This is a genomic window from Pseudomonas sp. NIBRBAC000502773 (assembly GCF_006517195.1).
Taxonomy (GTDB): domain Bacteria; phylum Pseudomonadota; class Gammaproteobacteria; order Pseudomonadales; family Pseudomonadaceae; genus Aquipseudomonas; species Aquipseudomonas marginalis.
In genome coordinates this window covers 3,804,561-3,919,903 of the sequence record NZ_CP041189.1, presented here as the reverse complement: position 1 = coordinate 3,919,903, position 115,343 = coordinate 3,804,561, and the positions used below count along the sequence as shown (strand labels likewise).

The 115,343-nt window shown below is 61.5% G+C and carries 94 protein-coding genes, 3 pseudogenes and 1 riboswitch (2 of these 98 cut by a window edge); of the genes and pseudogenes, 46 read left to right on the top strand and 51 right to left on the bottom strand.

Features of this window, described 5'->3' with window-relative positions; all coding sequences use genetic code 11:
• Both NIBR502773_RS17985 and asd read left to right on the top strand, forming a co-directional pair.
• Positions 1-152, top strand: the 3' end of a protein-coding gene (locus NIBR502773_RS17985) for a rhodanese-like domain-containing protein (RefSeq protein ID WP_027604911.1). Its footprint begins 664 nt before the window's first position; 152 of the gene's 816 nt are visible here — the last part of the coding sequence; its start codon lies off the left edge, out of view; it ends in the stop codon at positions 150-152.
• 16 nt (positions 153-168) lie between these two features.
• A complete protein-coding gene (asd, locus tag NIBR502773_RS17980; protein WP_003171334.1) occupies positions 169-1,029 on the top strand; it encodes an archaetidylserine decarboxylase in 861 nt (286 codons plus the stop codon).
• 49 nt (positions 1,030-1,078) lie between these two features.
• Here the strand turns inward: asd and serB are convergent, their stop codons facing one another.
• A complete protein-coding gene (gene serB, locus NIBR502773_RS17975; protein ID WP_027604912.1) occupies positions 1,079-2,293 on the bottom strand; it encodes a phosphoserine phosphatase SerB in 1,215 nt (404 codons plus the stop codon).
• Positions 2,294-2,426: 133 nt separating this feature from the next.
• Here serB and NIBR502773_RS17970 point away from each other — a divergent pair, with 133 nt between their 5' ends.
• Complete coding sequence (locus NIBR502773_RS17970) at positions 2,427-3,959, top strand: AhpA/YtjB family protein (protein ID WP_115486407.1); 1,533 nt, start codon at positions 2,427-2,429, stop codon at positions 3,957-3,959.
• 169 nt (positions 3,960-4,128) lie between these two features.
• On the opposite strand, the gene NIBR502773_RS17965 is transcribed toward NIBR502773_RS17970, so the two are convergent.
• From NIBR502773_RS17965 to NIBR502773_RS17930, 8 genes are all read right to left on the bottom strand, one after another.
• Positions 4,129-4,839, bottom strand: a complete 711-nt coding sequence (locus NIBR502773_RS17965) for a membrane integrity-associated transporter subunit PqiC (protein ID WP_027604914.1) — start codon at positions 4,837-4,839, stop codon at positions 4,129-4,131.
• Between the two features lie 173 nt (positions 4,840-5,012).
• Complete coding sequence (parC, locus tag NIBR502773_RS17960; protein ID WP_141156596.1) at positions 5,013-7,277, bottom strand: DNA topoisomerase IV subunit A; 2,265 nt, start codon at positions 7,275-7,277, stop codon at positions 5,013-5,015.
• Between the two features lie 73 nt (positions 7,278-7,350).
• A complete protein-coding gene (locus NIBR502773_RS17955) occupies positions 7,351-8,346 on the bottom strand; it encodes an esterase-like activity of phytase family protein (protein WP_115486409.1) in 996 nt (331 codons plus the stop codon).
• On the bottom strand, positions 8,346-10,250 hold the full coding sequence (parE, locus tag NIBR502773_RS17950) for a DNA topoisomerase IV subunit B (RefSeq protein WP_141156595.1): 1,905 nt from the start codon (positions 10,248-10,250) through the stop codon (positions 8,346-8,348). Before parE ends, NIBR502773_RS17955 begins: the two co-directional genes overlap by 1 nt.
• A 44-nt stretch (positions 10,251-10,294) precedes the next feature.
• Positions 10,295-10,903, bottom strand: coding sequence for a YqiA/YcfP family alpha/beta fold hydrolase (locus tag NIBR502773_RS17945; protein WP_092359380.1), 609 nt, complete (start codon positions 10,901-10,903; stop codon positions 10,295-10,297).
• Positions 10,904-10,952: 49 nt separating this feature from the next.
• The gene (gene cpdA, locus NIBR502773_RS17940; protein WP_141156594.1) at positions 10,953-11,768 is read right to left on the bottom strand and encodes a 3',5'-cyclic-AMP phosphodiesterase; all 816 of its coding nucleotides are present in this window, start codon (positions 11,766-11,768) and stop codon (positions 10,953-10,955) included.
• Between the two features lie 97 nt (positions 11,769-11,865).
• Complete coding sequence (locus NIBR502773_RS17935) at positions 11,866-12,315, bottom strand: DUF1249 domain-containing protein (protein ID WP_017526444.1); 450 nt, start codon at positions 12,313-12,315, stop codon at positions 11,866-11,868.
• Positions 12,306-12,923 carry an NUDIX domain-containing protein gene (locus tag NIBR502773_RS17930; RefSeq protein ID WP_065940984.1) on the bottom strand — a complete coding sequence of 206 codons (618 nt, stop codon included), beginning with the start codon at positions 12,921-12,923 and terminating at the stop codon, positions 12,306-12,308. Before NIBR502773_RS17930 ends, NIBR502773_RS17935 begins: the two co-directional genes overlap by 10 nt.
• Before the next feature lie 193 nt (positions 12,924-13,116).
• Between NIBR502773_RS17930 and NIBR502773_RS17925 the strand changes: the two genes are divergently transcribed.
• Complete coding sequence (locus tag NIBR502773_RS17925; RefSeq protein ID WP_027604921.1) at positions 13,117-13,863, top strand: RsiV family protein; 747 nt, start codon at positions 13,117-13,119, stop codon at positions 13,861-13,863.
• Here the strand turns inward: NIBR502773_RS17925 and cytX are convergent.
• Together cytX and thiC are read right to left on the bottom strand one after the other, a co-directional pair.
• Complete coding sequence (gene cytX / locus NIBR502773_RS17920; protein ID WP_141156593.1) at positions 13,832-15,121, bottom strand: putative hydroxymethylpyrimidine transporter CytX; 1,290 nt, start codon at positions 15,119-15,121, stop codon at positions 13,832-13,834. The genes NIBR502773_RS17925 and cytX overlap by 32 nt on opposite strands.
• 159 nt (positions 15,122-15,280) lie before the next feature.
• Positions 15,281-17,185, bottom strand: a complete 1,905-nt coding sequence (gene thiC / locus NIBR502773_RS17915) for a phosphomethylpyrimidine synthase ThiC (protein ID WP_065925644.1) — start codon at positions 17,183-17,185, stop codon at positions 15,281-15,283.
• A 149-nt stretch (positions 17,186-17,334) separates the two neighbouring features.
• Positions 17,335-17,440, bottom strand: a riboswitch (TPP riboswitch).
• Positions 17,441-17,636: 196 nt separating this feature from the next.
• On the opposite strand from thiC, the gene NIBR502773_RS17910 reads away from it, so the two are divergent.
• On the top strand, positions 17,637-19,076 hold the full coding sequence (locus NIBR502773_RS17910) for a TolC family outer membrane protein (RefSeq protein ID WP_027604924.1): 1,440 nt from the start codon (positions 17,637-17,639) through the stop codon (positions 19,074-19,076).
• A gap of 62 nt (positions 19,077-19,138) precedes the next feature.
• On the opposite strand, the gene waaA is transcribed toward NIBR502773_RS17910, so the two are convergent.
• Both waaA and NIBR502773_RS17900 read right to left on the bottom strand, forming a co-directional pair.
• Complete coding sequence (gene waaA / locus NIBR502773_RS17905; RefSeq protein ID WP_141156592.1) at positions 19,139-20,416, bottom strand: lipid IV(A) 3-deoxy-D-manno-octulosonic acid transferase; 1,278 nt, start codon at positions 20,414-20,416, stop codon at positions 19,139-19,141.
• Positions 20,417-20,439: 23 nt separating this feature from the next.
• Complete coding sequence (locus tag NIBR502773_RS17900; protein WP_115486415.1) at positions 20,440-21,330, bottom strand: LysR family transcriptional regulator; 891 nt, start codon at positions 21,328-21,330, stop codon at positions 20,440-20,442.
• Positions 21,331-21,432: 102 nt separating this feature from the next.
• Between NIBR502773_RS17900 and NIBR502773_RS17895 the strand changes: the two genes are divergently transcribed.
• The 4 genes from NIBR502773_RS17895 (at position 21,433) to NIBR502773_RS17880 (ending at position 24,882) form a co-directional block, all read left to right on the top strand.
• The gene (locus NIBR502773_RS17895) at positions 21,433-21,768 is read left to right on the top strand and encodes a multidrug efflux SMR transporter (RefSeq protein WP_027604927.1); all 336 of its coding nucleotides are present in this window, start codon (positions 21,433-21,435) and stop codon (positions 21,766-21,768) included.
• Positions 21,769-21,887: 119 nt separating this feature from the next.
• Positions 21,888-23,063, top strand: a complete 1,176-nt coding sequence (locus NIBR502773_RS17890; RefSeq protein WP_141156591.1) for an FAD-binding oxidoreductase — start codon at positions 21,888-21,890, stop codon at positions 23,061-23,063.
• Positions 23,060-23,872, top strand: a complete 813-nt coding sequence (locus NIBR502773_RS17885; RefSeq protein WP_141156590.1) for an aldo/keto reductase — start codon at positions 23,060-23,062, stop codon at positions 23,870-23,872. Before NIBR502773_RS17890 ends, NIBR502773_RS17885 begins: the two co-directional genes overlap by 4 nt.
• A 41-nt stretch (positions 23,873-23,913) precedes the next feature.
• Complete coding sequence (locus NIBR502773_RS17880; protein ID WP_027604930.1) at positions 23,914-24,882, top strand: hypothetical protein; 969 nt, start codon at positions 23,914-23,916, stop codon at positions 24,880-24,882.
• An 18-nt stretch (positions 24,883-24,900) separates the two neighbouring features.
• Here the strand turns inward: NIBR502773_RS17880 and NIBR502773_RS17875 are convergent, their stop codons facing one another.
• From NIBR502773_RS17875 to NIBR502773_RS17850, 6 genes are all read right to left on the bottom strand, one after another.
• Positions 24,901-25,836 carry an NAD-dependent epimerase/dehydratase family protein gene (locus tag NIBR502773_RS17875; RefSeq protein ID WP_141156589.1) on the bottom strand — a complete coding sequence of 312 codons (936 nt, stop codon included), beginning with the start codon at positions 25,834-25,836 and terminating at the stop codon, positions 24,901-24,903.
• Positions 25,829-27,253, bottom strand: a complete 1,425-nt coding sequence (gene hldE, locus NIBR502773_RS17870) for a bifunctional D-glycero-beta-D-manno-heptose-7-phosphate kinase/D-glycero-beta-D-manno-heptose 1-phosphate adenylyltransferase HldE (protein WP_141156588.1) — start codon at positions 27,251-27,253, stop codon at positions 25,829-25,831. Before hldE ends, NIBR502773_RS17875 begins: the two co-directional genes overlap by 8 nt.
• 103 nt (positions 27,254-27,356) lie before the next feature.
• Entirely contained in the window at positions 27,357-27,965 is a 609-nt protein-coding gene (gene cysC, locus NIBR502773_RS17865) for an adenylyl-sulfate kinase (RefSeq protein WP_141156587.1), read from the bottom strand.
• A complete protein-coding gene (locus NIBR502773_RS17860; protein ID WP_141156586.1) occupies positions 27,958-28,662 on the bottom strand; it encodes a sulfotransferase family 2 domain-containing protein in 705 nt (234 codons plus the stop codon). The genes cysC and NIBR502773_RS17860 overlap by 8 nt, the downstream gene beginning before the upstream one ends.
• 153 nt (positions 28,663-28,815) lie before the next feature.
• A complete protein-coding gene (gene msbA, locus NIBR502773_RS17855; protein ID WP_141156585.1) occupies positions 28,816-30,624 on the bottom strand; it encodes a lipid A export permease/ATP-binding protein MsbA in 1,809 nt (602 codons plus the stop codon).
• A 9-nt stretch (positions 30,625-30,633) separates the two neighbouring features.
• The gene (locus tag NIBR502773_RS17850) at positions 30,634-31,812 is read right to left on the bottom strand and encodes an O-antigen ligase (protein ID WP_141156584.1); all 1,179 of its coding nucleotides are present in this window, start codon (positions 31,810-31,812) and stop codon (positions 30,634-30,636) included.
• Positions 31,813-31,960: 148 nt separating this feature from the next.
• On the opposite strand from NIBR502773_RS17850, the gene NIBR502773_RS17845 reads away from it, so the two are divergent.
• Positions 31,961-32,527 (top strand): toluene tolerance protein, encoded by a 567-nt coding sequence (locus NIBR502773_RS17845; protein WP_174557008.1) that lies wholly within the window; start codon positions 31,961-31,963, stop codon positions 32,525-32,527.
• Here the strand turns inward: NIBR502773_RS17845 and NIBR502773_RS17840 are convergent.
• From NIBR502773_RS17840 to NIBR502773_RS17805, 8 genes are all read right to left on the bottom strand, one after another.
• On the bottom strand, positions 32,516-33,613 hold the full coding sequence (locus NIBR502773_RS17840) for a glycosyltransferase (RefSeq protein WP_141156583.1): 1,098 nt from the start codon (positions 33,611-33,613) through the stop codon (positions 32,516-32,518). The two genes, NIBR502773_RS17845 and NIBR502773_RS17840, sit on opposite strands and share 12 nt — an antisense overlap.
• Before the next feature lie 42 nt (positions 33,614-33,655).
• The gene (locus tag NIBR502773_RS17835; protein ID WP_141156582.1) at positions 33,656-34,417 is read right to left on the bottom strand and encodes a glycosyltransferase family 2 protein; all 762 of its coding nucleotides are present in this window, start codon (positions 34,415-34,417) and stop codon (positions 33,656-33,658) included.
• A 50-nt stretch (positions 34,418-34,467) separates the two neighbouring features.
• Positions 34,468-35,424 carry a glycosyltransferase gene (locus tag NIBR502773_RS17830; RefSeq protein ID WP_065940844.1) on the bottom strand — a complete coding sequence of 319 codons (957 nt, stop codon included), beginning with the start codon at positions 35,422-35,424 and terminating at the stop codon, positions 34,468-34,470.
• A gap of 23 nt (positions 35,425-35,447) precedes the next feature.
• The gene (locus NIBR502773_RS17825; protein ID WP_141156581.1) at positions 35,448-36,845 is read right to left on the bottom strand and encodes a PIG-L deacetylase family protein; all 1,398 of its coding nucleotides are present in this window, start codon (positions 36,843-36,845) and stop codon (positions 35,448-35,450) included.
• Positions 36,842-37,738 (bottom strand): GNAT family N-acetyltransferase, encoded by an 897-nt coding sequence (locus tag NIBR502773_RS17820; protein WP_141156580.1) that lies wholly within the window; start codon positions 37,736-37,738, stop codon positions 36,842-36,844. The genes NIBR502773_RS17825 and NIBR502773_RS17820 overlap by 4 nt, the downstream gene beginning before the upstream one ends.
• The gene (locus NIBR502773_RS17815) at positions 37,738-38,868 is read right to left on the bottom strand and encodes a glycosyltransferase (protein ID WP_141156579.1); all 1,131 of its coding nucleotides are present in this window, start codon (positions 38,866-38,868) and stop codon (positions 37,738-37,740) included. The genes NIBR502773_RS17820 and NIBR502773_RS17815 overlap by 1 nt, the downstream gene beginning before the upstream one ends.
• Positions 38,852-40,609, bottom strand: a complete 1,758-nt coding sequence (locus tag NIBR502773_RS17810) for a carbamoyltransferase (RefSeq protein ID WP_057702547.1) — start codon at positions 40,607-40,609, stop codon at positions 38,852-38,854. Before NIBR502773_RS17810 ends, NIBR502773_RS17815 begins: the two co-directional genes overlap by 17 nt.
• A gap of 142 nt (positions 40,610-40,751) precedes the next feature.
• Positions 40,752-41,108 (bottom strand): YceK/YidQ family lipoprotein, encoded by a 357-nt coding sequence (locus tag NIBR502773_RS17805; RefSeq protein WP_065940840.1) that lies wholly within the window; start codon positions 41,106-41,108, stop codon positions 40,752-40,754.
• Positions 41,109-41,303: 195 nt separating this feature from the next.
• Between NIBR502773_RS17805 and NIBR502773_RS17800 the strand changes: the two genes are divergently transcribed.
• Positions 41,304-43,403 carry a TonB-dependent receptor gene (locus NIBR502773_RS17800; RefSeq protein WP_141156578.1) on the top strand — a complete coding sequence of 700 codons (2,100 nt, stop codon included), beginning with the start codon at positions 41,304-41,306 and terminating at the stop codon, positions 43,401-43,403.
• A gap of 284 nt (positions 43,404-43,687) precedes the next feature.
• On the opposite strand, the gene NIBR502773_RS17795 is transcribed toward NIBR502773_RS17800, so the two are convergent.
• The 13 genes and pseudogenes from NIBR502773_RS17795 to glnE form a co-directional block, all read right to left on the bottom strand.
• Positions 43,688-44,614 carry an ABC transporter permease gene (locus NIBR502773_RS17795; protein WP_065940838.1) on the bottom strand — a complete coding sequence of 309 codons (927 nt, stop codon included), beginning with the start codon at positions 44,612-44,614 and terminating at the stop codon, positions 43,688-43,690.
• Positions 44,611-45,597, bottom strand: a complete 987-nt coding sequence (locus NIBR502773_RS17790) for an ABC transporter permease (protein ID WP_141156577.1) — start codon at positions 45,595-45,597, stop codon at positions 44,611-44,613. The genes NIBR502773_RS17795 and NIBR502773_RS17790 overlap by 4 nt, the downstream gene beginning before the upstream one ends.
• Positions 45,590-47,113, bottom strand: a complete 1,524-nt coding sequence (locus tag NIBR502773_RS17785; protein WP_141156576.1) for a sugar ABC transporter ATP-binding protein — start codon at positions 47,111-47,113, stop codon at positions 45,590-45,592. The genes NIBR502773_RS17790 and NIBR502773_RS17785 overlap by 8 nt, the downstream gene beginning before the upstream one ends.
• Positions 47,113-48,099 (bottom strand): sugar ABC transporter substrate-binding protein, encoded by a 987-nt coding sequence (locus NIBR502773_RS17780; protein WP_141156575.1) that lies wholly within the window; start codon positions 48,097-48,099, stop codon positions 47,113-47,115. Before NIBR502773_RS17780 ends, NIBR502773_RS17785 begins: the two co-directional genes overlap by 1 nt.
• Positions 48,100-48,406: 307 nt before the next feature.
• Positions 48,407-48,556, bottom strand: a pseudogene (locus NIBR502773_RS30980) (DUF3800 domain-containing protein); the annotation flags it as partial.
• A 165-nt stretch (positions 48,557-48,721) separates the two neighbouring features.
• Positions 48,722-50,179, bottom strand: a complete 1,458-nt coding sequence (locus NIBR502773_RS17770) for a lipopolysaccharide kinase InaA family protein (RefSeq protein WP_141156574.1) — start codon at positions 50,177-50,179, stop codon at positions 48,722-48,724.
• Positions 50,179-50,931, bottom strand: a complete 753-nt coding sequence (locus NIBR502773_RS17765) for a lipopolysaccharide kinase InaA family protein (protein ID WP_027604951.1) — start codon at positions 50,929-50,931, stop codon at positions 50,179-50,181. Before NIBR502773_RS17765 ends, NIBR502773_RS17770 begins: the two co-directional genes overlap by 1 nt.
• Positions 50,928-51,662 (bottom strand): lipopolysaccharide kinase InaA family protein, encoded by a 735-nt coding sequence (locus NIBR502773_RS17760; RefSeq protein ID WP_027604952.1) that lies wholly within the window; start codon positions 51,660-51,662, stop codon positions 50,928-50,930. The genes NIBR502773_RS17765 and NIBR502773_RS17760 overlap by 4 nt, the downstream gene beginning before the upstream one ends.
• Positions 51,662-52,468 (bottom strand): lipopolysaccharide core heptose(I) kinase RfaP, encoded by an 807-nt coding sequence (rfaP, locus tag NIBR502773_RS17755; RefSeq protein WP_115486431.1) that lies wholly within the window; start codon positions 52,466-52,468, stop codon positions 51,662-51,664. The genes NIBR502773_RS17760 and rfaP overlap by 1 nt, the downstream gene beginning before the upstream one ends.
• Positions 52,465-53,589, bottom strand: a complete 1,125-nt coding sequence (locus NIBR502773_RS17750; protein WP_141156573.1) for a glycosyltransferase family 4 protein — start codon at positions 53,587-53,589, stop codon at positions 52,465-52,467. Before NIBR502773_RS17750 ends, rfaP begins: the two co-directional genes overlap by 4 nt.
• Complete coding sequence (gene waaC, locus NIBR502773_RS17745; RefSeq protein WP_115486433.1) at positions 53,589-54,650, bottom strand: lipopolysaccharide heptosyltransferase I; 1,062 nt, start codon at positions 54,648-54,650, stop codon at positions 53,589-53,591. The genes NIBR502773_RS17750 and waaC overlap by 1 nt, the downstream gene beginning before the upstream one ends.
• A gap of 1 nt (position 54,651) precedes the next feature.
• Positions 54,652-55,686, bottom strand: a complete 1,035-nt coding sequence (gene waaF / locus NIBR502773_RS17740; protein ID WP_141156572.1) for a lipopolysaccharide heptosyltransferase II — start codon at positions 55,684-55,686, stop codon at positions 54,652-54,654.
• Positions 55,687-55,740: 54 nt separating this feature from the next.
• On the bottom strand, positions 55,741-58,680 hold the full coding sequence (gene glnE, locus NIBR502773_RS17735) for a bifunctional [glutamate--ammonia ligase]-adenylyl-L-tyrosine phosphorylase/[glutamate--ammonia-ligase] adenylyltransferase (RefSeq protein WP_141156571.1): 2,940 nt from the start codon (positions 58,678-58,680) through the stop codon (positions 55,741-55,743).
• Positions 58,681-59,063: 383 nt separating this feature from the next.
• Here glnE and aceE point away from each other — a divergent pair, with 383 nt between their 5' ends.
• From aceE to msrA, 4 genes are all read left to right on the top strand, one after another.
• On the top strand, positions 59,064-61,709 hold the full coding sequence (gene aceE, locus NIBR502773_RS17730; RefSeq protein WP_065940828.1) for a pyruvate dehydrogenase (acetyl-transferring), homodimeric type: 2,646 nt from the start codon (positions 59,064-59,066) through the stop codon (positions 61,707-61,709).
• A gap of 11 nt (positions 61,710-61,720) precedes the next feature.
• Entirely contained in the window at positions 61,721-63,370 is a 1,650-nt protein-coding gene (gene aceF, locus NIBR502773_RS17725; RefSeq protein WP_141156570.1) for a dihydrolipoyllysine-residue acetyltransferase, read from the top strand.
• Between the two features lie 302 nt (positions 63,371-63,672).
• Entirely contained in the window at positions 63,673-66,366 is a 2,694-nt protein-coding gene (locus tag NIBR502773_RS17720; RefSeq protein ID WP_141156569.1) for a bifunctional diguanylate cyclase/phosphodiesterase, read from the top strand.
• Between the two features lie 72 nt (positions 66,367-66,438).
• Positions 66,439-67,086 (top strand): peptide-methionine (S)-S-oxide reductase MsrA, encoded by a 648-nt coding sequence (msrA, locus tag NIBR502773_RS17715; protein WP_115486437.1) that lies wholly within the window; start codon positions 66,439-66,441, stop codon positions 67,084-67,086.
• Positions 67,087-67,162: 76 nt separating this feature from the next.
• Here the strand turns inward: msrA and NIBR502773_RS17710 are convergent, their stop codons facing one another.
• The gene (locus NIBR502773_RS17710) at positions 67,163-67,999 is read right to left on the bottom strand and encodes a 23S rRNA (adenine(2030)-N(6))-methyltransferase RlmJ (RefSeq protein WP_141156568.1); all 837 of its coding nucleotides are present in this window, start codon (positions 67,997-67,999) and stop codon (positions 67,163-67,165) included.
• 175 nt (positions 68,000-68,174) lie between these two features.
• Between NIBR502773_RS17710 and NIBR502773_RS17705 the strand changes: the two genes are divergently transcribed.
• A complete protein-coding gene (locus NIBR502773_RS17705) occupies positions 68,175-69,452 on the top strand; it encodes an O-acetylhomoserine aminocarboxypropyltransferase/cysteine synthase family protein (protein ID WP_141156567.1) in 1,278 nt (425 codons plus the stop codon).
• Here NIBR502773_RS17705 and NIBR502773_RS17700 read toward each other — a convergent pair.
• Positions 69,438-70,163: a DUF4123 domain-containing protein gene (locus NIBR502773_RS17700; protein WP_141156566.1), complete on the bottom strand. Its 726-nt coding sequence runs from the start codon at positions 70,161-70,163 to the stop codon at positions 69,438-69,440. The genes NIBR502773_RS17705 and NIBR502773_RS17700 overlap by 15 nt on opposite strands.
• A complete protein-coding gene (locus NIBR502773_RS17695) occupies positions 70,138-72,192 on the bottom strand; it encodes a type VI secretion system tip protein VgrG (protein ID WP_141156565.1) in 2,055 nt (684 codons plus the stop codon). The genes NIBR502773_RS17700 and NIBR502773_RS17695 overlap by 26 nt, the downstream gene beginning before the upstream one ends.
• A gap of 368 nt (positions 72,193-72,560) precedes the next feature.
• On the opposite strand from NIBR502773_RS17695, the gene NIBR502773_RS17690 reads away from it, so the two are divergent.
• Together NIBR502773_RS17690 and NIBR502773_RS17685 are read left to right on the top strand one after the other, a co-directional pair.
• On the top strand, positions 72,561-73,508 hold the full coding sequence (locus tag NIBR502773_RS17690; RefSeq protein WP_141156564.1) for a hypothetical protein: 948 nt from the start codon (positions 72,561-72,563) through the stop codon (positions 73,506-73,508).
• Positions 73,498-73,887 (top strand): hypothetical protein, encoded by a 390-nt coding sequence (locus NIBR502773_RS17685; protein WP_141156563.1) that lies wholly within the window; start codon positions 73,498-73,500, stop codon positions 73,885-73,887. Before NIBR502773_RS17690 ends, NIBR502773_RS17685 begins: the two co-directional genes overlap by 11 nt.
• Before the next feature lie 96 nt (positions 73,888-73,983).
• On the opposite strand, the gene putP is transcribed toward NIBR502773_RS17685, so the two are convergent.
• Positions 73,984-75,468 carry a sodium/proline symporter PutP gene (gene putP, locus NIBR502773_RS17680; protein ID WP_115486442.1) on the bottom strand — a complete coding sequence of 495 codons (1,485 nt, stop codon included), beginning with the start codon at positions 75,466-75,468 and terminating at the stop codon, positions 73,984-73,986.
• Positions 75,469-75,927: 459 nt separating this feature from the next.
• On the opposite strand from putP, the gene putA reads away from it, so the two are divergent.
• Together putA and NIBR502773_RS17665 are read left to right on the top strand one after the other, a co-directional pair.
• Complete coding sequence (gene putA / locus NIBR502773_RS17670) at positions 75,928-79,881, top strand: trifunctional transcriptional regulator/proline dehydrogenase/L-glutamate gamma-semialdehyde dehydrogenase (protein ID WP_141156562.1); 3,954 nt, start codon at positions 75,928-75,930, stop codon at positions 79,879-79,881.
• Between the two features lie 153 nt (positions 79,882-80,034).
• Positions 80,035-81,837, top strand: a complete 1,803-nt coding sequence (locus NIBR502773_RS17665) for an acyl-CoA dehydrogenase (protein ID WP_141156561.1) — start codon at positions 80,035-80,037, stop codon at positions 81,835-81,837.
• On the opposite strand, the gene NIBR502773_RS17660 is transcribed toward NIBR502773_RS17665, so the two are convergent.
• Both NIBR502773_RS17660 and NIBR502773_RS17655 read right to left on the bottom strand, forming a co-directional pair.
• Positions 81,834-82,124 (bottom strand): cell division protein ZapA, encoded by a 291-nt coding sequence (locus NIBR502773_RS17660; RefSeq protein ID WP_017526490.1) that lies wholly within the window; start codon positions 82,122-82,124, stop codon positions 81,834-81,836. The genes NIBR502773_RS17665 and NIBR502773_RS17660 overlap by 4 nt on opposite strands.
• Positions 82,121-82,351 carry a hypothetical protein gene (locus tag NIBR502773_RS17655; protein ID WP_003187970.1) on the bottom strand — a complete coding sequence of 77 codons (231 nt, stop codon included), beginning with the start codon at positions 82,349-82,351 and terminating at the stop codon, positions 82,121-82,123. Before NIBR502773_RS17655 ends, NIBR502773_RS17660 begins: the two co-directional genes overlap by 4 nt.
• 276 nt (positions 82,352-82,627) lie before the next feature.
• Here NIBR502773_RS17655 and NIBR502773_RS31335 point away from each other — a divergent pair.
• The 5 genes and pseudogenes from NIBR502773_RS31335 to selO all read left to right on the top strand — a co-directional run.
• Positions 82,628-83,350, top strand: a pseudogene (locus NIBR502773_RS31335) (MCP four helix bundle domain-containing protein); the annotation flags it as partial.
• Positions 83,351-83,380: 30 nt separating this feature from the next.
• Positions 83,381-84,253, top strand: a complete 873-nt coding sequence (locus NIBR502773_RS31330; protein ID WP_371914633.1) for a methyl-accepting chemotaxis protein — start codon at positions 83,381-83,383, stop codon at positions 84,251-84,253.
• Positions 84,254-84,486: 233 nt separating this feature from the next.
• Positions 84,487-86,229 carry a potassium/proton antiporter gene (locus NIBR502773_RS17645; protein WP_027604969.1) on the top strand — a complete coding sequence of 581 codons (1,743 nt, stop codon included), beginning with the start codon at positions 84,487-84,489 and terminating at the stop codon, positions 86,227-86,229.
• Positions 86,230-86,281: 52 nt separating this feature from the next.
• Entirely contained in the window at positions 86,282-89,665 is a 3,384-nt protein-coding gene (gene mscK / locus NIBR502773_RS17640) for a mechanosensitive channel MscK (protein WP_141156559.1), read from the top strand.
• Positions 89,666-89,713: 48 nt separating this feature from the next.
• On the top strand, positions 89,714-91,177 hold the full coding sequence (gene selO, locus NIBR502773_RS17635; RefSeq protein WP_141156558.1) for a protein adenylyltransferase SelO: 1,464 nt from the start codon (positions 89,714-89,716) through the stop codon (positions 91,175-91,177).
• A gap of 144 nt (positions 91,178-91,321) precedes the next feature.
• On the opposite strand, the gene NIBR502773_RS17630 is transcribed toward selO, so the two are convergent.
• From NIBR502773_RS17630 to NIBR502773_RS17620, 3 genes and pseudogenes are all read right to left on the bottom strand, one after another.
• Positions 91,322-93,664: a DUF262 domain-containing protein gene (locus NIBR502773_RS17630; RefSeq protein WP_095186107.1), complete on the bottom strand. Its 2,343-nt coding sequence runs from the start codon at positions 93,662-93,664 to the stop codon at positions 91,322-91,324.
• Positions 93,657-94,910, bottom strand: coding sequence for a putative phage abortive infection protein (locus tag NIBR502773_RS17625; protein WP_141156557.1), 1,254 nt, complete (start codon positions 94,908-94,910; stop codon positions 93,657-93,659). The genes NIBR502773_RS17630 and NIBR502773_RS17625 overlap by 8 nt, the downstream gene beginning before the upstream one ends.
• A gap of 219 nt (positions 94,911-95,129) precedes the next feature.
• A pseudogene (locus NIBR502773_RS17620) lies at positions 95,130-95,530 on the bottom strand (type II toxin-antitoxin system HigA family antitoxin).
• A gap of 80 nt (positions 95,531-95,610) precedes the next feature.
• On the opposite strand from NIBR502773_RS17620, the gene trxC reads away from it, so the two are divergent.
• Positions 95,611-96,045 carry a thioredoxin TrxC gene (gene trxC / locus NIBR502773_RS17615; protein ID WP_141156556.1) on the top strand — a complete coding sequence of 145 codons (435 nt, stop codon included), beginning with the start codon at positions 95,611-95,613 and terminating at the stop codon, positions 96,043-96,045.
• A gap of 88 nt (positions 96,046-96,133) precedes the next feature.
• Here trxC and NIBR502773_RS17610 read toward each other — a convergent pair whose 3' ends face one another.
• Together NIBR502773_RS17610 and NIBR502773_RS17605 are read right to left on the bottom strand one after the other, a co-directional pair.
• Entirely contained in the window at positions 96,134-96,349 is a 216-nt protein-coding gene (locus NIBR502773_RS17610; RefSeq protein WP_095186109.1) for a DUF6124 family protein, read from the bottom strand.
• A 470-nt stretch (positions 96,350-96,819) separates the two neighbouring features.
• The gene (locus NIBR502773_RS17605; RefSeq protein WP_053139210.1) at positions 96,820-97,590 is read right to left on the bottom strand and encodes a ParA family protein; all 771 of its coding nucleotides are present in this window, start codon (positions 97,588-97,590) and stop codon (positions 96,820-96,822) included.
• 337 nt (positions 97,591-97,927) lie between these two features.
• On the opposite strand from NIBR502773_RS17605, the gene NIBR502773_RS17600 reads away from it, so the two are divergent.
• The 20 genes from NIBR502773_RS17600 to NIBR502773_RS17505 all read left to right on the top strand — a co-directional run.
• A complete protein-coding gene (locus NIBR502773_RS17600; RefSeq protein ID WP_065940812.1) occupies positions 97,928-98,647 on the top strand; it encodes a beta-ketoacyl synthase chain length factor in 720 nt (239 codons plus the stop codon).
• Positions 98,623-99,435 (top strand): 1-acyl-sn-glycerol-3-phosphate acyltransferase, encoded by an 813-nt coding sequence (locus NIBR502773_RS17595; protein WP_065940811.1) that lies wholly within the window; start codon positions 98,623-98,625, stop codon positions 99,433-99,435. Before NIBR502773_RS17600 ends, NIBR502773_RS17595 begins: the two co-directional genes overlap by 25 nt.
• Positions 99,413-99,682, top strand: a complete 270-nt coding sequence (locus tag NIBR502773_RS17590; RefSeq protein WP_027604978.1) for a phosphopantetheine-binding protein — start codon at positions 99,413-99,415, stop codon at positions 99,680-99,682. Before NIBR502773_RS17595 ends, NIBR502773_RS17590 begins: the two co-directional genes overlap by 23 nt.
• Positions 99,683-99,691: 9 nt before the next feature.
• Entirely contained in the window at positions 99,692-99,946 is a 255-nt protein-coding gene (locus NIBR502773_RS17585) for an acyl carrier protein (protein WP_003187949.1), read from the top strand.
• Complete coding sequence (locus tag NIBR502773_RS17580; RefSeq protein WP_141156555.1) at positions 99,943-100,488, top strand: hypothetical protein; 546 nt, start codon at positions 99,943-99,945, stop codon at positions 100,486-100,488. The genes NIBR502773_RS17585 and NIBR502773_RS17580 overlap by 4 nt, the downstream gene beginning before the upstream one ends.
• Positions 100,485-102,155: an acyl-CoA synthetase family protein gene (locus tag NIBR502773_RS17575; protein WP_141156554.1), complete on the top strand. Its 1,671-nt coding sequence runs from the start codon at positions 100,485-100,487 to the stop codon at positions 102,153-102,155. The genes NIBR502773_RS17580 and NIBR502773_RS17575 overlap by 4 nt, the downstream gene beginning before the upstream one ends.
• A 167-nt stretch (positions 102,156-102,322) precedes the next feature.
• Positions 102,323-103,057, top strand: coding sequence for a glycosyltransferase family 2 protein (locus tag NIBR502773_RS17570; protein WP_141156553.1), 735 nt, complete (start codon positions 102,323-102,325; stop codon positions 103,055-103,057).
• Complete coding sequence (locus NIBR502773_RS17565) at positions 103,054-103,989, top strand: glycosyl transferase (RefSeq protein WP_141156552.1); 936 nt, start codon at positions 103,054-103,056, stop codon at positions 103,987-103,989. Before NIBR502773_RS17570 ends, NIBR502773_RS17565 begins: the two co-directional genes overlap by 4 nt.
• Positions 103,973-105,514, top strand: a complete 1,542-nt coding sequence (gene hutH, locus NIBR502773_RS17560) for a histidine ammonia-lyase (protein WP_141156551.1) — start codon at positions 103,973-103,975, stop codon at positions 105,512-105,514. The genes NIBR502773_RS17565 and hutH overlap by 17 nt, the downstream gene beginning before the upstream one ends.
• A complete protein-coding gene (locus tag NIBR502773_RS17555) occupies positions 105,507-105,932 on the top strand; it encodes a thioesterase family protein (protein ID WP_141156550.1) in 426 nt (141 codons plus the stop codon). The genes hutH and NIBR502773_RS17555 overlap by 8 nt, the downstream gene beginning before the upstream one ends.
• Complete coding sequence (locus tag NIBR502773_RS17550; RefSeq protein ID WP_141156549.1) at positions 105,929-106,519, top strand: outer membrane lipoprotein carrier protein LolA; 591 nt, start codon at positions 105,929-105,931, stop codon at positions 106,517-106,519. Before NIBR502773_RS17555 ends, NIBR502773_RS17550 begins: the two co-directional genes overlap by 4 nt.
• Positions 106,509-108,821, top strand: a complete 2,313-nt coding sequence (locus NIBR502773_RS17545) for an MMPL family transporter (RefSeq protein ID WP_141156548.1) — start codon at positions 106,509-106,511, stop codon at positions 108,819-108,821. The genes NIBR502773_RS17550 and NIBR502773_RS17545 overlap by 11 nt, the downstream gene beginning before the upstream one ends.
• A gap of 33 nt (positions 108,822-108,854) precedes the next feature.
• Positions 108,855-110,102, top strand: coding sequence for an NAD(P)/FAD-dependent oxidoreductase (locus tag NIBR502773_RS17540; RefSeq protein ID WP_141156547.1), 1,248 nt, complete (start codon positions 108,855-108,857; stop codon positions 110,100-110,102).
• Positions 110,099-110,833 carry a class I SAM-dependent methyltransferase gene (locus NIBR502773_RS17535; protein ID WP_065940803.1) on the top strand — a complete coding sequence of 245 codons (735 nt, stop codon included), beginning with the start codon at positions 110,099-110,101 and terminating at the stop codon, positions 110,831-110,833. The genes NIBR502773_RS17540 and NIBR502773_RS17535 overlap by 4 nt, the downstream gene beginning before the upstream one ends.
• Positions 110,830-111,312 carry a hypothetical protein gene (locus NIBR502773_RS17530; RefSeq protein ID WP_141156546.1) on the top strand — a complete coding sequence of 161 codons (483 nt, stop codon included), beginning with the start codon at positions 110,830-110,832 and terminating at the stop codon, positions 111,310-111,312. The genes NIBR502773_RS17535 and NIBR502773_RS17530 overlap by 4 nt, the downstream gene beginning before the upstream one ends.
• Positions 111,309-112,475, top strand: coding sequence for a beta-ketoacyl-[acyl-carrier-protein] synthase family protein (locus NIBR502773_RS17525; RefSeq protein WP_141156545.1), 1,167 nt, complete (start codon positions 111,309-111,311; stop codon positions 112,473-112,475). The genes NIBR502773_RS17530 and NIBR502773_RS17525 overlap by 4 nt, the downstream gene beginning before the upstream one ends.
• Positions 112,472-112,933: a hotdog family protein gene (locus tag NIBR502773_RS17520; protein WP_065940800.1), complete on the top strand. Its 462-nt coding sequence runs from the start codon at positions 112,472-112,474 to the stop codon at positions 112,931-112,933. Before NIBR502773_RS17525 ends, NIBR502773_RS17520 begins: the two co-directional genes overlap by 4 nt.
• Complete coding sequence (gene fabG / locus NIBR502773_RS17515; RefSeq protein WP_065925701.1) at positions 112,930-113,658, top strand: 3-oxoacyl-ACP reductase FabG; 729 nt, start codon at positions 112,930-112,932, stop codon at positions 113,656-113,658. The genes NIBR502773_RS17520 and fabG overlap by 4 nt, the downstream gene beginning before the upstream one ends.
• Positions 113,658-114,884 (top strand): beta-ketoacyl-ACP synthase, encoded by a 1,227-nt coding sequence (locus NIBR502773_RS17510; RefSeq protein WP_027604993.1) that lies wholly within the window; start codon positions 113,658-113,660, stop codon positions 114,882-114,884. Before fabG ends, NIBR502773_RS17510 begins: the two co-directional genes overlap by 1 nt.
• Positions 114,885-114,909: 25 nt before the next feature.
• Positions 114,910-115,343, top strand: partial view of a hypothetical protein gene (locus tag NIBR502773_RS17505; RefSeq protein ID WP_115486460.1) — the 5' portion only. Its footprint extends 13 nt past the window's final position; 434 of the gene's 447 nt are visible here — the first part of the coding sequence; the start codon lies at positions 114,910-114,912; the stop codon falls past the right edge of the window.

Here is a 115,343-nt window from a genome sequence, read left to right as displayed (position 1 = left end):
AAGACAAAGAAATCATCACCCACTGCCAGACTCATCATCGCTCTGGCTTCACCTACCTGGTGGCCAAGGCGCTCGGTTATCCGCGAGTCAAAGGTTATGCCGGTTCCTGGGGCGAATGGGGCAACCACCCCGACACCCCCGTCGAGATTTAAGGTTTAAGGACAGTTAATGAAAAAGCAGTTGTTTATCCTCAGCCAGTACCTGCTGCCGCACCACCTGCTGTCGCGGTTGGCCGGCTGCATCGCCGAGTGCCGCGTGCGCTGGTTCAAGAATGCCTTCACCACGTGGTTCGCCAAGCGCTATCAAGTGGACATGTCCCAGGCCCTGGTGGAAGACGTGACCGCTTACGAGCACTTCAACGCCTTCTTCACCCGCGCCCTGAAAGACGGTGCCCGCCCACTGGACCAGACCCCTGGCGCCGTATTGAGCCCAGCCGATGGCGCAGTCAGCCAGCTTGGCCCCATCGAGCACGGTCGTGTGTTCCAGGCCAAAGGCCACAGCTTCAGCGTGCTGGAACTGTTGGGCGGCGATGCAGCGGTCGCCGCGCCGTTCATGGGCGGTGATTTCGCCACCATCTACCTGTCGCCGAAGGACTACCACCGTGTGCATATGCCTCTGGCCGGTACCCTGCGTGAAATGGTCTACGTACCTGGGCGGATTTTCTCGGTGAACCAGACTACCGCCGAAAACGTGCCGGAGTTATTTGCGCGTAACGAGCGCGTTGTCTGCCTGTTCGACACCGAACGCGGCCCGATGGCCGTGGTATTGGTCGGTGCGATGATTGTCGCGTCGATTGAAACCGTATGGGCCGGCCTGGTGACTCCGCCGAAGCGCGAGCTGAAAACCTTCCGCTATGACGAAGCTGCGCGCGCGCCGATTCACCTGGAGAAGGGTGCGGAACTGGGTCGCTTCAAGTTGGGCTCCACTGCGATCGTGCTGTTCGGGCCGGATCAGGTGAAGTGGGCTGAAGAACTGGTGGCGGGTTCGCCGGTGCAGATGGGCCAAGGCATCGCTTTACCTAAAGCCTGACGCCGAACCCAATGTGGGAGGGGGTTTGCTCCCTCCCACATTTAGTCAGTTACAACTGACCGTCGCGGTCGCGAAAACCCAGCAGATACAGCACGCCATCCAACCCCAGGGTAGAAATCGCCTGCTTGGCCGATTGCTTGACCAATGGCTTGGCACGGAACGCCACACCCAAACCGGCAATGGCCAGCATCGGCAGGTCGTTGGCGCCGTCACCGACCGCAATGGTCTGCTCCAGACGCAAACCTTCCTTGTGGGCCAGCTCCTTCAGCAGGTCCGCCTTGCGCTGCGCATCGACAATCGGCTCAACCGCGACGCCGGTCACCTTGCCATCCACCACTTCCAATTCGTTGGCGAACACATAGTCGATGCCCAGCTTGGCTTGCAATTGCTTGGCGAAGTAGGTGAAGCCACCCGACAGGATTGCCGTCTTGTAGCCCAGGCGCTTGAGTTCGGCAAACAGGGTTTCGGCGCCTTCGGTCAGGCGCAGCGACGCGCCGATGGAGTCCAGCACGCTCACGTCCAGGCCCTTGAGCAAGGCCAGGCGCTCCTTGAAGCTGGCGCGGAAATCCAATTCCCCGGCCATGGCGCGCTCGGTGATTTCGGACACCTGCTCACCCACGCCGGCCGCCTTGGCCAGTTCGTCGATGACTTCGGCTTCGATCAGCGTGGAGTCCATGTCGAACACCGCCAGACGGCGGTTGCGGCGGAACAGCGAATCTTCCTGGAAGGCGATATCGACATTCAGTTCCTGGGCCACGCTGAGGAATTCGGCGCGCAGGGCTTGCGGGTCGGCCGGCTCACCGCGCACGGAGAACTCGATGCAGCCCTTGCCCTTGTCGGCCGGGGTGTCCAATGGCATGCGCCCCGACAGACGGTCGATATGGTCGATGTTCAAACCATACTGCGCGGTAATGGAGCTGACGCGCTGCAGCTGTTCGGCGGTGACCTTGCGGGTCAGCAGCGTCACGATATGGCGCTTCTTGCCCTGGCCGGCCACCCACTGCTGGTAATCCGCTTCGGACACCGGGGTGAAACGCACCTGCTGATCGAGCTTATACGCCGTAAACAGGATGTCCTTGAGCACCGATGAGGCCTGCTCGGTGCTGGGGATTTCCACCAGGATGCCGAACGACAGCGTGTCGTGGATCACCGCCTGGCCGATGTCGAGAATGTTCACACCACCCTGGGCCAGAACGCCGGTAATGGCTGCGGTAAGACCTGGGCGGTCTTCACCAGTGATGTTAATCAGGACAATTTCGCGCAAGGCGCACCCCCAGGCTGGAAAAAAACCGCATTCTACCCACTTTCAGTGACCATCGGGCACAGCCAGCGCTTTGCCGGTCTGGGGCCTGTCGCTATACTGCGCGTCAACTTCACGGACCAAGAGCCGAGCTCAAGTGAACCGGCCCACGCCAGTAAAAACCGACAACTTCTTCCTGCTGATCTTCCGGGCACTGCGCCACCGCCGTGTACCGATCGCATTACGCATCGCCAGCCATAACGTGATCCTGGTCGCATTGGCCCTGGTGATCTACGCCTGCGTGATGGGTTTGCAATTCAAGCAGGCCATGCACGAGCAAGCCGACGCCCTGGGCGAGAGCCTGACCACGCAGACCGCCACTTCGGCGACTGAGCTGCTGGTGTCCAATGACATCCTCAGCCTCAACGTGCTGCTCAACAACCTGACCAAGAACCCGTTGGTGGCCCATGCCGCCATCTACAGCGTGGACAACCGCATCATGGCCGAAGCCGGGCAGCGCCCGAAAAACGGCCTGTTGGGCGAAGCCGAAGGCCTGTACCAGAGCAATATCACGTTTCAGGATGTTAAGGCCGGCCAACTGCGTATCAGCCTCGACATGCAGCAGTTCCAGCAGCCGATGACCATCAGCCTGCAAAGCATGGGCATCCTCAGCGCCATCCTGCTGGCATTGGCCCTGGCCCTGAGCCTGCGCCTGGGCCGGCATATCTCCACGCCGCTCATGCAACTGCGCATCTGGCTGCGGGACATCGACGAGCACACCCCGGCAACCGACCGCCAGGATGAAATCGGCGACCTTGCCCGCCAGCTGCACGCCAGCTTCGCCCCGGAACCGGTGGTGCCCGAGGTCGAGCCAGAGCCTGAATACGACGACACCGATTACGACGAAGAGCCCGAGTTCGAAGTGCGCAACCTGCGTGACCCGGGTTTCGACGAGCGTCCGCCGGTGGCGGGCCTCAAGCCTGCACCGCGCCATGCCTTCAAGGCCGAAGAAGACGAGCTGGACGATGAAGACCCCTTCGCCGACCTGCGCGATACGTCAGCCGACAGCCCCGCAATAGCCCCCAAGGCGGCGCCGGTACGCAGCAGCGAGCCGCAGTACAGCGCTGTGCTCGCCGTGCAATTGGGTGCCCAGGACCAATTGCGTCGCCTGCCCCGCGCACGCCTGACCGAACTGCTGGAGCGCTACCGCGACTGCCTCGACCAGGCCGCCTCCCTGTACCAGAGCGAACTGCACACCTTGAACGATGGCAGCACGCTGATGCTGTTCCACAGCGAAGACAGCGGCGAAGACTACCTGACCAATGCGATTTGCTGCGGTGAGTTGCTGCGCGCCCTGGGCCATGAACTGCAGATCGAAGTCGCCGACAGCGGCATCACCCTGCAACTGCAACTGGGCCTCACCGTGGGCGACGACCTGTTCGGCATGAGCCAGATCGACCTGCTGCTGACTGAAAACGCCCAGGATGCACTGGCCTTGTCCCAGCACAGCCGCAACCTGCTGCTGGTGGAGCGCAAGATCAGTGAAGACACGCTGATCCGCCAACGCGCGCGTATCCGCCCGATTGCCAGCCCCGAGGGGGCAAGCTGCGTGGAGCGGTTGATGGAACCGTATCCATCGATGCTGGAGCGGCAGTTGGCGCGGATGCATGAGACCCGCACAAAGCCCTGAAGCACACCGCCGGACTAATGTCTCCTGTAGGAGCGAGCTTGCTCGCTCCTACAGGAGACATTAGGGCTTGCCCCCTCCTACATTTGGATCTCAACAAGCCTCAAGTCAATCGCAGATAAGCAAAAAGGCCCGCTGAATCAGCGGGCCTTTTGTTTATCTTCGATTCAGATCAGAACCTGAACACTTCCATATCCGTACGGATCGGCGTAGCCATCGGCATCTTCGGCTTTTGCGGCTCTGCCGGCTTGGCCTGTACCGGGGCCGACTTACGAGGCGCTTCGGCGATGGGGGGCTGGTTGGCCAGGGGCTTGAGGGCCACCGACAACTGTTGCGCCAATTGCTGCAGCAGCACGCCCTGGGCCTGAACCTGGGACGCGGTGGTGCCGGCATGTTCTTCCTGCAGGTGCACGATGCGGTTATCACGCACCTGGCCGCGACGGTCGATCAAGCGCCATTGCGCATCGAGGATCGCCGGTTGCGATTTACCGGAGTCGAGCCGGGTAATGGTCAGCAAGACCTGCACATCCGGGCTGAAGCCGGTGGGCGCAGGTGCCAGGACCACACGCTGGCTGTCCAACTGACCGGCCACCTGACGTAACATCAACTGGTTGATGTCAGACGATAAACTGCCTGCCCAACGACCATCGGTGGAACCTTGCAGGCTTCCATCGTTCTGACGTTGCAGCAGGGTTTCGCGTTGCAGGTAGTCGGCGACGACCACCGGCCCGAGCAAAACGGCCATGCCAGCGGTCTGGGCTGGCTGAGCTGGACTTCCGCTGTCCAGCTGGTACAGCGACACAGGCTGGTGTGTGCTGCAACCCGCCAACCCCAAAAGGCCAGCGAGCATCAAAAATAGAGGAACGCGTGGAGCAGTCATCATCCCATCCAGGTGGCTGCCACAAGGCGAACCACAATGTAATACTAAAAATAACCTAAACACGCTCGGCCACGCCGGCGCTGGAAAGGCCATATCATCCGTGAATATGCGCCATGACTCCAGCGCCAAAGCGTCGATCTACGCTTTAAATCGTAGATCGAGGGCTCTAATACGCCTTAAACCGGCGTCTCCACCAGCAAAGCATCCACACGCTGGAAGCCGCGGGGCAGTTTATTACCGCGACGACCACGCTCGCCCTTGTAGTGCTCGAGGTCGTCAGGACGCAAGGACAACGTGCGTTTGCCGGCCTGGAGCACCAGGGTGGCACCTTCCGGGATCACCGCGATGTCGGTCACGTACTCTTCGCGACTGGCCACCCGCTCGCCGGGAATACCAATAATCTTGTTGCCCTTGCCTTTGCCCAACTGCGGCAGATCGCTGATCTTGAACACCAGCAAGCGCCCTTCGGTGGTCACCGACGCCAGCCAGTTGCCTTCGCGGTCTTCCACCGGACGCGGCAGGATGACCTTGGCGTTGTTCGGCAGGCTCAACAATGCCTTGCCCGCCTTGTTCTTGGCCTGCAGGTCTTCACCCTTGACCACGAACCCGTAGCCCGCGTCGGAAGCGATCACGTACAGCGACTCGTCATCCGGCAGCAGCACACATTCAAAATTCGCCCCAGGTGGCGGCGTCAGGCGACCGGTCAACGGCTCGCCCTGCCCCCGCGCCGATGGCAAGGTATGGGCCGGCACCGAATAACTGCGCCCGGTGGAGTCAATAAACACCGCAAACTGGTTGGAACGCCCGGCTGCAGCAGTTTTGAAGCCATCACCGGCCTTGTACGACAGGCCAGTGGCGTCAATATCATGCCCTTTGGCTGAACGAACCCAACCCTTTTCCGACAGAACGACGGTAATTTTCTCGTTCGGCAGCAGTTCGGTCTCTGTCAGCGCCTTGGCTTCGGCACGTTGCACGATTGGCGAACGGCGGTCGTCGCCATAGGTCTCGGCGTCCTTGATCAACTCGGTGCGCACCAGCTTCTTCAGCTTGGCTTCGCTGCCCAGCAGGGCTTGCAGCTTGGCTTGCTCCTTGAGCAGTGCGTCTTGCTCGTCGCGCAGCTTCATCTCTTCCAGGCGTGCCAACTGACGCAAGCGCGTGTCGAGGATGTAGTCGGCCTGGATCTCGCTCAGCTCGAAGCGCGCGATCAGCTCGGCTTTCGGGTGCTCGGCGGTACGGATGATGTGGATCACTTCATCCAGGTTGAGGTAGGCAATCAGCAAGCCGTCCAACAGGTGCAGGCGCCGTTCGACCTTGTCGAGGCGGAACTGCAGGCGGCGGCGTACGGTTTGTATCCGGAACTCCAGCCACTCGACCAGCAGGTTGCGCAGGTTCTTCAACTGCGGCTTGCCGTCCAGGCCGATGATGTTGACGTTGACGCGGTAGCTGGACTCCAGGTCCGTGCTGGCAAACAGATGCTGCATCAGCACTTCGTGGTCGACCCGGCTGTTGGTCGGGATGATCACGATGCGGCAGGGGTTTTCGTGATCGGACTCGTCACGCAAGTCAGCGACCTGGGGCAATTTCGATGGCTTGGCCTGCATCAGCGCGGCAATCTGTTCCAGCACCTTGGCACCGGACACCTGGTGCGGCAGAGCGGTGACGATAATGTCGCCGTCTTCGATGTGATACACGGCACGCATGCGCACTGAGCCCTTGCCGGTTTCGTACATCTTCAGCAGGTCGGCGCGCGGCGTGATGATTTCGGCTTCGGTCGGGTAATCCGGGCCCTGGATATGCTCGCACAACTGCTCGACCGTGGCCTTGGGCTCATCCAGCAAGCGTACGCAGGCGGTGGCGACTTCGCGCAGGTTATGCGGAGGTACGTCGGTGGCCATGCCGACCGCGATACCGGTGGTGCCATTGAGCAGGATATTCGGCAAACGTGCGGGCAACACCAGGGGCTCGTCGAGAGTACCGTCAAAGTTCGGCCCCCAGTTCGCGGTACCCTGGCCCAGTTCGCTGAGCAACACTTCCGAATAGCGCGACAGGCGCGCCTCGGTGTAACGCATGGCCGCAAACGACTTGGGATCATCCGGCGCACCCCAGTTACCCTGGCCGTCGACGAGGGTGTAGCGGTAGCTGAACGGCTGGGCCATCAGCACCATGGCTTCGTAGCACGCCGAATCGCCGTGGGGGTGGAACTTACCGAGCACGTCACCGACGGTACGCGCCGACTTCTTGTGCTTGGAATCGGCGTCCAGGCCCAACTCACTCATGGCGTAGATGATGCGCCGCTGTACGGGCTTGAGGCCGTCGCCGATATGCGGCAAGGCACGGTCCATGATCACGTACATGGAGTAGTTGAGGTAGGCATTTTCGGTGAAGTCAGCCAGCGACCGGCGTTCTACGCCATCTAAGCTGTCTGCGAGGATGTCACTCATGCGGGCCTCATCATTGTTTGGTAAGGCGCAGCGGAAATGCCGCCGCGCCGGATCGATTCAAAAAAGTAGCGGCTCATGGCTGGGCGCTCCAGCCGCCGGCGGGGGCGGCGAAACGATAGACCATGGGGCGTTTTTCACCATCGGCGCGGGGGCCGAAATTATTGTCGATGCCCAGCCAGGCACCGTCTGCGTCCACCACCAGGGCTTCGGCCAGGCCATAGGGCTGGGCGTAACGCCGCTCGGGCGTCAGGGTTTCGTCGGCGAACGACCAGCACAGCTCGACCTTGGCCGTAACCGTATCGCGCCGGCAGATCTGGAACGCATTGCGCTCCAGGGTAAACAGCTTGCCGTTGAACAGTGACAGATCGGCGAAATCCTTGGACACCGCCTTGGCACCGACGAACTTGGCCGGCTGCATCTCCTGGCCGGCCTCGCTCAGCAACACGCAAGGGCCGTCGCAATCCCACAGGCTTTGCGGGCGCTTGATGGAGATGAGGCCGCGCCGCTCACGCTCCGCAGCCAGCCAGAGCTGATTGCCCTCGGGGTTGATTGCCAGGCCTTCGAACAACGCATTGAAGTGCAGCAACATGCCACTGGCCCGGGCTTCACGCACCATGCCCGGGGCGATCTTCAACCATTCAGGCGCACCGCTCACCGGCACTTGCAGCACCGCCGCATGGGCTTCGCTGACAATGTAGCGATTGCCGACGGCATCGCAGGTGATGCCTTCGAAATCCAGGTCGCCGCCGCGAATGAACGACGCAGCCTTGGTGCGCGAACGCAGCCCCCAGGGCAACCCGGATTCCGGCACCGGCGGCACATCGATGCTTACCGCTTCGGCTTGCCAGGTCGGCGTACGGGTATCGAGACGGTAGATCTGGTCGTCATCGCGGTCGGAAACCGTCCACAGCTCCTTGCCACACAGCGCCAGGCCCGAGAGGTTCCCGCCGCGCATGCCGTCCACCGGGTGTTCGGACACCAGCTTGAGCTCAGCCACGGGCGCGGCAACTACCGAAGTGGCCGCCAGCCCGCTCAACATCAGGATCGCCAGGGCGAAACCTGTGCGCATCAGCCCAGGACCTCAGCGAGGTTGCCCTTGGATTCCAGCCAGGACTTGCGGTCCGGCGCGCGTTTCTTCGCCAGCAGCATGTCCATCATTTCCGAGGTGGCGGCGAAGTCTTCCAGGGTCAACTGCACCAGGCGCCGGGTGTTGGGGTCCATGGTGGTCTCACGCAGTTGCGGCGGGTTCATTTCACCCAGGCCCTTGAATCGGGTGACCTGCGGCTTGCCACGCTTCTTCTCGGCCACCAGGCGGTCGAGAATGCCATCGCGCTCGGCTTCGTCCAGGGCGTAGAAAATTTCCTTGCCCAGGTCGATCCGGTACAGCGGCGGCATGGCGACGTAGACGTGACCGGCATCCACCAACGGACGGAAGTGCTGTACGAACAACGCGCACAGCAGGGTCGCGATATGCAGGCCGTCGGAGTCGGCGTCGGCGAGGATGCAGATCTTGCCGTAGCGCAGCTGGCTCATGTCGGCTGCGCCTGGGTCGACGCCGATGGCCACGGCAATGTTGTGCACTTCCTGACTGGCAAGGACTTCGCTGCCATCGACTTCCCAGGTATTGAGGATCTTGCCGCGCAACGGCAGGATCGCCTGGAACTCCTTGTCCCGCGCTTGCTTGGCGGAACCACCGGCGGAGTCACCTTCGACCAGGAACAGCTCGGAGCGCATCGGGTCCTGCCCGGCGCAATCGGCCAGCTTGCCCGGCAATGCCGGGCCCTGGGTAATACGCTTGCGCTCGACCTTCTTGCTGGCCTTGAGGCGACGGCCGGCGTTGTTGATCGCCAGTTCCGCCAGGGCCAGGCCCAGCTCCGGGTGCTCGTTGAGCCACAGGCTGAAGGCATCCTTGACCACACCGGAGACAAACGCCGCCGCTTCGCGGGACGACAGGCGCTCCTTGGTCTGGCCGGAGAACTGCGGCTCCTGCATTTTCATCGACAGCACGAACGCAATGCGCTCCCACACGTCTTCCGGCGCCAGCTTCACGCCACGGGGCAGCAGGCTGCGGTATTCACAGAATTCGCGCATGGCATCCAGCAGGCCCTGGCGCAGGCCGTTGACGTGGGTGCCGCCCTGGGCGGTGGGGATCAGGTTGACGTAGCTTTCCTGCACGCTGTCGCCGCCTTCGGGCAACCACAGCAGCGCCCAGTCGACGGCTTCCTTGTTGCCGGCCAGGCTGCCGCAGAACGGCTCATTGGGCAGGCGCTCGAAATCGCTGACGGAATCTTCCAGGTAGGAGCGCAGGCCGTCTTCGTAATGCCACTCGACTTTCTCGCCAGTGCCTTTGTCTTCAAAGGTCACCAGCAGGCCCGGGCACAATACGGCCTTGGCCTTGAGCACGTGTTTGAGGCGGCTGACGGAGAATTTCGGCGAATCGAAATACTTAGGGTCCGGCGCGAAGTACACGCTGGTGCCGGTGTTGCGCTTGCCGACGGTACCGATGACCTGCAGGTCGGTGGCTTTATAGCCATCGGCGAAGGTCATCTCGTACTCGTTGCCGTCGCGCTTGACCTTGACCCGCACCAGCGTGGACAGGGCGTTGACCACGGAAATACCCACACCGTGCAAGCCACCGGAGAACTGGTAGTTCTTGTTGGAGAACTTGCCGCCGGCGTGCAGCTTGGTGAGGATCAGCTCGACGCCCGACACGCCCTCTTCCGGGTGAATGTCCACCGGCATGCCGCGACCATCGTCGGACACTTCCAGGGAGTGGTCGGCGTGAAGAATGACGTGCACCGACTTGGCGTGCCCGGCCAAGGCTTCGTCGACGCTGTTATCGATGACTTCCTGGGCAAGGTGGTTCGGCCGACTGGTGTCGGTGTACATGCCGGGGCGTTTGCGCACCGGGTCGAGGCCCGAGAGGACTTCGATGGCGTCGGCGTTATAAGAGCTAGCGCTGGGAGTGGCCATGGGGTCTCGTCGTGAGTCGTTCGATTAAAAAGTGACCTGCGGCTTTACAGTGCTGCAAAGTCGAAGGATTGATACTGATCTGCGCCAATGCCGGCAAAACTCAACAGCGCCGGCAATTGCCGGGCGAACCCCTGGTAACCATGGTCGCCACCGGCCTGGATGCGCAAGGCACAGGCACGGTAATACCCTTGGGCGAGGCGATAATCCAGTGTTTCATCGCCGGTCTGCAACCACACCTGGTAACGCGCGGCGTCCTGGGGTGCCGGTACTTCCAGCTCGGCCAGCGCCGTGACATGGTCGTGGGTCAGTTCCCAGGTTTCATCGGTGTAGAGGTTCTTCTGGGTGCCCAGGTAACCGTCGAACATCCGATGGGGGCTGACCGCCGGGTTGACCAGCAGTGCCTTGAGGCCATGGCGCTCGGCAAGATGGGTTGCATAGTAGCCGCCGAGCGAGCTGCCGACCAGCAGCGGCCGCCCCAGCTGGGCAATGGCCTCCTCCAATTGAGGAATTGCCTGACGTGGATGGTGATGCAGGGCCGGCACACGCAGTTGGTCGGCCAGGCCGAGGGCATCCATCACGGTCACCAGTTGGCAGGCCTTGTTGGACGCGGGCGCGCTGTTGAAACCGTGGATATACAGGATCGAAGCGGACATGCCGGGCTCTCCGTGCTTCAGCCAAAGAGGCGCAGTTTACAGGTAAATCTCAGTAGCCGTTGCTACCGTAATCCACCGTAAACGCGAAGCCGACCAGGCGCTCTACCCCGGTTTCCAGCCGTCCGTCGGCATGCAGACGCAACCAGCGATAACCCGGCGCTTGCTCGCTGACGCTGAAATCCTCACTGCCGGGCGCGAACTGGATGCAGGTGGACGGCGAAGCCAGCAGGCGCACGCCGTTGCGCTCGCGGTCGATCTCCTGGTGCACATGGCCCCAGAGCACGGCCTTGACCTGGGGGAAGCGGTCGAGCACGGCAAACAGGGCGTCGGGGTTGCGCAGGCCGATCGGTTCCATCCAGGCACAGCCGATGGGCACGGGGTGATGATGGAAGCACACCAGATGGTGCCGGCTCGGCGCCTCGCTGAGCGCTTGGGCCAACAGTTGCAGTTGCTGGTCCTGCAGGTAGCCGGGCACGGAACCGGGAACGGCGGAGTCCAGCAGGGTAACGCGCCAGTTGCCGACATCCACCACCGGCTCGAGCAAGTCACTGTGTACCGCGGCGTGGGCCATGATCTGCGGCTCGTCGTGGTTGCCGGGAATCCAGCGCATGGGAGCGCCGATAGCCGCGGTCAGAGCGCGAAACTGCTGGTATGACTCCAGCGTGCCGTCCTGGGACAGATCCCCAGTGGCCAGCATCAGGTCGATGTGCGGCTGCTGCCGGCGCACCAACTCAACCACCCGCTGCAGGCTCTCGCGGGTGTTCATGCCCAGCAGCGTGCCGTCGGCCTCGGCAAACAGGTGGCTGTCGGACAATTGCACCAGCAACGCCGGCGCATCGGGGTTCACGGTGGATACGCTCGGCAAGGCGCTCTCCCAGGGCAATCACAGGAAAATGGAGGTAGGGCGATTATGCTGGGGCAGGATACAAAGAGGAAACCCAGGAAGCAGACGCAGTTCACATCTACCGCACGACTTCGAACTCATGGCCCAGGGCCAGGCAATGGCTCAACCATTCACCGAGGAACACATTGAGCTGTGCTTTCTCATCGGGCTGGTGCATGAACACATTCGGGTAAGGATAGATGCTGCGAAAGCGCCGCGCATGTTCGGCGCTGATCACTTCGGCCATCCGCGCATCGTGGTACACCTGCACTTCCAGCTGCGGCACCGGCAGCCACGGCAGGCTGTGTTCCTGGCGCACCCGCAGGGTGGTGGTGTACGGGCAATTGACGATGACCTCCAGGGCCAGCACGCCCAGCATCTGGTCGCCATGGGTCACGCCGATGCGGCGCGCCTCCGGGGTGTGGCGCATGTCGGGCAACAGGCGCATCAGCCGCGCATAGTTGGCCTCGCAGGCGGCTTGCAGCCCGATCAGGTCGACTCGATAACGTTCCCGTGCCTTTACTGCCATAACCCCCTCACTTCCGCGCGATTAAGCGCAAGCCATTGCAGGGCGATAATGCTGGCTGCGTTGGAAATCCTACCGTCGCGCACGGCCTGCAGGGCGTCTTCAAAAGCCCAGACCGAGACGCGGATGTCTTCTGCCTCTTCTTCCAGTCCATGGACACCACCGGCCCCCGAGCTGTCGCAGCGACCCAGGTACAAGTGGACAAATTCGCTACTGCCACCGGGCGACGGGAAATACTTGGTGATCGGCCACAGTGCGGAGAACGTCAGCCCAGCTTCCTCCTCGGCCTCGCGGTGTGCAACCTCCTCGGGCTGCTCATCCCTGTCGATCAGGCCGGCGACCATCTCGATCAACCATGGGTTGTCGGTACGGCCCATGGCCCCCACGCGAAACTGCTCGTTGAGCACCACTTCATCACGCTGCGGATCGTAGGGCAGAACACACACGGCGTCGTGACGGACGAAGACTTCGCGATTGATCACTCGGCTCATGCCGCCAGCGAACTTTTCGTGGCGCAGCTGCACGCGATCGAGCTGGTAGAAGCCCTTGTAGGCATTGTCGCGCTGAACAATCTCGATCGTACTCGGCGTCGATTTCGCAATGTCCGTCATATCCTTCCTCATCATGTCCCATGCATTTCGCGCCATCCTAACGCGCTCGTGCCCCTTGGTGCAGCCCCTTTGCGGTTGCCGGGCCAGACGGAGGAGGTCAAACTCACGCTCAATCAGCTTAGTGGCGAACTGACTGCCTTGCTGGTAGTCGAAGCTGCACAATTTCGCTCTTATCGATAGACGAAGGACATCCATGTCGCTTTTAAAAATCGCCTCCGTGGCCTGCATCGCCCTGACCCTCGGCGCCTGCCAAAGCCTGTTCCAACCCAGCTACCGCACGCCGCTGGAAGCCACCCGCGACGCCAGCGAGCAGAGCAAGCCGGGCTGCGCCGCCAGTGATTGCCCGCTGGTGAATATCGACACCGTGCACTTTGCCAAGGAACCCAAGCTGGATGCCTTGATCGAACAACGCCTGCTGGAAATGACCCGTACCAACGCGGGCGACCCGCTGCCGTCGAGCCTTGAGTCTTATCGCGAGCAATTCCTCGGCACCGCCGCCCCACGCAACAGCATGTACTTGCAGGCCAAGGTACGCGAGCAGCATGACGGTTTGGTAATCATCGAGCTGTCCAGCTACCTGGACCAGGGCGCCACCCACGGCGAGCCTGGCCGCGCGTTCATCAACTATTCGCGCCAGCAGCAAAAGGCCCTGTGGCTGAGCGATATGCTGCTGCCAGGCAAGGAAGACGCGTTCTGGAAAGCCGCCCAGGTGGCGCACAACAGCTGGCTGATCAGCACCCGCCTGAGCCTGGAACCGGAGTTCGTGAAAACCTACCCGTTCCAGAAAACCCCGAACGTGGCGCTGACCTACGGGGGCGTGATCCTCAAGTACCCCACCAGCACCATCGCGCCGTACGCCCTGGGCCATGTCGAGTTGCAGATCCCCTACTCGCGCCTGGAAGGCATCCTCAAGCCTGAGCTGGTGCCCGCGCGCCGCTGAAGGCCCGTCCGAGGATGAACTGCAACAACCCTGCCAACACCAGCGCCGGCAGGGTTGCGCCGATGTCCGGGTACAGGTTGGCCAACAGGTGATACGTGCCGATGCCACCCAGCCAGGCCAACAGAGCCGGCCAACGCAGGCCGGCGAGCGTGCCATGGCCACGACGGCGCAGGATGAAATGATCCACCAGCACCACGCCGAACAACGGCGCAAACACTGAGCCGATCAGCAACAGGAAGTTCTGGTATTGCGCCAACGGGGCAAAACAGGCGATCAGGGTGCAGATCACACCAATGGCCAGGGCCAGGTGCTCGACCTTCAAGCGCAACAACATCCCACTGGACACCGCCGCCGAGTGAATATCGGCAAAGGCGTTTTCCGACTCGTCCAACAGGATCAGCAGCAGCGGAATCCCCAGGCCGGCCCCGGCCAGCGCCAGCAGCAGCGCATTCACTTCACCGCTGGGCGCAAACGCCAGGGTGTAGGCCACACCCAGGCTCATCAGCCAGAAATTGCCGATAAAGAAGCCCAGCGCCGTGCCGCCAAACACGTTTTTGGCGCGCTTACCGAAGCGGGAGTAATCGGCAATCAGCGGCAACCACGACAGCGGCATGGCGATGGCGATATCAAAGCCCACCGCAAAGGGCATCGAACCGTCACCGGCCCGAGCCCGGAGTGCGCCGAGGTCAGCCTTGGCGAACAGGTTCCAGGTCAGCCACAGGCAGGCCGCCAGCAGCAGCCAGATCCCCCATTTGCGCAGGATCTGGCGTACGAACGTCAATGGCCCGCTGACCGCCAGCAAGGTCGCCAAACCACCGAAGAACAGTGTCCACAGCAACGGGCTGGCCAACAGGCTGCCGTCGCTGAACGCGCGCACGCCCAACAGACTGGCGGCATCGCGCATCACAATGATCTCGAACGAGCCCCAGCCGATCAGTTGCAACAGGTTCAGCAACGCCGGCAGGCTCGCGCCCTTGGTACCGAGGCTGAGCTTGAGTGCGGCCATGGCGGACAGGCCGGTGTCGCTGCCGATCACGCCGACGGCAGCCAGCAACAGCACGCCGACCAGGGTGCCGAGGAAAATCGCCAGCAAGGAACCGGACAAGCCCAGGCCCGGCGCGAGCAAGGCACCGGTCTGCAGGACCATCAGGCCGATCCCGAGGGAGAACCACAGGGAGAACAGGTCGCGGGCGCCGAAGACGCGCTTGTCAGCAGGCACCGCGATGTCGGGGGAGTAGGTGCTGGGTTGAATGCTCAAGGGTGTTATCTCTGAGGGGCATTTTTTTGTTTGAAAGATTGCTATCGGGGCGGTGCGACGACTCGACAAGCCCCCTCCCACACTTGAATGTGTTCGCAATTCAAAGGTGGGAGGGGGTTTGCTCCCGATGACGGCGGTACAGGCACCGCCGTCTCTGGATCAGACCTTCTTGTACAACTGACTGCCTTCCTGCTTGAACCGCTCCGCCTGCTCCGCCAAGCCCTTGGCGACGTCCACATCCACCGCGTCAATGCGCTGGTTGGCCGCGTACTCGCGCACTTCCTGGGTGATTTTCATCGAGCAGAACTTCGGCCCGCACATGGAGCAGAAGTGCGCGACCTTGGCTGAGTCCTTCGGCAGGGTTTCGTCGTGGTACGAACGCGCGGTGTCCGGGTCCAGGCCGAGGTTGAACTGGTCTTCCCAGCGGAACTCGAAGCGCGCCTTGCTCAAGGCGTTATCGCGGATCTGCGCGCCCGGATGCCCCTTGGCCAAGTCCGCCGCATGGGCGGCGATCTTGTAGGTGATGATCCCGGTCTTCACGTCATCCTTGTTCGGCAGGCCCAGGTGCTCCTTGGGCGTGACGTAGCAGAGCATGGCGCAACCGAACCAGCCGATCATCGCCGCACCGATGCCGGAGGTGATGTGGTCATAGCCCGGCGCGATGTCGGTGGTCAGTGGGCCGAGGGTGTAGAACGGCGCTTCGTCGCAGCATTCCAGCTGCTTGTCCATGTTCTCCTTGATCAACTGCATCGGCACGTGGCCGGGGCCTTCGATCATGGTTTGCACGTCGTGCTTCCAGGCGATCTTGGTCAGCTCGCCAAGGGTTTCCAGTTCGCCGAACTGCGCGGCGTCGTTGGCGTCGGCAATCGAGCCCGGGCGCAGGCCGTCGCCGAGGGAGAAGCTGACGTCATAGGCCTTCATGATTTCGCAGATTTCGTCGAAATGCGTGTAGGTGAAGTTCTCTTTGTGGTGCGCCAGGCACCACTTGGCCATGATCGAACCGCCACGGGACACGATGCCGGTGACGCGCTTGGCGGTCAGCGGCACGTAGCGCAGCAGCACGCCGGCGTGGATGGTGAAGTAATCGACGCCCTGCTCGGCCTGTTCGATCAGGGTGTCGCGGAACAGCTCCCAGGTCAGGTCTTCGGCGGCGCCGCCGACTTTTTCCAGGGCCTGGTAGATCGGCACGGTACCGATCGGCACCGGCGAGTTGCGGATGATCCACTCACGGGTTTCGTGGATGTGCTTGCCGGTGGACAGGTCCATCACGGTGTCCGAGCCCCAGCGAATGCCCCAGGTGAGTTTCGCCACTTCTTCTTCGATGGACGAACCCAGGGCGCTGTTGCCGATGTTGCCGTTGATCTTCACCAGGAAGTTACGGCCGATGATCATCGGTTCCAGTTCGGTGTGGTTGATGTTGGCCGGGATGATCGCGCGGCCACGGGCGATTTCTTCACGCACGAATTCGGGAGTGATGATTTTCGGCACGCTGGCGCCGAAGCTGTGGCCGGCGTGTTGCTGGTCGAGCAGGCCACTGGCACGGGCCTCTTCCAGCTTCATGTTTTCGCGGATGGCGACGTATTCCATCTCGGCGGTGATGATGCCTTTGCGCGCGTAGTGCATCTGGGTGACGTTGGCCCCGGCCTTGGCGCGGCGTGGGTTCTTCACATGGGCGAAACGCAGCGCGGTCAGCTCGGCATCGCTCAGGCGCTGTTGGCCAAAGTGCGAACTCAAGCCCGACAGGCGCTCGGTGTCGCCACGCGCTTCGATCCACGGCGAGCGTACATCGCCCAGGCCTTTGCGCACGTCGATGATCACATTCGGGTCGGTGTACGGGCCGGAGGTGTCATAGACCACCACGGGCGCATTGATTTCGCCGCCGAAGTCGGTGGGGGTCACGTCCAGGCTGACTTCGCGCATGGGTACGCGAATGTCCGGGCGAGTGCCCTGCACGTAGATTTTTTGCGAGCGGGTAAACGGCTGCACGGAGCCGGAGTCGACCTTGGCCGATTCACTCAAGTGCACGGTGTTTTTCAGTTTTGTACTTTTTATTTCTGTGCTCATCACGGGCTCTCCAACTATCCAGGCGGTGGATTTTTTGTCGGAGCGAACCTGTGACGGACGGATGCACTGAAACCAGTGCTGTGCTTGGTGCACGAGGGTTGTTCGAAGGTCGAACAACATCCCGGACGAAGCACAAGAGGACTCGCCGGGGGACGAGAAATCTTGTTCCCTACGCAGGCGTTAACCTGATCAGGTTCAACGGGATCCGGTATTTACCGATCTCAGCCTTCCAACAAGGCACCCCGACAAGAACTCGGCCAGTCTAGACCATGCCGTGGGCAAATTGCCAATAACGGTGCATTCAGCGTGATGAATGGCGTGATTGCGGGATTGTTGCGCCGAGTCAGCGCCACTACACTCGATTGCCGCCACAATGCTTGACGCCAGGAATGGCCCGTCTTAGCCTTGGGCGTTAAATTATCGCCGTAATATTCACACTAGGGATCGCCTCATGCTGCGCAAACTCTCACTGGCTCTCGCCGTGTCTTGTGCGACCAACGGAATGGTCTGGGCAGCTGAAGCGCCCTTGTCCGCCAAAACCGACCTGGTCAGCGTCTATCAGGAAGCGGTGGATAACAACGCCGACCTCGCTGCCGCCCGCGCCCAATACGGCGCGCAGAAAGAAGTCGTGCCCCAGGCCCGCGCGGGGTTGCTGCCGAACCTGTCGGGCGGTGCCGACATCAATAACGTGCGCACCCAGATCGACACGCCCGCCGCCACCGCCAACCGCGATGCCCACTCCTGGCGCGCGACCCTGAGCCAGCCGCTGTTCCGCGCCGATCGCTGGTTCCAGCTGCAAGCCGCCGAAGCCACCAACGAACAGGCGGCGCTGCAACTCTCGGCCACCGAACAGAACCTGATCCTGCAAAGCGCCGAGAGCTACTTCGCGGTGTTGCGCGCCCAGGACAACCTCGCCTCGACCAAGGCCGAGGAAAATGCCTTCAAGCGCCAGCTGGATCAATCCAACGAGCGCTTCGACGTGGGCCTGTCGGACAAGACCGATGTGCTGCAATCCCAGGCCAGCTATGACACTGCACGGGCCAACCGGATCCTGGCCCAGCGCCAGGTGGACGATGCCTTTGAAGCGCTGATTACCCTGACCAACCGCCAGTACAACTCGATCCAGGGCATTGTCCACACGCTGCCGGTGTTGCCGCCGCTGCCCAACGACGCCAAGGCCTGGGTCGAGACCGCCGGCCGCCAGAACCTGAACCTACTGGCCAGCAACTACGCCGTCACGGCCGCCGAGGAAACCCTCAAGCAGCGCAAGGCCGGCCACGCGCCGACCCTGGACGCCGTCGCACAGTATGAAAAAGGTGACAACGACGCCCTCGGCTTCAGCAACCCGAATGCCTTCGGCACGCCCTACCGTGGCGATGTGGAGCAGCGCACCATCGGCCTGCGCCTGAACATCCCGATCTACAGCGGCGGCCTGACCAGCTCGCAGGTGCGGGAGTCGTATTCGCGCCTGGGCCAGACCGAGCAGCAACGCGAAGGCCTGCGTCGCCAGGTGGTGGAAAACACGCGCAACCTGCACCGCGCGGTAAACACCGACGTGGAACAGGTCCAGGCGCGCCGCCAGTCGATCATCTCCAACCAGAGCGCCGTAGAAGCCACGGAAATCGGTTACCAGGTGGGTACGCGCAATATCGTCGACGTGCTGGACTCACAGCGCCAGCTCTACGCGTCGGTGCGCAACTACAACAACAGCCGCTATGACTACATCCTCGACAACCTGCGCCTGAAACAGGCGGCGGGCACCTTGAACCCAGGGGACCTGCAGGACCTGACGCGCTACCTCAAGGCCGACTACAACCCGGATCGCGACTTCCTGCCGCCGGACCTGGCCAAGGCGGCCGCCGAGCAGCTCAAGGCTCGCCCGGGCTACTGAGCGCACCACAAAACCAATATGGGAGGTGGCTTGTTCCCTCCCATATTGATAACGGTGTTAAGTCAGTGAGCTATCAGTCTATCCAAACCATCCAGCAGACGCTTAAGCGCGCCCTGGTTAGCCTGCATCACCTTGAGCCCCGCCTGCGCCATCCGGCGTGCATCCTGCGGCAGTTCGAACAGCTGGCGTACGGCCTCAGCCAGCCCTTCTGCGTCCTCCACCTCTCGCAACGCCCCCGCTTCGCGCATCATCGCGCTGATTTCGAGGAAGTTGAACACATGAGGTCCCATGATCACCGGTTTGGCCAGCGCCGCCGGTTCCAGCGGGTTGTGCCCGCCGGTCGCGACCAGGCTGCCACCGACAAAGGCGCTGTCGGCCAGGGCATAGAGAAACAACAGCTCGCCCATGGTATCGCCGAGCAGTACCGAGGTTTGCGCGGTCACCGGCTCGCCGCTGGAGCGACGCACCGTGGCAAACCCTTGTTGCGCGCACAACTCGAACATCGGGCCGAAGCGCTCCTGATGACGCGGCACCAGGATCAGCAGCGCGTTGGGATAGCTCTCGAGCAGTTGCCGATGGGCCGCCAGCACCACTTCATCTTCGCCTTCGTGGGTGCTGGCAGCGATCCATACCGGGCGCTCAGCGGCGCCCCACTGTTCGCGCAGGGCGGCGGCGCGCAGAGGCAGCTCGGGGTCGATGGTCAGGTCGAACTTGATCGAACCGGTGACTTCGACGGTTTCCGGGCGTGCGCCCAGGCTCAGGAAACGCTGGGCTTCGGTCTCGGTCTGTACCGCGAACAGGCTCATTTCCGATAGCATCGGCGCCGTCAGCCTGGCGAAACGCGCATAGCCCTTGGCCGAACGCGCCGACAGCCGCGCATTGGCCAAAGCCACCGGAATACCGCGCCGGGCACAGGCGTGGATATGGTTGGGCCACAACTCGGTCTCCATGATCACCGCCAGCCGGGGCTGTACACGATCGAGAAAACGCCTGGCTGCACAGGGCAAATCGTAAGGCAGGTAGCAATGCTGAATGCGCGGCTCGTTGGCGAACAACGCCTGGATGCGCTCGGAACCGGTGGGCGTCATGCAGGTGACGGTGACCGGCAGCTGTGGATAACGCGCCAACAAACCGCGGATCATCGGCGCCGCGGCAATGCTTTCGCCCACCGACACCGCGTGCACCCAGATCCCGCCCGGTTGCATCACCGGCAAGCCATAGGAAAACCGCTCGCCGACGCGCCGGGCATAGGCCGGCGCCTTGCGTGCACGCAACCAGAGACGTAAGGCCACCAACGGCAGCGCCAGGTAAAACAGACAGCTGTAGAGAGTTCTATTCATGGCGGCGGAGTTTATCGGCTTTTTCAGTCGATCGCCTGCAAGCACTCGGCAAAACGTTTGGCGAGAAAGCGCGCGGCGGGGCCCAGGTGCTCGTCGCGCCGCCAGACCAGCTCCACCACCAAGGCCGGTGGTGTCCATTCGCAGTCCAACTCAACCATCTGCTGCTGATAGGTCGGGTACTGCACGATATGCCGTGGCAGCCACGCCCAGCCCAGGCCGCTCATAAGCCACTCGGCCAGTACGTAGAAGCTGTCGGCACGCCACACCAGCGGGCTGGCTGCTTCGCTGCCGGGGTAGACGCTGGTCTGGGTCGACATCAACAACTGGCGAAACTGGGCCAGGTGCTGGCAGGTCACGTACGACTCCTTGGCCAGCGGGTGGTTCACGCCGCACACCGTGACCATCTCCACACTGCCCACCACCCGCCGCTCCAGGGCTTCGGGGATCTGATCGTGATAGAACAACAGGCCCAGGTCGGCCTTGCGCTCCACCAACTTGCGCGCCACATCGCCCTGGGCGGCGCTGGACAGTTGCACTTCCAGCAACGGGTACTGCCCCGCCAGCGCCTCAAGGCTGTCGAGTACCGGCTGGAACAACATGGCTTCATCCTGGGCCAGGCGCAGGCAGGCTTCTTCACCGCGGGTCAGTGACAGTGCCCGGCCATTCAGGCGCTCACATTGGCGCAGCACTTCGCGGGCCTCCTCCAGCAACACACTACCGGCTTCGGTCAGGCTGGGCTGGCGGCCGCTGCTACGCTCGAACAGACTCACGCCAAGGTCCGTCTCCAGCATCGCAATTGCGTTGCTGACTGCCGATTGCGCCTTGCGCTGCCCGCGCGCCACCGCTGAAAACGAACGCTGCTCGGCGACGCTGACAAACAAACGCATCTGCTCCAGGTTCCATTGCATGCTCACCCCACAACCCATCTTAATTTCGGATAGGTAATGACTTTACCCCATCTGATAAAACTCTAGAATGCCGGCCTTATCAGATTGCTTTACACCGAGGACTCACCCATGAACGCCGCCTACTGCTACCTGGCTATTGCCATCTGCTCGGAAGTGATCGCTACCGTTTCCATGAAAGCCATCAAGGGCTGGAGTACTCCCATCCCGCTGTTGCTGGTGATCGTCGGCTATGGCGTGGCGTTCTGGATGCTGACCCTGGTGGTGCGTACCGTGCCCGTCGGCGTGGCCTATGCGGTATGGGCCGGGATGGGCATCGTGATGGTGAGCATTGCCGCGCTGTTTATCTATGGGCAGAAGCTCGATGTGCCGGCGATGCTGGGGATGGGCCTGATTGTGCTGGGCGTGGTGGTCATCCAGCTGTTTTCGAAAACTGCCGGGCATTGAGTGTTCACTTGAGCCTCCATTGCATCCAGGACTCGCCGCCTCGCTAAAGCGCGACAGCGCCTACGGTGTGCATGGTGCGGGATGTATACTTGCGGCCTTGTTTTGAAATGAGGTCGCCCATGCCATCCGTTATTTCCACCGACGTCCTGATTGTCGGCGCCGGAGTTGCCGGCCTCTGGCTGAATGCGCGCCTGCGCCGCCAGGGGTTTTCCACGGTGCTGGTGGAAAACGCCACATTAGGTGGCGGGCAAAGCGTGAAATCCCAGGGGATTATCCACGGCGGTGCCAAATACGCCCTGCACGGCGCCCTCACCGGCGCCTCCGAAGCGATTGCCGATATGCCGCGCCGCTGGCGCGAAGCCCTGGCCGGTGACGGCGAGCTGGACCTGTCCGGCGTGCGCGTGCTCTCGCAAGCCCATTACCTGTGGTCCCCAGGCACGATCGCCGGCAACCTCACCAGCTTTTTTGCCAGCAAGGCCGTGCGCGGCCGTGTCGATCAGGTCAAGGGCGACGACCTGCCGCCGGCCCTGCAAGACCGTGGCTTCAAGGGCAAGGTCTATCGCCTGGCCGAACTGGTGGTGGACGTACCCAGCGTGATCGAACGCCTGGCGCAACTGGCCGGTGACGGCTTGCTCGCCGGGCAGCGCATCGAACCACTGCGCGAAGGCGACACCCTGGTGGGCCTGAAGGTCGATGACCGCGAAATCCGCGCCCAGCGCATCGTCCTGAGCGCCGGCGGCGGTACCGCTGAGCTGCTGGCCGCCCTGGGCCTGAGCCAGCCGGCCATGCAGAAACGCCCTTTGCATATGATCATCGCCAAGGGCCCAGGCCTGAAGCCGCTGTACGCCCACTGCTTGGGCGGCGGTACCAAGCCGCGTATCACCGTCACCACGCACCCGGCTGCCGATGGCAATTGGGTGTGGTACATGGGCGGCGACATTGCCGAGGCCGACGGCGTGGCACGCGCGCCCGAAGAGCAGATCGCCACCGCCCAGAAAGAGCTGGCGCACCTGCTGCCCTGGATCGATATGAGCCAGACCCGCTGGGCCACGCTGCGGGTCGACCGCGCAGAGCCCCTGCAATCGGGCCTGAGCCGGCCTGACAACGCCTTCGTCGCCGAAGAGGGCCGCCTGCTGGTGGGCTGGCCGACCAAGCTGGCGCTGGCGCCGGATTTCGCCGATCGCGTGCTCAACAGCCTCGAACGCGACGGCATCCGCCCAAGCGCATCCGAGCCTTTGCCCGACCTGCCAAAACCCGCCATCGGCGTACCAGCCTGGGAGCAACTGTTGCCATGAGCCTGCCGACCCTACACGACCTGCACCGCCCCTTGGGCAGCACCGGCCTGCTGGTATCGCCGCTCGGCCTCGGCACCGTCAAGCTGGGCCGCGACCAGGGTGTGAAATACCCCAACGGCTTTACCATTCCCGATGACGACGAAGCACGGATGTTGCTGCGCCAGGCCCGCCAGCTGGGCATCAACCTGATCGATACCGCACCCGCATACGGGCGCAGTGAAGAACGCCTGGGGCCACTGCTGCGCGGCCAGCGCCAGGACTGGGTGATTGTCAGCAAGGTCGGCGAGGAGTTCGAAGCAGGCCTGTCCCGCCATGATTTCAGCGCTGCCCATACACGGATGTCGATCGAGCGCAGCTTGAAACGACTTGAAACGGATTTTATCGATCTGGTGCTGGTGCACTCCGATGGCAACGACCTGCACATCCTCAACGACTGTGAGGTGTACCAGACCCTCGCGCAGTTGAAACAAGAGGGCAAGATTCGCGGTTTCGGCTTCTCCGGCAAAACCGTCGAAGGTGGCGTGAAGGCTCTGGAACAAGGGGATTGCGCGATGGTCACCTACAATCTGAACGAACAGGCGGAAAAAGCCGTCATTGAGTATGCGGCGGCCCATGGCAAGGGCATCCTGGTCAAAAAGGCGCTGGCCAGCGGCCACGTCTGCCTGGAACCGGGAATGGATCCAATACACGCCAGTTTCATGCTGTTGTTTGCGCAAACGGGCGTCGCCAGTGCTATTGTCGGGACCATCAATCCGCTGCACCTGGCCCATAACGTGGCGACCGCTGCCAAGGTCATTCGTCAACTCTGATGCCGCCGACGCGGCCGACCCCGTCGCAAGAAGGAGCCGACATGCCGCGAACGCTCATAAGAAAAAACCCCAGCAACTTCAAGACACTGCCGCTGCACGTCGAAGCCACCCCGGAAGGCCTGAGCTACCAGAGCGTGGGTATGCCGCTCAACTTCGCCCAGACCCTGCAACGGCGCAAGCCGGTAGAGGTGCCGGATGCCGAACGCTTCGCCCTGGAACTGGCCAACCTCGGCGTATCGGTGCGCCTGACCCTGCACTGGCAAAACAAGGATTACTGGGTATTGGTGCGCCAGCGTCGCCAGGACCGTGGCGATGTGGTGCTCAAGCTGATCTCCGGCTACGTGCCCGCCCATGAACTGAACCTGCCGCTGCACACCGCCATCCAGGAGATTGCCGAGGAGTGCCTGTTGGAGACCCCGGAAGGCTGGCTCGGCGGGCGCTTCAACGACACCTGGTTGCCGGCCCCCTACTCGGCCGCGCTGCATTACCGCGAAGCCTTGCCGTTTCGCTTGAGCCCTTTGTCAGGCGCTGCACGCCCGGTGCGCTGCGCAACCACCCAACTGATCGAGCGCCCGCGGGCCTATGTGCATGTGCCGACCGCGTCGCTGCAACTGATTTATGACTTGCGCCTGGAAGTGCCGAAGGAAGCCAAATCCCTGAGCCTGTTCCATGTGGATGAGCGGCTTGAAGGCGACCAGCTGGTGGCACGCCTGGACCGCCAGCGCCCGGACCTGTACCTGATGCCATTGAAAGACGGCCAACCGCTCGCCGAGCTCTACACCGTCAAGAAAGACCAGCTCTACCCCGCCAGCACCCGCGGTCTGTACCTGGCGGAAAGCTTCGCCCAGCAGGAAGGTTGGCTGGTGCGCGACGAACGCATTCGCTGGAAGGATTGGCTGCGGCAGCAAGGCCTGGCAGAGCCTGAGAAAGAATCGAAATTGAAGCGCTTGACCGGCAAGGCGCGCCAAATGCTGCGCAAGATCGTGCCAAAGAAAAAAACCAGCCGCTGAGGGCTGGTTTCTGCTGGATCAGCCCTTGAGCAACCGCGCCAGGCCAACCGTCAACGGGGTCGGCTCAGGCAGCTTGAAGCTGGCCAGCAAACGCTGGTTATTTGCCCGCGAATGGCGAATGTCTCCCGAGCGTGCCGGGCCGTAAGTCACGGCAGGCAACGTACCAATGGCCTCTTCCAGCGCCTGCAGCACCTGCTTGAGGGTAGTCGTGCGGTTCCAGCCGACGTTGATCGCCCCCAACGGCGCGTCCGGGGCTTCGATGGCCTGCACCAGCACGTCCACCAGGTCTTCCACGTACATGAAGTCGCGGGTCTGCTCGCCATCGCCGAACACGGCAATCGGCAGGCCTTGCTGAGCCCGTTCACTGAAGATGCTGATCACGCCGGAGTACGGCGATGACGGATCCTGGCGCGGGCCGAAGATATTGAAGAAGCGGAAAATCACCGGTTCCAGGCCATGCTGCCGCCGGTAGAAGTCGAAGTAATGCTCGCCGGCCAACTTGTCCGAGGCATAGGGCGTCAACGGCGCCTTGGTGGTCTCTTCGTCAATGGAAGCGCCTTCGCCGTTGTTGCCATACACCGCCGCGCTAGAAGCGAATACCACCCGCTTCACACCGGCTTTGCGCATGGCTTCGCAGACATTCAGGGTACCGACGAAATTGCTCTGGTGCGTGCTGACCGGGTCATCCACCGAGGCCTGCACCGAAGCGACCGCCGCCAGGTGCACCACCGCCGTCGCACCGACAGCGGCACGCGCCACCATCCCGGCGTCGGCGACATCCCCCTCAAGCAGTTCGACCCGCGGGTTGTCCAGCGGCAGGTTGCTGCGCTTGCCCGTGGACAGGTTATCCAGCACACGCACCGCATAGCCCTTGGCAAGCAGCGCATCGACGAGGTGCGAGCCAATAAAGCCCGCGCCACCGGTGATCAGTACCAACGGATCAGCCTTAATCATTGTTGCGGATCTTCTCGACAATGGCGGTGGTCGAGCTGTTCTCAACCAGGCCCAGCACTTTGACCTTGCCGCCGTAGGCGCTGACGATGTCGGCCCCGACCACCTGGTCGACGGAGTAGTCGCCGCCCTTGACCAGCACGTCCGGCTTGACCTGGGCCAGCAGGTTTTCCGGGGTGGCTTCAGGGAAGCTGATCACCCAGTCCACCGCGCCCAACCCGGCCAATACCGCCATGCGTCGGTCGACGCTGTTGATCGGCCGGCCAGGGCCTTTCAGGCGGCTGACCGACGCATCATCGTTGACCGCGACGATCAGGCGATCACCTTGGGCGCGAGCCTGCTCCAGGTAGGTCACATGGCCGGCGTGGAGGATGTCGAAACAGCCATTGGTGAACACAATGCTTTCGTTGTGGGCACGGGCATCGTCAATCGCCAGCAGCAATTGCTCGATGCTCAGCACACCACGTTCCGAACCTTCGGAGCGCTGGATCGCACGGCGCAGTTCAGGCGCGCTGATCGCGGCCGTCCCCAGCTTGCCGACCACAATGCCCGCCGCCAGGTTGGCCAGGGCCACGGCGTGGGGCAACTCTTCGCCGGCCGCAATGGAGGCCGCCAGGGTGGAAATCACGGTGTCACCGGCACCGGTGACGTCAAACACTTCACGGGCACGCGCCGGCAGGTGCATCGCCGGGTGACCGGGACGCAGCAGGGTCATGCCGTGCTCGCCTCGGGTCACCAGCAAGGCGCCGAGGTCAAGGTCGGCCATGAGTGCCGCGCCTTTGCTCACCAGGTCGTGCTCATCGGCGCAACCGCCGACGATGGCTTCGAACTCGCTGAGGTTCGGCGTGATCAGGCTGGCGCCTCGATAAATCGAGAAGTCCTTGCCCTTGGGATCGGCCAGTACCGGAATGTTCCGCGCCTTGGCGGCCTGGATCAGTTCCTGGTGGTTCTTCAGGGCGCCTTTGCCGTAGTCAGACAACACCAGCACCTTGATACCTTCGAGCAACGCGTCGACCTGGCCACTGAGGGCCAGGGCGTCGGTGGCGAAGGGTTCTTCGAAATCGATACGCAGCAATTGCTGGTGACGGCTCATCACCCGCAACTTGACGATGGTCGGCTGATGGGCAATGCGCTGGAACAGCGCGCGCACGCCGGCGCCGCGCAGGCTGTTGGCCAGGCTGTCGGCGGCTTCGTCGTCGCCGGTCACACCGACCAGGGAGGCCGGGGCGCCGAGGGCGGCAATATTGAGGGCAACGTTGGCAGCGCCACCTGGACGGTCTTCGATTTGCTCGACCTTGACTACCGGTACCGGCGCCTCAGGGGAAATCCGTGAGGTACCGCCATGCCAGTAACGGTCGAGCATGACATCGCCGACCACCAAGACAGGGGCTTGATCGAATCGCGGCATGGACAACTTCATGGAGCAACCCACATACAAAATGAACAGGGGCGCGATATTAGCACAGGGTGAGCGCCGCCTAGTTCGAGAGCTTTATCCGCGATGCATCAGGCACTGAAACTGATCACTTTTTAAACAGTGCCGCCAGGATCTGCTCCACGGCTTCGGCCAACTCGACCTCATCGGTATTGATTTCGCAGTCGGCCGCAAGCGGCGCCTCATAGGGGCTGTCCAACCCGGTGAAGGCCTTGATGCGCCCGTCCAGTGCCGCACGGTACAAGCCCTTGGGGTCGCGCCGGGCGCATACGTCAAAGGGCGTGCTGACATAAATCTCAAAGAACTGCTCCGGCCCGAACAGCGCCCTGGCGCTCGCCCGATCGACGCTGAACGGCGAGATCGCCGACACAATGACAATCAAGCCGGCGTCCACCATCAGGCGCGCCACTTCGCCGATACGCCGGATATTTTCCTTGCGGGCCGCATCGCTCATGCCCAGGTCATTGCACAGCCCCGCGCGCAAATTATCGCCATCGAGCACGAAGGTGTGCCGTCCCTGCTCATTGAGTTGCACCTCCAGGGCATTGGCCAGGGTCGACTTGCCGGACCCGGACAGCCCCGTCAACCATACGCAGCAGGGCTGCTGGTGCTTGAGCGCCGCCCGCGCGGCCACCGACAGCGATAGGGCAAAGGGACGGATGGCAGCGCAACCGCCGGCCAGCAACTGGCTATTCATAACCCAACACCTCGTAGTCACGTTGATAGGCACGCCTGACCAATCGGCGCGTGCGCGAGGAGCAAAAGTCCCTGACCGGCTCGTGGCGACGCCCCAGTGAAACATTCAGATGAGGCAGGGATGAGTCCACCCCGAGGCGTTCGCACAGGTGCTGGAAGTCTTGCTGCAAAGACTCCTGGCGCCCGAGAAAGTCCATGGCCATCTGGCCCATGTGGTCGACCAGGAAGTCGGTCTGGGGAGCGAAGTGCAATTGGCGTCGCAGATTGTCCGGGTGCAGCCAGCCGGCAACGAAATGGTCGAAGTCACGGTAGCTGGAAACCAGCGCCTGGGCTTGCAGGTCGCGAGGGCCCATGGCGTTGCCGCGCAAATAGGTGTAGGCCGAGTAGGCCCGCTCGAGCGGGTCACGCACGAACGCAAATTTGAAGCTGCACTCGCAGTGCTGGGGAAATTGCTGCTCATACCAGTAATACGGCAAATGCCCCGGCCAGCGCCCCTCGAGAAGTGCCGAGCACACACTGCTGCCGGCGCATTTGGGCACATGGATAAACACGCACCGGTGGCGCTCGAAAGCCGGGTTGAGCGTTGCGACCCCAGACAGGGATTTGTTTACCGCCTGACGATCCACCACCGACAAACGCCCCAGCAGAAACACCCTCTGGTGTTTGGGCAGCAGTTTCCACAGTAGATGTTGCAGCATTCCAATACCCACGCAAGAAGGTTAGCCCTCTCGTTCGTCATTCGAATCGAGAAGGCCAACATAACAAACGACAGGCAGTGGATTATTTGGCTTTGGTCAAGCCCTGTAACGGGCCGGATACAAACACCGGGGCGCATTGCACGCCCCGGCGGGTCAGGTGATGTTTGCCGTGGCCGGCTCGTCCAGCCCCATGGCGTGCAGGCGCGAGTAATAGCCGCCCATGGCCAGCAGTTCGAGATGTGTCCCGCGCTCGACAATTTCACCGTGGTCCATCACCAGAATCAGGTCGGCTTTCTCGATGGTGGACAAACGGTGTGCAATCACCAGGGTGGTGCGACCTTTCATGACCTTGTCCAGTGCAGCCTGGATATGCCGCTCGGACTCGGTATCCAGGGCCGAAGTGGCCTCATCGAGGATCAGCAGCGGGGCATTTTTCAGCAGGGCCCGGGCGATCGCCAGGCGCTGACGTTGACCACCGGAAAGCAGCACGCCGTTTTCACCGACTTCGGTGTCCAGGCCTTTTGGCAGCTCGGAAATGAAGTCCATGGCGTAGGCGTCGGCGGCGGCTTTCTCGATGTCGGCACGGGGTGCATCCGCGAGGTCGCCGTAGGCGATGTTGTTGGCCACGGTGTCGTTGAACAAGGTCACATGCTGGGTCACCTGGGCCACGTGACGACGCAGGTTACGCAGGCGGTAGTCTTCGATCTCGACCTCGTCCAGCAGGATTTCGCCGGTTTCGTGATGGTAGAAACGCGGGATCAGGCCGGCCAGGGTCGACTTGCCGCTGCCCGAGCGACCGACCAGGGCGATCATCTGCCCAGGGGCTGCGCTGAAGCTGATGTTCTTGATCACCTCACGCTCCGTACCCGGGTAGGTGAAGCTCAGGTTGCGCACGTCCAGGCGACCGCTGACGCGATCACGCTCCACGGTGCCGCTGTCGACTTCGGGCTCTTCATCCAGTTGTTCGAAGATGCTCTCGGCGCCGGCCACGCCTTTCTGGATCGTCGAGCTGACTTCCGACAGCTGGCGAATCGGCTTGGGCAGCAGGCCCGCCGCAGTAATGTAGGCCACAAGGTCACCCGCCGTGGCTTCACCGCGCAACAGCAGCACCAGGAACATCAACGCGGCCATGGCCGTGTAGATCACCAGTTGCAGCATCGGCGTATAGACCGCACCGGTCTTGTTCATGCGCAGCTGCTTGTCGGTATTGCCCTGGCTGGCAGCGGCAAAGCGGCGCTCCTCGTAGCTTTCGCCACCGAAGCTGCGCACCACGCGGTACCCCTGGATGGTTTCCGAAGCGACGTGCGTCACATCGCCCATTGCCACCTGGATCTTCTTGCTTTGCTTGCGGAATTTCTTGCTGGTGCTGCCGACCATGATCGCGATCAGCGGCAGGATCGCCAGCATCACCAGGGTCAGCTTCCAGTTCATCCACAGCAGGTAGCCGAACAGGAACACCACCGTGAGGCCTTCGCGGATCACCACCTTGATCGCATCAGTGGCCGCACCGGTGACCATGGTCACGTTGAAGGTGATACGGGAAATCAGGTGCCCGGAGTTGTGGGTATCGAAATAGCGGTTAGGCAACACCAGCAGCTTGTTGAACAGCTGGACCCGCAGGTCATGCACCAGCCCCAGGGAAACCTTGGCCAGGTAGTAGTTGCCCAGGAACGACCCCAGCCCCTGCCACGCGGCGATCAGGATGATCAGCAGCGGCACGGCCATCAGCAACTTCAGGTCCTTGAACAACGGGATCTTGGGCAGGAACACCACATCGGGGTTGCTCAAGCCATCGACGAAGTACTTGAGAATCCCGGCGAGCATTGGCTGGGTCGAAGCGAAGATCACGAAGCCCACGATACTCAGCAGGAACATGCCGAGGTACGGTTTCACATAGCCCAGCAGCCGGAAATAGATTTTCAGGCTGGATTCCTGGTCCGCTTTGGGCGGTGCGTCACTCATGTGTCGAGCTCACTGATTGGGTAGGACGCGAACTTTATCACACGCGTCGGGTTTGGCCCGAGCCCAGACCAAAACACTGGCCAGGGCAATCGGCAGCCAGGAGATAAACCACTCGGCCCGCGGCGTGCCGGTCAGGCTGGCGGCATCGAATTGCATGGCCAGGAACGAAAACACCCACATGCCGATGATGCCCTTGCCATAGAGCGTGTCGCGGGCCTTCCAGGCTTGCCACAGCACACCGAACCACAGGCCGCACCACAGCAGCAGGCCCGGCAGGCCCAACTCGATGCTCACGTGGGTGAACAGGTTGTGGGAGTGATCGAAAAAGAGGTTGTCGGCAAATACCTTGTAGTCCCCACCCAGCCCCAGGCCGGTCCACGGGCGCTCGCTGATCATCTGCACGGCGGCCATGAAGATCTGCGGGCGGTAAGACACGCCACGGGCCAGCATCAGGGATTGCATGGCGAAGAACACCGCCAGCGCCGCAATGACCGCGCCAATCGCAATCACCGTGCTACGGCGGTCTCGGCACCAGGCGGGCATCGCCACCACAGTCAGCAACAAGGCCAGTGCGGCACCACGACTTTGGCTCAACACCACGAAAAGTCCGAGAAAACCGATAGACAGCACCCACGCCACTTGCATCCAACGACCACGGGGCAACCAGTGCAACAGCCAAACCGCAGCCAGGCCAATCACGTAGGCGCCCAGGATCGGGTGGGCCAACTGCCCTAAACCTTCGAGGCGGGCAGTCCAGGCATTCTGCTCAACACCATAGAACCTGATGATCGCCACCAGCGACGACAAGGCAAGCCCGAAACCGCCCCACTGCATCACACGAATGACGTGTTCGGTTCGACCACACGCAAACACAGGAAAAAACAGCAGGAACACACCGATATACAGCAGGCGCTTGGCCTCGCGCGACGGGTCTTCGACATTGGTCCACGACAGACTGACCAGCCCCCAGACGGCGAGCGCAGCGACCAGCAGGCACAGCCAGCGCTGTTCGCGCCAGACCTCCTTGAGACGCTCACGCGCCGACCAGGCAAACACCATTGCCGGCAACCACAGAAACAGCGTCAAGCCTTGTTGATAGATCTTATTGGTCGGCGCGAAGGCAATAGCCAACAAAAACCAAAGTAACCCGAAAACCATCCATACCTGCGCCCAACGACTTGCTTGCATCACCCGCTCCTGAATACGTTCAACCCACCAACCCGGCATGGTTAAAACCCAAAACTTTCGGCATTATTACCGATCACTGTGCCCGCGACCCCCACAAGGCTTTCCGACGATGCAATGTTCAAGGCTTTCCCAAGCCGATTTAACCGCGATGATTGAAGGTGCCAAAATCCTGGAACAGGACAGCTATGGCCCCAAAGTCTACCTGCTGACCGACGGGAATATCCTCAAACTGTTTCGCCGCAAGCGCCTGCTGTCGTCCGCGCTGTTTCGCCCGTACTCCAAGCGTTTCATCGACAATGTGGCGCAGTTGCAACAGCGCGGCATCCCGACCATGACCGTGCTCGCGTTCTTTCAACTGACGACCCCCGGCATGACCGCCGTACTCTATCGTCCTTTGCCGGGCGAAACGCTGCGCCAGATTTCCAGCCGTGAAGGCTTTGACTGGCGTACGAACCTCGACCCGCTCGTGGCCCTTATTCGCCGCTTGCATGGCGCGGGCATCTACTTCCGCTCGTTGCACCTGGGCAATATTGTCGTGACACCGGACAATGAAATGGGCCTGATCGACGTGGCCGACATGCGCTTCCTGCGCGCGCCCTTGAACCCTGAATTGGCAAGGCGCAACCTGCAACACTTCGCGCGCTATATTGCGCGCGAGAAGCTGAACGAACGCTTTCCAATGCAAGCACTGGAGCAAGCGCTGTTAGCGGCATGAGAACAGCCGCCGGGTGGTTTCGGTGAAATCATTCCAGGCTTGCTCCGGCGCCAACGCCCGCGACTGAGCCTCGACAACCTGTGCACTGGAACTCATGAACGCACGGTTCAGGAGGTCGGCCCAGGACGCGGTGCTGTCTACGGGCGCGTACCAGCCGGCATCACCCAGTTGTTCGCGGAACACCGCCAGCTCACTGGTCAATACCGGCACGCCGGCCATCACCGCCTCTTGCAGGATCAACCCCAGGCCCTCTTCCGTGGACGGAATGGCAACCCAGTCAAATGCCCGATAAAGGGTCGCCGCCTCAGGAAAATGCCCCGGCAGGGACACCTTGTCGCGCAAGCCAAGCGCCTCGATACGCGCCTCGAGCCTGGGCCTCGCCGGCCCCTCGCCGATGATCACCAGGCGCGCATCCGGCTGATCGGCCGTCGCACTGGCAAAGGCCTCCAGCAAACAGCCAAACCCCTTGCCGTCTACCAGTCGGCCTACCGCACCCACTGCCAGCGAGCCATCCAATGGCAGTCCCAGGTGGGAGCGCGCCTGCTCACGGGTAAGCACTGCGGCACGGAACACAGTAGGATCGAAGGCACTGCGCAGCACCGCCACAGGCCGTTGCAGGTAACGCTCAAGGGAGCTGGCGAGGGTTTGCGACACGGCCGCCAGGGTCAGTTGCGACGCTGGAAGCTGCTCGACGAGCTTGCGATCAGCTTTGCGCAAGCGCGTGACACCATGAAAAATCACCACGGCGCGCACCTGCGGCAAATGCTTTAGCACCGGTAAAAGCACGCGTGCGACACCGATGCCATCAAGCAACACAACCTGCACATCTTCAGGCAGGGCCTTCTGGAAACGCGCACGCATCCAGGGCATCAGCCACTTCCACAGGTGCCGCCCCTTGAGCCTGGCAGATGAGAGGTTCCACTCGAAGGCCTCTTTGACCAAGCCATCGTTACCCTCGGCGCTGCCCTGAAGCAACCAGGTGTGCACCCGTACATCGCTGTCGGCCTGGGACAATATCTGCTGATGAACCTTCTGCACCGAAGCGAATGCAGAGCCACCAGCCCACATGATGTTGAGAATACTCATCGAAAAAACCTTATGCGGTGTGGGTGCGGCTCGTCGTACTTACTAATGGATCAACCAGCCGATACCGACCCCAAGGATCAGCATGACGGCCAGCTTGACCCGCTCTCGTCGCTTACGCCGCTCCTTGGTCAAGCGCTCTCCTGCCGTCGCCACATGCAAACCAAAACCGGTGTGCAAAACGGCATCACCTTCCAGGGTAACGGCGGCCAGGTTCAGCTGCGCGTAACGCCTGGAAAGCCCTTTCTCACCTTCAAACCCGGCATAGGGCGCGCACAACCAATATTCCTTGATACGCCGCAGGCCCGGGTTCAGCGAGAACCCCTGCCAGTCAGGCTTATCGGACAGCAAAGGATAACAAGGCACCCCACCAATCACCTCACGCGCCCCCAGATGAATATAGGGACTGTGCACCTGCAAATCGTAGACGTAATTACGCAACCAGACTTGCAGAATATCGGGACGCTGCTCCAGGACCGTCTTGGAATCCTCGACAAAACCGGGTCGATAAAACGCCCAATCATCTTCGCAATGGAATATGTACGGGGTCTTGACCGACCCGTAGGCCAAGTCGATGGATGCCAATTGCCCCAGCTTCGGGCGGTTGATCAGGAACGTGCAATGGCCGAGCCAATGCTCAGGAATCGCCAGGCGGACCGCGTCATCGCCAGAGTCTTCGGTAATGAAGACTTCGCGAATGGCCGCTGTATTGAACAGATCGAAGCTCGTGAGCGTGCGCTTCAACAAATCGAAGCGACCACAACTGGTCACGACGAGCGTTATATCGCTTTGAGCGGAGAATTGCATTCAAGCCTCAAAATATCATAAGGCCACTAAGTGCGGCCACTTGGCAGATATCAAACGCCCAGTTTCAAGCGCAACTTTTCCAGCAAACTCAACGGGGCTCGGGGACGCAGCGGCGGCTTCAGCGCTTCGACAATGCGCTGTCCGATGCGCGCAAAGCTGAACTGACTGACCGCGAGGTCTTGCCCGTTGCGCGCAATCTCGGCCGCCAGTTGAGGATTGGATCGCAATGCAGCGAGTTTTTCCTGCAACTGGGGAATGTCTTTGTAGAACACCACATTGACCATGTCCTTGAAGCCAAGGGCCTGGTTTTCCGCAGCCCCCTGGTCAAACGCCAGCAGCACACAACCACAGGCCATGGCTTCGAAGTTCTTGATCATATACTCGCCCATGCCCACGTCGGCACTGACGAAAAAACGAATCCGGTTGAGGGTTGCGCAGTATTCCTCACCGGATTTGGTGCGCGTGACCACCAAAGGTTCAACGCGGGCCAATTCATCGAGCAATGCCTTGCGACCACTGTAGGCCACGCTGTTGGTGCTGCCGACAAAGGCCAGCTCAATGTCGCGCTCCAGCCCCTGGGCCTGCAACAGCGCCTGATCGTAGCCCTTGGGCACGAACACCGCATCGAAGCCTTCGGCGCGCAGGCGTTCGGTCACCATATGCCCCGAACTGATGACCCGCGCCCACGGCAACCGACGGTAGTGGGCACTGAACTTGCCCGTGTACTTGCAGGGAATGTAGTTCTGGTAGGCATCGTGTTCGAGGATCACCAGGTTCGGGATCGTACGGATAAAGCCGGCCTGGCGAATCTCCTGCTTGAACCGCAGGAAGAACACGATGCGGTCATAACGGGTCACGTCGACTTCACGCTTGAAGTAACCGCGCAGGTTGCGCTGCTCAGCACTGCTCAGCCAGCGGGTATCACACTCGCAGTGCTCGGCAATGCCTTCGTACAGGCGATCGAGAATCGCGCGCTGTTCTTTCTGTACCAGAAACAAAACTTTCATGACCTTCCCTTTCACAAATGCCGTCACAGACGCCAGAACAACTCATGCCGTCGTACGGCTTTGCGGAAAAACTCGTTCTCACCATAAGGCGACCGCGCCCGCCCCGCCAAGACCCGTTGCAGCCAGCGCCGCACACGACGCTTGAACGGTGGGGCGGGTTGCAGGTCATGCATCATGCCCAGCGCCATGGCCTTGTCGCGCTGCCGGGCCGGCGACAGCGACAGGCTGCACGGCCACAGTTCCAGCGTGTCATCGAACAGCGGCGGCAGGGCAATACCGGCGCCCGCGTCGCCCATGGGCCAGCGGTCGTTGTCATGCAGGTGGTTGGCGTAACCGAGCACGGTGGTCGGCTGCCATTCCAGACCTTGCAAGGCTTCGATCACCGCTTGCTGCGCACAGATGTGGTCCGGATGAGGGTCCAGGATCGGATGGGGCAAGACGATCACTTCAGGGCGCGCGGTCAGCAGCAACTGACGCAGATCGGCGAGCAGGTTCTGCCAGGTCGGCAGGCCATCGGCATCCGCCGGCAACGGGAAAGGGTTGAATTGACGGAACAGGCGGGTATCCGACAGGTCGGCCTCGCGCGAAGCGATCGGCTGATCAGGCGCAGCGCGCATCGCCGGCAGTTGCAGGCAGAAGTAACCCAGCTGCACGCAGTGCGCCTGTGGTACGCCGGCCCAAAGCGGCACGGCAATGCTGTCCCAGGCACGCAGGCGCCCTTTGGTCCGCGCAGCCTCGACCGGATCCAGGCCCATGCGTTGATAGTGCTCGGCTTCGATTTCACCGGCGGTAAGGGTCACGATCCACGGCTTGTCGGCCTGGCTGTAAAGACCGAAGGCAGCCAATTCGGCATCGTCGGCATGAGGCGCGATAACCATGACCCGCTGCGCCGAATAATCCGGCGTGCCCCAGGCCCACAGCCGAGGAGCGCCCTGCACAGTACAAAAACGCCCGCGCAAGCGCAGCTCACCGGACATCAGGGCCGGCGCCCAGCCACTGAGGTTCAGGTAGCGAACGCCATTCACCCCGCGCTCGAAGGCCTGTCGGTCAGTGCTCTCGCCGCCCAGAATCTCAATGGCCGGATCCAGGAAACGTCCCAACCAACCACTCTTGACCTTGATAGCCAATACCAGGGTCGCCTCGGCCTGCAGCGGCGAATCCACCCTTAGCCGGTCACCGTCGAAGCGAACCCCGGCCACCTCGGCATCCGTCGAAAACCGGTATTGGTAGTCTTCGTTGGGCGCATAAAACAGATGGTCGGCAAACCATGCTTCGTGGGCGACCCAGGCCAGCACACCGAGCACCAGCGGCAGCCACCACGCCACCCAGATACCAATCACCACCAGCAGCAGCAAGCCGATCAGCAAACCGACCCGTTTGTTGCGCCGATGGCGCTTGAGCAATTGCTGTTTGCGGCTCATACGGTCAGCACCGGCACAGGGTTGCACCAACGGTCCTTGTACTCGCGGTCGGCACGCCCGAAGGAGAAACGCAGCGGCTTGCCCATCTCACGGGCCTGTTCCCAGGCGCCCTGGGTGTTGAGGAAGCTCAGGACACTGCCCGGACTGAATGCACGGGTTTCAGGGTCGACGCCGCCATTGACGTACTCCACGCTGATCCACTCCGGCGACTCGACCCGGTACACCAACTGGACCGCGATGGGCACGTCATTGAGGAAAATCACCGAGCCGATCAGCCATTCGCGTAGCAGCTCGATCACCTCGGCCATGCGTTCGGCGCCGGTGGCGACAAAGCCCCAGCGGCGCAGGAACAGGTCGCAGTAGATCGCGGCCAATTCCCCACTGGAAAACTCGCTCACCGGTCGCACCACCCCACCGGCCTCTTCGAGCAAGCGCAGTTCGCGACGCTGGTTGTAGCGAAACTTCTTCGACAGTTCTTCCGGGGTGCGGGCCATGGCCAACTGTTCGGCCTGGGGCTTGAGGCCGCTGAAACGGCCTTCATTCAGGGCCGACAAATAGCGTGCACGGTGCCGCAAGGGCGCCTGGGCTGCAGGCGCGGCGGGCAGGATCAACTCGGCGTTACCCAGGTCGAACAGGCCTTTTTTGCCGCGCTGCTTGAGCACATCCTTGGATAAGGCCAGGTCGCGCCCCCAGGTCGCGATGCAGGCTTGAAGCTCGCCGCCCTGCTCCCAGGCCAGGTAACGCACCGGGATGTCGGCCAGCCCGGCCAGACGTTCGATCACTTGCGGGTGGGTCGCGACACTGCCGCCAAAACGTTGCCAGGCATCGCTGTAGACCGGCGCGTCGACGACGGACCAGCCACGCTCGCGCCAGCCTTGGAATCGATTGAGCATCAAGCCCCCGCGGTCAGTTCAATAACGTGCGGCAATTGCCAGAAGGTATCGCGTACCGCCTGATCCGAGAAACGCTCGCGCAGGCGCTCCAGCATCATCTCGGCGCACTGCCGTTGCTGGTGTTGGTCCATCGCTGCCAGGTGCCGCAGCCCCTGGGCAAGGTGTTCGGCATCGCCGAAGGGAAACAGGATACCCACGCCTTCGACCACTTCCTTCGCGCCGCCACAGGCCGTGGCCAGCAACGGGACGCCGGCCGCCATGGCTTCCAGCAGCACCATGCCAAAGGGTTCATGGTCGGAGCTCAGGGCAAACACATCGAAAGCACGGAAATAGCGGCGCGCCTCCGGCACCTGGCCGAGGAACAACACCTTGTCGGCAATGCCCAGCTCCCGCGCGAGGGCCTTGAGGTCCTGCTCCAGGCGCCCGCTGCCGAGGATCGCCAGGCGGCTTTCGGCCGGCAAGTGCGCCAGCGCCTGGGCAAAGCCCTTGAGCAGCGTGGCCTGGTCCTTGTCCGGGTGCAGGCGACCGACATTGCCGACCACCCATTCGTCCGGCGACAACCCCAACGCGTCACGCGCCTCATGTGCAGGCACCTGGGTGGCCTGCAAGGCGTCGACGTCGATGCGGTTGTACAACGTCTGGATGCGCGCCGCCGGCCAGGTCGGCAGGCAGCGGCGCATATCGTCACGCACCGCGTCGGAAACCCCCAGCAGGCTCAGGCGCTTGCGGAAGATCCCGGCAAACAGCCTGCGACTGCGACGCTGGTAATCCCCAAAGGCGTGATGCACGCCAATCACCGGCAGCCGTGTGCCGAGCAAGGCGATGTAGATCGGCTTGAAACGGTGGGCGATACAAAAGCTGAAGTTGCGCGACGCGGCGATCTTGCGCAGTTCACGAATGGCACCCAGCTTCAGGCCACGAATGGCCTTGGAGCTGAATTCCATGAACAACACTTCATCGGACGCACAACCGGCGGCCACGTGCGGGTCGGCGACCCCGGTGAGAAACACCGTGGTCACCTTGTAGCCGGAGCCTGCGAACAAGCTGGCGTACTGCCGCGCGCAGTCCAGGAACGGACCGTCATAGCCATGGCAGAACTGCAGGACGTGGCGTTCAGCCGAGCGCGTCATAAGGGTCCACGCCGTCTTTGACGACCAGGATGTCTTCCATGATCAGGTACTGCAGGTCGGAGCCGAAGAACATGTTCAGCGCGTCGGTCGGCGAGCAGATCATCGCTTCGCCACGACGGTTGAGCGAAGTGTTCAGGGACACGCCGTTGCCGGTCAGTACTTCCAGCTCTTTCATCATGTCGTAGTAGCGCGGGTTGTATTCGCGCTTGAGCACCTGGGCGCGGGAGGTACCGTCTTCATGCACCACTTCCGGCACGCGGGTCTTCCACTCTTCCGACACTTCAAAGGTGAAGGTCATGAACGGCGCCGGGTGATCGACCTTGATCATCTGCGGCGCCACTGTGTCGAGCATCGACGGGCAGAAAGGCCTCCAGCGCTCGCGGAACTTGATCTGGTGGTTGATGCGGTCGGCCACGCCGGTCGCACTTGGGCAACCGATGATCGAACGACCGCCCAGGGCGCGCGGGCCAAACTCCATGCGGCCCTGGAACCAGGCCACCGGGTTGCCGTCGACCATGATCTTGGCAATGCGCTTGGGCATGTTCTCGATCTTGCGCCAGTTCGGCTTGCTCTCGTGCTTGGCGCAGGCGGCGATTACGTCTTCGTTGCTGTAGGACGGACCGAGGTAGACGTGTTCCATCTTCTCCACCGGTACACCACGGGCGTGGGACACGTACGCGGCGGCACCGACAGCAGTGCCGGCATCGCCGGACGCCGGCTGCACGAACAGCTCTTTCACGTCGTCACGGGCAATGATCTTCTGATTCAGCTTGACGTTCAGCGCGCAGCCGCCGGCGAAGGCCAGCTTGCCGGTGTCCTTGAGGATATCGCCCAGGTAATGGTCGATCATCTGCAAGGCCAGCTTTTCAAACAGCGCCTGCATGCTGGCGGCGTAGTGGATGTACGGCTCGTCGGCGATGTCGCCTTCGCGCTTGGGGCCCAGCCACTCGATCAGTTTCGGCGAGAAGTAGAAACCCTTGCCCTTCTCTTTATAACGGCGCAGGCCGATGACGTTGGCGTAGTCGGTGTTGATCACCAGCTCACCGTTTTCGAACGAGGCCAGGCGCGAGAAGTCGTACTTGCTGGCATCGCCGTACGGCGCCATGCCCATGACCTTGAACTCGCCGTCGAGCATCTCGAAACCGAGGAACTCGGTGATCGCGCCGTACAGGCCGCCGAGGGAGTCCGGATCGTAGAATTCCTTGATCTTGTGGATCTTGCCGTTCTCGCCGTAGCCGAAGAACGTGGTGGCGTACTCACCCTTGCCGTCGATGCCGAGGATCGCGGTCTTCTCCTGGAAGCCGGAGCAGTGGTAGGCGCTGGAAGCATGGGCCAGGTGGTGTTCAACCGGTTCGATCTTGATTTTCTTCGGATCGAAGCCCAGTTGCTCCAGGCACCAGACGATCTTGTTGCGGTAGCGCTTGTAGCGACGGTTGCCCATCAGGATCGCGTCAAGCGCGCGGTCCGGGGCGTACCAGTAACGCTTGGCGTAGTGCCAGCGTGCCTCGCCGAACAGGCTGATCGGGGCGAACGGGATCGCCACCACATCAACGTCGGAAGGCTTGATGCCGGCCTGTTCCAGGCAGAACTTCGCCGACTCGTAGGGCATGCGGTTCTTTGCATGTTTGTCGCGTACGAAGCGCTCTTCTTCGGCGGCCGCGATCAGCTTGCCGTCGATATACAAGGCTGCGGAAGGATCATGGCTAAGGGCGCCGGACAGGCCAAGAATCGTCAATGCCACAGGGGTCTAGCCTCTTTTAGTCTGCATGCAGGCGGGTTGCGCCTGAAAAAAGTGTGCTTCCCGCCTGGGCAGGAAACAGCTAAAGGGCGGGATTATAGCTCAAAAGCAGTGGGAAGCTGTTAGCGGCAAGCGGCAAGAGGGGCTAGCGGAAGATCTCGATGCTGCCGTCCTTGTTCTGGCGGTAGATCGTATAGGGCAGCATCAGCGTGTCCAGCACCCCGGAGGCCGCGAATTCGATGGCGATGATCGGCAAGGCACCGGGCCCATGGTCGATCAGGCTGATGTCGCTCAGGCTTTTATCAGGCTTGGGCTCGCCATTGAGGGTGCAAAACCCGTACATCACCCCGCTGTAGATACGCGGCACGTTTTCACAGTGGCTGCGTGAATCCTTGAGGTTCTTGCTGGTCACGACATCAGGGCGGAACACGGTATTGATGCTTCCGCAACCGGCAAGCGCCAACCCGGCGACCAGACACAAGACTTCCGATGCAATCCTCACGAACCACTCCTTTTGACCCAGGCCATTGTCATTTGCCGAAACGGATCACGCTAACATCGACAAACCTGGAGCCCCAGTGTAGTAACACCGACTTGCAACGTAGGCGGATTCCTAAATGATAAAAATCGCCCGAGTCACTAAACTCGCGGCCTTTTGCGCGCTTACACACTAAGCGCCACGGATTCCGGCCGACTCATGAACCACCTCACCCGCCTCACCCTGTTATTGCCCGGCCTGTTCGCCCTGTGCAACACCGTCCAGGCAGACGACACAGCCCTGACCCTCGACCCCAGCGTCGTCACCGGCTCGCGCAGCGCCAGCCCGACCTTCGACCTGCCGTACTCGGTGGACGGCATCAGCCGCGCGCAGATCAGCGACGGCCAATTGGGCATCAACGCCTCCGAAGCGCTGGCCCGCGTGCCCGGCCTGGTGGTGCAGAACCGCCAGAACTATGCCCAGGACCTGCAGATTTCCTCTCGCGGCTTCGGCGCCCGCTCGGCCTTCGGTGTGCGTGGCATCAAGCTGATCGCCGACGGCATCCCCGCCAGCACCCCGGACGGCCAGGGCCAGGCCGCCACGTTCAACCTCGACACCGCCGAGCGTATCGAAGTGCTGCGCGGCCCGGCCGCCACCCTGTATGGCAGCAATGCCGGCGGCGTGATCCAGATGTTTTCCCGCGATGGCGAAGGCCCGCCACGCATCGGCGCCGAAACCCTGGTGGGCAGCGACGGCCTGAACAAGAACCACCTGAGCGCCGAAGGCGCGGCGAACGGGGCAGGCTTTGTACTCGACGCCTCGCGCATGGACACCAACGGCTACCGCGACCATAGCAGTGCCCGTCGCGACCAGACCTTCGCCAAGCTTAACTTCCAACCGGATGACGACAGCAAGCTGGCGCTGATCTACAGCAGCCTGGAGCAGAACGGTACCCAGGATCCACTGGGGCAGACCTGGGACGCCTACAAGGCCGACCCGCGTTCGGTGAGCAGCAATGCGCTGACGTACAACACGCGCAAAAGTATCGATCATCAGCAATTGGGCATGAATTATGAGCGGTACTTCGGTGATGCGACGCTGCAGGTGAATGGCTATACCGGGCGGCGGAGTGTGGTTCAGTATCTGTCGATCCCGGACAGGTTCGGCAGTGGCGCCGCCAACCCGGCTAACGCTCGCGGCGGTGTGGTAGCTTTCGACCGCAAGTTCTATGGCGGCTCCCTCCATTGGCTGCAACCCATCACCAGCGCACCCGGCGACCTGACCCTGATCACCGGCCTCGACTACGACCGCAGCCAGGATGATCGCCAAGGTTATTCCAACACCGTCAATGGGGTGCATGGTGTCAAAGGGGCCTTGGGCCGCGATGAAATCGACACCGCCACCAGCCTCGACCCGTTCGTGCAAGCCAACTGGCTGCTGGGTGACTGGACCCTGCAAGCCGGCCTGCGCCACAGCACCATGGAAATGGACGTAGACGATCACTTCCTCAGCGACGGCAACGACAGCGGCAGCAAGACCTACCAGAAGAACACGCCGTCGGTCAGCGTCATGTACGCCTTCACACCTGACTTGCACGGTTATGTAAGCGCGGGCAAAGGTTTCGAAACCCCAACCCAGGCCGAGTCCGCGTATTCCAGCACGGCGAACGGCTTCAACTTTGCGCTCAAGCCATCGGTCAGCAAACAGTATGAAGTTGGCCTGAAAGCTCGCATTGGCCAGGACACCCGCGTGAATGCGGCCCTCTTTCAGATCACCACCGAGGACGAACTGGTAGTGCAGCAATCCAGCGGAGGGCGCACCACTTACCAAAACGCCGGCCGCACCCTGCGCCGCGGCTTCGAACTGGGCATCGAAAGCCAACTCGCCGAACACTGGAGCACCAACCTCGCCTACACGCGCCTGCAAGCCACCTACGACAGCGACTTCACCAGTGGCACAACTCCCGTGGACAAAGGCAACTACCTTCCCGGCGTGCCGCAAACCACGCTGTTCGCCGAGCTGAACTGGAAACCCCGGGACTGGGTCAGTACCGCTGTCGAAGGCCTGTACCGCAGCAAGGTCTACGTCGAAGACACCAACAGCCAACACGCCGCGCCGGGCTACAGCGTGTTCAACTGGCGCGCACGGTTCGAGCAGAAGGTCGAACACTGGACCTTCCACCAGACCCTGCGCCTGGACAACCTGCTGGACCGCCAGTACGTCGGTTCGGTGATCGTCGGCGACAGCAATGGCCGCTACTACGAGGCGGCGCCTGGGCGCTCGTGGTATGCCGGGGCGGGTGCGGCGTATCAATTCTGAACGCACCACACCTTCAATGCGGGAGGCCCCGCGCCGTTGCGCAGCAAACCGGAACCCCTGTGGCGAGCGGGCTTGTCCCGCGTCGGGCTGCGCAGCAGCCCCAAAACCGGGCGCAGAGGAGTACCTGATACCCCGCATTCGTCTTCATCAGGGGGGCGCTTCGCACCCAACGCGGGACAAGCCCGCTCACCACCGGAATGCGGTCGCCTGAAATTGTTTATGTAATAAGGGGAGTTTGCTCATGCCCCCAAGCGTCGGATGAAGTCCGCCTTTGGGGTGCAACACTAGACGCGCTCAAGCATCCGCCGGCTGGCAAAACTGAAGCTCAGCACGATAAAGATCAGCACTCCAGTCGCCACCTGCTGCCAGTAGAAATTCCAGCCGATCAGCAGCAGCCCGTTGGCGATCACGTTGATAAACAGCACTCCGAGCAGCGTCCCGGGAATGTTTGCCCGGCCCTGTCGGCTCAAGGTGGTGCCGATAAACACCGCGCCAATCGCATTGAGCAAAAACGCGTTCCCGGACAGCGGCACATAGGCGCTGACTGTCGAGCTGAGCAACACACCGGCCACCCCACAGGCCAGGGCGGTAGCCAGGGCCACGACGGTGACGATCCGCCGCACCGACAACCCCGAGTAATACGCCAGCAGCGGCTGGGTGCCCTGGGCCAGCAACTCACGGCCCAGGCGTCCGCGCGCCAGGGCCAGGCCGTAGAACAGCGCCAGCCCCACTACCACCAGCAGCGGTGTCAGCCCAGTGAGCTCAGGCTTCAAGCCTTGGCTGATATAGATCGGCTGGCCGCCGTCCGAGAGCAGTTGCTGGGCGCTGGTGCCGATAAACAGGGTGCCCAGGGTGGCCAGGAACGGACTGATTCGCAGCCCGGCAATCAGGCCGGCGTTGACCAGCCCCACCAGCAGCGCCGCCGCCAGCGCGCCCGTGGCCGCCACCGCCCAGCCATGGCCGCCATTGAGCAGCACCACAAAGCTGAAACTGGCAAAGTCCAGCGCCGTGCCCACCGACAGGTCGATGCCACCGGCCGCCACCGCGTAGGTCATGCCGATGGCGACAATCGCCAGCAGCACGAAGTTGTTCAGCACCAGGCTTTGCAGGTTGCCCGCACTGAGGAAGCCCGGCGCTTGCAGCGCAAACACCACGACAATCAGGGTGAACACCAGTGGCAATGTCAGCGGCAATACTGCGCGTGCGTTCATGCCGTCGCCCCTCGGTTCACGGCACTGGAGGCTGCGACGACCAGCAGGATCAACACGCCCTGCACACCATTGACCCAGAAGCTGGAGAGGTTAAGCAGTTGAAAGCCATTGATCAGAAAACCGATCAACAGCGCCGCCAGCAAAGTCCCCGGAATGCTCGCCACCAGCCGGCGGGAAAACACCACCCCGAGAAAAGCGATCGCCACCACCGACAGCAGCATGTCGCCGGAACCGGTGGTGCTGCCGCTGAAGAACGCCGCCGAACACAGCGCAGCCACGCCGGCACATAGACCGGACAGCAGATAGCTCGACAACACATAGACGGGCACCCCAATGCCCGCCGCTTCGGCCGCCTGGGGGTATTCGCCCACCGCATGCAGGCGCAGCCCATAGGCCGAGTGCTGGATCAGCAGCGTCAACACGCCCGCCGTCACCAGCAGCACCCAGGCCAGGGCCGGTACGCCCAACCAGGCGCCGCCACTGAGCAGGTCCAGCAGCGGCGAGTCCGTGGAGACCACCGTGTTCTCCGTCAACACCAACTCCAGCCCCGCCAATACATTCATACTCGCCAGGGTCGCCAGCAACGGCGGCAAGCGCAGCACCACCACGGCCAGCCCATTCAGCAAGCCGACCGCGAAACCGCAGCCCAGGGTCAGCAGCAACGTCAACCCGAGATCCAGGCCGGCATTATTGAGGCGGCTGAATACCGCCGCGCACAACCCCAGGTTGGCCGCCAGCGACAGGTCCAGTCCTCCGGACACCACGTTCGAGCCGCCGCCGATAATCACGCAGGTGAGCCCGAAGGCCAGTACACCTAGGATCGCCGACTGGCTGAACACATTGGCCAGATTGCCCACCGACAGAAAATTCGGCGCAGCCACGGCGAACCCCAGCAGGATCGCCATAAAAACCCCCACCGACCCACGGCGCAGCACCAGCACCCACAACCTCTGCGATAACCCAGGCGTCGGCGCTTCAAGCATGTTCCACCTCGCGAGCATTTGAAGCCGCAGCAGCCACGGCCCCCGTCGCACAGGCCAGCAACTGATCGCTGTCCGCCTCCCCGGCACGGAATTCACCGGCGATCTCACCCCGATGCAGCACCAGGATTCGGTCACTGATCCCCAACAACTCCGGCAAATCCGACGACAACACCAACACCGCCGCGCCCTCTTCCACCAAGCGTCCGATCAAGCGATAGATCTCCACCTTGGCCCCCACATCCACGCCCACACAGGGTTCATCCAGCAGGTACACCGCCGAGCGGCGACTCAGCCATTTCCCCAGGGCGACCTTCTGCTGGTTACCGCCACTGAGCTGGCTGACCGCCGCTTGGGGCCCAGGCGCCTTGATCGCCAATTCGTCGATCAGCCGCAGGCTTTCCACCTGCTCCTTGCGGCGGCTCAACAAGCCCCAGCGGCTGAACCGCCCGAGCCCCGCCAGCGTGAGGTTTTCCAGCACCGAAAGCACTGGCGAAATCCCCTGGCTGCGCCGCTCTTCCGGCACCAGCGCAAGGCCTTCGGCAATCGCCTGGCCCGGCGAACGCAGGCGCAGCAAACGCCCGTCCAGATGCACACTGCCGCTGTCGGCGCGCTCGACACCGAAGAGTGTCTTGAACAACTCCTTGGCTCCCGAGCCAACCAGCCCGGTCAGGCCGACGATTTCTCCGCGCCGCACGTCCAGGTCGATCTGCCGATAGCGCCGCGCCAGGCTCAACCCGCGTACCTGCAACAACGGCGCTCCCAGTGCAACCTTGGCCTTGGGGTACATCTCCTGCACTTCGCGATTGACCATCAGCCGCGCAATCTCGGCGCTGGACGTATGCCGGGGCTGCACCACCGCCACGTCCCGACCATTGCGCAGCACCGTGACTTCATCGCAGAGGCTGTCGATTTCCTGCAGGTAATGGGAGATGTACAGGATGGATAAACCCTGGTCGCGCAGGCGCTTGACGATGCGCAGCAACTGGTCGACTTCACGCTTGACCAAGGCCACGCTGGGCTCGTCGAACACCAGGATCTTCGGCTGGCGAATCAACGCCCGGGTGATTTGCAGCACCTGGCGTTCGGCGCTGTTCAGCTCGCTCACCAGCGCACCGACGGGCAATTGCAGATCAAAATATTCCGCCAGCAAGCGCTCGGCTTCACGTTGCTGCCGACGTCGATCCACAAAGGGCCCGCGCCGCAATTCATGCCCGAAAAACAGCGCCTCGCCCACGGTAAAACTGGCGGGCAACAGACGCTCCTGATGGATGAACTGCACGCCCAGCGCATCCACCTGGCGCGGTGACAAGGCGGCATACGACTGGCCGTCGATACTCACCTGCCCCGCGTCCGCCTTGTGGATGCCGGCCAGGATCTTGATCAAGGTCGACTTGCCCGCACCGTTCTCCCCCACCAGGCCGTGGATGCTGCCGCGTTCGACTTTAAGGCTTGCGTCATCCAGCGCCAGGGTGGCCCCAAAGCGTTTATGCAGGTGTTGCAGGTGCAATGCCGGCATCAGTCACCCCGCAGTTGCTGAACCTGGTCCAGGTTGGCTGCGGTGGTCAGCAGCGTGGCCACATGGGTTTCCTTCGGCAGGTCACGTTGCCCGGCCAGGTAGCGCGCCACGTTCTGCACAGCGGTCTTGCCGATCAACGCCGGTTGCTGCGCCACCACCGCCCCCACCGGCGAATTTGCCTGGCCGAGCAGCGCCAGCACTTCCGGCGTACCGTCGACGCCGTAAGTCTTGATCTCGGTGCGCTTGGCATCGATCAGCGCCTTGCTCGCGCCCAACTGAGGAATGTCCCACGCCGACCAGATCGCCGAGACGCTGCCCGCCGGGTACTTGTTGAGCAGCGCCGAGACTTGTGAATAAGCATCCTGCACGGTGTTGGGGATCACGTCGCGAAGTTCCGGCTGGATGATTTCCAGCTGGGGGTAATCCTTGAGCGCCAGCTTCAACTGGTCATAACGGATCGCACACACCGGCACGCCGTAGAAACCGTTGAACACCAGGATCTTGCCTTTACCGCCGGCGTCCTTGATCAATTGATCGGCCAACGCCTTGCCGGTGGCGACGTTGTCGGAGGTGGTGTTGTTGAGGCTGTACTGGGACGGTGCATCGATGGTGAACAGCGGGATGCCGGCCTTGCTGATGCGCTTGAGCCAGGGGTCGATCACGCTGAGGGTGCCGAGGGTCTGGATCACGGCGTCGGGTTTCTGGGTGACCACGGTTTGCAGCTGGGTCACCAGGTTCTTGTCGTTACGCCCGGCATCAAGGGTTATCGGCGTGCCGCCCAGGCGCTTGATCTCATCGACCTGGGCCTGGAACGCCTTGATATCGAAATAGTGACTGGTGCCGGTCATGCTCACGGCAATGCGCTTGCCGGCCAGGGACGGCACGGCCTCATCGCCCTCGGCGGCCTGGACACTGACGACATGGCCCAGCAACAGCGCGGCGCCAAAGCAGATCAAACGGGAAAGCGAGGAAAAGCTGGAAGGCATACAGGGCTCCGCTGCGACCGGTGAAAGGGTTCACCAGGAGGCATTGCAGAGCCCGTGCCAGGATTTTTATTGCATTAAATCAAGGGGGTAACGTTTCCGCATGAAGGAAGACTGTCGTTCTGGGGCAACAACTGTCTGTTAACTGTTGTTCAGGCAACAGTTCTTACTATTGAACGCGTCAGTAGACTCGCACAACCACGGCCGTCGGTTACTCAGGTGCTGCGCGTTGACACTCTAAAATCGCGGACATAGAATTTGCCGCAAATGGACTGGGGGATCCCGGTCGGCGTTATAGCCTCGGTGAGTCTCACCGGGGCTTTTCGCTTTCAGCAGTAGGGAAAATTTTCAGCCCCCAATTTTCAAAGCCCTCTCCCACCTTGCTCCGCCCTCCACTGCAATAAAACTTGCGTTTGAGCACGTCAAAGGCACGATTTTCCTGGCCCGGTCGTAAAACGCTGGCGGTTTCGCTGCCACAACTTCTGCAACACGCTCCGCCTCACTCTCACTTTCAAAGAGCAGAAACTGCGGAGGGGTTAGTTTTTCATCTGCCATGGGATATTTAATCCTAGGTTTTAGATTCTTCTGGGTCGCCCCTCTACGTTCATATTGCCCTCAAGCTCTGCTACAGAGGGCCACCAGTCTGGACCCCTTTCGGCAAACGCTGATCAATCAGCTGATACAACGCACTACTCTCAGGCCAGTTCCGCATAAACCGCGCACGGTCCCTGGCATACGCCGGGGCGAAGCTGGCGGCAGAGCTGTGTTGGCACATCGCGTCGAGGTCGATCAGCGACCAGCGATCCTTATCCCAGAACAGGTTATGGCCCTTGAAGTCGCCATGGCTGATGCGCTCGCGAATCAGCTCGGCGAACAACTGGTCCAGCGCCAGCAGTTCGTTTTCCGGCGCGTCACCCTGTTCGATATAGGGCGCGAAACGCTCGATGATGTCCGGGCCCGGCAGGTATTCGGTAACCAGGTAAGCGCGGCTGCGCAGCCAGAAAAAACGCTTTTCCAGGACGGCCAATGGCTTGGGCGTGGCGATGCCGAGGAAGGCCAGGCGATTGCCTTCGCGCCAGGAATGCCAGGCGCGGCTCGGGCGCCAGAAGCGCTTGAGCCAATGGGCGAAGCCCTTGATGTTGTAGCGTTTGATTACCAAGGGCCGACCGGCCACATCGACCTTGGCCACGCTGGCCGCACCACCGGTCTTGTACAGGTGGCCCTGGTTGAGCAACGCATCCGCCTGCTCCAGCACCGGCAGCATCGCCGGCTCTTCCTCGCGACGGATCGCGCGCAAGGCAAAGGCGCCACGCACCACGCTGAACAGCGTGCAGTCGCGGCCCACCTTGTTCAACAAGTCCTTCAGGCGCCAGGCGCTGACCTTGCGCACCTGTTTTTCCAGGGCTTGCAGGGGCAAGGCGTGCTCGCCGTTGCTCAGCAGGTAGTACACCAGCAGTTCTTCGGTAAACGGCTCGAGGTTTTTCGGCAACTGGGCGAAAAACACCCCGAGGTTTTCCAGCACGCGGTTGCGCGACAGGGGCTTGCCCGCCTCCTCCACACGAATGCCGGCGCCATCGATCAAGTACAGCTTGCCGTCCCGGCGCAGCAGGTTGTCCAAGTGCAGGTCTTCCTGCCACAGGCCCTTGGCATGCATCTGGCCGATCGCACCCAGGGCCTCGGCCAGCACGGCGGTTTGCTCGTCGGCCAGTGGCGGTAGCGCTTCAACGGCGTGCCAGGCATCGGCCAGGCTCTCGGCACCTTCGATAAACTCGAACAGCAGCCAGCCGCCCTCGCCGTCCTGCAAGCCATCGGCGAGCAACAGCGGGGTGGTCAGGCCTTGCTCGGCCAGCAGGCGTACGCCGCTGAGTTCACGCTGGAAATGCCGCGCGGCCTTGCCGCCCACCAATAACTTGGCCAACACCGGACGCCCGCGCCAGATCGCCGCGCCCACATAACGCTCGCCCGGCAACACCCGCAACAGGCTCAGCAGTTGCAGTTGGCCTGGGCCGGCGGCATCCGCGAGGTCGACAGTGAGGGGCAGGCTCGGCGTGCGACCGGCGCTTTTCAACTCGGACAGGCGCATCAGCGGTTCTCCTTGTGGCTACGCCGCTTCGTCAGGCGTTGCAGCCAGGTGGTGACGAGTGCGCTGCCCTCGGGCTGATCGAGGTAAGCCGCCAGCAGTTGACGCACCTGGGCGTCGGACCACTGTGGCGCACGGCGCAACAACGGCTCCAGGTCCTTGACCCGGTCACGCCAGCCGAACAGCAGCGGGCGGGTTTTCTCCAGGTCGATCAACTGCGCGGCGTAGCCGTCTCCGGTGGCCTGCAGGAAAATATGCTTGGGGTAGAAACAGCCATGCACCTGGCCGACGCTGTGCAGGCGGCGCGCCAGTTGACCGCAGGCCAGCAGGATCGCGCGGTGCTGGGCATCGCTGAGTTGCGCCCATTGCTCCAGCAATGAATCCAGGTCATTCCAACCGTCCAGGGCACGGGTCAGCAGCATCGCGCGGTGCTCACCGGCGACTTTGCGCTCGCCGTAGAACGCCGCCTGCAACGCCGGGATCCCGAGCTTGCGGTAACGGCTGATGTTGCGGAACTCGCGGGAGAAACTGGGCTCGCCCAATGGCCGGTGCAAGCTGCGCGTGAGGTAGTTGCTCTGGCGCTTGAGGTAATAGCCGTGGCCGTCGAGCTCCAGGCGAAACACGCTGCTCCAGCCGCCACGGCTGGTGTTCGGCTCGTCCACCGCGTCCAGTTGCCGGGCCCACAGGGCGTCGAATGTCGCGAGGCCGTGGCGCTCCAGCAGGGCGCGATCTTCAGCCGCCAGGAAATCACTCATTCACGTCCCTCGAAAAACTTCACTACGTGGCGAATCCGCCGTTTGTCCGACTCACTCAGGTGCCGACACCCACGGTACTGCATGTAGAAGCGCAGGCGCTGAGTGGCCGACAAGTGATACTTGGCTACCTTGTCCAGGCAGGCGAGGTCCTTGGTGATGCGATACTTGAGCCAGAAACCGCGCCAGAAATCGCCGTTGGGGCAATCGATCAGGTACAGGGTGGCCTGATCGTCGATCAGCAGGTTGCGCCACTTCAAGTCGTTATGGGTAAAGCGATGATCGTGCATGGTGCGCGTGTATTCGGCGAGCTGGCGGCTGACCGCGTTGACCCACTTGGGGTCGCGCAGGCGCGCATCCTTACGTTCGGCCAGTACCGAGAGGTCTTCGGTCCTCGGCAACTCGCGGGTGATCATCGCGCCACGATCATAGGCCAGGCCGCTGCGCTCCAGGCCCCAGGCGACCACATCGGCGGTGGGAATGCCCCACTTGGCGAAGCGCTTGAGGTTCTGCCATTCGGACTTGACCCGCGGCTTGCCCAGGTAGCGCCGCAGGCCCTTGCCGGCGCCGGTGTAGCGTTTGACGTAGTAGTTGACCCCGCCACGCTCCACCCGGATCACTTCCGACAACGGGTCGCGGGTCAGCCGCTCGCCTTGCAGGGCAAACACCGCTTCGAGGCTTCCAAAATCATCCGCCAGGGCGGCGTAGGCAGGCTCCAGGTTCCAACCCGCCATCAGATCGCATCCCCATAACGTTGCTTGCGCGCGTAGAGCTTGTCGGCCTTGCGCTGCATCAGGCTCAGGGACGCCGACTGCTCGGCCAGGACCTGGCGCAGCGGCTGGCGGAAGTAGCCCTTGAGGAAGCGCAATTTATCGCGCCGGGTCAGGCCGATGTCCAACGCCGAGTAATACAGCGCGGAGAGGTCCTTGTCGCGCCAGCGCAGCGGCAGATGGGCGCGCATTTGCGCCCGGTGCAGGTCGATCACCGAGAGCTTGATGTTGCGTGCGTCGATCGGCCTGGACGTGTCCAGCAGGAAATGGCACAGGTAGCAGTCGCGGTGATTCACGCCGCCCCGGTGCATGTCGCCGACCATGCGCGCCAGTTCGGCCGTGAGCGCATGACGCAGTGCAGGTGTGGGCGGTTCGGCGACCCAGTTGACGGTCAGGTCTTCAAGGCTGATGGTCGGCGCCAGCTCTTCGGTGATGATGAACGAGTGCTGGTCCGCCGGGTTGCTGCCTTTTTCGCCGAAGGCCACGCCGGTCATGGTCGGCACGCCGATCGCCTGCAAGCGGTGAATGGCATCCCATTCCAGGCCGGCGCCGAGCACCGGCAGCTTAGCGGTGATCAGGTTCTTGAAGATTTCCGCCCAGCCGATGCCACGGTGGATTTTGACGAAATACGGGCGGCCGTCCACCTCGGTGCGCAGCGTGCGACGCGCCGCCAGTTCACGGAATACCTGGCCTTGCAGTTTCTCGACTTCGGCGAAGGCATCACGCCCGGCCCATAACGTCTTGAACGGTTCGGCAAGAATCAACTTCATCGTTTTGGCTCCGCCAGAATCACATCCGCAGCGTGCTGCGGCATGCTGTAGAGGTCGGCCGTCTCGGCGAAGGCCAACCCATTGCGGCCCCAGGCCGCGCGCTGTGCAGAATCGGTCAACATCTGCGCCAGGTACTGGTTCAACTGAGCCTGCTCAAACGGCTCGTCCAGCACCAGGCCGCTGTCGGCTTCGGCGATGTAATGGGCATAACCACACACCGCCGAGACCAGCACCGGCAGCCCGGCCACCAGGGCTTCGAGCAACACGGTGCCGGTGTTTTCGTTGTACGCCGGGTGGATCAACAGGTCGGCGCCCAGCAGGAAGCGCGGAATATCGCTGCGCCCCTTGAGGAACTGCACGTTATCGCCCAGCCCGAGGGTGGCGCTTTGCAGTTGGAATACCTTGGGGTCGTCCTGGCCGATGACAAACAGGCGCGTGCGTTTTTTCAGCTCGGCCGGCAACGCCGCCACGGCCTTGAGGCTGCGGTCGACGCCCTTGGTCTTGAAGCCGGAACCGATCTGCACCAGCAGCAGGTCGTCATCGCCCAGGTTGAACTCCTTGCGGAAGCCTTCACGAATCTCGGCCGCATTCGGCGGCGCGCGGCGATCCTGGGCAATGCCCGGTGGCAACAGGTGAAAGCGCTCCAGCGGCGTGTCGTAATGCTTGATGAACAGCGGCTGCTGCACTTCGGAAATCATCAAGACTTCGGTCTTGGCGTCCTTGGCAAACACCGCGCGCTCGTACTCGGCAAAGTGGCGATAGCGGCCAAAACTGCGGTACAGCGAATGGCGCAGGTTTTGTGCCTTGTCTTCGAAGCAGCCGTCAGCGGCGTAGTACACGTCCAGGCCAGGCATCTTGTTGAAGCCGATCAGGCGGTCCACCGGGCGCTTGGCCAGGTCGGCCTGCATCCAGGCGCTGAGCTTCTCGTTGCGCCGATGGTTGAAGAACGCCTTGACCGGCGCCACCAGCACTTCGAAGCCGGGCGGAATGTCGCCCTCCCAGATCAGCGTGTAGACACGAATCTGATGGCCGCGCTGCTGGCACTCCAGGGCGATGCGCATGAAATCGCGCTGGAGGCCGCCGAAGGGGAAATATTTGTACAGAACAAAAGCCAGTTGCATCAGTGCAGCTCCTCAGCCAGTAACAACGTGCTCAGCCGGGTTGCCACACGCTCAGGGTTCAGGCGCGTGAAACACAGGGGCGACTCGCGCTTGATGTCGAACCGACGCAGGTCGTCGGCCGTCGGTTGATAGGTACATTGTTTTTGCAGGCACGGCGCACAGGCAAAGTCGCTGGCCAGGTGAATCTGGCCCTTGCCGTAGGCGCCGGTCAGGCCGGGGTTGGTGGGGCCGAACAGGGAAATGGTCGGCACATCCAATGCCGCCGCCAAATGCCCGAGTCCGGTGTCCACCGCCACACAGGCGCGGGCGCCGGCCAATACCCGGGCCACGCCGGCCAGGTTCAGCTTGGGCAGCACTTCGGCGTTGTTAAGGCCTTGGGCCAGGCGCTCAGCCCGGGCCTTTTCGGCGGCGTTACCCCAGGGCAACTTCACGTCCACACCCAGGCGGCCCATGCGTTCAGCCAATTCACGCCAATAGGCTTCGGGCCAATGCTTGGTGTCCCAGGTGGTACCGTGCAGCAGCAGGACGAAGGGTTTTTTCGGCGGCAGGCCGAGCAGTTTTTCGGTGCTGAGGCCGTAGTCACCCAAGCCTTTGGGCAAGTCATAGCCGAGGGCCACGGCGAACAGTTGGCGCAAACGCTCCACCGCATGCTGCCCACGGGCCACGGCCAGGCGCCGCGAGTAGAAGCGCGCCGCAATCGGCTCACGGGCCGAGTGTTTATCGAAACCAGCCACCGGAGCCCGTACGTAGCGGGTCAGCCAGGCGCTTTTGAGCAGGCCCTGGGCATCGATCACCAGATCGTACTTGGTCGACTGGACTTGCTGCTTGAAGCGCCGCCACTCGCCGCTCTTGAAGGTTTCCCAGAGATTCTTGCGCCAGCGGCGGATCGCCACCGGGATCACCTTGTCCACCGCCGGATGCCACGTGGGAATTTCGGCGAAGCCTTCTTCCACCACCCAGTCGAAGCGAATGCCGGGGATCGCCCGTGCCGCGTCGGTCAGGGCCGGCAAGGCATGGATCACGTCGCCCAGGGATGAGGTCTTGATTACCAGTACCCGCAACTCAGTGAACCTCGACCACGTCGCCCTGCAATCGCTGCAAGGCATCGGTTACCGGCTGCGGCAGCAATTGGCGCAGGCAGTTGTAATGGCCGAAGCGGCAGGTGCGATCAAAGCACGGGCTGCACTCCAGCCCCAGGCGCACCACTTCGACCTGGTCGGCCAACGGCGGGGTGAAGCCCGGCGAGGTGGAGCCGTACACCGCCACCAACGGGCGGTTCAGCGCAGCCGCGACGTGCATCAAGCCGGAGTCGTTGGACACCACGGCGTCAGCACAGGACAGCAAGTCGATGGCCTCGGCCAGGGACGTGTCGCCACTGAGGTTGACGGCCTCTTCGCGCAGGCCCGGGATCAGGCGCTGGCGAATGTCTTCACCCACCGAGTGATCGTTTTTCGAACCGAACAACCACACCTGCCAGCCTTCGCGAATCTTCATCTCGGCGACTTTGGCGTAGTGGTCCGACGGCCAGCGCTTGGACTCGCCAAACTCCGCACCGGGGCACAGGGCCAACACCGGACGATCCAGGGCCAGGCCGAACTTGGCCAGTGCCGCATCGCGGGTCACCGGGTCGATCTGCAGGCTGGGGCGCGGGTACGGCTTGGGCAGCTCGGCGCCCGGCGCATAGGCCAGGGCCATGAAGCGTTCGATCATCAGCGGGTAACGCGCCTTGTCCAGGGTGCGCACGTCGTTGAGCAGGACGTAGCGAAACTCACCGCGCCAGCCGGTGCGCTTGGGGATGCCGGCAAAATACGGCACCAACGCCGACTTGAGCGAGTTGGGCAACAGGATCGCCTGGTCGTACTGGCCCGCCAGGGATTTGCCGATGCGACGGCGTGTCGCCAATTCCAGGGCACCGTGGCCGAGCGGAAAGCTCAAGGCCTTGCGCACTTCGGGCATGCGCTCGAGGATCGGCCGGCTCCACTCGGGGGCGAGCACGTCGATCTGGCAATCTGGATAGCGCACGCGCAGGCTCTGGAACAGTGTCTGCGCCATCACCATGTCACCGACCCAACTGGGCCCAACGATCAGAATATTCATGTAGTTTCCACAAACGATGCGGGGAGGCTTATGCCTCCCCGCCCTAATAGTGTTTCAACCCAACCCCAGCGCCTGCCAGATTCGCATCACCTGGCGCCGTTCGTCAGCGAACTGATCACCGGGTACCGTACCGGCCTCGTTCTGCAAGGCCTGGCGATGCGCGGCGGAACGGTAGGCCTTATACACCTCGCGCAGCAGATGGGCATCGACGGCGGGCATCAAGCCCACCTGCTCGAGGCCTTCCAGAATGCGGATATTGTCGGTATAGCGCAGCAACGAAGGATGTTGCGCAGACCACGCCAAAGCCGCGTATTGCACCATAAATTCAATATCGACGATACCTCCGGCGTCCTGCTTGAGGTCGAACAGCACCGTGGCGTCGAAGGCATTGGCGCCGGTGCCGGCCGCCGTGGCCTTGGTGCCCAGGTTGTCACGCATCTTGGCGCGCATCTCGCTGACCTCCTGGCGCAACTTCGCCAAGTCGCGCTCACGCCCCAGCACTTTAGCCCGTACCTGCTCGAATGCCTGGCCCACATCCTGGCTGCCCACCAGCACCCGCGCGCGGATCAGGGCCTGATGTTCCCAGGTCCATGCTTCATTTTGTTGATAGCGGTCAAACGCCCCGAGGGAACTGACCAGCAACCCGGATGCGCCGGATGGTCGCAGGCGCATGTCGACTTCATACAACTGGCCGGAGTTGGTCTGGGTGGTCAGCAGGTGAATGATCCGCTGGCCCAGGCGCGTGAAGAACTGCGCGCCGTCGATCGGCTTGGCACCGTCGGTCTCGGCCTGCGGGTCGCCATCGTGGATAAACACCAGGTCCAGGTCCGAACCATGCCCCAGTTCGATGCCGCCGACTTTCCCATAACCGACAATGATGAACCCAGGATCGCACAAGGTACCGTCCAAGCGCTGCGGCGAACCATGGCGCGCGACCGTCTGGCGCCAGGCCAGGGCCAGCACTTGTTCGAGGATGGCTTCGGCGAGCCAGGTCAGGTAGTCGCTGACTTTCATCAACGGCAGGCTGCCAGCGATTTCCGACGCGGCCACGCGCAGGCGGTGGGCCAGCTTGAAGTGCCGCAGGGCTTCCATCTGCTGTTCAAGGTCATCCTCGGGGATGCGCGTAAGGCGCTCGCGCAACTCAGCGGCAAGTTCCGGCGCCAGCGGCGGCTTGAACAAACGGCCTTCGTTGAGCAATTCATCCAGCAGCAGCGGGAAGCGCGTGATCTGCTCGGCGATCCATGGACTGGCGGCGCACAGGGTCAGCAGGCGGCGCAGGGCGTCGGGGTTTTCCGTCAGCAGCACCAGATAGGCGGAACGCCGGGCGACGGCCTCCACCAGCGGCAGTACACGCTCCAGCACCAGGTCCGGGTTGGCGTGCTCGACGGCCTGGGCCAGCAAGCGCGGGATAAAGGCATCCAGGCGTTCACGCCCCAGGCGCTGCATGGCCCGCAGTTGCGGGCTGTTGCGCAGGCTGGCCAAGGCTTTAAGGGCCTTGGTGGCGTCGGTGAAGCCACCTTCAGCCAATTGGCGGCAGGCGGCCTCTTCGTCCTGGGACTCTTCCCACAGCGGCAACCACTCCCCGCCTACGACCAACTCGCTTTCCGCGCCTTCTTCTTCATCGGGATCCGCAATCACCTGGCGGAAGTGCCAGTCCACACGGCCACGCCAATACATCAGGCGCTCATGGAAGGCCGCCCAGTCGGCAAACCCGAGCATAAAGGCAATGCGCACCTGGTCTTCAGGGCTGTCCGGCAGCATTTGGGTCTGGCGGTCGGCAATCGCCTGGATCGCATGTTCGGTGTAACGCAGGAATTCATAGCCATTACGCAACTCGGCGATCACCGCCGGCGGCAGGTAGCCCTGGCCTTCCAGGGTGCCGAGCACCTTGAGCAGCGGCCGTTGCTGCAGGCTGAGGTCGCGGCCGCCATGGATCAGCTGGAACGCCTGGGCGATAAATTCCACTTCGCGGATGCCGCCCGAGCCCAGCTTGATATTGTCGGCCATGCCTTTGCGCCGGACTTCCTGCTGGATCAGCTGCTTCATGGTGCGCAGCGCTTCGATGGCGGAAAAGTCCAGGTAGCGGCGGTACACGAACGGCCGCAGCATATCGAGCAGTTGCGCACCGGCCACCTGGTCACCGGCGACCACACGCGCCTTGATCATGGCGTAGCGTTCCCAGTCGCGACCCTGGTCCTGGTAGTACTGCTCCAGCGCGTTGAAGCTGAGCACCAGGGCACCGGCCGAACCGTAAGGGCGCAGGCGCATGTCGACACGGAACACAAAGCCGTCGACGGTCATCGGGTCGAGGGCCTTGATCAATTTTTGACCAAGGCGAATAAAGAACTCCTGGTTATCCAGAGAGCGCTTCACGCCCACGGTTTCGCCGCCCTCGGGGTAGGCGAAGATCAGGTCGATATCCGACGAGAGGTTCAGCTCCACCGCGCCGAGCTTGCCCATGCCGAGGATGACCATGTGCTGCGGTTCGCCGCTGCGCCGCCCGGTCGGCGTGCCGAATTGCACACAGTGGCGCTGGTACAGCCATTGGTAGGCCTGGTCGATACTGGCGTCGGCCATGTCGGAGAGGTCACGACAGGTTTGCACCAGGTCGGCCTGGCGGGTCAGGTCGCGCCAGATAATGCGCACTTGCTGACGGGTACGCTGGCGACGCAGTACGCGGCCCAGCTCATCTTCTGTTTCGGCCTGTTGCACGGCACCGGCAATCTGCCCGCACAGCTCGCCCGGCGCAAAGCCGCGGTCCAGCTCGCCCCAGGCCGCCAGTTCGAGCAACATCAAAGGGTCACGAACACTCTGTTCAATGACGAAATCACTGGCGGCGCACACCCGGGCGAAGTCGGCCCACCGTTGCGGCGTCCACGCAGAAAGGCCATGATCGTCCTCCAGCGCGGCCACGGCGTCACGAAATGACTGCTCGGCCCGCTGGGCTTTTGGCAACAGAATGGCCGGCAGTTCGGCCAGCGTTGGAAGGCTCATGGTCTATCCTTGGTCGGCGTGTAAATGGCCTGCTGCTGTGAAGGCAGGCACCGCACTCGATGAAGGACTGTCGAACAAAGGTGATAAATAGCTGAAAATATGTAATTTTTGGCAGGCAACATTAAACTTCTACCTTTTCTTGTTCGCAAAAGATCAACAATAACGATTATGCTCACCAGCCAGACCGAGCAATCCGCTCGGTCTTGTGTAGTTTTACTACTCGTATATACATTCGAAAGGCTGAAATGGCCGACGATTTGTAGTAAAACTACAGGACGCCGAAGCAACCTTCGGCCATCCAAGAATTTATGTCGTCTGCCCACAAGGCCAGTCGCAAACTTCAGGCAACCGATTCTGGTAGCCTTTCCGCCCTGGAGCAAGCCATGCAAGACCTCGATCCCGTCGAAACCCAGGAATGGCTGGACGCCCTGGAATCGGTTCTCGACAAAGAAGGCGAAGACCGTGCTCACTACCTGATGACCCGTATGGGCGAACTCGCGACCCGCAGCGGCTCGCAACTGCCCTACGCCATCACCACGCCATACCGCAACACCATCCCCGTTACCCACGAAGCACGCATGCCTGGCGACCTGTTCATGGAACGCCGCATTCGCTCGCTGGTACGTTGGAACGCCATGGCGATGGTAATGCGCACGAACTTGAAAGATTCTGACCTGGGCGGTCACATCTCCAGCTTCGCTTCCAGCGCAACCCTGTATGACATCGGCTTCAACTACTTCTTCCAGGCCCCGACCGAAGAACACGGCGGCGACCTGATCTACTTCCAGGGCCACACCTCGCCAGGCGTCTACGCCCGTGCGTTCATGGAAGGTCGCATCAGCGAAGAGCAAATGAACAACTTCCGCCAGGAAGTCGACGGTCAGGGCCTGTCGTCCTACCCGCACCCTTGGCTGATGCCTGATTTCTGGCAGTTCCCGACGGTATCCATGGGCCTTGGCCCGATCCAGGCGATCTACCAGGCACGTTTCATGAAGTACCTGGAAGCCCGTGGCTTCATCCCGGAAGGCAAGCAGAAAGTCTGGTGCTTCCTGGGCGACGGCGAGTGCGACGAGCCGGAATCCCTGGGCGCCATCTCCCTGGCCGGCCGCGAGAAGCTGGACAACCTGATCTTCGTCATCAACTGCAACCTGCAGCGCCTCGACGGCCCGGTTCGCGGCAACGGCAAGATCATCCAGGAACTCGAAGGCGTGTTCCGCGGCGCCCAGTGGAACGTGACCAAGGTCATCTGGGGCCGTTTCTGGGACCCACTGCTGGCCAAGGACGTCGACGGTATCCTGCAACGTCGCATGGACGAAGTCATCGACGGCGAGTACCAGAACTACAAGGCCAAAGACGGCGCGTTCGTACGTGAACATTTCTTCAACACGCCTGAACTCAAGGCGATGGTTGCCGACCTGTCCGACGACGAGATCTGGAAACTCAACCGTGGCGGCCACGACCCGTACAAGGTCTATGCTGCGTACCACGAAGCGGTCAACCACAAAGAACAACCGACCGTCATCCTGGCCAAGACCATCAAAGGTTATGGCACCGGTGCCGGCGAAGCGAAAAACACTGCGCACAACACCAAGAAGGTTGATGTTGAAAGCCTGAAGCTGTTCCGCGACCGCTTCGACATCCCGGTCAAGGACGAAGAGCTGGAGAACCTGCCGTTCTTCAAGCCTGAGGCAAACAGCGCCGAAGCCCGCTACCTGAGCGAGCGTCGTACCGCACTGGGCGGTTTCGTGCCACAGCGCCGCGCCAAGAGCTTCAACATCCCGACACCTCCGCTGGATACCCTCAAGGCAATCCTGGACGGCTCGGGCGACCGTGAAATCTCCACCACCATGGCCTTCGTGCGGATCCTCGCGCAGCTGGTCAAGGACAAGGAAATCGGCTCGCGTATCGTGCCGATCATCCCGGACGAAGCCCGTACCTTCGGTATGGAAGGCATGTTCCGTCAGTTGGGCATCTACTCCTCCGTCGGCCAGCTCTACGAGCCAGTCGATAAAGACCAGGTGATGTTCTACAAGGAAGACAAGAAGGGCCAGATCCTCGAAGAAGGCATCAACGAAGCGGGCGCCATGAGCTCCTTCATCGCTGCCGGTACTTCGTACTCCAGCCACAACCAGCCGATGCTGCCGTTCTACATCTTCTACTCGATGTTCGGTTTCCAGCGTATCGGCGACCTGGCTTGGGCAGCGGGCGACAGCCGTACCCGTGGTTTCCTGATCGGCGGTACCGCCGGCCGTACCACACTGAACGGCGAAGGCCTGCAACACGAAGACGGTCACAGCCACATCCTGGCTGCCACCATCCCGAACTGCCGCACCTTTGATCCAACCTACGGCTATGAGCTGGCGGTGATCATCCAGGACGGCATGAAGAAGATGACCGAAGAGCAGCAGGACGTTTTCTACTACATCACCGTGATGAACGAGTCCTACCAGCAGCCAGCCATGCCGGCCGGCGTGGAAGAAGGCATCATCAAGGGCATGTACCTGCTCGAAGAAGACACCAAGGAAGCGGCGCACCACGTGCAGCTGATGGGCTCCGGCACCATCCTGCGTGAAGTCCGTGAAGCGGCGAAGATCCTGCGTGAAGAGTTCAACGTCGGTGCCGACGTCTGGAGCGTTACCAGCTTCAACGAACTGCGTCGCGACGGCCTGGCCGTAGAGCGCAACAACCGCCTGCACCCGGGCCAGAAGCCTGCGCAGAGCTATGTCGAAGAGTGCCTGGCCGGCCGTAAAGGTCCAGTCATTGCCTCTACCGACTACATGAAACTGTTTGCTGAACAAATTCGCCAGTGGGTCCCGTCCAAGGAATTCAAAGTCCTGGGCACTGACGGTTTCGGTCGCAGTGACAGCCGCAAGAAGCTGCGTCACTTCTTCGAAGTCGACCGTCACTTCGTGGTGTTGGCAGCCCTGGAAGCCTTGGCTGACCGCGGTGAGATCGAACCCAAGGTGGTAGCAGACGCTATCGTCAAGTTCGGGATCAACCCGGAAAAACGCAACCCACTGGACTGCTGAGGAGACTTTTTGTGAGCGAACTCATTCGCGTACCTGACATCGGCAGCGGTGAAGGTGAAGTAATCGAGCTGTTTGTAAAGGTCGGCGACACCGTCGAAGCCGACCAGAGCATCCTGACCCTGGAATCGGACAAGGCGAGCATGGAAATCCCTGCTCCCAAGGCCGGCGTGGTCAAGAGCCTGAAAGTGAAGCTGGGCGACCGCCTGAAAGAAGGCGACGAACTGCTGGAACTGGAAATCGAAGGTGCCGCTGATGCGGCCCCTGCGGCGGCTCCTGCTGCCGCTGCTGCTCCGGCACCTGCCGCGGAAAAACCTGCCGCTGCAGCCGAGGCTCCTGCAGCCCCGGCTGCCGCTCCGGCCGAAGCCACCGTCCAGGACATTCATGTTCCGGACATCGGCTCGTCGGGCAAGGCCAAGATCATCGAGTTGCTGGTCAAGGTCGGCGACACCGTCGAAGCCGACCAGTCGCTGATCACCCTGGAGTCCGACAAGGCCTCCATGGAAATCCCATCGCCGGCTGCCGGCGTGGTGGAAAGCATCGCGGTCAAGCTGGAAGACGAAGTCGGCACGGGCGACTTCATCCTCAAGCTGAAAGTACAAGGCGCTGCGCCTGCCGCTGCTCCAGCACCGGCTGCTGCTCCGGCGGCCAAGGCTGAAGCCGCTCCGGCCGCTGCCGCCCCTGCACCGACTGCAAAAGCCGAGGCCGCTCCGGCCCCTGCGGCTGCCGCACCGGCGCCAAGCGGTGCCAAGGTTCACGCAGGCCCGGCGGTTCGCCAACTGGCGCGTGAATTCGGCGTCGAGCTGAACGCTGTGTCGGCCACCGGCCCCCACGGTCGCGTACTGAAGGAAGACGTGCAGGTCTACGTCAAAGCCATGATGCAGAAAGCCAAGGAAGCTCCGGCTGCCGGCACTGCTACTGGCGGCTCGGGCATTCCACCGATCCCGGTGGTGGACTTCAGCCGCTTCGGCGAGACCGAAGAAGTGCCGATGACCCGCCTGATGCAGATCGGCGCGTCGAGCCTGCACCGCAGCTGGCTGAACATCCCGCACGTGACCCAGTTCGACCAGGCCGACATCACCGACCTGGAAGCTTTCCGCGTTGCGCAGAAAGCCGTGGCCGAGAAGGCCGGCGTGAAACTGACCGTGCTGCCGCTGCTGCTCAAGGCCTGCGCGCACCTGCTCAAGGAGCTGCCGGACTTCAACAGTTCGCTGGCGCCAAGCGGCAAGGCGATCATCCGCAAGAAGTACGTGCACGTAGGCTTTGCCGTCGACACGCCGGATGGCCTGCTGGTACCGGTCATCAAGAACGTCGACCAGAAGAGCCTGCTGCAACTCGCTGCCGAAGCGGCTGCACTGGCGGCCAAGGCCCGTGACAAAAAGCTGACTGCAGACGACATGCAAGGCGCGTGCTTCACCATCTCCAGCCTCGGTCACATTGGCGGTACGGGCTTCACGCCAATCGTCAACGCGCCGGAAGTGGCGATCCTGGGTGTTTCCAAGGCCACCATCCAGCCAGTCTGGGACGGTAAAGCGTTCCAGCCGAAGCTGATGCTGCCACTGTCGCTGTCCTACGATCACCGTGTGATCAACGGCGCGGCCGCCGCACGCTTCACCCAGCGCCTGAGCCAGTTGCTGAACGACATCCGCACCATCCTGCTGTAAGCCACTGCGGCCTCCCTTTCATCGGGGAGGCCTGGTTGCACCGATTTCCGAGCGCCACGCTCGTACCTCAACCCCGTCAATTTGGCGGGGCTTTTTTTGCTTTTCTCTACAGACAGAACAGGGTTGTACACCTTCTGTCATCCTGACTGAAGAATTCCCCCGCCCGGCCGATAACCCCCTTATAGCACTTAGCCTTCATCCTCTCTTGTCAGCCCGCGCCGCATGATGCAACCTTGCCGCAGGCAACAGTAAAGAGGGCGTGAGCCCGGCGCCGTGCGCGTTATTTGAAGTGAGTTCCCCCCATGAAAAGCCAACCCGATGTCGCCCGTATGGCGGCCGAGGTAGTGACGCAGTTACCGGTGCCTTCGCGCCTCGGTATGCTGCGTTTCGAGCGGCTTAATGAGGCAAGCTGGGCCCTTCTGTACCTCGACCCTAACTGCGAGCGCCAATTCGGCCTATCGGCGGTCGAGCTGTGCGCGCTGCTCGGCACCCCCTTCGCCAGCCTGATGGAGCCTCAGGCGCGCTACCAACTGCACGACACCATCCAACAGCAACTGAGCGACAGCCCTCACTACCTGGTGCGCTACACCCTGCACACCAACGATGGCCCCCTGAGCCTGCTGGAAATGGGCGAAGCCTACAAACAACACAATCGCCATCTGCTGCGCGGCTACCTGATGGTGGTCGACGGCCTGTTCAACGAAGTCTCCCTGCCCGCCCCGACGGAGGACCTGGAAAGCCAGAACAGCCGCCTGCAGATCGCCCTGGAGCTCAACCAGCGCGCCCAGCAGGAACAACTGCAGCACCTGGAGCGGGTGCGCGCCCAGCAGGAGCTGATCCTGTTGCTGGCCCGCCAGCGCTACACCGCCAACAATTCGCTGCAGGAAGCCGCAGAGCTGATCACCCGCAGCGCCTGTGACATCTACCAGATCGACTGCGCCAGCATCTGGAACCTCGAAGGCCAGCGCCTGGTACCGATCTCGGCCTACCACCGCGATGACCAGCAGCACCACCTGCCCGAGCCCATCGACGCCAGTTGCTTTCCGGATTACCTGGAAGCCCTGCACACCAGCCGCGCAATCGACGCGACCAACGCGATGCGCGACCCGCGCACCCGGGAAATGGCCGAGAACCTGCGCGCCAAGGATATCCACGCCATGCTCGATGCGAGCATCCGCGTCGACGGCCAGGTGGTCGGTGTGCTGTGCCTGGAACAGGGTGGCAGCTCACGTGTCTGGCAGGCCGATGAAATTGCCTTTGCCGGCGAACTGGCCGACCAGTTCGCGCAAGTGATCAACAACCACAACCGCCGTACCGCCACCAGCGCCCTGCACCTGTTCCAACGTGCCGTGGAGCAAAGCGCCAATGCCTTTTTGCTGGTCAACTGCGACGGCGTGGTGGAGTACGTCAACCCAAGCTTTACCGCGATTACCCAATACAGCGCCGAAGAGGTCCACGGCCACCGCCTGGCCCAGCTGCCGGCCCTGGAAAACCTCAGCGAACTGCTGTTCGACGCACCGTCGAGCCTGGCCAAGAGCAACAGCTGGCAGGGCGAGTTCAAGAGCCGACGTAAAAACCTCGAGCCCTACTGGGGCCAGCTGTCGATTTCCAAGGTGTATGGCGACAACCGTGAGCTGACCCACTACATCGGCATCTACGAAGACATCACCCAGAACAAGCTGGCCCAGCAGCGCATCGAACGCCTGGCCTACACCGATAACCTGACCAACCTGGGCAACCGTCCGGCATTCATCCGCAACCTCGATGAGCGCTTTGCCCGCGACAGCGACAGCCCGATCAGCCTGTTGCTGGTGGACATCGACAACTTCAAGCGCATCAACGACAGCCTCGGCCACCAGACCGGCGACAAGCTGCTGATCAGCCTGGCCCGCCGCCTGCGCAACAGCCTGAGTGCCAGCGGCAGCCTGGCGCGTTTTGCCAGTAACGAGTTTGCGGTGCTGCTGGACGACACTGACCTGGAAACCGGCCAGCAGGTGGCCAGCCAGTTGCTGGCGACCCTCGACAAACCGATGTTCGTCGACAACCAACTGATCAGCGTCACCGGCTCCGTGGGCCTGGCCTGTGCGCCGCTGCACGGCCGCGACCCGCAGACCCTGATGCGCAACGCCGGCCTGGCGCTGCACAAAGCCAAGGCCAACGGCAAACACCAGGTACAGGTGTTCACCGAAGCCTTGAATGCCGAGGCCAGCTACAAGCTGTTCGTGGAGAACAACCTGCGTCGTGCCCTGACCCAGAACGAGCTGGACGTGTTCTACCAGCCCAAGCTGTGCCTGCGCAGCGGCCGCTTGCTGGGCATGGAAGCGCTGTTGCGCTGGAACCATCCGGAAAAGGGCATGATCCGCCCCGATCAGTTCATCAGCGTCGCCGAAGAGACCGGCTTGATCATCCCGATCGGCAAATGGATCGCGCGCCAGGCCTGCCGCATGAGCAAGCAACTGAGCGCCGCCGGCCTGGGCAATCTGCAGGTGGCGATCAACCTGTCGCCCAAGCAATTCTCCGACCCGGACCTGGTGGCCTCGATCGCCACGATCCTCAAGGAAGAACAGCTGCCGGCCAACCTGCTGGAACTGGAGCTGACCGAAGGCCTGCTGCTGGAAGCAACCGAAGACACGCGCCTGCAACTGGACCAGCTCAAGAGCTTCGGCCTGACCCTGGCCATGGACGACTTCGGCACCGGTTACTCGTCGCTGAGCTACCTGAAAAAATTCCCCATCGACATCATCAAGATCGACCGCAGCTTTATCCACGAAATCCCGGACAACCAGGACGACATGGAAATCACCTCGGCCGTGATCGCCATGGCCCACAACCTCAAGCTCAAGGTGGTGGCCGAAGGCATCGAGACCGCCGAGCAACTGGCGTTCCTGCGTCGGCACCGTTGCGACGTTGGCCAGGGCTACCTGTTCGACCGGCCGATCCCCGGTGCAGAGCTGCTCGAGAAGCTTAGACGCTATCCACGCGGGCCAATCGCCTGACAGCGCTGTAACACTCGGGCACACTGGCTGTCTGAAATTTACCGCTAACCCAACCTGACGAGAGGACTGCCCATGGTCTTGCGCTCGGAAATTCTGGTGAACAAAAACGTGCTGCCTACTCAAGAACAAGCGTTGCCCGGTCGTGAAACCCCGATGAACCTGCCGCAGACGCACTTCGTCAACGGCAACCCGCTGCTGGGCCCATTCGTCGACGACGTCGGCTTCGCGATCTTCGGCCTGGGTTGTTTCTGGGGCGCCGAGCGCAGGTTCTGGCAGCGCGATGGCGTGGTCAGCACCGTGGTCGGCTATGCCGGTGGTTTCACGCCGAACCCGACGTATGAAGAAGTCTGCTCGGGCCTGACCGGCCACAGCGAAGTGGTGCTGGTGGTGTATGACCAGGCCAAGGTGAAATACGAAGACCTGCTGAAGATGTTCTGGGAACTGCACAACCCGACCCAGGGCATGCGCCAGGGCAACGACATCGGCACCCAGTACCGCTCGGTGATCTATGCGACCACGCCTGAACAACTGGCGGCGGCGAAGGCCAGTGCCGAGGCGTATCAGGCTGAACTGACCAAAGCGGGCCTGGGTGTGATTACCACCGAGATCGACGAGGCGCCAACGGTGTACTTCGCCGAGGCGTATCACCAGCAGTACCTTGCGAAGAATCCACAGGGCTACTGTGGGATCGGCGGTACCGGGGTGACTTGCCCGATCTGAAGATCGGAGCTGCGAGTTTCAAGCTGCAAGTGGTGTTTTCTGCTCTCACTTGCAGCTTGAGGCTTGAGGCTTACAACTACTCAGCTATGAGCCAATCCATCTGCCACCCACCCTGGGTCTGGCCAAGCTTCTTGGACAGCCACGGCAGCAGCTCGCGCAACTCCTCTTCCAGGCCCCACGGCGGGTTGGCAATCGCCAGGCCCGAGCCGGTCAGGGTGTTGGGCGTGTCCAGCGGATGCACCAGCAATTCCACGCGCAGCAACTTCGGCGCACCGGTGCCGGCCAGGTCCTGGTAGAAGCGGCGCAGCATGCGCTGGTCCTTCACCGGGTACCAGATCGCCGCGACGGTCTGGCGCATACGGCTGACGGCTTCCTTGAGGGCGGCGGCGCAGCGCTGCATTTCGTCGAGCTGTTCAAACGGCGGATCAATCAGCATCAACGCGCGCTTTTCCGGCACCGGTAACAGGGCACGCGGCACATGCCAGCCTTCGCCCAAATGAACCTTGACCCGACGATCGCCCTTCATGTTGTCCTTGAGCAGCACGCCATCTTCCGGGTGCTTTTCATTGAGCAGCACGCGGTCCTGGGGGCGCGTAAGGCGGCGCGCCAGCTCCGGCGAGCCCGGGTAGTAGCGCAACTGGCCATCGGGGTTCATCTCGTGCAGCACGCGCATGTAATCGGCGGTCAACGCTGGTAGATCGTCGGCGCCCCACAAACGCGCGATACCTTCCAGGTACTCACCCGTGCGATTGGCCTGATCACCTTGCAGGTCGTACAGACCAATCCCGGCATGGGTGTCGAGGTAGGCGAACGGCTGCTCCTTGCGCGACATCAGGGCGATGAGGCGGGTCAAGGTCAGGTGTTTGAAGACATCGGCGTGGTTGCCGGCGTGAAAGGCGTGACGATAATTCATGGTTGCTCCTGCGCAGGGGGCGAAGTTTACCTTCTACGGGCGCAAAGGTGCAGGGCCGCATGCCGGGCGGTGCTTATGCCGCAAACACAGGCAGCCCGTTGAAAAAAATCTAAATGTCGACGGCGAGGCGGATTTATTGTGGCCATCCACCACTCCAGGGAGGTCAATAACAATCATGAAAGACGCCACCATCGCACTGCACCACGGTTTCAAGTCGGACCCAACCACCAAGGCGGTCGCCGTGCCGATCTACCAGAACGTCGCCTTCGAATTCGATAACGCCCAACACGGCGCCGATCTGTTCAACCTGGACGTACCCGGCAATATCTACACGCGCATCATGAACCCCACCAACGATGTGCTAGAGCAGCGCATCGCCGCCCTTGAAGGCGGTATCGCAGCGCTGGCCGTCTCGGCCGGCAGCGCGGCGATCCACTATGCCATCCAGACCTTGACCCGTGCGGGTGACAATATCGTCACCACACCGCAACTCTACGGTGGCACCTACACGCTGTTCGCTCACCTGCTGCCGAGCTTTGGCGTGGAGGTGCGCTTCGCCCGGGACGACAGCGCCGCCGCCATCGCCGAACTGATCGACGACAACACCAAGCTGGTGTACTGCGAAAGCATCGGCAACCCGGCGGGCAATATCATCGACATCGAAGCCCTGGCCGACGTCGCCCATGCCCGCGGCGTGCCGCTGGTGGTGGACAACACCGTGGCCACGCCGATCCTGTGCAAGCCGATCCAGTTCGGTGCCGACATCGTGGTGCACTCGGTGACCAAATACGTCGGCGGCCATGGCAACTCCCTGGGCGGTGTAATTGTCGACAGCGGCACGTTCCCGTGGACGAAATACGCGGATAAATTCCCCGGCCTCAACCAGCCCGAGCCGGCCTATCACGGCGTGGTCTATACCGAAAAATTCGGCCCCGCCGCCTTCATCGCCCGTGCCCGCACCGTACCGCTGCGCAACACCGGTGCAGCGTTGGCGCCGATGAATGCCTTCCTGTTGCTGCAAGGCCTGGAAACACTGGCGTTGCGCATGGAGCGCCACACCGAAAACGCCCTGAAAATCGCGCAATTCCTGCAAGGCCATGCCCAGGTGGAATGGGTCAGCTACGCCGGCCTGCCGGACCACCCGCACCACGCATTGGCGCAGAAATACATGCAGGGCAAACCGTCGGCGATCCTGTCCTTCGGTTTGAAAGGCGGCTTTGATGCCGGTGTGCGCTTCTACGACGCCCTGCAAATCTTCAAGCGCCTGGTCAACATCGGCGACGCCAAGTCCCTGGCCTGCCACCCGGCTTCCACCACTCACCGACAGATGAACGAACAGGAACAGGCCAAGGCCGGCGTAAAGCCGGAAATGATTCGCCTGTCGGTGGGTATCGAAGCGGTCGAAGACCTGATCGACGACCTGCAACAGGCGCTGACCTCAACTCAGCTCTGAGTCCAGGTAGCCCGCCAGCGCTTCAGCGCTGATGTCCGTACTGCGCGCGAAGTAGGCGACCTTGTGCTGCAAGGTCGCCGGCGTAAAAGCGGCATACAGGTCGGGGCGCTGCTCTTCCAGCCACTGCAGCAGGTTGTCGATCAGGGTCTGCGGCGACTGCGCGGCCAAGTGCGCCAATAACGCATCAGGCACGCGCCACCAAGGGCTGGCCTTGGCCGCAGTGACCGATGGCGTCGCCACGCTCAACGGCTGGCCATTGATCAGATAGCGCTGGAACACGGGCAGTACTGCGCCGATTTCATCGCCCAGTTTCTGCACAATCGGCAGAAACTGGGCGCCATCCCAGAAGCGCAGGAACACGCTCCGCTTATCGGGAAGCACTATCTTGGTCAGGCCTTGCAGGTGAGCAACGACGACTTCCAACGGGCTGGACGATACCGCCAGCCAACCCCAGTCCGAAGCGTCAGTGGTAGCGATCCAATCGAGGAAGGCATTGTCGGGTTCGACAACCCCTGCGTAGGGCATCACCTCATCCCACCCGGCATAGGCCGTGCCTGCCCAGAGCGCTTGAGGCAACATCCCGCCGGCCGAGACTTGCCACGCAGCCAGCGGCTTCGCGTCGCTGGCACTGCTCAGTACCACGTAAAGCCGCTCATTGGGGAGTAGAGGGAATTGTGCCAGCCAGTCATCGGGGCTCAAGGGTTGGGACATCAGGGTAAATTCCTTTTAAGGTTGAATGGAATGGGAGGGCACACTGCCCGTCACTGCAGCGTTGGCACTCTTCACAAAACGGCGCGCTCCGTTTCAGGCTGGCGACCTGTATCCGGCTCAGCGGTGCGGGTATAACCGCCAGCAACGCCGCTTTCACCCCAGGCATCAATGGCGACGCCGCCGGAGCAGGCGCGCCTCCCAGTTGAATGGGCGTGCTGCTGAAAATCCCCTCTGCCGACAGCGTGATCGACTGCCCACCGGCCTGGATTGTCACGCTCGCGCCCGCATCAATGACAACACTCTGCCCGGCGCCCATCCGGATGGTCCGTCCGGCCCGCATCTGCTGCGAACCGCCGACCACCAGATGGTCGTCCTGCTTGAGTTCCGTCAAACGGTTGCCATGGGTGATGCGCTGCTCTTCGCCTTGCACTTCATGGTGCGACTCACCGCCCACCCTGATGCGGCGCTGATGGTCGATCTGCACCTGCTGGTCATGCAGCACATGCTGGGTCCAATCCCGCTGGGCACGCAGGTAGATCTCCTCGGCGCCCTTGCGGTCTTCGATGCGCAGTTCGTTGTAGCCACCACCACCGGGGCTGCTCTGGCTACGGAAAATGCTGCGGGTCTTGTCTGCCGGCAGGTCGAGGGGGACCGGTGTCGCCGCGTTCGGCAGGCAGCCCATTACCAGCGGCATGTCCATATCGCCATTGGCGAACCCCACCAGTACTTCCATGCCCACTCGCGGGATAAGTACCGAGCCATAGCGGTCATGGGCCCAACCGCTGGCCACCCGCAGCCAACAGCTGGAATGATCGTCATGCGCCCCAGCGCGATCCCAGGCCAACTGCACCTTGACCCGGCCGTATTCGTCGCAGTGGATTTCACTGTCGACGGGGCCGGTCACCACCGCGCTTTGATAACCCGACAACGCCGGCCGCGCCTGCTCAGGCAAGGGTGGGCGGAAGATCACGTCCCACGGAGTCGCCACACATTCATTGCGATACCCCTGAAGAAAATCTCTACCGCCAACCTCGGTGACAGCCTCCTCCAGAACCTGGGGCTGTCTGCCTTCGTGGGTCACTTGCGTCACCAGCCACACGTCATTCCATTCGTCCCGCGGATGCTCGGTCAACTTGAAGAACCGGCCGCTGCTCAATGCAGGGTCATCGCCGCTGGCACGGGCTATTCGATAGTCGCTACGGTGCCGCTCCAGGCCACGTTGCGCGAGGTATTTGCCGTGGGAGCGATCGGAAAAGTGACCGGGGTAGGCCTGCGCGTCAAACCGTGGAAGCTGTTCGCCGACCACGCCACTCTCCAGCACCAGGCTCGGCTTGAGAAAGTCGTAGTCACGCAGGTTGACCGCAGTGGTGCGGGTTTCCAACCGCAGCGCAAAGCGCTTGATGGCCGGCGTATCCGCCACCATCCCGGAGCCCGGCATGTAGGGCGTAGGCTGATCTGGCGAGGCGAAAACGGTCTGGTCATCGCCAAACACCAGCAGGTGCCCTTCGTGCGAATGCTGGAAGTGATAGTGAATCCCCTGCTCGGCACACAGGCGCTGAATGAAGGCCAGGTCGCTCTCGCCAAACTGCACGCAATACTCGCGTTCGGGATAGGCACCACTGAGGTGAAATTCGAATTGGTCCGCATGGAGCCGCTGCTCCGCCAGCACCTGCGCAATGATCTGCGGCACCGTCTTGTGCTGGAAGATCCGCTGGTGACTGCTGTGCGCGAGATAGGCCAACTGCGGCACAAGGCTGATCTGGTAACGCGTCAGCCGCCGCCCGGAATCGCCCTGCGCCACCCGATAAACCAGGCCGTGGACACCACGGCCGTGAGCGTCGAAGCCCAGGTATGCCGGGCGATGCAGCAGGCTTTCCAGGTCCAGGTCGGGCTGTTCGCTGACCAGTTCAAGATCAAAACGATACGGCTGGCTGATGGCTTCGCGGCCCTGGAACTCAAACACCTTGAGTTCACTTGGCACACCGTCGAGGGTCAGGGTAAAGGCACTTTGATTGGCAGGAGCGAACATCCGGTGTTTCTCTGCGAGGGGTGGGCGGGAGATTCTGTACCAGTCACTTATCGAACCGACCGCAGCGCGAACAAATCAGTAAATCCTTACGCGCCGGGTTTCCAATTCCTAGCTTCACTCTTTCATGGCTTTTCGGCAGGTAATTGCACACCGAGCCTCAGTAAAAACACACGCGTCTGACAGAACTCAGAAGCAGCTCTGTAGCCCTTTTCCTAAAGACAAAAAACCACCCGAAATTCATCCGCCATAACCAAGACACCCTCCAGGTGGCTATTTAAATTGTGCAGCCATGTTCATTCACAAAAGAATGTTTTCATGGCATGCAATCACCTCGCTTCAAGCCAATCTGCATCACGGGGAAGTGTGTAATGCCTCCCCCCTATGCATTCATCAATGACCATCGACAAACCTCAGTGGAGCTCAAGGCAAAACTACGATTGAGCAAACACGCCGAAGCGAAGTTTGATGCCCTCAATACTCATATTCGCAATGTTGTTGTACTGCCAGGGCAGTTAGTCATCATCGGGGACGAAAGCACTGCGAGCTGTACCTTGGAAGAGTCACGCTTGATGCGCGCCGCCTGGGACATTCGTCATAGCGTAATGGCCGAAGGCGCAGATGCCTTCGCTCTGCACAACTACGACCTGCTACAAAAACTGCTGGGTTACGCATCACTAGGGATAGGTACTGCAGGCGATGCTTGGAGCCGACACTTACAGGCAATAGTGAACACGCTCGATGAAATTGATGCACTGCACAAACAATCATTGCGTCGTGGAGGAGGTGCTGCAAGAGATGATTTCCTGGCTCGACGCCAAGTTCTATTTGCCAAGCTGGAAGCACAGATGCGCAGCTTTGCGCGTTATGGAACAGGCCTGAGGAATGAAGGCTCGATCAAGAAAATGCTGGGAATTTCGACTAAGAGCTACTTGCATAGTGGGGAGATAAATCAGTACAGCAAAACTATTGCGCGGGTCTCCAAGACAGCAAAATTGCTTAAAAACGGTACACCGCTGGGAATAGCACTGAGTACGACAGCGACGGCGCTGGAGATCAAGGAGGCGTGCTCTACTGGGAGAGATCAGCAATGCAGAAAAGCGAAGTATGTGGAGGCAGGTAAATTAACGTTCGGGGTCGCAGGGGGAATCATCGGAGGCCAGATGGGAATGGGTTTGTGTATAGCCGTAATGGCCCCGACAACCGGGCCGTTTGCCTTGGGCTGCCTTCTGATAGCAGGGGGAGCAATGGGCTTTGCTTTAGGTAACTTGGGAAGCGAGGTCGGCGCAGCCGCCGGAGAAGTCCTGTATGAGTATTGAGTACGTCCTCAGCCTCCCCGCAAAAGATCAAGTAGCGCTGGTCTCGGCGGGCTCAATGCTTACAGCGGTCATTCTCGATATTTTCCTGGCCTATCGAAAATTGGAAAGGATGGAAGATTTGTTGGACCAGTGCAGCCTGGTAAACAACTACAGGCGTATTTTTGGTGACAACCTAACAGGAAGATTAGGCAGACTATGTGCCGTCTATATAGCAATCGCGCTGCCGAAGTGGAACGCAAAACGTGGCGTTATTAACGCAAAACAGGTCAAGGAGTTTCCGCGCAATCTGAAACTCGCACTTCACGGAATGGCCCTCACAGGTCTAGTTGGAGCTGTCGGTGCGATGATCTTTCATTTCGGCAATCAGCTGAGCCTGTGATCCGCGCTGTTTGACCTCAAAACTTTAAAAAAAACGGCCCCCGTCCAAAGGACGCGAGCCGTTTTTTATCTCGACAGGCGCTCAGCGCCCGGCGAATCACTTGTTGAGGTTGTAGTCTTTTTCCGCCGCATCAAAGCGCTCGACCATACCCGCTGTCGGTGCGCCCAGCTTGCTCACGACGTAGATCGCCAGGCTGGCGAAGATGAAGCCTGGGATGATTTCGTACAGGCCCAGCAGTTCGAAGTGCTTCCACACGATCACGGTGACCGCGCCGACCAGGATCCCGGCCAGTGCGCCGTTACGGGTCATGTTCTTCCAGATCACCGAGATCAGCACCACAGGGCCGAATGCAGCGCCGAAACCGGCCCAGGCGTAGCTCACCAGGCCCAGCACACGGTTGTTCGGGTTGGCGGCCATGGCGATGGCAATCAAGGCCACCAGCAGTACCATCAGGCGGCCGACCCAGACCAGTTCAAGCTGGGAAGCGCTTTTGCGCAGGAAGGTCTTGTAGAAGTCTTCGGTCAGGGCGCTGGAGCACACCAGCAACTGGCAGCTCAGGGTGCTCATGACCGCAGCCAGGATGGCCGATAGCAGTACGCCCGCGATCCATGGGTTGAACAGCAACTTGGCCAGTTCGATGAACACGCGCTCGTGGTTCTCGTTGACCGGGCCCGCCACTTCCGGGTGCGCCGAGAAGTAGGCGATGCCGAAGAAGCCCACGGCTACGGTGCCGCCCAGGCACAGGATCATCCAGGTCATGGAGATGCGACGCGCGTTGGCGATCGACTTCACCGAATCCGCCGCCATGAAGCGCGCGAGGATGTGTGGCTGGCCGAAGTAACCCAGGCCCCAGCCCATCAGCGAGATGATGCCGATGAAGGTGGTGTTTTTCAGCATGTTGAAGTTGTCGGGGTTCTTGGCTTCGATAGCCAGGAACGTGGTGTCGACACCACCGGTGGCCAGCAGCACGATGATCGGCGTAAGGATCAGCGCGAAAATCATCAGCGTGGCTTGTACGGTGTCGGTCCAGCTGACAGCCAGGAAACCACCCACGAAGGTGTAGGCAATCGTCGCCGCAGCGCCGGCCCACAGCGCGGTCTCGTAGGACATGCCGAAGGTGCTTTCGAACAGGCGGGCACCGGCCACGATGCCGGACGCGCAGTAGATGGTGAAGAACACCAGAATCACGACCGCAGAGATGATCCGCAGCAGGCCGCTTTTATCTTCGAAACGGCTGGAGAAGTAGTCCGGCAGGGTCAGAGCGTCGCCGTTGTGCTCGGTCTGTACCCGCAGGCGACCGGCCACGAACAGCCAGTTGAGGTAGGCACCGACGATCAGGCCGATGGCGATCCAGCTTTCCGACAGGCCGGACATGTAGATCGCGCCCGGCAGGCCCATCAACAACCAGCCGCTCATGTCGGAAGCACCGGCTGACAAGGCAGTCACCACGCTCCCGAGGCTGCGACCGCCGAGGATGTAATCGGAAAGGTTGTTCGTGGAGCGATAGGCCATGAAGCCGATCAGCACCATTGCTGCGATGTAGATCACGAACGTGATCAGGGTTGGATTACTAACGCTCATAGGAGTGACGCCCTGGCTTTGTTTTTATGTAGCGGCGGTCTGTCAGACGGCCACCTACTGGAAGTAGGTAAACGTAACTGCGTGCCGCGCATTTATGACTGACGTTTCCCCAGGAAAGCCGCCAGCCGATGAACCAAACCCTAAAGCCGGTTGCACCTTGGGCGCGAATGCTATTCAACAAAGCAAATAAGGTGCAACCAGTTTCTTGGGAATAAGTTGCACCCAAGTGTAAAACACGCAAAACGCCCCTTTTTTGCTCCTTTTCGGAGCAAGAACAGCCGATCTCAGAAGCAAATGCACCAAGCCGAAGCGGATTCCGTCGGCGGCCATTTTTTTCCGATCAAGCGACGAAAAATTCATCAACAAAATGGGTTGCACCCGGTTGCACCTCTCCCTGAGCAAAGCTAATCTTGCCGCCAGCTGATGCCACTCGGTAGTGGCACCCATGAGGATAAGAAAATGGCTACGACCACCCTTGGGGTCAAACTCGACGACCCGACCCGCGAACGCCTCAAGGCGGCCGCGACCTCCATTGATCGCACGCCGCACTGGCTGATCAAGCAGGCGATTTTCAATTACCTGGAGAAACTCGAGGGTGGTGCAACCCTGACCGAGCTCAACGGTTTGAGCAGCAAGGACGCTGACGACGCAGGCGAAGTCCAGAGCGACCACGCCCACCAGTGCTTCCTTGAGTTCGCCGAGAGCATCCTGCCGCAATCCGTACTGCGCGCTTCGATCACCGCCGCTTACCGTCGCCCCGAGCCGGAAGTGGTGCCGATGCTGATCGAACAGGCCCGCCTGCCGGTGCAAATGGCCGAAGCCACCAACAAGCTCGCCGCGTCGATTGCGGAAAAACTGCGCAATCAGAAGAGTGCCGGCGGCCGTGCCGGGATTGTTCAGGGCCTGCTGCAGGAATTCTCGCTGTCGTCCCAGGAAGGCGTAGCCCTGATGTGCCTGGCCGAAGCGCTGCTGCGGATCCCGGACAAAGGCACCCGCGATGCGCTGATCCGCGACAAGATCAGCACCGGCAACTGGCATCCGCACCTGGGCAACAGCCCGTCTCTGTTCGTCAACGCCGCCACCTGGGGCCTGCTGCTGACCGGCAAACTGGTCGCTACCCATAACGAAGCCGGTCTCACCTCATCCCTGAGCCGCATCATCGGCAAAAGCGGCGAGCCGATGATCCGCAAGGGCGTCGACATGGCCATGCGCCTGATGGGCGAGCAGTTCGTGACCGGCGAAACCATCGCCGAAGCCCTGGCCAACGCGAGCAAATTCGAAGCCAAGGGTTTCCGCTACTCCTACGACATGCTCGGTGAAGCCGCCCTCACCGAACACGACGCGCAGAAATACCTGGCCTCGTACGAGCAAGCCATTCACTCCATCGGCAAAGCCTCCCACGGCCGTGGGATTTATGAAGGCCCGGGCATCTCCATCAAGCTGTCGGCCCTGCACCCGCGTTACAGCCGTGCACAGTACGAGCGCGTGATGGATGAGCTGTACCCGCGCCTGCTGTCCCTGACCCTGCTGGCCAAGCAATACGACATCGGCCTGAACATCGACGCCGAAGAAGCCGACCGCCTGGAGCTGTCGCTGGATCTGCTCGAGCGTCTGTGCTTCGAACCGCAGTTGACCGGCTGGAACGGCATTGGCTTCGTGATCCAGGCCTACCAGAAGCGTTGCCCGTATGTGATCGACTACGTCATCGATCTGGCACGCCGCAGCCGCCATCGCCTGATGATCCGCCTGGTAAAAGGCGCGTACTGGGACAGCGAGATCAAGCGCGCCCAGGTCGAAGGCCTGGAAGGCTACCCGGTGTATACCCGCAAGGTGTACACCGACGTTTCCTACATTGCCTGTGCACGCAAGCTGCTGTCGGTACCGGAAGTCATCTACCCGCAGTTCGCTACGCACAACGCCCATACCTTGTCGGCGATTTACCATATCGCCGGTCAGAACTATTACCCCGGCCAGTACGAGTTCCAATGCCTGCACGGCATGGGTGAACCGCTGTACGAGCAGGTAGTAGGCAAGGTTTCCGAAGGCAAGCTGAACCGTCCGTGCCGCGTATACGCACCGGTCGGCACTCACGAAACACTGCTGGCCTACCTGGTGCGTCGCCTGCTGGAAAACGGCGCCAACACCTCGTTCGTCAACCGCATCGCCGACCAGTCCATCTCGATCCAGGAGCTGGTGGCCGATCCAGTGGCCAGCATCGAGCAGATGGCGACGCTGGAAGGCGGCTTCGGCCTGCCGCACCCGCGTATCCCGCTGCCCCGTGACCTGTACGGCGGCGACCGTGCCAACTCGGCCGGTATCGACCTGGCCAACGAACACCGCCTGGCATCGCTGTCCTGCGCCCTGCTCGCCACCGCGCACAACAACTGGAAGGCCGCGCCGATGCTCGGTTGCGCCGCCAGCGAACAAGCGGCGACCCCCGTACTGAATCCGTCCGACCTGCGTGACGTGGTCGGTCACGTGCAAGAAGCCACTGTCGAAGACGTCGACAACGCGATCCAGTGCGCCATCAGCGCCGGCCCGATCTGGCAGGCCACCCCGCCCGCCGAACGCGCCGCGATCCTGGAACGTGCCGCCGACCTGATGGAAGGCGAGATCCAGCCGCTGATGGGCCTGCTGGCCCGCGAAGCCGGCAAGACCTTCGCCAACGCCATCGCCGAAGTGCGTGAGGCCGTGGACTTCCTGCGCTACTACGCGGTGCAGGCACGCAACGACTTCACCAATGACGCCCACCGCCCACTGGGCCCGGTGGTGTGCATCAGCCCGTGGAACTTCCCGCTGGCGATTTTCAGTGGGCAAGTGGCTGCCGCACTGGCCGCCGGTAACCCGGTACTGGCCAAGCCAGCCGAACAAACCCCGCTGGTGGCTGCACAAGCCGTGCGCATCCTGCTCGAAGCCGGTATTCCCCAAGGCGTGCTGCAATTGCTGCCGGGCCAGGGTGAAAGCGTCGGTGCGCGCCTGGTGGGTGATGATCGCGTCAAGGGCGTGATGTTCACCGGCTCCACAGAAGTCGCGCGCCTGCTGCAACGCAATGTCGCCGGACGCCTGGATGCCCAGGGCCGTCCGATCCCGCTGATCGCCGAAACCGGCGGCCAGAACGCAATTATCGTCGACTCCTCGGCACTCACCGAACAGGTGGTCATCGACGTGGTGTCCTCGGCCTTCGACAGCGCCGGTCAACGTTGCTCGGCCCTGCGCGTGTTGTGCCTGCAGGAAGATTCGGCAGACCGCGTGATCGAAATGCTCAAGGGCGCCATGGCTGAATGCCGCCTGGGCAACCCGGAGCGCCTGTCGGTGGACATCGGCCCGGTAATCGACGCCGAAGCCAAGGCCGGCATCGAGAAACACATCCAGGCCATGCGCGACAAAGGCCGCAATGTGTACCAGGTGGCGATTGCCGACGGTGAAGAAATCAAGCGCGGCACCTTCGTGATGCCCACCCTGATCGAGCTGGAAAGCTTCGACGAACTGCAACGGGAGATCTTCGGCCCGGTGCTGCACGTGGTGCGCTACAAGCGCAAGGAGATCGACCAGCTTATCGGCCAGATCAACGCTTCCGGCTATGGCCTGACCCTGGGCGTACACACCCGTATCGACGAGACCATCGCCAAGGTGATCGACAACGTCAATGCCGGTAACGTCTACGTCAACCGCAACATTGTCGGTGCCGTGGTCGGCGTGCAGCCGTTCGGCGGCGAAGGCCTGTCGGGCACAGGCCCGAAAGCCGGTGGTCCGCTGTACCTGTACCGCTTGCTGTCGACCCGTCCTACCGATGCGATCGAGCAATCCTTTGTACGTGGCGACAAGCTGGCGGCACCGGATGTACGCCTGCGCGACGCCATGAGCCAACCGCTGACCGCCCTGAAAACCTGGGCCGACAGCAATAAGTTCAGCGAACTGAGTGCGCTGTGCAGCCAGTTCGCCGCGCAATCCCAAAGCGGTATCACCCGTCAGTTGGCCGGCCCGACCGGCGAGCGCAACAGCTACGCCATCCTGCCCCGCGAGCACGTACTGTGCCTGGCGGACGTGGAAGGCGATCTGTTGACTCAACTGGCGGCGGTATTGGCCGTCGGCGGTTCGGCGGTATGGCCGGAAACCGACCTGACCAAGGCCGTGTTCCCACGCCTGCCGAAGGAGATTCAGGCGAAAATCAAGCGCGTGGCCGACTGGACCAAGGACGAGGTGGTGTTTGACGCCGTCCTGCACCACGGCGATTCCGACCAACTGCGTGGGGTGTGCCAGCAAGTGGCGCAGCGTGGCGGGGCGATTGTCGGGGTGCATGGTTTGTCCCAAGGCGAGACCACAATTGCCTTGGAGCGCCTGGTGATCGAGCGTGCGTTGAGCGTTAACACCGCAGCGGCAGGCGGTAATGCCAGCCTGATGACCATCGGCTAACTGAATGTGGGAGGGGGCTTGCCCCCTCCCACATTTGATCGCATTTCAATTCCCCTCCCCGCGTTCTGCCTCTTCATCACCCAGATCAATCTTGCTATCCCGTCTTTATTCGCGCACTTAGACTCAGGCCAATTCCTCCAAAGGTAAGCCGCCATGTCCGAGACGCTGCTCAGTTCCCGCAATCTGGCTTTCGAGCTGTATGAAGTCCTCGATGCCGAGGGCCTGACCCAGCGCGAGCGGTTTGCCGAGCACAATCGCGAAACGTTCGATGCCGCGATCAGCACGGCGCGCAGCATCGCCGAAAAGCACTTCGCCCCCCACAACCGTAAGAACGACGAAAACGAACCGCGCTACGAAAACGGCGCAGCCATCCTGATTCCGGAAGTCAAACCGGCGGTGGATGCGTTCCTGGAAGCCGGCTTCCTCAATGCGGCCCGCAGCTTCGAAGCCGGTGGCATGCAGTTGCCGACCCTGCTCTCTCAAGCCTGCTTCGCTCATTTCCAATCTGCCAACGCGGCCTCGACGTCCTACCCGTTCCTGACCATGGGCGCCGCCAACCTGATCGAAAGCTTCGGCACCGAGGAGCAAAAACAGCGCTTCCTGCAACCGATGATCGAAGGCCGCTTCTTCGGCACCATGGCCCTGACCGAGCCCCACGCCGGCTCATCGCTGTCGGATATTCGTACCCGCGCCGAGCCCGCGGCTGACGGCAGCTATCGCCTCAAAGGCAACAAGATCTTCATCTCCGGCGGCGACCACCCGCTGTCGGAAAACATCGTGCACATGGTGCTGGCCAAGCTGCCGGACGCGCCCGCTGGGGTGAAGGGTATTTCGCTGTTTATCGTGCCCAAATTCCTGGTCAACGACGACGGCAGCCTCGGCGCGCGCAACGACGTGCTGCTGGCCGGGCTGTTTCATAAGATGGGCTGGCGTGGCACCACGTCCACGGCATTAAATTTCGGCGATAACGGCAACTGCGTCGGCTATCTGGTGGGTAAACCGCACCAAGGCCTGAGCTGCATGTTCCAGATGATGAACGAGGCGCGCATCGGTGTCGGCATGGGCGCGGTGATGCTCGGTTACGCCGGCTATCTCTATTCGCTGGAGTACGCCCGCGAACGCCCGCAAGGCCGCTTGCCCGACAGCAAGGACCCAGGCACCGCGCCGGTCTCGATCATCCAGCACGCCGATATCAAGCGCATGCTGCTGACGCAAAAAGCCTACGTCGAAGGTGCCTTCGACCTGGGTTTGTACGCCGCGCGGCTGTTCGATGACACCACCACACTGGAGACCGAGGCCGAACGCAGACAGGCCCACGAACTGCTGGACCTGCTCACCCCCATCGTCAAATCCTGGCCCTCGGAGTTCTGCCTCAAGGCCAACGAACTGGCGATCCAGATCCTCGGCGGCCACGGTTATACCCGCGAATACCCGGTGGAGCAGTACTACCGCGACAACCGCCTGAACCCGATCCACGAGGGCACCCATGGCATCCAGTCCCTGGACCTGCTGGGGCGCAAGCTGGCGCAGAACGGCGGCGCGGGCCTGAAGCAACTGATTCGGCTGATCGCCGACACGGGCGCGCGGGCACAGGAATATCCAGGCCTGACGGCATTGAGAGAACCGCTGGAGCACCTGGTCAGCCGCCTGCAAAGCGTGACCATCGGCCTGCTGACGGATCTCGCCCAGGGCAAGGTCAACAGCAGCCTGGCGAACTCGGCGCTGTACCTGAAGGTATTCGGGCATACGGTGATTGGCTGGCGCTGGCTGGAACAGGCGATTCGCGCCGAAGAAGGGCTGGCCAAGGGCAATGCGGCCGATGTCGCCTTCTATAAAGGCAAGCTCCAGGCTGCCCGGTACTTCCTGACTTGGGAGATTCCGGGCTGCCATCATGAACTGGTGATTCTGGAGGCACGGGATGATACGTGCCTGGGGATGCAGGATGAGTGGTTCTAAGGCTGGATCGCCTTGGAAATCACCTCGACCGTGGCGCTGACTTGCTCTTGGTAACGGTCGAGTTCCTGCTGGTGAGCCTGCTGCATTTCGATCTGCTCGGCGCACAGGTTCAGCGCCGCCAGCACCAGTAGCTTGTCACCGATCAGGGTCGGGTACTTTTTCTTGGTGGTGGCCAGGGAGGCCTTGAGCATAGTCACGGCGTGCATCAGGGTTTTATCTTCCCCGGCCGGGGCCTTGATCGAGTAATCCTCTCCGAGAATCGAAACGACCTTTATCCCTTCATTCATGCGCTGACAGGGCCTGCGCTCACGCGCTCAACCAGCGCCTGGATACGCGCTGCCGTCGCGCCGTGCTTTTCTTCCTGTTCCATCAGGTTCAGTTGCAGGCTGTCGTTCTCATCCTTGGCGCGAGCCAGTTCGGCCTTGAGGGATTCGTTGCTGCCCAGTAGCTCCTGATTCTGCTGTACCAGGTCGCTGACCAGTTGTTCCAGTTGGCTGAGGGATGCTTCTAACATTTTGATTTCTCGGGCTTTTTCAAAGGGCGGTGACGATAAAGAAAATTCACCTCGGATGCCAGGGTTATCCCTGGCGCGCAGCCCGTTTTTCAAGGGCCGGGCCACGCTTTCGAGCCTTAGTGACTGCATTTCCCCCATCTGGTTCCTGAATCCGCGCATCCCCTCGTCAGATGCGACAAAAACGCACAGCCCCCTTTAGACTTTAGTCGTACGCCCGATAGAGAGGCACACCCCGTCTCATGACCGCACGGATCGCGCCTCTCCCAGGATTTCCGCATGTCGCTTCGTAATATGAATATCGCTCCGAGGGCCTTCCTCGGCTTCGCGTTTATTGGCGCGTTGATGTTGTTTCTAGGCGTGTTCGCCCTGAACCAGATGAGCAAGATCCGTGGCGCCACTGAAGACATCACCCTGTCCAGCGTGCCAAGCATCCGCGCCCTGGATGAGTTCACCCAACTGACCCTGCGCCTGCGCGTGTTGTCTTACCGCTTGCTGACCAACCGCGAGCCGGATGTGCAGCAAAAGACCCTGGAAGCCTTCGAACTGCGCAACCAGCAGATTCGCGCCGCCCAGGGCGTCTACGAGAAACTGATTGAAAGCAGCGAAGAACGTAGCACCTACAACGAATATGTAAGCCTGCTGGGCCAGTACCATCAGATTGAAGAGCGCATGAAGAGCCTGTCACGGGCCAACCAGGTGGATGAGCTGCGCAGCCTGCTTAACACCGAATTGCTGAGCAACTCCGAGCAGGTCAACGCCGTGCTGACGCGCCTGCTGGACCTCAATAACAAGATGGCCCTGGCCACCAATCAGGAGGCCGAAGACCAGTACAACGCGGCCTTCAACCTGGTCGTGGGCCTGCTGGTGATCGCCACGCTGCTGACCCTGCTGTTTGCCTGGCTGCTGACCCGCAGCATCACCCTGCCGATTTCACAGGCACTGGAAGCGGCGGAAGAAGTCGCCGAAGGCAACCTGACACGGCCGATCAAAGTCGACGGCAGCGATGAGGCCGGGCGCCTGCTCGCCGCCATGGCCAAGATGCAGGACAAACTGCGCGACACCCTGCAACGCATCGCGGGCTCCGCCACCCAACTGGCTTCCGCCGCCGAGGAACTGAACGCCGTCACCGACGAAAGCGCCCGTGGCCTGACCCGGCAAAACAACGAAATCGAGCAAGCCGCCACCGCCGTCAATGAGATGACCAGCGCCGTGGAAGAAGTCGCACGCAATGCGGTAAGCACCTCTGAAGCCTCGCGCAACGCCACCACGTCTGCTGGCGACGGCCGCGACCTGGTGCAGGAAACCGTCAGCGCCATCGAGCGCATGAGCGGCGACGTGCAGGCTACCGCCACCCTGATCGGCGAACTGGCCAATGAGTCGCGCGATATCGGCAAAGTGCTGGACGTGATTCGCGGCCTGGCCGACCAGACCAATTTGCTGGCCCTGAACGCGGCGATTGAAGCCGCACGTGCCGGTGAAGCCGGTCGCGGGTTCGCGGTGGTCGCCGATGAAGTGCGGGCCCTGGCCCATCGCACCCAGCAGTCCACCAGCGAGATCGAGCGGATGATCGGCAGTATCCAGGCCGGCACCGAGCACGCGGTGGACTCGATGCGCAACAGCACCGAGCGGGCGGAGTCGACGCTGAACATCGCCAAAGGCGCCGGGATGTCGCTGGATACCATCAACACCGCGATTGTCGAGATCAACGAGCGCAACCTGGTGATCGCCAGCGCGGCGGAAGAACAGGCGCAGGTGGCGCGGGAAGTGGACCGCAACCTGGTGAACATTCGTGATCTGTCGGTGCAATCCGCTACGGGCGCCAGTCAGACCAGCGCCGCGAGCAGCGAATTGTCACGCCTGGCGGTAGACCTGAACGGGATGGTAGGCCGCTTCCGCCTCTAACGCCCTGCACTGGCTTGAAATGTGGGAGGGGGCTTGCTCCCGATAGCGGTGGATCAGTTACAGACAAGCTGACTGACATACCGCCATCGGGGGCAAGCCCCCTCCCACATTCAGATCTGCGCCCGACGTTAAAAGCTTTTTGACAGCACCGCAATTCAACAGGTTAGAATCCCTGGCACGCAGACTGCATGGTCAGTTTGCGTCCCGTCTTGTTTGCCCATGGAGTACTGCCTTTGAATGCGACGACCATCAACAGCCTGTTCTTGATCGGCGCGTTGCTGGTGAGTGCGAGCATTCTGGTGAGTTCTCTTTCCTCGCGCCTGGGTATCCCGATCCTGGTGATCATCCTGGCCGTGGGCATGGTGGCCGGCGTTGATGGCGGCGGCATCATTTTCGACAATTACCCGACTGCCTACCTGGTGGGCAACCTCGCGCTGGCAGTGATCCTGCTCGACGGCGGTTTGCGTACACGGGTGGCGAGTTTCCGCGTGGCACTCTGGCCGGCATTGTCCCTGGCCACGGTGGGGGTGTTGATTACCACCGGCCTCACCGGCATGGCGGCGGCCTGGCTGTTTGACCTGAATATTATCCAGGGCCTGCTGATCGGTGCGATTGTCGGCTCGACCGACGCCGCAGCGGTGTTCTCGCTGCTGGGCGGCAAGGGTCTGAACGAACGGGTGACCGCCAGCCTCGAGATCGAATCCGGCAGTAACGACCCGATGGCGGTGTTCCTCACCGTCACCCTGATCGACATGCTCGCCAGCGGCCAGACCGGCCTGCACTGGAGCCTGCTGACCCACCTGGTGCGCGAGTTCGGCATCGGTGGCATCGTCGGCCTCGGCGGCGGCTGGTTGATGCTGCAAATGGTCAACCGCATCAACCTGGCCACCGGCCTGTACCCGATCCTGGTAATCGCCGGCGGCCTGTTCGTGTTCGCCCTGACCAACGCCTTCCATGGCAGCGGCTTCCTCGCCGTGTACCTGTGCGGCCTGGTGATCGGCAATCGCCCGGTGCGTAGCCGTCATGGCATTTTGCATATGCTCGACGGCATGGCCTGGCTCGCTCAGATCGGTATGTTCCTGGTGCTGGGCCTGCTGGTCACGCCCCATGATTTGTTGCCGATTGCCCTGCCGGCCCTGGGCCTGGCGCTGTGGATGATCCTGTTTGCGCGGCCGCTGTCGGTGATGGTCGGCCTGCTGCCGTTCAAAGCCTTCCATGGCCGCGAAAAGGCCTTTATCGCCTGGGTCGGCCTGCGCGGCGCGGTGCCGATCATCCTGGCGGTGTTCCCGTTGATGGCCGGCCTGCCCCATGCGCAGCTGTACTTCAACCTGGCGTTCTTTATCGTGCTGGTGTCGCTGCTGGTACAGGGCACCAGCCTGCCGTGGGTGGCCAAGCTGCTCAAAGTGACCGTTCCGCCGGACCCGGCGCCGATCTCCCGCGCAGCCCTGGAAGTGCACGTCACCAGCGAGTGGGAGCTGTTCGTCTACCGCCTCGGCGCAGAAAAATGGTGCATCGGCGCGGCCCTGCGCGAGTTGAAAATGCCCGAAGGCACGCGCATCGCGGCCCTGTTCCGTGGCCAGCAACTGCTCCATCCGTCGGGTAGTACGGTGCTGGAAGTCGGCGATCTGCTCTGTGTGATCGGCCATGAACACAACCTGCCGGCCCTGGGCAAACTGTTCAGCCAGGCACCGCAACGCGGCCTCGATTTGCGCTTTTTCGGCGACTTCGTCCTCGAAGGCGACGCCCAGCTGGGCGCGGTTTCGGCGCTGTATGGCCTCAAGCTCGAAGGGATCGACCCGGACATGCCGCTGAGCCGCTTCATCACCCAGAAAGTCGGCGGCGCGCCGGTAGTGGGCGACCAGGTGGAGTGGAACAACACCATCTGGACCGTCGCGGTCATGGACGGGAACAAGATTGGCAAAGTCGGCGTCAGATTCCCCGAAGGAAGTCGCCCGGGCCCCGGACTCTTCCTCTAAACTGCGGGGCGACAGCACGCCCCCGATTCTTCACCTTGCTCGATCGGTCTCTATGCCAACCCTGCGCACTTTTCTCGCCACTGCCCTGCTGGGCCTGACCCTTTGTGTCGGCAGCGTCTACGCCGCCGACCCGCCCAGCGCCGACGCCATCCAGCAAACCCTGGACAAGCTGCCTGATCGCAAACTGCCCGACGCCGACATGAAGGCGCTGCAGTCGATCCTGCAACAGACCCTGACCTACCTGGGCAACAAGCAGGATTACGAGCAGCGCCTGGTCGACCTCAAGCGCCAGCTGGAAGACGCGCCGCGCCAGACCAGCGAGAACCAGCGCGAACTGACCCGGCTCAAGGCCACCAAGGTCATTCCGGTGGCCCAACGCTACGCCACCCTGCCGGTGCCGCAGCTCGAGCAATTGCTGGTGCAGCGCAGCACCCAGCAAGGCGACCTGCAAAAGGAACTGGCCGACGCCAACAGCCTGACCATCGCCGCCCAGACCCGTCCCGAACGCGCCCAGACCGAAATCAGCAGCAGCCAGACGCGCATCCAGCAGATCAATGCCACCCTCAAGGCCGGCAAGGACAATGGCAAAGCCCTCAGCGGCGACCAGCGCAACCAACTGAATGCCGAACTGGCCTCCCTGAATGCCCTGATCCCCCTGCGCCGCCAGGAACTAGCCGGCAACAGCCAACTGCAGGACCTGGGCAACAGCCAGCACGACTTGATCCAGGAAAAAACCGCGCGCCTGGAACAGGAGATCCAGGACCTGCAAACCCTGATCAACCAGAAACGCCTGGCCCAGTCCCAGCAGACCGTCACCCAACAGTCCATCGAAGCGCAAAAGGCCGGCGGCAGCAGCCTGCTGGCCACGGAAAGCGCGGCCAACCTGAAGCTCTCCGACTACCTGCTCAAGAGCACCGACCGCCTCAACGACCTGACCCAGAAGAACCTGCAGACCAAGCAACAGCTGGACACCGTGACCCAGAGCGATTCGGCCCTGGACGAGCAGATCAACGTGCTCAAGGGCAGCCTGCTCCTGTCGAAGATTCTGTATAAGCAGAAACAAGCGTTGCCCCGCCTGACGGTGGACCGCGACCTGGCGGACGATATCGCCAACATTCGCCTGTACCAGTTCGAGGTCAACCAACAGCGCGAGTTGATCAGTTCCCCCAGCACCTATGTGGATAACCTGCTGGCCAACCAGCCGCCGGCCGACGTCACCCCGCAACTGCGGCGCACCCTGCTGGAACTGGCGATCACCCGCAGCGACTTGCTGGAGCGCCTGAGCCGCGAGCTGAGCGCGCTGCTCAACGAATCCATCACCCTGCAACTGAACCAGAAACAACTGCTCAGCACCGCCACCACCCTGCGCGCGACGCTCGATGAACAGATGTTCTGGATCCCCAGCAACAAGCCGCTGGACACCGAATGGCTGGAAACCGTGCCGGCGCACCTGAGCAAGCAGGTCACCACCCTGCCCTGGGCCTCCAGCGTCAGCGAGTTGTACGACGGCCTGACCCAGCGTCCGCTGCTGTTTTTGCCGTTGCTGCTGTTGATCGGTGCCCTGTTGTGGCGCCGCAACGCGCTGTACGCACGCCTGAAAAGAGTCCATCTGGACATCGGTCACTTCAAACGCGACAGCCAATGGCACACGCCTCAGGCGATCCTGGTGAATATCCTGTTGGCGATGCCGGTAGCACTGGGCCTGGCGCTGTGCGGCTACGCGCTGCAGATCGACGCACGTGGGCAGAACGCCAACCTGGGTGCGGCGCTGTTGCAGATTGCCCAGGCGTGGCTGGTGTTCTACACCGCCTACCGCATCCTGGCGCCGGGCGGCGTGGCCGAGTTGCACTTCCGCTGGGAAAAGCCCCAGGTCGAATTCCTCCAGGGCTGGGTGCGCAAGCTCGGGCTGGTGGTGCTGGCCCTGGTGGCCGTGGTGGCGATTGCCGAGCATCAACCGGCGGCGCTGGCCGACGACGTGCTGGGCATTGGGGTGGTCCTGACCTGCTACGCCCTGATGGCCTGGCTGCTGGGACGCCTGCTGCTGCACAGCCCGACCCACGAAAAAGCCTCGCTGTTCCGCAAAGCCGTGGGCCTGCTGTTTACCGCCCTGCCTATCGCGCTGTTCATTGCCGTGTGCTTTGGCTACTACTACACCGCACTCAAGCTCAGCGACCGGCTGATCAACACCTTGTACCTGCTGATGTTCTGGCTGGTCATCGAAGCCACCTTCGTGCGCGGCCTGGGCGTTGCCGCCCGACGCCTGGCCTATTCCCGCGCCCTGGCCAAACGCCAGGCTGCCAAGGAAGCCGGCGAAGGCGAAGCGGTGATCGAAGAGCCGACCCTGGATATCGAACAGGTCAACGAACAATCGATGCGCCTGATCCGCCTGGCGCTGCTCGGCGGCTTTATCGCGGCGCTGTACTGGGTATGGTCGGACCTGATCTCGGTATTTTCCTACCTGGACAACGTCACCCTCTACGAATACACCAGCGGCACCGGTGCCAATATCAGCATGGTGCCGATCAGCATCGGCGACCTGCTCGGCGCGCTGATCATCATCGGCATCACCTTCGCCCTGGCGCGCAACCTGCCCGGCCTGCTGGAAGTGCTGGTGCTGTCCAAGCTGGACCTGGCCCAGGGCAGTGCCTACGCCACGACCACCTTGCTGTCCTACATCATTGCCGGCGTGGGCTTTGTCTCGACCCTGTCCACCCTCGGCGTGAGCTGGGACAAGTTGCAATGGCTGGTGGCTGCGCTGTCGGTGGGGTTGGGCTTCGGCATGCAGGAGATCTTCGCCAACTTTATCTCCGGCATCATGATCCTGTTCGAGCGCCCGGTGCGGATCGGCGACACCATCACCATCGGCAACCTGTCGGGCACGGTAAGCAAGATCCGCATCCGCGCTACCACCATCACCGACTTCGACCGCAAGGACATCATCGTCCCGAACAAGACGTTCATTACCGGGCAACTGATCAACTGGTCGTTGACCGACACCATCACCCGCGTGACCCTCAAGCTGGGCGTGGACTACGGCTCCGACCTGGACCTGGTGAAGGAATTGTTGCTCAAGGCCGCGCGAGAAAACCCAAGGGTGTTGAAGGAACCGGAACCCCATGTGTACTTCCTCAACTTCGGCGAAAGCACCCTCGACCACGAACTGCGCATGCACGTGCGCGACCTCGGCGACCGCAACCCGGTGATCGACGAAGTGAACCGCTTTATCAATCGCGAGTTCAAGAACCACCACATCAACATCTCGTTCCGGCAGATGGAGGTGTACCTGAAAAACCTCCACGGCCAGGAGTACAAGCTGGTGCCGGTGGAAGACGAGAAGAGAACCATCGTCGGACCGGCCGAAGCGCAAGATGTGCCGGAGCCGCCGGACGGCAAAGTGGCGGATGCACCCGAGCCACCGCCCAGCAAACTCGACTAAACGCCCTATCCCCAGCAGAATGCTCGGACATTCTGCTGGAGATGGCCGGTGAAAGCCCTCGACGAACTGACCTTCGACAACCGCTTCGCACGCCTGGGCGACGCGTTCTCAACCCACGTATTGCCCGAGCCCCTCGACGAACCGCGCCTGGTGGTGGCAAGCAATGCCGCCATGGCCCTGCTCGACCTCGACCCTGCCGTGGCGCAAACGCCGGTGTTCGCCGAGCTGTTCAGCGGCCATAAGCTGTGGGCCGAAGCCGAGCCGCGGGCAATGGTCTACTCCGGGCACCAGTTCGGCGGCTACACCCCGCAGTTGGGCGATGGTCGGGGATTGCTGCTGGGCGAGGTATACAACGAGGCCGGCGAACATTGGGACCTGCACCTCAAGGGTGCCGGGATGACGCCCTACTCGCGCATGGGCGACGGCCGCGCGGTGCTGCGCTCGTCGATTCGGGAGTTCCTGGCCTCCGAAGCGCTGCATGCACTGGGCATCCCCACCAGCCGTGCGTTGTGTGTGATCGGCTCCAGCACCCCGGTCTGGCGTGAGAAGCAGGAACGTGGGGCGATGGTGCTGCGCCTGGCGCCCAGCCATGTCCGTTTTGGTCATTTCGAATATTTCTATTACACCAAGAAGCCCGAACAGCAGGCCGAGCTGGCCGAGCACGTGCTGAACCTGCACTACCCTGAGTGCCGTGAACAGCCCGAGCCGTACCTGGCGATGTTCCGCGAAATCGTCGAACGCAATGCCGAGATGATCGCCAAATGGCAGGCCTATGGTTTCTGCCACGGGGTGATGAACACCGACAACATGTCGATCCTCGGCATCACCTTCGACTTCGGGCCGTTTGCGTTTCTCGACGACTTTGACGCGCACTTCATCTGCAATCACTCGGACCATGAAGGACGTTACTCCTTCAGCAACCAGGTGCCCATCGGCCAGTGGAACCTCAGCGCGCTGGCCCAGGCGCTCACGCCATTTATCAGCGTCGATGCCTTGAAAGAAGCCCTTGGCCTGTACCTGCCGCTGTACCAGGCCCACTACCTGGACCTGATGCGCCGCCGACTGGGGCTGTCCACTGCCGAAGACGACGACCAGAAGCTGGTGGAGCGGTTGCTGAAGCTGATGCAGAACAGCGGCGTGGATTACACCTTGTTCTTCCGGCGCCTGGGCGACGAATCGGCAGAGATGGCGGTGGCGAAGCTGCGCGATGATTTTGTCGACCTCGCCGGCTTTGATGCCTGGGCAGGACTTTACAAGGCTCGTGTTGAGCGGGATGGGGATTACAGCGAGGAACAGCGCCGTGAGTGGATGCACGCAGTGAACCCGCTGTACATCCTGCGTAACTACCTCGCACAGAACGCTATCGCTGCCGCCGAATCAGGCGACTACAGCGAAGTGCAGCGGTTGCATGAGGTGCTTTCCAAACCGTTCGAGGAGCAGGCGGGGATGGAGCAATATGCCCAGCGACCGCCGGATTGGGGCAAGCATTTGGAGATCAGTTGTTCGTCGTAGACTTATGCATATGAGGGGCTAATTAAAATAGGATATACATCCTTGAAATTTAAAATATCCGCACGCCCCTAAAATTTACGCTTATATGATAAATGGCCAGGACTTTCGATACCATGGCCACATAAAAATCAAAAACCGCTGCTCTTAAACCTCAATTTTAGTGGCCGAGTTCAATAGCTCACTGAAATGTTCTTGATAGGTTTGCGCATCGTCGATTTTTGACGGATTTTTAATTTCTTTCTGAACTAACGCCATTTTCCCCTTTATCTCATTGAAAGATATCTGACTTAAATCCTCGTAAGAGTATCTTTGCAGTATTTGAAACAATATATAAAAATCAACCAAATAGCGTTTATACGTTGATTGCTCTTTATTAATCAACGAATTAAGCGATGCCTTAAAATCGGCCGGGTCAAGCTTAGACTTTAGCAAATTAATGTATTTTTCAATACTTTCAAGACTGCCCATAAAAGAACGTTTAAGTTCTACATCCATTGAGATACGCTCTAGCAGGTTAGAGACATCTTTCTTCTCACTGATTCGGCAGTTGATTTTTTTATCACGAAGATAAAATCCGATACTCTTAAAGTCCTTCCGGTGCTCAGTGCAGTGTGCGATGTAAGACAGCAGAGCAATAAGCTCTTCATTCAGCATCCGATCCACACCAGAGCTCGTATCCCTTTGCTTAATAAAAAGCCAAGAGATATTTTCATCTGTTATGTCTCTGATTTTCTTTATCACATCTCGATCCATGAAAGAATTCCACATTTCAAAGGAGTTCTCTTTGATGGGATAAGGCTTATTGTTCAAACGAATAAACAAATCTACAGGTTCGAAATTATTGTTTAGAGCATAGTCAATTTCAATAACACTAAGTTTAAAGTCAAGAATTTTTTCTTGAGTATTCACATCTAGAGCGGTGTAAGACTTCCCATCTAGCTCACTCAAAATTTTCAAACGATTTAATTTGTAATTAACATTCTTAGGATATACAAAATCCCCTACCTCATTCTGATACTGCTTCCCTAAAAAACCCAGAATAGATAGCAAGCGCTGTTGCCCATCGATAACTTCTTTCACACCAGACTTATTTTTAAAAATAAATATTGGTGGCAAATTAATCCCCAATATGACACTTTCGATGATTGCAGAGGCCTTATACAGATTTATTTTTTCTTGCCGCTGGTAAGTGGGCCTCAACTGGTACTTATTCGTACTAATCTCGCTAATTATTTCTTCAATCGGGATAAGAGAGGGCTCTGGCTTCTGAACGCGAAGTGAGGATAACTCTGCGATTTTGAGCTTAGCTTCTTTCTCACTCTGCCTTAAAGTTTTAACGACGCCTTTGAAATTTTCATCTTTAAAAAACGAAGAAAAACTGAAAGAAAAAGCATTTTCATAAGCTTTAGCAGCAGCTTGATGCCTATTTATTATTGACTTGTAATGATGGCTATTTTCAGAAATAAATTCCGGAAGTAGCTTTTTTATGGACGCCTCGATAATTTTTGACTTGGACTCTTCGAGAATAGCCTCTCGGGGAATATCGTTTTCAACAAGAATACACAGCCCCCAAAGTAGTGATTCATTTACAAGCTTGTTAGCTTTGATTGATTCATCAGCAAAAGAATTAATCAACGAAGCGCAGGCTTTCAAATTCAAAGCCAAAAACTCACAAAGCTCATTCACATCATCGGTATTACTACTCTTCACATTATATAAGAGATCGATAATTTCAGATCTATTCACACCTGTCGCATAGGTGTTTATTGGAAACGAGGACAACACTAAATACTTACGTAGAAATTGGAGAACCGTCGCGTTATTTGGCGACATATCTGACAATTGCCTACCAATAAATTTCTCCGCCACATCACTAATTAGCTCTTTATCAGTGCCTAACAGCTCCTTTAGTCTATTAGTAATATCATCATCATCGTATGTAGCATTATCAATTTCCGCACTATTTAGCGGAGTAATACCAGAGTTATAACGTCGGAAAATTTCTTTCTTTATTTTATCTTCTAAAATTGTTTCGAGCTTCGGTTCATTTATGACTTCAAACTCAAATATACGTATCTTCGCATTATCCAATATACTCTTAATATCTTCATCAAGCTTAGAGTAAGTCTGATCTCTGAGTTGGGTAAGCTTTGTCAAACCATTCAGATTCAACTTGATGTCACCCTCTCGAAAACGCTTAATTGTTTCATAGCGTTGGCGACCATCTATAACCTCAATTGATGCTCCGCTTAGAAAAAATATGAGGGGAGGAATATCAGTACCAAGCAAAATGCTTTCTATAAAGAACGAGGCTTTAGCTAAGTCCCAAACATAATTGCGCTGATAATAAGGTTTATAATTTATTTTGCGAGTCATCCGCTCGCCAAACAACGTCTTGATGGACAAGGAATATACACTTGTCTTAATATGTTTTTTAAATACATTCTCAAACTGATCTTTATTCAAATACAAATTTGGATTAGACATTTTTTACCCCATCAGCATCGCTATTTAAACGCAGAATATTTTGACTAACAATTATAAAAGAAACATCATTCTCACCAACACAGACCTTTACGAAATCAGAAAACGGTTCGTTTTGATATCGAGAACAAACAAAAAAGTCGTATAAAAGAAAGCTCATGTAAGAAGAGAAATCCTCAACATTAAAGTTCAATATTTGCATTTCCGAAGAAGGTAATGGATATGAGAAATCAATTTGCATCTCATTCAACTCACTAGCCCTTACCGAAAGCGTAATATTATTCTGCTCTATAATAGAGAAAGAAACCTTTTCCTCTTCAAAGTCTTCACCTCTTATCGACACCTCCAGCTTCTGGACGACCTCCGATATTACGGAAAATAACGTAGTATTGAACCCCAACAAGTCAGAAAAATTAATCTGACCTGTTAGATAGCCTTTAAACTCCGGCTTTGATATTGATGGCAAATGCTTTAGGAAGTTATATCTAAGTATAAACCTGTAGAGCTGTTCACCATACCGAGACTGTGAATTATAGTATATCGCAAGCATCTCATTCTCCGACAGCTGAGATCGCAAAATTGTTATATACTGAAACTTATCACTTTCATCCAAATCAGACTCATCAACAACCTTAAAAATTCTATATATAATTTTATAATAGTGCGACAATTCTTCTTTTCGTGAATAGTACAACGTCACATAATGCTCTTTTGCCTTTTTATGACAGCTATCAGGATTAACGCACCAAACAAAATCATCTAACATCGACCGCCTAAGGGTTTTAAAGTAGTTTCCTTCAGCGCATTGCTCATTTAGGCCATCCACGATTTTTCTATACAAATCGATTAAAGAAAAATACATCGACGACATTCTCTGCTGTTTAAGTGTCCGCGATTGTTCGATAAACACCTGCCTTGACTGGTATAGCTCATCGCGCTGGAGACGAAATTCTTCAATCTGAAGATCTAAGGCCTCAGCTTGCTTTACAAAAGCATCTTTATTAGTTTTAAAATCATCACGCTGTTCTTTCAAAGCAATATAAAATATTAAAACACCGCAAAGAGACCAAATAGAGCCCAGTACTCCGCCAATAAAATCCCCAAATGTGCCAAACTTGGCACTATCTATCTGAAGAGAAGTATCCAAATCAATCTTCCACAAAAATAAAACCGTCAGTGGAACAATTAAAAAGAAACTATAAAGTGCAAATTTAACTACCCTATCAACGTTTACCGAACCCAAATCCATGGAAGCTTCACCAGTTATCTAATTTATTACCTGAGCTAGTGATAAGCAGAACATATGCAGACCACATACACCGAATACTGGCAATATAGTGCCACAACACCTCAAAAAGCTAGCAAGACATACTCGAACACCGCGCAATGGCTTGCTACCAGCTGCAACCGCCACGCCCCGCGGCAGATTCGTTATGAGTAGATGGGCGTCGCCGGTTAGCCCTTAGACCTAGATAAACGTTCTCACTGAAACTCCAAACCGTCCCGCCAACCAGCGAATTTGCCCTCTATTGAGCTGGCGCTTCCCATTCAAGATCTCAGAAACGACCGGCTGCGTGCCGCCCCCGGAAGGTCGATTTGAGTAAGATTATGCCCACACACCATGTAGCGCAGCACATCGACGCCACTGGCGAGGGGCATTGGGTGATGCTCACGATCGTAGGCTTCGATCCAGTCGTTGATGATTTCCTCAAGCTCATTTAGTAGGTGAGCTTCGTCCTTTCCAAGGATATCCAGTAACAGATTGAGGGCCATGACCGGCCTGTCATAGTCCGCCTCAGTTTGAGGTTTGGTCAGCAGTGGTGAAACAAAGGGCCAATGTGCAATGGCCCGTTTGAAGTCGTCGCCCATCAGTCATCCTTTATTTTGTTATTGATAAACAGCATTGTGGGCTCCAGATTGAAACTTTCGGCTACACCTTGAGGCCCCCTATGTCCGACCCTCTCGTTATCCCCTGCCCCCATTGCAACGGCCTCAACCGCATCCCCGACGAACGCCTGGGTGATACGCCCAAGTGCGGGCGTTGCAAGCAACCGGTTCTACTGAGCAAGCCTTTCGAGCTGAAGCAAGGCGACTACGCCAGTCAGATCAAGGGCGATTTGCCGTTGCTGGTGGACGTGTGGGCCGATTGGTGTGGGCCGTGCAAGTCGTTTGCGCCGGTGTTCGAGCAGGCGGCCGGGCAGTTGGAAGGCAAGTGCCGGTTGGCCAAGCTGGACAGCGAGGCCAACCAGCAGCTGTCGGCGCAACTGGGGATCCGGTCGATCCCCAGTCTGATTCTGTTCAAGAACGGCCGCGAAGTGGCGCGCCAGAGCGGGGCGTTTCCGTTGCCGCAGTTGATGAGTTGGTTGCGTAGCCAGGGGGTGTAACCGGGCCTTGAGAACAAGGCTGGACAGTGTGGGAGGGGGCAAGTCGAATCGTCGCACCGCCCCTCCCACATTTGACCGAGTGTTATCTTCAGGCCACGGGGGCTTCGCGGTCCATTATCTGGCCGACCAGCATTACGCCAAGTTCGCTCAATTGGTGGATAGCCAGGGCCACGTCGCGGTGTTCGCCGGTGAGGTCGTTGGACAGGTTGAGTAACAGGGTGCGGACGGAGGAGAAGGTTTCGTAGCTGTTGAGCACGAGCGCTTCGGTGGGGAGGTTGGGTGTAACGGTATAGAGGTTAACCATGGATCGTCTCCGAGTAGTGGAGCCGCAACCGGCCGCTACTAAACGGAGGGTGGCAGCTGTACGCAGGTTAGTAGACCGGGGAGACGCAACCGGCGCGCTCGAAAGCGCCCTCCGTACAGCCACCATCAAATTCAGGAAGCTCCTGATCGACGAATTGCCGTACGTCTCACCTCGGGCTACTAAACCCGATCACTGAACATTCAGTGACCGCAGAACCTTAGAGATGCCCATCCAGACGCACAAGCCGGCGGATTCTGGCGTACCTGTAGGCAACGATACAAGCCACACCCCCTCTAGCCAGACCCTTCCTACAGCCTCTGTGGGAAAAATCCAATCCCCGACTGAAATGCAATTCAAATGTGGGAGGGGGCTTGCTCCCGATGGCGGTGAGTCAGTCAAAGTATTCGTGACTGATACACCGCAATCGGGAGCAAGCCCCCTCCCACAGGGATTCTTTGTTGCCTTCGAGGTCAGGCGTTTTCCAGCAGGTTATGCAGCTCCACAAATTGCAGAGTGAGCTTGTGCCGTGGGTCCAGGTGGATCAGCGGCTTGTTCTCCTGGTGCGACTCGCGCATGCGCACCGAGCTGGCCAGGTAGACCGGCAGCACCGGCAAGCCTTCAGCAATCAACTCATCGAGCATTTGCTGCGGCAGGCTCGCCCGCGCCTGGAACTGGTTGACCACGATACCTTCGACTTCCAGGCCTTCGTTGTGGTCTTCCTTCAATTCTTCGATTTCAGCCAGTAGCCCGTAAAGAGCCTGGCGCGAGAAGCTGTCGCAATCGAAGGGGATCAGCACACGATCAGCGGCAATCAGCGCCGAAACCGCATAAAAGTTCAGGGCTGGCGGGGTATCCAGGTAGATCCGGTCGTAATCCTCGCTCAGCTCATCCAGCAGCTTTCGCAGCTTGTTGATCTTGTGCTTGGCCTCCAGCTTGGGCTGCAGATCGGCCAACTCGGCGGTTGCGGTGATGACGTGCAGGTTGTCGAAGGGTGTTTCGTAGATATCGACTTTGTTTTTCTTCGAAAACGGCCCGGAAGACAGGGTTTGCTTGAAAAAGTCCGCGATCCCCATGGGGATGTCGTCGCCAGTCAGCCCCGTCAGGTATTGGGTTGAATTGGCCTGTGCATCGAGGTCCACCAACAGGGTTCGATAGCCTTCGCTGGCGCTGACCGCCGCCAGGTTGCAGGCGATGCTCGACTTGCCAACACCGCCTTTTTGATTGAACACCACGCGCCGCATGGAAAAACCTCCGTGTATCAATGAATGTCCGAGTGTAGAGGGCAAAAGCGCCTGTTAGCTACCTCGTTCATCGATGCATTGCTGCATTGCATCGGGTCTGTCATAGGTCGCGTACAAATGAAAAGGAAGTGTCCGACGATCCAAGTTGCCCCTCGTTGAAGGACAATCTGTAAACCTTCCCGACTTATTTGTAATCGGCCTTGCACAATTCTTTACCAAAGTTTGCTAGAACCCCGCAGCACCGGGATAATGCGCGCCACTCGGCGATTGCTCCTTGTCCCGGTATTCGGGGCCAAAAGCCGCACATGGAAGCCCGCAGGGGCGGGATAACTTCTCAGTGATCAACTTCAACATCGCCCAATGGCGCGCCTGGGCCCCCGGCCTGGAAAGCGCGGACGACTGGCACGCCTGGTGCCAGGCCCCGGTGTTGCTGCCTGCCAGCGATGCCTCGCCCGACGTGTCGTTCCTGCCGGCCATGCAGCGCCGCCGCCTGAGCCGCCTGGCGCGCATGGCGTTCAGCGTAGGCTGGCCGCTGGCCGACGGCCTGCAAGACTTGCCGCTGGTGTTTATTTCCCGGCATGGCGAAACCCCGCGCACCCTCGACATCCTCAGCGACCTGGCCAACGACCAGCCGCTGTCGCCGACCCAATTCAGCCTGTCGGTGCACAACGCAGTGATTGGCCTGTGGTCGATCCTGCGCAATGAAACCAGCGAAATGACAGCCCTCGCCGCCGCCGGCGATGGCCTGGAGCACGGCATGCTCGAAGCCGCGGCCCTGCTCAACGAAGGCGCTCCGGCGGTATTGCTGGTGATCACCGAAGAACAGCCGCCCGAAGCCTACGCCAGCTGGATCGTTGACGTACCCTTTCCCTACGCCCTCGGCCTGCTGCTGACACCAGGCGACGAGTGGCAACTGGAACTCAGCGCCGGCACTGTCCAACCCACTCAAACCCAGTGGCCCCACGCCCTGAACCTGCTGCGCGCCCTGCTTACCGAACAGGGCGCCTGCCAACATGCCTGGAAGAACCGTGTATGGAACTGGCAACGCAAGTCGTGAACGATAAGCCACGGGATGCCTACTACTGGCGCCTGTTCGCCACTGCCGCGAGCTTCTTCGTATTCGGCGTCGGCGGGTTGTGCCTGCGCTTGCTGGTCTTTCCCCTGCTCAGCTGCCTGCCGGGCAACGTAGAAAGGCACCAGCGCCGCGCCCGCCATACCATCAGCAAGCTGTTCTGGTTCTTTATCCGCCTGATGCAGCGCGCCGGCGTGCTGACCTACAGCGTCGAAGGCGCCGAACGGCTCGGCCAGCCAGGCCAGATGATCATCGCCAACCATCCGTCGCTGATCGACGTGGTGTTCCTGATCGGCCTGATGCGCCAGACCAATTGCGTGATCAAGCAGAGCCTGTTTCAAAATCCGTTCACCCGTGGCCCGGTGCGCGACGCGGGTTACATAAGCAACGACGGCAGCGCAGACATGCTCGACGCCGCCGCCGACGCCCTGCGCCAAGGCCAGACGCTGATCATCTTTCCCGAAGGCACCCGCACCACACCCGGCGTGGCGCCCGCCTTTCATCGCGGGGCCGCCGCCATTGCCCTGCGCGGTGCGACAATCATCACCCCGGTAGTGATCAAGGTCAGCCCCACCACTCTGACCAAGGCCGAACCCTGGTATCGCATCCCTAAATGCCGTTTTCACTTCAGTTTGCGCGTGGGGGCCGATATAGAACCACAGGCGTTCGCAACACTGGGGCCCGCGCCCCAGGCCTCACGCAAGCTCAACGATTACCTGCACCACTATTTCATTAAGGAGCTCGCCGAAGATGAGCGACCAACACCGCCTTGAGCACGACATAAAGCTGTTGATCATCGAGGCCCTGGGCCTGGAAGACATCAGCGCCGACGACATCGGCAGCGACCAAACCCTGTTCGGCGAAGGCCTGGGCCTGGATTCGGTAGACGCCCTGGAATTGGGCCTGGCGATCCAGAAAACGTACGGCATCAAGATCGATGCCGACGCCAAGGACACCCGCAATCACTTCACCAACGTGGCCAGCCTTGCGGCGTTCGTCACGGCCAGACAGGCAGCTTGAGACCGGACCATGCAAACTCGTGACGATATTTTCAACACCCTGCGCGATGCCTTGGTGGAACTGTTTGAACTGCCCCCGGAGCGCGTCACCCTCGACGCCAACCTGTATCAGGACCTGGAGATCGACAGCATCGATGCCGTGGACCTGATCGACCATATCAAGCGCCAGACCGGCAAGAAGATCGCCGCCGAAGAGTTCAAGGCCGTGCGCACCGTCAACGACGTGGTTGAGGCGGTGTACCGTCTGGTCCAGCCTGCCGCATGAGCCGGCTGATCGGCCTTGGCCTGTTATTGGCGGGGCTGCTGTACCCGTTTGCGGTGTATTACGGCACCGAGCACTTTGCGCCCTGGCAATTCGGCCTGCTGCTGGGCAGCCTGTGGCTGCTGCGCGCGGTCACGGGTGCGACGCGCCCCGGCAGCCGCTGGATGGCGTTGGCGGTAATCGTGTTTTGCCTGGCCCTGGCCTGGTTCGACAACCCGCACCTGTTGCGCTGGTACCCGAGCCTGGTCAGTGCGTTCATGTTGGCGCTGTTCGGCCTGAGCCTGAAATACGGCCCGCCGATGGTGGAGCGTCTGGCGCGCATGACCGACCCGGTGCTGCCGCCGCACGCGATTGTGTATACGCGCCAGGTCACCGTGGTGTGGTGCGTGTTTTTTCTGTGTAATGGCCTGCTCGCCGCCGCCCTCACCCTATGGGCGCCGTTGAGCTGGTGGACGTTGTACAACGGCTTGATCGCCTACGGGCTGATGGGGCTGTTGTTTGCCGTGGAATGGCTGGTACGACAAAGGGTTCGAGGCCGCGTATGAATGGGTTGAATCTTGAGCATCTGTTGCTCGAGCCGCTGGAACAGCGTTTGGTGACCACCGAACCTGCGATGAATCACGCCCAGCTGTGGGAACACTCCCTGAGCCTGGCCGCCGGGCTGCAAGCCCGTGGCATCCAGCGCCTGGCCCTGCACCTGGAAGACGCCGGCCTGCTGGCGATTGCACTGCTGGGCGCCTGGCGCGCCGGGGCCAGCGTACTGCTGCCCGCCGATCTGCAACCCCAGACCCGCCAACGCTGGGACACGGTTGTCGACGCCTGGCTGACTGAAGCGGCAGACCTGGACGCGCTGTATCAAGCACCGTTGAGCCCGGCTGCCCTCGACCTGGACACCTGCCAACTGAGCCTGTGCACCTCCGGCTCCAGCGGCGAACCCAAGCGTATCGACAAGACCCTGCGCCAGCTCGCCAATGAAGTCCAGGCCCTGGAAGCGCTGTGGGGCGCCGACCTGAAAGACGCCTGCATCATCGGCAGTGTCGCCACCCAGCACATCTACGGTTTGCTGTTCCGCGTGCTGTGGCCGCTGTGCGCCGGGCGCAGCTTTGTGCGCCGCCAGCTGGCGTTTCCGGAAGACATGCAACGCGCCAGCCGCGAACACCCGCAATTCGCCTGGGTCGCCAGCCCGGCGCTGCTCAAGCGCATGGGCGACAACCTCGACTGGCCGGCGCTGAGCCAGGTATCGCGGGTGTTCTCGTCGGGCGGCGCCCTGCCCATCGAGGCGGCCGGCAGTCTATACGAGCGCTTGCAGCAATGGCCGACCGAGATCCTCGGCAGCTCGGAAACCGGTGGCATCGCCTGGCGCCAGGGGGCGCAACCCTGGCAGCCGTTCGCCGATGTACACCTGAGCCAGGACGCCGACGGTGCCCTGCGCATCGCCTCGCCATACTTGCCCGTCGGGCACATAGAACAAACCGCTGACGCTGCGCGCATCCATGCCGATGGTCGCTTCGAGCTGCTCGGACGCCTGGACCGTATCGTCAAGCTGGAAGAAAAACGCATCTCCCTGCCCATGCTTGAGCAGGCGCTGATGGCCCACCCGTGGGTCGTCGAAACGCGCCTGGGGGTGGTGCAGGAAAACCGCGCCTCCCTCGGCGCGCTGGTGGTACTCAGTGCCGACGGCCTGCACGCCTTGCGCAACCAGGGCCGACGGACTGTCACCCAGACCCTGCGCCAGCATTTGAGCCAGCATTGCGAAGCCCTGGCGCTGCCACGTCGCTGGCGGCTGCTGCGCCAGCTGCCGCTGAATGCCCAGGGCAAACTGCCCCAGGCCGATGTGGCCGCGCTGCTGCTGGCGCCCCGGCCCAAGGCGCCGGAAGTGCTGGAGCAAGTCGAAGTCGATGGCGAATGGACCTTGCAACTGAGCGTGCCGCCGGACCTGGCCTATTTCAGCGGCCACTTCCCGGTCACTCCGGTATTGCCCGGCGTGGTCCAGGTGGAGTGGGCGTTCAACCTCGGCCAACAACTGCTCGATCTGCCCGCGACCTTTGCCGGCATGGAAGTGCTCAAGTTCCAGCAACTGGTGCGCCCCGGCGACCGTATCGAACTGCACCTGCGCTTCGACCAGGAACGCGGCAAGTTATATTTCGCCTACCGCAACGGCGTCGCGGCCTGCTCCAGCGGCCGCATCCAATTGGAAGCGGCCCATGCATAAGCTTCTGTGGCGAGCGGGCTTGCCCCGCGTTGGGCTGCGAAGCGGCCCCAAAACCTGCGCCGGAGGTCTGTCTGACACGCCTCGGTTACCTTACTGGGGCCGCTCCGCGGCCCAACGCGGGGCAAGCCCGCTCACCACAGGTTATTTACCAGACGGTGAGGGACACCATGCATAACCCCTGCGCCCTGATCCCGGTCTATAACCACGAAGCCGCCGTGCCCGCCGTGGTCCACAGCCTGTTGGACAGTGGCCTGCCGTGCCTGTTGGTGGACGATGGCAGCAGCCCGGCCTGCGCAGCGGTGCTGGCGCAACTGGCGCGGCTGGACAATGTCACCCTGCTCACCCTGCCGACCAATCAGGGCAAGGGCGGCGCGGTGATGGCCGGGTTTCGCGAAGCGGCACGCCTGGGCTTCAGCCACGCCTTGCAGGTCGACGCCGACGGCCAGCACGACCTGCGCGAAGTCGAGACGTTTATCGACGCGTCCCGCAGGCAGCCCAACGCAATCATCTGCGGCTATCCCGAATACGACGAAAGCGTGCCCAAGGGCCGTTTGTATGCGCGCTACCTGACCCACGTGTGGGTGTGGATCAACACCCTGTCGCTGCAGATCCGCGACTCGATGTGCGGCTTTCGCGTGTACCCGCTGACACCGGTGCTGGCGCTGATGGACTCGGCCTATATCGGCACGCACATGGACTTCGACTCCGACATCCTGGTGCGCCTGGCCTGGCGCAACCAGCCGATGCGCTGGCTGCCGACCCAGGTGCATTACCCGGCCGACGGCCTGTCGCACTTCCGCCTGTTCCGCGACAACGTGCGCATCAGCGCCATGCACACCCGCCTGTTCTTCGGCATGTTGGTGCGTGCGCCGCTGATCCTGTGGCGACGGTGGCAGGCATGAGCGACAGCACCAAGCACTGGGCCGACCGCGAAGAGCGCGGCAGCTACTGGCTGATGAAATTCACCGCCCTCGCCGCCAAGGTCCTCGGCCGCCGCCTGCTGAGCCCGGTGCTGTACGGCATCGTGCTGTACTTCTTCCTGTTCGGCCGCACCGCGCGCCAGAGCGCCAGGCAATACCAGCAGTGCCTGGCCGACTGGAGCGGGCGCGATGAACTGCGCCCCAGCCAGCGCAGAGTCTTTGCCCAGTTCATGGCCTTCGCCGATGCCCTGCTCGACAAACTCGACGTGTGGAACGGCAAGCTGCGCCTGGAACAGATCGACATCAACGACCCGGCAAAACTGCGCGGGCAACTGCGCGGCGGGCGCGGGCAGATGCTGGTGGGCGCCCACCTGGGCAACCTCGAAGTGTGCCGCGCGCTGGCGGAAATCGGCGAACAGGTCACCATGAACGTGCTGGTGCACACCAAGCACGCCGAACGCTTCAACCGCCTGCTGGGCGAAGCCGGTGCCACCCACTTGCGCCTGATCCAGGTCAGCGAGCTGGACCCGGCCACCATGCTGCTGCTCAGCCAGCGCCTGGACGACGGCGAGTGGCTGGCGATTGCCGGCGACCGCGTGCCCTTGCATGGCGGGCGCACGGTGCGCGTGGATTTCCTCGGCCATGACGCCGCGTTCCCCCAAGGCCCGTGGCTGCTGGCGGGCCTGCTGAAATGCCCGGTCAACCTGCTGATGTGCCTGAAACACCAGGGCCGCTATCGCCTGACCATCGAGCCCTTCGCGCAATTGATCGAATGGAAACGCAGCACCCGCGAGCAGGTCATCGCCCTGTGGACCGCGCGCTACGCCGCACGCCTGGGCCAGTTCTGCCTGGAAGCGCCCCAACAATGGTTCAACTTTTACCCTTTCTGGAAGACCGATGACGACGCATCTTGAGCCGGTAACCTTTGGCGAACGCCCCCTGCGCATCGAAGACGTGCTGGCCCTGGCCAACCGTCAGGTGCCTACCCAGCTGCAAGGCGATGCCGCGTATCGCCAACGCATTGCCAAGGGCGCGCAGTTCCTCGACTCGCTGCTGGACAAGGAAGGCGTGATCTACGGCGTGACCACCGGCTACGGTGACTCCTGCGTGGTCGCGGTGCCGTTGCAACACGTCGAGGCCCTGCCCCGTCACCTGTACACCTTCCACGGTTGCGGCCTGGGCAAGTTGCTCGACGCCCAAGCCACCCGTGCGGTGCTGGCGGCGCGCTTGCAGTCGCTGTGCCACGGTGTCTCTGGGGTGCGCGTGGAACTGCTGGAGCGCCTGCATGCCTTCCTCGAACACGACGTACTGCCGCTGATCCCGGAAGAAGGCTCGGTGGGCGCCAGCGGTGACCTGACCCCGCTGTCCTACGTGGCCGCGACCCTGTCCGGCGAGCGCGAAGTGCTGTTCCGTGGCGAGCGTCGCCAGGCAGCCGACGTGCACCGCGAACTCGGCTGGGAGCCGCTGGTACTGCGCCCCAAGGAAGCCCTGGCACTGATGAACGGCACCGCGGTGATGACCGGCATCGCTTGCCTGGCCTTTGCCCGTGCCGACTACCTGCTGCAACTGGCCACGCGCATCACCGCACTCAACGTGGTGGCGCTGCAAGGCAACCCGGAACACTTCGACGAGCGCCTGTTCGCTGCCAAGCCGCACCCGGGGCAGATGCAAGTCGCCGCCTGGCTGCGCAAGGACCTGGCGATCGACGCGCCGACCGCGCCGCTGCATCGCCTGCAGGATCGCTACTCGCTGCGCTGCGCGCCCCACGTCCTCGGCGTGCTGGCGGACAGCCTGAACTGGCTGCGTTCGTTTATCGAGATCGAACTGAACAGCGCCAACGACAACCCGATCATCGACGCCGAAGAAGAACGCGTGCTGCACGGCGGGCATTTCTACGGTGGGCATATCGCCTTTGCCATGGACAGCCTCAAGACCCTGGTGGCCAACGTCGCCGACCTGCTCGACCGCCAGCTCGCCCTGCTGGTGGACGTGCGCTACAACCACGGCCTGCCGAGCAACCTGTCCGGTGCACCGGCGGACCGCGCGATGATCAACCACGGTTTCAAGGCGGTGCAGATCGGCACCAGCGCCTGGACCGCCGAAGCATTGAAAAACACCATGCCGGCCAGCGTGTTCTCGCGCTCCACCGAGTGCCACAACCAGGACAAGGTGAGCATGGGCACCATCGCCGCCCGCGATGCGATCCGCGTGCTGGAGCTGACCGAACAGGTCGCCGCCGCCACCCTGCTCGCTGCCAACCAGGGCGTGTGGCTGCGCGCCCAGGCCGACGACGCACGCCCGTTGCCGCCGGCGCTGGCGGCCATGCATGCAGAGCTGGCCCAGGACTTCCCGCCGGTCATCGAAGACCGTGCCCTCGAAGGCGAACTGCGCCTGTGCCTGCAACGCATCGCCGAGCAACACTGGAGGCTGCATGCGTAGCCCTGGCGTATTGCACAGCGACACCGAAATCCTGGTGCCGTTTTTTGACGTCGACACGATGAACGTCGTCTGGCACGGGCATTACGTGAAGTACCTGGAAATCGCACGCTGCGCGCTGCTGGACAAGATCGGCCACAACTACACGGCCATGCTCGACGCCGGCTACGCCTGGCCGGTGATCGACATGCAACTGCGCTATGTACGCGGTGCGGTGTTCGGCCAGACGATCAACGTGCGCGCCAGCCTGGTGGAATGGGAGAACCGCTTGAAGATCAATTACCTGATCACCGACCTGGCCAGCGGCGAGCGCCTGACCCGCGCCAGCACTGTGCAGGTGGCGGTGGACATCGCCACTCGCGAGATGCAGCTGGCGTCCCCCAAAGTATTCACCGACGCCGTCGACAGGGCCTTGTCATGAAACTGATCACCTTCCTCGGCGCGTTGCTGCTGTCGCTTCAAGCCCAGGCCTTCGACCTGCAACAACTCAGCGACCAGTTGGCCAAACCCTCAGTGATCCACGGCAGCTTCATCCAGGAAAAACACCTGCGTGCGCTGCCGCAGCCGTTGGTCAGCAAAGGCACCTTCGTCCTGGCCAAGGACCACGGCCTGCTGTGGCTGCTGAAAACCCCGCTGCAACAGGACTACCGCATCAGCGCCCAAGGCATTGCCCGCCGTGACGCCAACGGCTGGCAACTGCTGCCGAACAAGAGCGCCGGTGCCGAACAGAACCGCCTGTTCCTCGCCGTGCTCCAGGGCGACAGCAGCGGCTTGCAGCGTGACTTCGAGCTGCAACTGCAAGGCGAAGCCCGGCAATGGAAGCTCACGCTGATCCCGCGTTCACTGCTGCTCAAGCAGGTATTCACCCAGATCAATATCGACGGTGGTGAGCTGGTGCACACCATCGAACTGCTGGAAACCCAGGGCGACAGCACCGTGCTGCGCATGCAGGACAGCAGCGCCGACCAGCCATTGAGCGACGCGGAGCAACACGACTTTGCCCAGTGAGCGCCTGCTGCCCCGCCTGTTCCTGATCCTGCTGGTGGCCGTGCTGGCCCTGGCCGGCTGGCAGTGGCGCCACGGCGCACCGCTGTCGGCCAACCTGATGGAGCTGGTGCCGGGCAGTACGCCGGACGCCCTGGAACTGCAAGCCGAACAGCGCATGCAGGAGCCGCTCAACCGCGAAATGCTGGTGTTGGTGGGGCACGCCGATCGCCAGCAAGCGGTGGCCGTGGCCCAGCAATTGGGCGAGCGCTGGCAGGCCAGCGGCTTGTTCGAGAAGGTGCAATGGAACCTGCAAGCCGACCTGCCGGCGCTGCGTGAGCAGTTGCTGCGCGGACGGCTGGCGATGCTCTCGGCCAAGGACCGCGAACAGCTGATCGAGCACCCCGACGCGTTCATTCAGCAACGGGTGCAGTCGCTGTTCGACCCCTTCACCGGCTTCAGCCTGGTGCCGAGCCAGGACGACTGGCTGGGCCTGACCGGGCGCATCCAGAACAGCCAGCCGCAGCACGGCTCGGTGCAACTGGACATCGGCAGCGGCGCCTTGATCGCCGATGCCGACGGCAAGAGCTGGGTGCTGCTGCGCGCACGTACCACCGGCAATGCATTCGACATGAAACTGCCGCTGCAAGTGGCGGATCTGCTCCAGGCCAGCCGCACGCAGGCCGGCGAATACGGCGCGCAATTGCTCGCCGCCAGCGGTTTGCTTTACGCGGCGAACGGCCAGCAACAGGCCACGCGGGAAATCACCTGGGTCGGCGGCGGCGCCACCGTCGGCATTCTGCTGTTGCTGTTGCTGGCGTTCCGCCGCTGGCGAGTGCTGCTGGCGTTTGTACCGGTGCTGGTGGGCATGCTGTTTGGTGCCGTCGCTTGCGTGGCGCTGTTCGGCCATATGCATGTGATGACCCTGGTGCTCGGCTCCAGCCTGATCGGCGTCGCGGTGGATTACCCGCTGCACTACCTGTCGAAAAGCTGGAGCATGAACCCCTGGCGCAGTTGGCCGGCATTGCGCCTGACGCTGCCAGGGCTGAGCCTGAGCTTGGCCACCAGTTGCATCGGCTACCTGGCTCTGGCCTGGACGCCCTTCCCGGCCTTGACGCAAATCGCGGTGTTCTCCGCCGCGGGCCTGGTCGGCGCCTACCTGTCAGCGGCGTGCCTGCTGCCGGCACTGCTCAAGGGTGTCGAACTGCGCCCGGCACAATGGCCGCTGCGCGTCGCCGAATGCCTGTGGCGGGTGCGGGCCGCCTTGCTCAAGCGTGTGCCCAGTCCGGTGCTGCTGGTGTGGGTGTTGCTGTTCTGCGCCGGCGGCCTTTGGCAGTTGAACAGCAAAAACGATATCCGCCAGTGGATCGGCGCGCCGCCGCAGTTGCTGCAAGAGGCACAGGCCGTGGCGCGCATTACCGGTTTCCAGCCCACCAGCCAGTTTTTCCTGATACGGGCCGACAACCAGCCGCAGTTGCTGGAGCGCCAAGCCGCCCTGGGCCAACGCCTGGACCAGTTGGTGAATATGGACAAGCTCCAGGGTTACCTGGCGCTCAACCAACTGGTCAGCCTGCCCGCCGAACAGCAGCAACTGCGCGACGCCCTGAGCACACTTCCACAGCATTGGCAGCCGCTGCTGGACCTCGGCGTGCCCGCCGGCGCCCTGCACGCCGAAGTCGCGCAACTGCAAGCGCTGCCCACCGAAGACATCGACGCTGCGCTGGTGGGCCCCTTGGCCGAACCTTGGCGCACCCTGTGGCTGGGCCCGGTGGACGGCGGCGTGGCGGCCATGGTCAGCCTGCAGGGCTTGAACAACCCGGCGCTGCTGCGGGTACAAGCCGTGGACCTGCCCGGCGTGCAGTTGGTGGATCGTCTCGGGGATTTGAACCGTGTATTCGCCGACACGCAGATCAGCGCCGCCGAATTGAAGTTGATGTCCTGCGTGCTGATCGTGCTGTTACTGATCCTGCCGTTCGGATTCGGCGGGGCCTTGCGCATCGTCGCCCTGCCGTTGCTGGCTGCACTGTGCAGCCTGGCCAGCCTGGGTTGGCTGGGCCAGCCGCTGACCCTGTTCAGCCTGTTCGGGTTGCTGCTGGTCACGGCCATCAGTGTCGACTATGCGATTTTGATGCGCGAACAGATCGGCGGCCCCGCGGTCAGCCTTTTAGGGACGCTGCTGGCAGCGCTGACGACCTGGTTGTCGTTCGGCCTGCTGGCGGTGTCCAGTACCCCGGCAGTGAGTAATTTCGGCCTGTCGGTCAGCCTGGGCCTGGCATTCAGCTTTATGCTGGCCCCCTGGGCCGGCCAACGGAAACACGCCTCATGAATGTAGTTATCGCCAAAGCGGCAAGGAGCCCTCGTGCCCATAGTTGAAATGGAACGTCGCCAGGTCGTGGTGATTGGTGCCGGGCCATCCGGCGCGATTGCCGCCGCACTGCTTAAACGCAAAGGGCATGATGTATTGATCATCGAGCGCCAGCATTTTCCGCGCTTCTCGATCGGCGAAAGCCTGCTGTCGCACTGCATCGATTTCATCGAAGAGGCCGGCATGCTCGACGCCGTGCAGGCGGCGGGATTCCAGGTAAAAACCGGTGCCGCGTTCGCCTGGGGCGAGCGTTACAGCGCGTTCGATTTCGGTGACACCTTCAGCAACGGCAAGCCCACTACCTTCCAGGTGCAGCGCGGCGAGTTCGACAAGTTGCTGGCCGATCAGGCAGCCCAGCAAGGCGTCGACATCCGCTACGGCGAAACCATCGTCGGCGTGGATTTCTCCGGTGAGTGCCGCTACCTGCATGTGCGCCGCGAGAACGGCAGCGAGTACCACATCAAGGCCAAGTTCGTGCTTGATGCCAGCGGCTACGGCCGCGTGCTGCCGCGCCTGCTCGACCTGGAGGCGCCGTCGAATTTCCCGCTGCGCCAGGCGGTGTTCACCCACGTTGAAGACCGCATCGAACACCCAGGCTTCGACCGCACCAAGATCCTGGTCACCACGCACCCTACGAAACGCGATATCTGGTTCTGGACCATCCCGTTCAGCAACGGTCGTTGCTCGGTCGGCGTGGTCGCGGCCAAGGAGCATTTCGACGGCCGCGACAGCGACCTCGACGCTTGCCTGCGGGGTTTTATCGATGAAACCCCAAGCCTGTCCGGTGTACTGCGCCACGCTGTGTGGGATACCCCCGCGCGCACCATCGGCGGCTACTCGGCCAACGTCAAAACCCTGCACGGCCCCGGCTTTGCGCTGCTGGGCAATGCGGCGGAATTCCTCGACCCGGTGTTCTCCTCCGGCGTGACCATCGCCATGCGCTCGGCGAGCATGGCCGCCGGCGTGCTGCACCGTCAGCTCAAAGGCGAGACCGTGGACTGGCAAACCGAGTTTGCCGAGCCGCTCAAGCGCGGTGTCGACACCTTCCGCTGCTACGTCGAAGGCTGGTATGCAGGCACCTTCCAGGATGTGATCTTCCACCCCGGCAGCTCACCGGACATTCGGCGGATGATCAGTTCGATCCTCGCAGGTTACGCGTGGGACGAACGCAACCCGTTTGTCAGCGAGCCCAAGCGGCGCTTGCGGATGTTGTCGGAAATTTGCGCGAGTGAACCGGTATGACGTCTCAATACCTGAGTAAAAACTACGTCGAAGAAACCCGCTTCGGCTTCTGGTTCCTGCGCAGCCATACCTGGCAGCACCATGTATTGCGCGTGGCAATCAACGACCTGCGCGGCCTGTTCACCGACCCGTTGCCCCAGGCGCCGGTGCTGCTGGACGCCGGTTGCGGCCAGGGCAAGTCATTCCAGTACCTGCAGCAGGTGTTTGCCCCCGCGCGCCTGATCGGCCTGGATGCCGACCCCCACAGCCTGGAACTGAGCAAGGCCGAAGCCGCGCGCCAGGGCCTGGCCATCGAATTGATCGGCAGCGACTGCGCCACCCTCGATGTGCCGGACGCCAGCGTCGACATCCTGTTCTGCCACCAGACCTTCCATCACCTGGTTGAACAGCATCGCGCACTCAAGGAGTTCTACCGGGTGCTCAAGCCGGGCGGTTACTTGCTGTTTGCCGAATCCACCGAAGCCTATATCGACACCTGGGTCATTCGCTGGCTGTTCCGCCATCCCATGCATGTGCAGAAAAGCGCCGAAGAGTACCTGCAGATGCTCCGCGAGCAGGGCTTTGAGTTCGGCCCGCAGAACGTTTCGTACCCCTACCTGTGGTGGAGCCGTTCCCGCGACTTCGGCCTGCTGGAGCGCTGGGGCCTGCGTAACCCGCCGCCGGTGGGCCAGCGTGAGGAAACCCTGGTCAACTGCGTGGCGCGCAAACCCCTGGCGAGCGCCGCACCATGATGCGCAGCCTGTTGATCGGTTGCCTGTTGCTGCTGAGCGCCTGCGCCAGCCAGCCGCCGCTGCCTGAAAAAACCCCAACCCTGGCCTTGCCGCTACAGCTGCATGTGCAGCGCCTGGCGGACGGCCAGAGCCAGGACTGGCTGCTGGTGATCCAACGCGAAGGCGGCGCACTCCGCTGGTCGATGATGGACCCCCTGGGCATTCCCCAGGCCCGGCAGAAACTGATCGATGGCCAGTGGCAGGCCGACGGCCTGCTGCCGCCCAATCCCCAGGCGCGCGAGCTGTTTGCCGCACTGTTGTTTGCCTTGACCTCGGCCGATGACGTACGCGCGCTCTACCCCGGCGCCCAGGCGATGGACCTCACGCGCACCCTGCCGGGCCATTGGCAGATCGTCTACCAATCGTCAGAAGTCTTCAGTGTGAACATGAGCGGCCAGCCCTTGAGCTACCGCATCACGCCACTCGGTGCCGCCCGATGAGCGCCTACCTCAATGCCCTCGGCGTGATTTGCGCCCTCGGCCGTGGCCAGGCCGCCGTCAGTCGCAGCCTGTTTGCCGGCGACTGCTCGGGGATGCGTGCCGAAAGCGGCTGGGTGCCGGAGCGCACGCTGCCGGTAGGCAGTGTGCACGGCGAGCTGGCGACCATTCCGACAGAGCTCGGCCAGCAAAGCAGCCGCAATAACCAACTGCTGCTGGAGGCGGCGCTGCAGATCGAGGGCGAGATTCGCCAGGCGATCCACCGCTATGGCGCCTCGCGGGTCGGGGTCGTGCTCGGCACCAGCACCTCCGGCATCGACGAAGCCAGCCGTGGAATCGCCCAGTACCTGCGCGATCAGCACTTCCCCAGCGACTACGACTACCAGCAACAGGAACTCAGCGCCCCGGCGAATTTTCTCGCCGACTGGCTGCAACTGAGCGGCCCGGCCTATGTGATTTCCACCGCCTGCACCTCCAGCGCCCGGGCCTTGATGAGCGCACAACGCCTGCTCGACCTGGGAGTGTGCGACGCGGTGCTCTGCGGCGGCGTCGACAGCCTGTGCAAGCTGACCCTCAATGGGTTCGGCGCGTTGGAAGCCGTGTCCAATGAACGCTGCAACCCGTTTTCGGTGAACCGCAACGGCATCAATATCGGCGAAGCGGCGGTGCTGTTCCTGATGACTAAAGCGCCTGCGGCGATCGCCCTGCTGGGCAGCGGTGCGAGTTGCGATGCGCACCATATCTCCGCGCCGGAACCCACCGGCAAAGGTGCGTTGCAGGCGATGCGCAAGGCCCTGGCCAGTGCGAACGTGCAGCCCGGGCAGATCGGCTACCTGAACCTGCACGGCACCGCCACCCAACACAACGACGCCATGGAAAGCCTGGCCGTCGCCAGCCTGTTCCCCGACGGCGTGACCTGCTCGTCGACCAAACCCATGAGCGGCCACACCCTGGGCGCGGCCGGCGCGCTGGAAGCCGCGTTCTGCTGGCTGAGCCTGGCCCATGGCCGGGTGCCGCCCCATGTGTGGGACGGCCAGGCCGACCCCGCGCTGCCCGCCCTGCAATGGGCGCAGGCGGGGGACACCTTGGAAAAACGCTGCCTGATGAGCAACTCGTTTGCCTTCGGCGGCAACAATGTCAGCCTGATAATCGGAGAGGCCCCATGACCGATTGGCCACTCGCCGAACTGCTGCCCCACGCCGGCGACATGATCCTGATCGACCAGGTGCTGTCGTTCGATGAAGAGCAGATTCACACCCGCCTCACCGTCAAGCCCGGCGGCCTGTTCAACCGCCCTGACGGCAGCCTGCCGGCCTGGGTCGGCATCGAGTTGATGGCGCAGAGCGTCGCCGCCTACGCCGGCTGCCGCGCCCGTCAAAAGGGTGAAGCGGTGGAACTGGGCTTCCTGCTCGGCACACGCAAGTTCGAGTGCAACGTGGAACACTTCCCGGCCGGCGCCGAGTTGAACATCCACGGCCTGCGTTCCCTGGAAGACGACAACGGCATGGGTGTGTTCGAATGCCACCTCACCGGTAGCGGTATCCAGGCCAGTGCGCGCTTGAACGTATTTCGACCGCCCCAGGCGGCCAACTATTTAGATGAATCGAAGGACGAAACGCCATGACTGAACCCGTACTGGTCACCGGCTCCAGCCGTGGCATCGGCCGCGCCATTGCCCTGCGCCTGGCCCAGGCCGGGCATGACATCGTGCTGCATTGCCGCAGCGGTCGGGCCGAAGCCTGCGCGGTACAGGTCGAGATCGAGGCCCTGGGCCGCCAGGCGCGGGTGCTGCAATTCGATGTGGCGGACCGCGCCGCGTGCAAGCAGATCCTTGAAGCCGATGTTGAGCAACACGGTGCTTATTACGGCGTGGTGCTCAACGCCGGCCTGACCCGCGACGGCGCCTTCCCGGCCTTGTCGGAAGACGATTGGGACGTGGTGATGCGCACCAACCTGGATGGCTTCTACAACGTGCTGCACCCGGTGATGATGCCGATGATTCGTCGTCGCGCAGCAGGGCGTATCGTGTGCATCACCTCGGTCTCCGGGTTGATCGGCAACCGTGGCCAGGTCAACTACAGCGCCTCCAAGGCCGGCCTGATCGGTGCGGCCAAGGCCCTCGCCATCGAACTGGGCAAGCGCAGGATCACCGTCAACTGCGTCGCCCCCGGTTTGATCGACACCGCCATGCTGGATGAAAACGTACCGGTGGAAGAACTGATGAAGATGATCCCGGCGCAACGAATGGGCACCCCGGAAGAAGTCGCCGGTGCAGTGAATTTCCTCATGTCGGCCGAAGCCGGCTATATCACGCGCCAGGTCCTGGCCGTGAATGGAGGCCTGTGCTGATGAAACGCGTCGTCGTCACCGGCATGGCCGGCGTGACCTCCCTGGGCAGCGACTGGGACACCATCGCCGCCAACTTCCGCGCCAACCGCAGCGGCATCCGACGCATGGACGAGTGGGAGCGTTTTACCGAATTGAACACGCGCCTGGCCGGGCCGGTCGATGATTTCGTCGTGCCCGCCCATTGGACGCGCAAGCAGCTGCGCAGCATGGGCCGTGTCTCGCGCCTGGCGGTGTGGGCGGCGGAACAGGCGTTGCAGGACGCGGGCTTGCTCGGCGACGAGTCGATCAAGGACGGGCGCATGGGCGTGGCCTGTGGCTCGTCCACCGGCAGTACCGACGAGATCAAAGCCTTCGGCAATATGCTGCTGAACTCGGTGGCCGAGGGGCTCAATGCCAACTCCTACGTGCGCATGATGCCCCACACCACGGCGGCGAATATCAGCATCTTCTTCGGCCTCACCGGGCGGCTGATCCCCACGTCCAGCGCGTGTACCAGCGGCAGCCAGGGCATCGGCTATGCCTATGAAGCGATCAAGTTCGGCCGCCTGCCGTTGATGCTCGCCGGTGGCGCCGAGGAGCTGTGCCCCACCGAAGCCATGGTGTTCGACGCGCTGTATGCCACCAGCCTGAAGAACGATGCGCCGCAGACCAGCCCACGCCCCTACGACAGCGGCCGCGACGGCCTGGTGATTGGCGAAGGCGGCGGCATGCTGGTGCTCGAAGAACTGGAACACGCACTGGCGCGGGGCGCGCATATCCATGCCGAGATCGTCGGCTTCGGCAGCAATGCCGACGGCCAGCACACCACCCGCCCAGAACAGAAAACCATGCGCCGCGCCATGGAGCTGGCCCTGGAAGATGCGGGCCTGGAGCCTGCCGCCATCGGCTACGTCAACGGCCACGGCACCGCCACCGACCAGGGCGATATCGCCGAAACCCAGGCCACCAGCAGCCTGTTCGGCAGCCGCATGCCCATCAGCTCGCAGAAAAGCTTCCTCGGCCACACCTTGGGCGCCTGCGGTGCACTGGAATCGTGGTTCAGCATCGAGATGATGAACCGCGACCAATACGTGCACACCTTCAACCTGGACTCCGTCGACCCGCAATGCGGCGAGCTGGATTACCTGCAGGGTGAATTCCGCGAGATGCACCACGACTACGTGATGAACAACAACTTTGCCTTTGGCGGCGTCAATACGTCGCTGATCTTCCGCCGCTGGTCCTGACTTTTAATCGATTGGAGAATACGGAATGTCTTCTTTGCTACGCGCTACGCTGATCACCCTGGCCCTGCTGACCACCGCCGGCTGTACCAGCAAACCGATCCTCAACACCCAGCACGACCTGCCGGCCGACGCTCAGCTCAGTGAAGAGAAAATGAAAACGGTGATCGTCAACGCTCTGCAAAAACGCGAATGGACGGTGCAACGCCTGAGCCCGCAGCTGGTGCAGGCCGAGATCACCGTGCGCAACCAGTACTACGCGGCCATCGACATCCGCTACACCCGCAACAGCTACGCCATCACCTACCGCGACAGCCGCCAACTGGGCTACAAGGACGGCAAGATCCATCGCAACTACAACCGTTGGGTGAACAACCTGGACAGCGACATCATGGCGGGATTGCGCAGCAATGGCGTGAGTGGTGAGGCAGGGTCGGCGGCGCAGTTGTTCGAGCAGACGGG

Coding starts and splice junctions, on each gene's coding strand:
- NIBR502773_RS17555 (WP_141156550.1), top strand. CDS start 105,507: ATGCGTAGCCCTGGCGTATTGCACAGCGACACCGAAATCCTGGTGCCG.
- NIBR502773_RS17605 (WP_053139210.1), bottom strand. CDS start 97,590: ATGCGGCGCGTGGTGTTCAATCAAAAAGGCGGTGTTGGCAAGTCGAGC.
- NIBR502773_RS17695 (WP_141156565.1), bottom strand. CDS start 72,192: ATGTTCGCTCCTGCCAATCAAAGTGCCTTTACCCTGACCCTCGACGGT.
- NIBR502773_RS17685 (WP_141156563.1), top strand. CDS start 73,498: ATGAGTATTGAGTACGTCCTCAGCCTCCCCGCAAAAGATCAAGTAGCG.
- NIBR502773_RS17790 (WP_141156577.1), bottom strand. CDS start 45,597: ATGCTTGAAGCGCCGACGCCTGGGTTATCGCAGAGGTTGTGGGTGCTG.
- NIBR502773_RS17705 (WP_141156567.1), top strand. CDS start 68,175: ATGAAAGACGCCACCATCGCACTGCACCACGGTTTCAAGTCGGACCCA.
- waaF (WP_141156572.1), bottom strand. CDS start 55,686: ATGAATATTCTGATCGTTGGGCCCAGTTGGGTCGGTGACATGGTGATG.
- NIBR502773_RS17625 (WP_141156557.1), bottom strand. CDS start 94,910: ATGGATTTGGGTTCGGTAAACGTTGATAGGGTAGTTAAATTTGCACTT.
- NIBR502773_RS17895 (WP_027604927.1), top strand. CDS start 21,433: ATGAACGCCGCCTACTGCTACCTGGCTATTGCCATCTGCTCGGAAGTG.
- NIBR502773_RS17690 (WP_141156564.1), top strand. CDS start 72,561: ATGCCTCCCCCCTATGCATTCATCAATGACCATCGACAAACCTCAGTG.
- parE (WP_141156595.1), bottom strand. CDS start 10,250: ATGGCCACTCCCAGCGCTAGCTCTTATAACGCCGACGCCATCGAAGTC.
- aceE (WP_065940828.1), top strand. CDS start 59,064: ATGCAAGACCTCGATCCCGTCGAAACCCAGGAATGGCTGGACGCCCTG.
- hldE (WP_141156588.1), bottom strand. CDS start 27,253: ATGAAGTTGTCCATGCCGCGATTCGATCAAGCCCCTGTCTTGGTGGTC.
- mscK (WP_141156559.1), top strand. CDS start 86,282: ATGCCAACCCTGCGCACTTTTCTCGCCACTGCCCTGCTGGGCCTGACC.
- NIBR502773_RS17795 (WP_065940838.1), bottom strand. CDS start 44,614: ATGAACGCACGCGCAGTATTGCCGCTGACATTGCCACTGGTGTTCACC.
- NIBR502773_RS17665 (WP_141156561.1), top strand. CDS start 80,035: ATGTCCGAGACGCTGCTCAGTTCCCGCAATCTGGCTTTCGAGCTGTAT.
- NIBR502773_RS17630 (WP_095186107.1), bottom strand. CDS start 93,664: ATGTCTAATCCAAATTTGTATTTGAATAAAGATCAGTTTGAGAATGTA.
- NIBR502773_RS17585 (WP_003187949.1), top strand. CDS start 99,692: ATGCAAACTCGTGACGATATTTTCAACACCCTGCGCGATGCCTTGGTG.
- NIBR502773_RS17720 (WP_141156569.1), top strand. CDS start 63,673: ATGAAAAGCCAACCCGATGTCGCCCGTATGGCGGCCGAGGTAGTGACG.
- NIBR502773_RS17575 (WP_141156554.1), top strand. CDS start 100,485: ATGAATGGGTTGAATCTTGAGCATCTGTTGCTCGAGCCGCTGGAACAG.
- NIBR502773_RS17925 (WP_027604921.1), top strand. CDS start 13,117: ATGTCGCTTTTAAAAATCGCCTCCGTGGCCTGCATCGCCCTGACCCTC.
- NIBR502773_RS17510 (WP_027604993.1), top strand. CDS start 113,658: ATGAAACGCGTCGTCGTCACCGGCATGGCCGGCGTGACCTCCCTGGGC.
- NIBR502773_RS31330 (WP_371914633.1), top strand. CDS start 83,381: ATGGCCAAGATGCAGGACAAACTGCGCGACACCCTGCAACGCATCGCG.
- NIBR502773_RS17565 (WP_141156552.1), top strand. CDS start 103,054: ATGAGCGACAGCACCAAGCACTGGGCCGACCGCGAAGAGCGCGGCAGC.
- msbA (WP_141156585.1), bottom strand. CDS start 30,624: ATGAGTGACGCACCGCCCAAAGCGGACCAGGAATCCAGCCTGAAAATC.
- thiC (WP_065925644.1), bottom strand. CDS start 17,185: ATGAGCACAGAAATAAAAAGTACAAAACTGAAAAACACCGTGCACTTG.
- putA (WP_141156562.1), top strand. CDS start 75,928: ATGGCTACGACCACCCTTGGGGTCAAACTCGACGACCCGACCCGCGAA.
- NIBR502773_RS17595 (WP_065940811.1), top strand. CDS start 98,623: ATGGAACTGGCAACGCAAGTCGTGAACGATAAGCCACGGGATGCCTAC.
- NIBR502773_RS17815 (WP_141156579.1), bottom strand. CDS start 38,868: ATGACGCGCTCGGCTGAACGCCACGTCCTGCAGTTCTGCCATGGCTAT.
- NIBR502773_RS17910 (WP_027604924.1), top strand. CDS start 17,637: ATGCTGCGCAAACTCTCACTGGCTCTCGCCGTGTCTTGTGCGACCAAC.
- NIBR502773_RS17955 (WP_115486409.1), bottom strand. CDS start 8,346: ATGCGCACAGGTTTCGCCCTGGCGATCCTGATGTTGAGCGGGCTGGCG.
- NIBR502773_RS17610 (WP_095186109.1), bottom strand. CDS start 96,349: ATGGTTAACCTCTATACCGTTACACCCAACCTCCCCACCGAAGCGCTC.
- NIBR502773_RS17875 (WP_141156589.1), bottom strand. CDS start 25,836: ATGATTAAGGCTGATCCGTTGGTACTGATCACCGGTGGCGCGGGCTTT.
- hutH (WP_141156551.1), top strand. CDS start 103,973: ATGACGACGCATCTTGAGCCGGTAACCTTTGGCGAACGCCCCCTGCGC.
- NIBR502773_RS17770 (WP_141156574.1), bottom strand. CDS start 50,179: ATGCGCCTGTCCGAGTTGAAAAGCGCCGGTCGCACGCCGAGCCTGCCC.
- NIBR502773_RS17840 (WP_141156583.1), bottom strand. CDS start 33,613: ATGAGTATTCTCAACATCATGTGGGCTGGTGGCTCTGCATTCGCTTCG.
- NIBR502773_RS17860 (WP_141156586.1), bottom strand. CDS start 28,662: ATGCTGCAACATCTACTGTGGAAACTGCTGCCCAAACACCAGAGGGTG.
- NIBR502773_RS17785 (WP_141156576.1), bottom strand. CDS start 47,113: ATGCCGGCATTGCACCTGCAACACCTGCATAAACGCTTTGGGGCCACC.
- msrA (WP_115486437.1), top strand. CDS start 66,439: ATGGTCTTGCGCTCGGAAATTCTGGTGAACAAAAACGTGCTGCCTACT.
- NIBR502773_RS17880 (WP_027604930.1), top strand. CDS start 23,914: ATGCCGCGAACGCTCATAAGAAAAAACCCCAGCAACTTCAAGACACTG.
- NIBR502773_RS17590 (WP_027604978.1), top strand. CDS start 99,413: ATGAGCGACCAACACCGCCTTGAGCACGACATAAAGCTGTTGATCATC.
- trxC (WP_141156556.1), top strand. CDS start 95,611: ATGTCCGACCCTCTCGTTATCCCCTGCCCCCATTGCAACGGCCTCAAC.
- NIBR502773_RS17520 (WP_065940800.1), top strand. CDS start 112,472: ATGACCGATTGGCCACTCGCCGAACTGCTGCCCCACGCCGGCGACATG.
- NIBR502773_RS17965 (WP_027604914.1), bottom strand. CDS start 4,839: ATGATGACTGCTCCACGCGTTCCTCTATTTTTGATGCTCGCTGGCCTT.
- NIBR502773_RS17525 (WP_141156545.1), top strand. CDS start 111,309: ATGAGCGCCTACCTCAATGCCCTCGGCGTGATTTGCGCCCTCGGCCGT.
- waaA (WP_141156592.1), bottom strand. CDS start 20,416: ATGAATAGAACTCTCTACAGCTGTCTGTTTTACCTGGCGCTGCCGTTG.
- NIBR502773_RS17945 (WP_092359380.1), bottom strand. CDS start 10,903: ATGTCCGCTTCGATCCTGTATATCCACGGTTTCAACAGCGCGCCCGCG.
- NIBR502773_RS17710 (WP_141156568.1), bottom strand. CDS start 67,999: ATGAATTATCGTCACGCCTTTCACGCCGGCAACCACGCCGATGTCTTC.
- NIBR502773_RS17660 (WP_017526490.1), bottom strand. CDS start 82,124: ATGAATGAAGGGATAAAGGTCGTTTCGATTCTCGGAGAGGATTACTCG.
- NIBR502773_RS17845 (WP_174557008.1), top strand. CDS start 31,961: ATGATTGAAGGTGCCAAAATCCTGGAACAGGACAGCTATGGCCCCAAA.
- NIBR502773_RS17700 (WP_141156566.1), bottom strand. CDS start 70,163: ATGTCCCAACCCTTGAGCCCCGATGACTGGCTGGCACAATTCCCTCTA.
- NIBR502773_RS17800 (WP_141156578.1), top strand. CDS start 41,304: ATGAACCACCTCACCCGCCTCACCCTGTTATTGCCCGGCCTGTTCGCC.
- NIBR502773_RS17570 (WP_141156553.1), top strand. CDS start 102,323: ATGCATAACCCCTGCGCCCTGATCCCGGTCTATAACCACGAAGCCGCC.
- NIBR502773_RS17890 (WP_141156591.1), top strand. CDS start 21,888: ATGCCATCCGTTATTTCCACCGACGTCCTGATTGTCGGCGCCGGAGTT.
- NIBR502773_RS17835 (WP_141156582.1), bottom strand. CDS start 34,417: ATGCAATTCTCCGCTCAAAGCGATATAACGCTCGTCGTGACCAGTTGT.
- NIBR502773_RS17530 (WP_141156546.1), top strand. CDS start 110,830: ATGATGCGCAGCCTGTTGATCGGTTGCCTGTTGCTGCTGAGCGCCTGC.
- putP (WP_115486442.1), bottom strand. CDS start 75,468: ATGAGCGTTAGTAATCCAACCCTGATCACGTTCGTGATCTACATCGCA.
- NIBR502773_RS17930 (WP_065940984.1), bottom strand. CDS start 12,923: ATGACGGACATTGCGAAATCGACGCCGAGTACGATCGAGATTGTTCAG.
- fabG (WP_065925701.1), top strand. CDS start 112,930: ATGACTGAACCCGTACTGGTCACCGGCTCCAGCCGTGGCATCGGCCGC.
- NIBR502773_RS17655 (WP_003187970.1), bottom strand. CDS start 82,351: ATGTTAGAAGCATCCCTCAGCCAACTGGAACAACTGGTCAGCGACCTG.
- NIBR502773_RS17750 (WP_141156573.1), bottom strand. CDS start 53,589: ATGCAACTGGCTTTTGTTCTGTACAAATATTTCCCCTTCGGCGGCCTC.
- NIBR502773_RS17935 (WP_017526444.1), bottom strand. CDS start 12,315: ATGGCAGTAAAGGCACGGGAACGTTATCGAGTCGACCTGATCGGGCTG.
- rfaP (WP_115486431.1), bottom strand. CDS start 52,468: ATGAAGTTGATTCTTGCCGAACCGTTCAAGACGTTATGGGCCGGGCGT.
- NIBR502773_RS17760 (WP_027604952.1), bottom strand. CDS start 51,662: ATGGCGGGTTGGAACCTGGAGCCTGCCTACGCCGCCCTGGCGGATGAT.
- NIBR502773_RS17825 (WP_141156581.1), bottom strand. CDS start 36,845: ATGAGCCGCAAACAGCAATTGCTCAAGCGCCATCGGCGCAACAAACGG.
- NIBR502773_RS17885 (WP_141156590.1), top strand. CDS start 23,060: ATGAGCCTGCCGACCCTACACGACCTGCACCGCCCCTTGGGCAGCACC.
- NIBR502773_RS17820 (WP_141156580.1), bottom strand. CDS start 37,738: ATGCTCAATCGATTCCAAGGCTGGCGCGAGCGTGGCTGGTCCGTCGTC.
- cysC (WP_141156587.1), bottom strand. CDS start 27,965: ATGAATAGCCAGTTGCTGGCCGGCGGTTGCGCTGCCATCCGTCCCTTT.
- NIBR502773_RS17580 (WP_141156555.1), top strand. CDS start 99,943: ATGAGCCGGCTGATCGGCCTTGGCCTGTTATTGGCGGGGCTGCTGTAC.
- asd (WP_003171334.1), top strand. CDS start 169: ATGAAAAAGCAGTTGTTTATCCTCAGCCAGTACCTGCTGCCGCACCAC.
- NIBR502773_RS17550 (WP_141156549.1), top strand. CDS start 105,929: ATGAAACTGATCACCTTCCTCGGCGCGTTGCTGCTGTCGCTTCAAGCC.
- NIBR502773_RS17850 (WP_141156584.1), bottom strand. CDS start 31,812: ATGCAAGCAAGTCGTTGGGCGCAGGTATGGATGGTTTTCGGGTTACTT.
- NIBR502773_RS17780 (WP_141156575.1), bottom strand. CDS start 48,099: ATGCCTTCCAGCTTTTCCTCGCTTTCCCGTTTGATCTGCTTTGGCGCC.
- NIBR502773_RS17765 (WP_027604951.1), bottom strand. CDS start 50,931: ATGAGTGATTTCCTGGCGGCTGAAGATCGCGCCCTGCTGGAGCGCCAC.
- NIBR502773_RS17535 (WP_065940803.1), top strand. CDS start 110,099: ATGACGTCTCAATACCTGAGTAAAAACTACGTCGAAGAAACCCGCTTC.
- glnE (WP_141156571.1), bottom strand. CDS start 58,680: ATGAGCCTTCCAACGCTGGCCGAACTGCCGGCCATTCTGTTGCCAAAA.
- parC (WP_141156596.1), bottom strand. CDS start 7,277: ATGAGTGACATCCTCGCAGACAGCTTAGATGGCGTAGAACGCCGGTCG.
- NIBR502773_RS17830 (WP_065940844.1), bottom strand. CDS start 35,424: ATGAAAGTTTTGTTTCTGGTACAGAAAGAACAGCGCGCGATTCTCGAT.